Here is a 115,343-nt window from a genome sequence, read left to right as displayed (position 1 = left end):
CGTGTACGCCGTTGCCCTTGCGCAGTTTCGAGCTCTTCTTTCAGGGCATTGACTTCTTTTTGTAAGTCAATGTCGGCAAGCAATTTGCGAATCGCTTCCGCACCCATAGAAGCTGTAAATGTACGGCCGTATTTATCGTAATAAGCACGGTACTCTTTCTCTGACAAAAGCTGTTTTTTCTCTAGTGGTGTATCGCCTGGTTCAGTCACTACATAAGAAGCGAAGTAAATGACTTCCTCAAGGGAACGGGGCGACATATCAAGCACGAGGCCCATCCGACTTGGAATTCCTTTAAAATACCAAATATGCGACACAGGAGCGGCAAGCTCAATATGCCCCATCCGTTCCCGGCGCACTTTTGCACGGGTAACTTCAACGCCGCAGCGGTCGCAAACGACCCCTTTGTAACGGACACGCTTATATTTTCCGCAATGGCATTCCCAGTCTTTCTGCGGCCCAAAAATACGCTCACAGAACAAACCATCTTTTTCCGGCTTTAATGTCCGGTAGTTGATTGTTTCTGGTTTTTTAACTTCTCCACGGGACCACGAGCGAATTTTATTTGGTGATGCCAAACCAATTTTCATGTATTCAAAGTTATTTACATCGATCAAGGGGCCAACCTCCCTTATGATTTCACCCAATGTGGGTAACTGTTCAATGCGGATTATTCTTGAGGGGCAAAGGGGAAGAAACGAATGTTTCTCCCCTCAGACTGTAGACAAACGCTCGCATACGTCGTCGTTTGTCTCGGTCATATGCTCATGAACACACGTTCTATTCGCATCTTCCCTCGGCTGCACTCCTCGTCTGACAAGCGTTTTCTATCAGCCTGTTTCAGACTGTAGACAAACGCTCGCATACGTCGTCGCCTCGGTCATCTGCTTTAGAACGGTCATTCCATGCGCAAGCACTGTTGCTCATGAACAGCGTTCGATTCGCATCTCACCTGCCCTTTATAGTTGTGATTCGTTCGTCTCTAAGTTGAGGTTGAGTTTTTCAGACGTTTGGTCTTCTTCGTCATCCAGCTCGCGCATTTCAATTTCTTCTTCGTTGCTGGAGAGCATTTTCACGTCCATGCCCAACGATTGCAATTCTTTAATGAGGACTTTAAACGATTCCGGCACCCCTGGCTCAGGAACGTTTTCCCCTTTTACAATTGCCTCGTACGTTTTCACACGACCAACAACGTCATCTGATTTAACAGTGAGAATTTCTTGGAGCGTGTAAGCAGCACCGTATGCTTCCAGTGCCCATACTTCCATTTCCCCGAAACGCTGTCCACCAAATTGAGCTTTACCGCCAAGAGGCTGCTGCGTAACGAGTGAGTACGGGCCTGTTGACCGGGCATGGAGCTTGTCGTCAACCATGTGGGCAAGCTTGATCATGTACATAATCCCAACAGATACACGATTGTCAAACGGTTCGCCAGTACGGCCATCATATAAAATCGTTTTTCCGTCTCGGGCCATGCCTGCTTCTTCCAATGTGCCCCAAACGTCTTCTTCACTAGCGCCGTCAAATACTGGAGACGCCACATGGATGCCTAGTTTGCGGGCAGCCATACCAAGATGAAGTTCAAGCACTTGTCCGATATTCATCCGCGAAGGTACGCCAAGTGGGTTTAACATAATGTCAACAGGCGTTCCATCTGGTAAAAACGGCATATCTTCTTCTGGCAGGATTCGGGAAATAACCCCTTTGTTCCCGTGACGGCCAGCCATTTTATCGCCTTGGTTAATTTTCCGCTTTTGTACGATGTAGACACGGACAAGTTGGTTGACGCCTGGAGGAAGTTCATCGCCGTCTTCACGGTTAAAGATTTTCACGTCAAGAACGATTCCGTCTCCACCATGCGGTGCACGCAATGAAGTATCCCGCACTTCACGGGCTTTCTCTCCAAAAATCGCGTGCAAGAGGCGTTCTTCTGCCGTCAGCTCTGTTACACCTTTTGGCGTTACTTTACCAACAAGAATGTCGCCATCTTTAACTTCAGCCCCGATGCGAATAATTCCCCGCTCGTCAAGGTTGCGTAATGCATCCTCACCAACGTTCGGAATATCGCGTGTAATCTCTTCAGGTCCGAGTTTTGTATCACGGGCATCCGATTCATATTCCTCGATATGGATGGACGTATAAACGTCATCTTTGACAAGGCGCTCACTTAAAATGATCGCATCCTCGTAGTTGTAGCCATCCCATGTCATAAAGGCGACAAGCACGTTGCGGCCAAGCGCCATTTCGCCCATCTCCATTGAAGGACCATCTGCTAAGATTTCACGTTTTTCAATGCGATCGCCTTCGCGTACAATCGGGCGCTGATTATAACTTGTGCCCTGGTTGGAGCGCACAAATTTTTGTAGTTTGTATTTATCAAGGTCGCCTTTCGTTTCTTTGCCATCTACTTCTTCGATGCGGCGGACCCAAATTTCTTTAGCAGTAACACGTTCAACGATACCGGCATATTTTGAGACAACGGCAGCCCCTGAATCTTTAGCAGACACGTGCTCCATCCCTGTTCCGACAAGCGGCGCTTCTGGAACGAGCAAAGGCACGGCTTGGCGCTGCATGTTTGCGCCCATTAGTGCGCGGTTCGAGTCGTCATTTTCCAAAAACGGAATACATGACGTCGCCGCAGAAACAACTTGTTTAGGCGAAACGTCCATATAGTCGACACGGTCGCAAGGAACGACGGTGTTTTCACCGCGGAAGCGGGCAATAATGTTATCATCGACAAACGATCCGTCATCATTCAGCTTCGCATTGGCTTGGGCAACTACATAATTGTCCTCTTCATCGGCTGTTAAATAGTCGATTCGCGATGTCACTTTCCCTGTTTCAGGGTCAACACGGCGGTATGGTGTTTCCATAAAACCGAACTCATTCACTTTCGCGTAAGAGGACAGCGTGTTAATCAAGCCAATGTTCGGGCCTTCCGGCGTTTCAATCGGACACATCCGCCCGTAATGGGAATAGTGAACGTCACGTACTTCCATTCCAGCACGCTCACGAGTTAAACCGCCTGGGCCTAGCGCAGAAAGTCGGCGCTTATGCGTCAGTTCAGCAAGTGGGTTCGTTTGGTCCATGAACTGTGAAAGCTGCGAGCTACCAAAGAACTCTTTTATCGATGCGATGACTGGGCGAATGTTAATAAGCGCTTGTGGCGTAATCACATTCGGGTCTTGAATGGACATCCGTTCACGCACGACGCGTTCCATCCGAGAAAGGCCGATTCGGAATTGGTTTTGCAGCAGTTCCCCAACCGAACGGAGACGGCGGTTGCCCAAATGGTCAATGTCGTCTGTATCGCCGACACCATGCAGCAAGTTGAAGAAATAGCTGATGGAAGCGATGATATCCGCAGGGGCAATATGTTTTACGTCGCGTTCAACCATGCCGTTGCTAATAACGGAAATGACGCGCTCGCCCTCATAGTCATCTGCTACATAAATTTTAACCGATTGGATTTCGACGTCGGATTCCTCAAGAACGCCGCCAGATGTTCGAGCTGTACGGAAACCAACATTTTTCTCCAAATGCGGGATCAGTTTATCCAACGTTCTCCGGTCAAGCAGTGTTCCCTCTTCAGCTAGAACTTCGCCTGTCTCCGGATCAACAAGCTTTTCCGCCAAACGTTGGTTAAATAGCCGATTTTTGATATGAAGCTTTTTATTTATTTTATAACGACCGACATTTGCGAGGTCATAACGCTTAGGATCGAAAAAGCGAGATTCAAGCAAGCTTTTCGCATTTTCTACTGTTGGCGGCTCGCCTGGGCGCAAACGCTCATAGATTTCAAGCAGCGCTTTATCGGTTGAATCCGTATTGTCTTTCTCTAGCGTGTTGCGCAAATACTCGTTTTCGCCTAAAAGGTCAACGATTTCTTGATCAGACCCAAAGCCTAGAGCACGCAAAAGTACTGTAACTGGAATTTTACGAGTACGGTCAATACGTACATAAACAATATCTTTTGCATCTGTCTCAAGCTCAAGCCACGCTCCGCGGTTCGGAATGACAGTGGCAGTAAAGCCTTTTTTTCCGTTTTTGTCGAGCTTTTGGCTATAGTAAACGCTCGGTGAGCGAACAAGCTGAGAAACGATAACGCGCTCAGCGCCATTGATGATAAATGTCCCTGTTTCTGTCATCAACGGGAAATCGCCCATAAAGACTTCCTGTTCTTTTACTTCGCCTGTCTCTTTATTAATAAGGCGAACTTTGACACGTAGAGGAGCGGCAAAGGTCACGTCACGCTCTTTTGACTCATCAACAGGATACTTTGGTTCTCCTAGACTGTAATCAATAAACTCTAACACTAAATTGCCAGTGAAGTCTTGGATCGGTGAAATGTCTTGAAACATCTCCCGCAAACCCTCATCAAGAAACCATTGATAAGAAGCTGTTTGAATTTCAATCAAGTTTGGCAGTTCGAGCACTTCATTAATTCGCGCATAGCTTCTCCGCTGGCGGTGACGTCCATACTGAATTAGTTGACCTGTCAACTGATTCACCCCTTAAATCTCGCGTTATAGTATCTAAAAAACACTGTTTATAAGCTGCATAAAAAAACCTATAAACAGAGGTACCCGTTCAGACAAAAAGGCTTGTTTTTGTATCGAATCTGCGAAGAGACTATACAAAACCGCAAAAAAGCTTTATAGTATGAAAATCAGGAACCTTTTTTACGAGAACAAAACCCATTGTACTAGCATAACCAAAAATGAACCGTTTCAATCACTGAGTCTTTCCTCATGAATCTGGAAACGGCAAATTAGGCAGTTATACGCATTAAATGATAATATCATAGTCAAAACCAGCAGTCAATTCTTTTTTGCAAGAAAGACATAATAACCCTTCTTTTTCCCCTTGACCTCGACATTTTCTGTCCCAAATAGCTCAGCTAACTTTTGCTTGGTTGATGGTGCCCCTTGCTTTTTTTGAATCACTACCCAACATTCTCCCTCAGGAATTAACCGTTCGTACGCTTGTTCGTAAATGTCGTGGACGACGTCCTTTCCAGCGCGGATCGGCGGATTCGTTACAACGGCAGCATAACGGGCAGACCGCTCAAACCCAGCTAAGCCTCGTTCATCGAAATGAATGTCGGCATTTTTCACACCGTTCGCTTTGGCGTTCTTTTCGGCCAGTTGGCAAGCGCGTTCATTGACGTCTATCATCACAACCCGCCTTGAAGGGTCCGCTTTTGCCAACGCTAGCCCAATCGGCCCATACCCGCAGCCTACATCAAGTATATCGCCATCGAGCCCAGGAAAAACAAATGTTTCGATGAGAAGCCGACTCCCAAAATCGACTTCGCCTTTCGAAAACACACCGCGGTCTGTTGTAAAGGAAAACGGTTCGCCTCGCAGCGTGAACGTCCATGTTTTCTCATCATGGGACGAAGACGGTTTGTTTGTATAATAATGCTCACTCAAGGCACTCACTCCTTTCATGAATGGGAAAAGAAGGCCCGCGGACATCCGCGGGCCTTCTTGTGCGATGCTAAACGCCTACTTCAACTCGACGCTAGCGCCTGCTTCTTCAAGCTTGCCTTTGATTTCTTCGGCTTCTTCTTTCGCAACGCCTTCTTTAATTGGAGCCGGAGCACCGTCAACAAGGGCTTTTGCTTCTTTCAAGCCAAGGCCAGTGATTTCGCGAACCACTTTGATAACGCCAATTTTAGAAGAACCAGCAGACTCAAGAACAACATCGAATTCAGTTTGTTCAGCTGCGCCACCTTCTGCTGCGCCGCCAGCAACTGCTACAGGCGCTGCTGCTGTTACACCAAACTCCTCTTCGATTGCTTTTACAAGGTCATTAAGTTCAAGAACAGTCATTTCTTTAATCGCTTCAATGATTTGGTCTTTGCTCATTGTAAATCCTCCTAGTCAATTTTCATTATGAAATGCATTTAAGCAAGCAACAATTTACGCGCCTTGCTCTTCTTTTTGCTCGGCCACCGCTTTTGCAGCAAGTGCAAATTGGCGAACTGGCGCTTGAAGGACGTTGGCAAGCATAGAAAGAAGTCCTTCGCGTGAAGGAAGCTCAGCCAAGGCTTTCACTTCATCCGCAGTCGAAATGTTCCCTTCGATGACGCCTGTTTTAATTGTTAATGCTTCGTTGTTTTTCGCAAATTCGTTTAGCACTTTTGCAGGAGCAATCACATCATCGACACCAAACGCAATCGCAGTTGGGCCTACGAGATGCTCATCCAAGCCAGTAAGACCAGCTTCTGCTGTCGCACGGCGCACAAGCGTATTTTTATATACTTTGTACTCAACGCCAGCTTCACGCAACTGTTTACGAAGCTCAGTAACTTGCGCTACATTCAGTCCGCGGTAATCAACAATTACCGTTGATTTGCTGTCGCGCAATTTTGCCGCTACTTCAGCTACAACTTGTTGTTTTTGCTCTAAAACTTTGCTCATCGTTACACCTCCTGTAAAACTGTTCGCACACCGCTTGAGTTTCCATAGAAAAGCCCTCGTGGCACGAAGACACACGAGGGCTTTAAGCTCTAGTAAAAAGAGATCTATTCGCTCACCTCGGCAGGATATTTAAGCTATGAAGCACCTGCTGTCTACGGTATGACTATTCTATTTCCAACTACCAACATAACACAAGTTATATTGCTAGCGCAACTTTTATTTTGCAAAAGCAGTCGTAGTCACACGGATCCCAGGACCCATCGTTGAAGCTACTGCAATGTTTTTCACATATGTTCCTTTTGCAGCTGCCGGTTTCACTTTGTGAAGTGTTTCTACGATTGTTTGGAAGTTTTCCAGCAATTTAGGCGTATCGAATGATACTTTGCCGATTGGCACATGGATGTTGCCTGATTTATCAACACGGTACTCCACTTTACCCGCTTTGATTTCTTCAACGGCTTTTGTTACATCAAATGTAACCGTGCCTGTTTTCGGGTTTGGCATTAGGCCTTTCGGTCCAAGCACCCGTCCAAGTCTACCGACTTGCGCCATCATATCAGGAGTGGCAACGATCACGTCAAAATCAAACCAACCTTGGTTAATTTTGTTGATGAGGTCGTCTTCGCCAACGTAATCTGCTCCAGCCGCTTCTGCTTCTTTTGCTTTTTCGCCTTTCGCAAATACTAGTACACGTTGGGTTTTGCCTGTTCCATGAGGAAGCACAACCGCGCCGCGGATTTGTTGGTCCGCTTTTTTAGGGTCAACGCCAAGGCGAACAGCAACTTCTACTGTTTCGTCAAACTTAGCGACTGATGTTTTCTTTACTAGTTCAAGCGCTTCTTCCGCTTGGTAAGCCGTATCACGGTCTACAAGCTTTAAAGCGTCTGCATATTTCTTGCCTTTTTTAGCCATTTTATTTCCTCCTCGTATGTGGTGTTAACGGAAATTCCTCCCACTATTTGAAAGGCTGCGACTCCAGCTCGGGCGCAACCTCTCACAGCAACCAATTAGTCTTCAATCACAATGCCCATGCTGCGGGCTGTACCCTCAACCATGCGCATAGCCGCTTCTACAGAAGCCGCATTCAGATCTGGCATTTTTGTTTCAGCAATCTCACGTACTTTATCGCGTTTAACCGTTGCAACTTTTGTACGATTCGGCTCGCCAGAACCTGAGTCAATCCCTGCCGCTTTTTTCAATAGCACAGCAGCAGGTGGCGTTTTCGTGATGAATGTAAACGAACGGTCTTCAAATACAGTGATTTCCACTGGAATAATCAAACCTGCTTGGTCAGATGTACGAGCGTTAAATTCTTTACAAAATCCCATAATGTTCACACCTGCTTGACCGAGAGCCGGTCCAACTGGTGGTGCCGGATTGGCTTTACCCGCAGGGATTTGTAGCTTAACCATTTTAATTACCTTTTTAGCCACGTGACACACCTCCTTAAGTCCGTGATGTGGTTACCGGATACACAACTTGTACCCTCCCACTCAAAAAGACGGATGCATATGCATCCGACAAGCATAGAGAAATCTATACTAAACATTGAAATTCTATCACCTATACCGCCAAGAAGCAAGGTTTTTTAAGAAATCTTTTCAACTTGACCAAACTCAAGCTCCACTGGCGTTTCGCGCCCGAACATATTTACATGGACTTTCAGTTTCCGTTTTTCTACCTGTATCTCTTCGATTGTGCCGACAAAATCAGCAAACGGACCTGATTTCACTTTAACCGATTCTTTCAGTTCAAAGTCTACTTCTTCTTGGGCTTCAACAACGCCCATTTGCTTCAAGATCCGCTCAACCTCATCGGGCATAAGCGGCGTCGGCTTGGAGCCTGCTCCAGCCGAACCAACGAACCCTGTTACCCCTGGTGTATTGCGGACAACATACCATGAATCGTCAGTCATGACCATTTCCACTAGCACATAGCCTGGGAACACTTTGCGTGACACTTGCTTCGTTTTTCCGTTTTTTATTTCTGTCTCTTCTTCGACAGGTACAAGCACACGAAAAATATGGTCAGTCATTTCCATTGACTCAACCCGCTTTTCAAGGTTCGCTTTCACTTTGTTTTCATAGCCAGAGTATGTGTGTACCACAAACCAGTTTTTTTCCATTGTTCAGGACAGCGTCCTTCCCTCCTTTAACATTCCCAGAGCTTCAACTTTATACGCTACAGCATCCGCAGCAACGTCGAAATACCTAGATCGACTAGATAGAAAAAAGCAACCATAAAAATAAGCGTTGTGAGGACAACTAACGTATAACGGGTTAACTCTTTTTTAGTTGGCCATGTTACGCGTTTCATTTCCCTGCCTACATTACGAAGAAAAGTAACTGGTCCTTTGTTTTCATCTGCCATGTGATCCGTACACCTCCAGCATTACACAATATCGAAAAGATAAACGTCACAGCTTTGCGATTTTCCTGTATTATCAACGCGTTTCTACATGCAGTGTATGTCCATTGCACCGTTTGCAAAATTTTTTTACCGTAAGCCGAGTATCGCTTTTTTTAGCGCTTGTTACCGAGTAATTACGGGACTTGCAGATGTCGCAAGCCAAGACACGTTTGCCACTCACGGGCACACCTCCGTACGTTGCACACACTCTTTGACTCTAGCACAGCACTAAACGGGTGTCAATGCTGGGCTGAAGCGTAATATACAAAGGACGGAAGCTAATCGCCCCGCCCTTTTCATCACAACATTACGCTTTTCAGTTCCACATACCTTTCCAGTTTACGTTTTACACGCTGGAGGGCATTGTCTATCGATTTGACGTGTCGTTTTAAATCAATCGATATTTCCTGGTACGTTCTTCCATCCAAATAAAGCATCAGCACTTGCCTCTCCAGCTCACTTAAGATCTCGCTCATCTTCCCTTCGATGTAAGCAAAATCTTCTTGATTAATTAAAAGCGCTTCTGGATCCGTTACCTTGTTGCCGCAAATGACATCCATTAATGTCCTGTCCGACTCCTCATCATAAAGAGGCTTGTCCAACGACACATATGAATTGAGGGGTATGTGCTTTTGCCTTGTAGCTGTTTTTATCGCGGTAATAATTTGCCTTGTGATGCACAATTCTGCGAAAGCCTTAAACGAAGAAAGCTTGTCCACATTAAAGTCTCTTACAGCCTTATATAAACCAATCATACCTTCTTGCACAATGTCTTCATGATCAGCGCCAATAAGAAAATACGACCGTGCTTTAGCCCGAACAAAATTGCGGTACTTTCCAATCAAATGCTCTAAAGCTAACGTATTGCCAGTTCGGACTTCTTTAATCAAAGAATCATCTTCCCACTCTTCAAACGGACTTTCTTTGTACGTCAATGTTCCTTCTGCTAGACTTGCACCCAAACTAATCACTCCTCCGCGATAGCATAGACATAATGTTGTGAAAAGTTATACACATTATATAGCACTTTTTTCTAGCAGGTCAACTATTCATTTGCCGCCTCGACGCCATCTCTCAAAAACTTCGGCAACTTCCTCTGATAACGTAATTTTCGACGACTCTTGCGCTTTCTTCGTTTTTTGTACGATTTTGTCGATTTCTTTTGTTGCCATTCCCATTTCGATTGCCATCTCCCTAGCCGACTTCCGCAAAGCCCCACTCCCAAAGGCGTGAGACTGCTCTGCCAAATCAGAAGTGGCTACGTGGATCACCCGGTCGATCCGCTTCAATGTCTGAACAAGCTTTTCGATCCGCTCATCGGCTGTCTCGTTTTTTTTCGTATAGACAATCTCGACCCGATGGTGATTATACGATTTGCCGATCCCAGCAACCATATGGGCGTCAAAAACGGCAATAACGCGGTAACCTGTAAATGCTGCATATTCCGCCAATAAGTCAACCAGTTGATCCCTAGCCGCGCCAAAATCCTTTTCCTTCAATTTCTGCAAAGATGGCCATGCCCCAATCATGTTGTAGCCGTCAACGAGCAGAATATTCTCCATTGCCCGCTCACTGCCCAGCCCGCTTGTGGAACACTTCGTACATCAACAAGCTTGCCGCAACGGACGCATTCAATGAAGTGACGCGCCCTTTCATCGGAATGCTAACGAGAAAATCACATTTTTCTTTAATCAGGCGGCTAATCCCTTTGCCTTCACTGCCAATGACGAGGCAAAGTGGCAAGTTGTAATCGGCTTCGCGATAGTCACCCTCTGCAGCCGCGTCCGTGCCGGCAAACCATAGTCCTTGCTTTTTAAGCTCGTCCATTGTCCGGGCCAAATTGGTGACACGAACCACAGGAATGTATTCAATCGCTCCTGTCGATGCTTTTGCGACTGTTTGCGTCAGCCCGACCGAACGGCGTTTTGGGATGATGATGCCGTGTGCTCCTACAGCGTCGGCGGTCCGCATAATGGAGCCTAAATTATGAGGATCCTCTATTTCGTCAAGCACGAGGAAAAATGGAGCTTCATGAGCAGCGGCTGCTTTGGCAAATAATGAATCCATGTCTGCATATTCGTACGCGGCCACGGAGGCGACGACGCCTTGGTGGTTGCTATGGCCGACAAGTTGGTCAAGCTTACGCTTAGGGGCCGTTTGCACTAGCACATTTTGTTCTTTTGCCAATTGTGTCAGTTTCGTCATTTGCCCTTTTTGCGATTGGTCGCCAATCCAAATTTTATGGATGGGGTGCCCTGATTTAATTGCTTCGATCACTGGGTTTTTGCCGACAATGAATTCTTCTTGGCGGTTGTCGCCCTTCATCTGTTTTTTTGGTTGCGGGTTGGTACGTTTGCTCATGACGGGTTCCCTTCTTTCTGTGCAGCCATTGTCAATGCCAGCTTGAGCAGCTCTTCCAATCGCTCATGTTTATTCGTCAAATACAAATACCCAAGGAGCGCTTCAAAACCAGTTGCATTCCGGTAAGTGGCCACGTCGGTATTTTTTGGCGTGGTATGGGATTTGGCATTCCGGCCCCGGCGGACAATGGCTTGTTCCTCTTCTGTTAAAATGCCTTGTTCGCCCATTTGGAAAAGAACGGCGGCCTGCGCTTTTGCAGAGACATACGTAGTCGCTGCTTTGTGCAAGCGGTTTGGCCGCACGGCTCCTTGTTTCAATAGCTCATAGCGGACACGCTGTTCATACACAGCGTCTCCCATATAAGCAAGCGCAAGCCCATTCAGCTGGCGCCATTCCCTGTTCGTACTCATCATGACCCCCGCTTCCAACGCACGCCTTGTGGCGTATCTTCTAGCACGATGTTTTTCTCTTTTAAGAGGTCACGAATTTCATCAGCACGGGCAAAGTTCCGTTCTTTCCGGGCAACATTGCGCTCTTCAATCAACGCCTCAATTTCAGCATCAAGAAGCTCTTCCTCTTGTTGTGTAAAGCTTACACCAAGCACTTCGCCCAACTCGGCAAACAACTCCAAAAAAGCATTTAGCACTTTTTTGGACGTTTGTGCTTCGCTCATATAGATATTGGCTTCTTTAGCAAGGTCAAACAACACACTGATTGCATTGGCGCTATTGAAATCGTCATCCATTTCTTCGATAAAACGTTGTTTTGCGCCAGCAATCTTTTCGAGCCACTCCTCTTCTGCCCCCATATCAGCTGTTTCCGCCAAGCGGTGCTGCAAATTGGCGACTGTATTTTTCAAGCGCTCTAGTCCGGCTTCAGCTCCTTTAAGAAGCTCATCACTAAAGTTAATTGGAGTGCGATAATGGGCAGTGAGCATGAAAAACCGAACGACTTCTGGCGAATATTGTTGGATGATGTCATGTGCAAGCACAAAGTTTCCGAGTGATTTCGACATTTTTTCGTTGTTTATGTTAACAAATCCGTTGTGCATCCAATAATTGGCCAATTTTTTGCCTGTTAACGCTTCTGACTGAGCAATTTCGTTTTCATGATGGGGAAACGTCAAATCCTTGCCACCTGCGTGGATGTCAATTGTATCCCCTAAACTCTTCTTAATCATGGCCGAGCACTCAATGTGCCAACCAGGACGGCCCTCGCCCCACGGGCTGCTCCACGAAATTTCATTTGGTTTTGCTGCTTTCCATAATACAAAATCGAGTGGGTCTTCCTTACGCTCATCTACTTCTATTCTAGCGCCGCTTTGCAAATCGTCGAGCGCTTGGCCAGATAATTTGCCATAGCCGTTAAATTTGCGTGTGCGGAAATAGACATCGCCCCCTGCTTCATATGCAAATCCTTTTTTCTCCAGCTCAGCAATAAAGGCAATGATGTCATCCATCGTTTCTGTCACACGAGGGTGAAGATCGGCTTCCTTTACATTCAAAGCACATGTATCGGCGTAATACGCTTTAATAAACCGTTCGGCGACATCTGCTACTTCTTCGCCAAGTTCATTGGCAGCGCGTATAATTTTATCGTCCACATCCGTAAAATTTGAGACAAAGGTTACCTCGTAGCCTCGGTAAGTCAAATACCGGCGCACCATGTCGTACACAATGGGCGGCCGGGCATTGCCGATGTGAATGTAATTGTACACGGTCGGTCCGCAGCAATACATCTTAACTTTGCCTTCCTCAATCGGCACGAATGGTTCTTTTTTATTTGTCAAACTATTAAACAGCTTAATCATCGTTTGTCGTCCTTTCTACTTGCTTGGTATCCATACTTTATGAAGCCACTCTAGTCCAATGTGCTTTGTTTATCGGCAAGCTTGCTGTACTCTGCTTTTAAACGGGCAATTTCCCGTTCTAATTCAGCAATCTTGTCAGCAACAGGGTCAGGCAAGGCATGGTGGTCAAGGGAACGGGCCGAGCTCACTTTTATTCCATTTTGCACAACAATTTTCCCAGGGATACCTACAACCGTCGAATGGGGTGGCACTTCGTTTAACACGACAGAGCCTGCCCCTATCCGGGCGCCTTCGCCGATTGTAAATGAGCCAAGCACTTTAGCTCCACTGGCAATGAGCACGCCGTCTTTTACAGTTGGATGGCGCTTCCCCTTTTCTTTGCCAGTGCCCCCTAAAGTTACGCCTTGGAAAATCGTGACATTGTCGCCAATTTCGCAAGTCTCGCCAATGACGACGCCCATGCCGTGGTCAATAAATAGCCTTTGCCCGATCTTTGCCCCTGGATGGATTTCAATCCCTGTCATAAAGCGGACAATTTGCGAAAGCAGGCGCGCTAAGAAATACCATTTCCGTTTCCATAGACCGTGAGCAATCCGATGCCCCCAAACAGCATGCACACCCGAGTACGTAAAAATGACTTCTAGCCGACTACGTGCAGCAGGATCTTGTTCAAAGACGACATCAATATCATTCAACAATGTACGAGCAAGCCCCATCTGATCCCCCTCCTTCATCGCAATAAAAAACGCCCCTGCACCTCCCAACGAAGGTACAGAGGCGCTTACTGCACGGTTCCACTCTGCTTTTTTCAGCTTTTTGCTGAATCTCTAATCGCTTGTAACGGAGCGACCCGCTTTTCCCTACGTGTTCCTGTTCAAGAAAAGACTCATGGGGGCAAACCATGCGCGTCCCTTACAGGCGGCTTTCAGCCGACGGCCGCCCTCTCTGTGAAAGTTCTTCGCTGGCATTCCCATTCAACGTTTTGTATCTATTCTTATTAAATATTAAATAGCAGCTTGCAAGCGTGCTTTCACAACGCTTTTTCCTAAAAGCTCGATCGTATCGCCAAGCTCTGGGCCATGTGTTTGACCGCTCACCGCTGCGCGAATTGGCATAAACAATTTTTTCCCTTTTTGCCCAGTCGCTTTTTGCGTTGCTTTAATCGCTTTTTTGATGTCAGCGGCAAAAAATCCTTCTAGCGATTCTAGCTCTTTTGCAAATTGGCTTAGCACTTCAGGAACTTGTTCTTCTGCCAGCACGGTTTTCGCTTCTTCTGTATAATCAACTTCTTCTTTGAAGAACATTTCCGTCAGTTCGACGATTTCAGCCCCGTAATGCATTTGCTCCTGGTATAAGCCAATTAAACGGCGCGCCCATTCCCGCTTGCCTTCATCCAACTGTTCTGGCAGTTTACCGCTGGCAACTAAGTGGGGCAACGCCAAGTCGACAACAGTATCCAAATCAGCGTTTTTCATGTATTGATTGTTCATCCAGGCGAGCTTATCTGTGTCAAAAATAGCCGGCGCTTTTGAAACGCGATCGAGTGTAAATTGTTCGCATAGTTCTTCAAGCGAAAAGATTTCTTCCTCGCCGACTGGCGACCAACCAAGCAATGCTAGGAAATTGACAATTGCTTCAGGCATATAGCCCAATGATTTATACTGCTCGACAAATTGGATAATCGATTCATCACGCTTACTCATCTTCTGCCTGTCTGGATTTAAAATCAAGGAAGCGTGGGCAAATTTTGGTACATCCCATCCAAATGCCTCGTAGAGTAAAATTTGCCGAGGCGTATTGGAAAGATGCTCTTCCCCACGGATCACATGGGAAATGTTCATCAAATGGTCATCGACGACAACGGCAAAATTGTACATCGGTACACCATCTTTACGTGCAATCACGAAATCGCCAATTCCGTCTGTCTCAAAAGACACCTCGCCACGAACGGCATCATGAAATGAAACAGTTTGCCCCTCAGGCACTCGGAAACGAACAACAGGCTGAATGCCCTTCGCCTCGTAAGCTGCCCGTTGTTCCGCTGTTAAGTCGCGGTCACGGCCGCTGTATTTTGGCATTTCGCCCCGCGCTTTTTGCGCCTCGCGCTCTGCTTCTAACTCTTCTTCCGTCATGTAACAGTAGTATGCTTTTTTCTCATCCAACAGCTGTTGAATATAGTTCTTATAAATATCAACGCGTTCCATTGAGCGGTATGGGCCATATTTGCCGGCCTCTGTGCCAATGCTTTCATCCCACTCTAGGCCAAGCCATCTTAAACTGTCCATTAATTTTTCAGTTGCTGTATCCACATTCCGTGCTTGGTCTGTATCTTCAATCCGCAGCACAAACGCGCCGCCTGCTGATTTAGCAAACAAGTAATTAAACAGCGCCGACCGCGCTCCGCCTATATGCAGATGCCCCGTAGGACTAGGGGCAAACCGGACCCGTATATCTTTCGTCATCACGACGCACTCCTTTGGCTACCTTATTCTGAATCATCATAGCACGTTCCGCGGTAAAAACAAAGGCTACTCTGCTTTCTGCAGCAAGATAACTGCCTGCGCAGCTATCCCCTCCTCACGACCTACAAACCCTAGCGTTTCCGTCGTCGTTGCTTTAACGCTAACGTTGGCCACGTCTGTTTCCAGCAATTCAGCAATTTGTTTCCGCATCGCTTCAATATAAGGCGCTAGCTTTGGCTTTTGGGCCATCACCGTACAATCAACATTCCCTAACGTATAACCGGCGTTTTTTACAAGCTGCCAAGCTTGGCTCAATAGGTGTTTAGAGTCAGCATCCTTGAACGCTTCATCCGTATCTGGGAAATGTTTCCCCAAATCGCCTGCTCCAATCGCGCCAAGAGCTGCATCGGTAATTGTATGCAAAAGGACATCAGCGTCTGAATGGCCGAGAAGCCCTTTCGGATGGGGAATATGAACCCCTCCTAATAATAGCGGCCTGCCTTCAGCGAGCTGGTGTACATCAAATCCTTGTCCAATCCGAATCATAATTGGTTCTCCCTTTTCTTTAATATCGTTTCAGCAAATAACAGGTCTTCCTCAGTCGTTAATTTAATATTTAAGTAATCGCTCTCGACAATGGTGACGCGTTTGTCCAATCTTTCTACAAGACTTGCATCGTCGGTCCCGAGAAACCCGTGTTTTTTAGCGTCTTCGTGGGCGGCCAAGACGAGCTCATACTGGAAAGCTTGTGGTGTTTGCGCAGCCCAGAGGTTTTTCCGTTCAACTGTACGCGCAACGCTGTTTTTGTCGGCAAGCTTGACTGTATCTTTGACCGGTACAGCAGCAATCGCAGCCCCGCTTTGAGCCGCTTCATCGGCCAGCTTTGTCAAAATAGGTTTAGCGACAAACGGCCGGGCACCATCGTGAATAAGGACGATTTCTGCCTCCTCCATTCCTTTTAACCCTGCATAAACGCTGTCTTGCCGTTCAGCTCCTCCATTTACAAGCCCTTTTACTTTGCCTATCTGATACTCTGCAACAAGCTTCTCCATTGTCTGCCTTTCCGGTTCACTCACTACAAGCCAGATCGCTTTACAAGCCTCATCTTCTTCAAACAGCCTGAGTGAATGGACGATCAGAGGAATGCCGTTTAAATCGATTAACTGTTTATTCATACCTGCTTTCATTCGTTTTCCTTGTCCGGCCGCTAGGACAATTGCAGCGTACTCCATCTATGTTCTCCCTTTTTTTCGTTATATGCCTAGTTTACCATGGGTACGCCAGTATGCCTAAAAAAACGCCCCTTTAGAAACAAGTAGCGTAAAACAGGCAAACAGCCTACACCCCAAGGGGCATAGGCTTCAGATTATAGAACTGAATTGATCCTTCACTGCAAGCGCATATCAAGCAGTGCATGATCGTGCAGCGCTCTACTTTCCTATAGTGCTTTTTCAAGCGATTTAGGTTTGGCAAAAATCATCCGCCCTGCACTTGTTTGCAGGACACTTGTCACCGTGACATCAATTTGCTTATTCATATAATCACGGCCCCCTTCAACGACGATCATCGTGCCGTCATCTAAGTAAGCAATTCCTTGATGGTTTTCCTTCCCATCCTTAATGACATTCACATTAAGAACCTCACCTGGCAAAACAACTGGCTTGACCGCATTTGCCAAATCGTTGATGTTTAGCACTTTTAGACCTTGCAATTCACACACTTTGTTTAAATTAAAGTCGTTGGTTACAACAATTCCAGAAGTGATTTTTGCCAATTTGACTAGCTTGCTGTCCACTTCTTGAATGTCTTCAAAATCGCCCTCGTATATTTCAACATTGACAGGCAATTCTTTTTGTATTTTATTTAGTATGTCAAGGCCTCTACGGCCACGATTTCGTTTCAATGCATCAGAAGAATCAGCAATATGCTGTAATTCATCTAACACGAATTCAGGGATGACAAGCGTGCCTTCTAGAAAGCCGGTTTGGCAAATATCAGCAATCCGCCCATCAATAATGACGCTCGTATCAAGAATTTTCATTTGTTTGCCGCCGAGATTAGAGTCAGTCTCTTCTTTCTTTTTGTCACGCTCTTTATCTCTTGGCACTCGCATAGAGACAACTAATTGAAACAGCTCATCTCGTTTTTTGAAGCCGATTTGGAAGCCTAGATAACCGAGAAGAATCGTAATAAACATAGGCAAAATATTGCTAATAACCGGCAAATCCAATCCACTTAACGGCGTCCCGAGAAAATAACCGGCCACAAGTCCGACCGTCAAGCCCATTGATCCAGACAACACATCAGCAAGCGGCGCTTTGACAATTGTTTCCTCGACAACCCGAAAGAAATTAACAATAAGATCGACAATAAACAAGGACAGACCATATAAGAGCAAAGCACCGAGTACTGCCCCTGTATAAGGACTAGCCAACCACGCCGGCACTTCTAGCGCTATTACTGCAATAAATTCAGGGACAAACAAGAATCCTAATGTTCCTCCCGCTAATAAAAAGAAAATCCGAACAATCCAATTAAGCATTCACTCTTACACCTCCTTTTAGCTATTATAGACAAGTTTACAACTCTCAAACCTAGTAGTCTGGATTTCCCATAAAAAAACACGAGATCACGTAAAAAATATTTTTACTGAATATTAAGAAACGTACCCTTAAGGAGTGAAACACTCCTTGTCAAATGTGGCGATCGACGAAAAGTTGCTCTTGAATGCGGTTTAATCCATCCTTAATCATTTTGGCTCTCGCCTCGCCGATGCCGTCGACTTCATCAAGCTGGTCTTCCGTCGCAACCATTACGCTTGAGAGATGACCGTATTCGTCAATGACATTTTCAATGATTTGTGATGGCAGCCGTGGGATGCGGTGCAAAATTCGGTAACCACGCGGTGAGGCTGGTTGTTCTAGAAAATTGCTTGTTCTTGAATAGCCAAGCGCTTTTATAATCGCCTGCTCGTCGAGCAAGTCTTCGTTTAACAACGTCGTGAGTTCCTTTAATGTTTTCTTTACGTCTTGCGTCCGCTCTTTGGCGTAATCCTTTAGCAAATACAGAGCTTCCTGTTCTGTATTAGAAACAAGCTCTTTTAGCTGCATCGTAATTAAGCGGCCTTCGTCCCCTAGCTCAAGAATAAAATTTTGGATCTCTTGTTTAATCCGCAACACCATTTGCACCCGGTGAATGACTTGAATCACATCACTGTAAGTAACAAGCTGTTCAAATTCAAGCGCTCCTAAATTTGTAATGCCTTGGTCTAATACCGCTTTATATTTTTCAAGCGTTTGGATCGCTTGATTGGCTTTCGTCAAAATGACGCCAATGTCTTTTAGAGCGTAACGATATTCCCCTTGGTAGAGAGTGATGACGTTTCGCCGCTGGGAAATGGAAATCGTCAAATTGCCTGTTTGTTTAGCAACCCGTTCAGCAGAACGGTGACGAATCCCTGTTTCGCTCGAACTTATATTATTGTTCGGCACCAATTGCGTATTGGCATACAAAATACGTTTTCCGTCTTCACTCAAAATAATGGCACCGTCCATTTTAGCTAGCTCATACAAATAAGCCGGTGAAAAATCACTATTAATAAAGAAACCGCCGTCCACAATGTTCATCATTTCGCTGTTGTAGCCAAGGACGATCAGCCCTCCTGTTTTCGCGCGGAGTACATTGTCAATCCCAGCTCTAAGCGGCGTGCCTGGCGCTACTAACTTTAATAAGTTTTGGATAAATGTAGTTCGATTCCGTTCTTCCATCCATCTTACCTCCCTAAAACAACTTCAATCGCTTGTTCAAGTGTCTGCACGCCAATCACTTCAATGCCCGCTGGCGCAGTCCAGCCGCCTTTGTTTTTTTCAGGTATGATGACACGTTTAAAGCCTAGTTTCGCGGCTTCATTGACGCGTTGGTCGATTCTAGAGACACGGCGGATTTCCCCCGTCAACCCTACTTCGCCAATCGCTACGTCCATCGGTTCTGTTGGCTGGTCTCGGAAACTTGAAGCAATGCTAAGAGCAATCGCCAAATCGATCGCCGGTTCATCTAACTTTACGCCTCCAGCTACTTTTAAATAAGCATCTTGGTTTTGCAAGAGCATGCCTGCCCGCTTTTCCAAGACAGCCATTAAAAGGGAGACACGGTTATGGTCAAGCCCCGTTGCCATTCTACGAGGATTGCCAAATCCCATAGGCGAAATTAGCGCTTGTAATTCTACGAGAACAGGCCTTGTGCCCTCCATGGAAGCGACAACGACTGAGCCAGCCGCTCCTTGCGAACGTTCCTCCAAAAAGATCTCTGACGGGTTTTTCACTTCCTCTAAGCCAAGCTGTTTCATTTCAAAAATGCCCATTTCATTGGTGGAGCCAAATCGGTTTTTCACTGCACGCAAAATGCGGTAACTGTGATGCCGCTCTCCTTCAAAATAGAGAACAGAGTCGACCATATGCTCGAGCAGCTTTGGACCGGCAATAGAACCTTGCTTTGTAACATGGCCGACAATAAATATTGCCACTCCTTTTGTTTTTGCGACACGCATAAACGCAGCCGTGCATTCTCGCACTTGGGCAACGCTTCCCGGAGCAGACGTAATCTCGTCCTGGTAAACGGTTTGGATCGAATCAATAATTACCAAAGACGGCTGGACTTCATCTATAGCCCCTTCAATTAAAGCAATGTCTGTTTCTGCTAATACGTATAGCTGATCTGATGCTAGTTCAAGACGGTCAGCCCTTAACTTCGTTTGTTTAACTGATTCTTCTCCAGAAATATAGAGTACTCGTTCGTTTACGTTTGCCAGCTTCGCTGACAATTGTAAGAGCAATGTTGATTTTCCGATACCCGGATCGCCACCAACTAAAACAAGTGATCCTGGAACGATTCCCCCGCCAAGGACACGGTCCAGTTCTGCCATTGTCGTGCTTACACGCGGTTCCTTTTCTCCTTGCACCGCCGTAATCGGTTGCGGTTTTTGCCGTGTACCACTGGAAGTTACATAGCTACGGTTTTTTTGTTTTTCAAGGATGTTTATTTCTTCCACCATTGTGTTCCAGCTTTGGCAACCAGGGCATTTGCCCATCCATTTTGCCGATTCATAGCCACACTCTTGGCAGACGAACTTCGTTTTTTGTTTCGCCATGTATCCCATTCCCCCGTTTGGATTCACTACATGTAGTGTACCAAAAAGCAAATAGAAACGTAAGAAAAGCTCCATGAAATCGTGTCACTGAGTGCAAAAAAAACAAAGTGAAATAACATAGGAGTAAATGAACAAGAGGTGCAGACTGTCTGCATAAGTTGAGGCGAAAAACAACTAGGCGAGGGCGCCAACGTTCTTTTTTAAAAGAACCGGAGGGTGTGCCTCCGGTTCTTCACATCAGGAAATGCTTGATTTTTCTTTTCCTTCTACCATTAGCTTGCCATCTTTCACATAGATAACCGCTTTTTGGCCTTTGACAATTGTGCCTTTTAACAGTTCCTCTGACAAACGGTCTTCTACTTCTTTTTGCAAAGCCCGGCGTAATGGGCGGGCCCCGTATTCTGGATCAAAACCGATATCAGTGATTTTATCTTTTGCTTCTTCTGTCAGCTCAAAATCTATGCCTTGCTCTGAAAGTCGCCCTTTCAGTTGGTCGGCCATCTTTGTAATAATTTTGCGCACATGCTTTTTCTCAAGAGAGTGGAACACAATGATTTCGTCTATACGGTTTAAAAATTCAGGGCGGAAGCTGTTTTTCAGTTCAGACATGACACGGTCTTTCATGTCTTTGTACTCCTGCCCTTCCGATTCAATTGTAAAGCCGAGATACTTATTGCGTTTGAGCTGGGAGGCTCCCACATTGGATGTCATGATGACAGCTGTATTACGGAAATCAACAGTCCGTCCTTTTGAATCCGTTAAACGCCCATCTTCCAATACTTGCAAAAGCAAATTGAATACATCGGGGTGCGCTTTTTCGATTTCATCAAGCAATATAACAGAGTAAGGCTTTCTACGGATTTTTTCCGTTAATTGCCCACCCTCTTCATGGCCAACATAACCTGGAGGCGAACCAACTAGCCGGCTTGTTGCGTGTTTTTCCATATACTCAGACATGTCAATCCGTATGACAGCATCTTCATCACCAAATAACGTTTCTGCTACAGCCCGGGCAAGCTCGGTTTTACCAACACCCGTTGGACCAAGGAAAATAAATGATCCTATTGGCCGCTTTGGATCTTTTAATCCAGCGCGAGCACGGCGAATCGCTTTCGAAATGGATTTAACAGCTTCTTCTTGGCCAACGACACGCTCATGGAGAATCTCTTCCATTTTCAACAAACGTTCCGTTTCCTCTTCCGCTAGTTTGGAAACCGGAATTCCTGTCCAGCTAGAAACAACTTGGGCGATATCCTCAACCAATACTTCTGTGTTTTCTTGACCTTGCTTTTTCTTCCACTCATTTTTCATTTCTTCCAGCTCTTCACGCAACCGTTGTTCGGTATCACGTAAGGAAGCGGCCTTTTCAAATTCTTGGCTTTGGACAGAAGCGTCTTTTTCTTTTCTTGTTTCTTCAAGCTTCGCCTCTAGCTCTTTTAAATTTGGCGGAGCCGTGTAAGAACGGAGGCGGACTTTTGAAGCTGCTTCATCAATTAAGTCAATCGCTTTATCTGGCAAAAACCGGTCCGAAATATAACGGTCGGACAACTTTACTGCTTCTTCCACCGCCTCGTCCGTAATGGTCACTCGGTGATGGGCTTCATAGCGATCACGCAAACCATAAAGGATTTGGATCGATTCATCAATCGTTGGCTCGTCAACTTGAATGGGTTGGAACCGGCGTTCCAATGCCGCGTCTTTTTCAATATACTTGCGGTACTCATCTAGTGTCGTCGCGCCAATACATTGAAGTTCCCCTCTAGCCAAAGACGGTTTCAAAATATTAGAAGCATCAATGGCTCCTTCAGCGCCTCCTGCGCCAATTAATGTATGCAATTCGTCAATAAACAGAATCACGTTGCCTGCTTGGCGAATTTCGTCCATCACTTTTTTCAGCCGATCTTCGAATTCGCCGCGGTATTTTGTTCCAGCGACAACAGTGCCCATGTCGAGTGTCATCACTCGCTTATTGCGCAATGTTTCTGGGACTTCATTGGCAACAATGCTTTGGGCCAGCCCTTCGGCAATTGCCGTTTTTCCGACACCGGGCTCTCCAATTAATACTGGGTTGTTTTTGGTACGGCGGCTAAGCACTTGAATAACTCGCTCTATTTCACGGCTACGTCCAATAACCGGATCAAGCGTTTCCTCCCTAGCAATCGCTGTTAAATCACGGGCAAGGCTATCCAATGTCGGCGTATTGGCATTAGTTGCCGCACCGTTTGATTGTGACGAGCTTCCTCCTTCATTGCTTCCAAGCAACTGCAATACTTGTTGTCTCGCTTTATTTAAGCTGACCCCTAAATTATTAAGGACTCGTGCTGCTACGCCTTCTCCTTCGCGGATGAGGCCAAGCAATATATGTTCGGTTCCAACGTATGAATGGCCAAGCTTTCTTGCTTCATCCATAGACAGCTCAATTACTTTCTTTGCTCTTGGCGTATAATGAGGCGTGCTATGAATGCTTTTTTGCCCTTCTTGCCCTTTTCCTACTAGGGTTTCTACTTCTTTTTGCAATTTTTCGGAACCAAGTCCAAGCTGTTGCAAAGCTTTCGCTGCAATTCCTTCACCCTCACGGATTAGTCCGAGCAATATATGTTCAGTGCCAATATTATGGTGGCTTAAACGAATTGCCTCTTCTTGCGATAGCGCTAATACTTTCTGGGCTCGTTCAGTAAACCGTCCAAAAATCATTCCATCCACCTCCGAATTATTCAATCAGCTGTTTCATGTTCTAGTTTTAAGCGTTCGCGAATTAAAGCTGCCCGTCTCTCATCGCGTTGCTCGGGAGTGAGAACGGTTTTCGCGTATTGTTGCAGGAAGCCTGGTTGTGTCAAAATCATTAGTTCATCTAGAATTTTCCCTGCCGTGTTTTCAATAAAACCTAGATCGATTCCTAAGCGCACATCAGACAACCTTCTTGTCGCTTCTTTGGAATCAATAATATAGCTGTTCGCTAAAATTCCGTAAGACCTAAAAACACGGTCTTTAAGTTCTAACTTTGAGTGCTGTAAAAGCGAATCTCGCGCAACACGCTCTTGCCGTATCAATTGCTTCACTACGCCTTGTAAATCATCAACAATATCCTGTTCCGTTTTTCCAAGCGTTATTTGATTAGAAATTTGAAATAGGTTACCTAAAGCTTCGCTGCCTTCCCCGTAAATTCCTCTTACAACTAAGCCCAATTGGTTAATTGCCGGCAAAATTCGTTGCAGCTGCCGGGTCATCGCTAATGCAGGTAAATGAATCATTACGGAAGCACGCATGCCCGTTCCCACATTCGTTGGGCAGCTAGTCAAATAACCATACTGGCTGTCATAGGCATAAGTTAAATGCGATTCAACCCAATCGTCTACCGCATTAGCGGCCTGTAAACAATTTTCAAGCTCAAATCCAGCGCTCAAACTTTGGATGCGAATATGGTCCTCTTCATTAATCATAATGCTAAGTGATTCATCTCCGCTTAAAAGCACCATGCCATACTTTGATTGCTCAGCCAAATGAGGACTAATCAAATGCTTTTCGACAAGCATCCGTTTATCGTTTGTCCGCATATCTTCCATAGCCAACATTTCAGCTTTACCCAAGGCCTCTCCTTGCGTTCCCCCTAAGGCATCTTTTACATGTTTTGCAACGGCGTATGCTTCTTCTTTAGAAGAGAGCATCGGAAATGTAAAAGCACTCATATTTCTTGCTAACCTTATTCGGCTACTAAGCACAATATCCGCATCCGAACCATCTTTTTTCATCCAAGGGCTAATGGCATTTTTCAGAAAACGATCCAAGCTCACAGCTCCTATTCGCCTCCTTCCATTTGCTCTTTCAATTTTTTAATTTCATCACGCAATTCGGCGGCTTTTTCAAATTCTTCTTTTTGAATATGACTATCCAATAGCGCCTTAAGCTCTAATAGCCGTTTTTCAATTTTAAGGGACTTGCCAATCCTTTTTGGAATTTTTCCTTTGTGAGTGTCATTGCCAGCATGCACTCTTTTAAACACCGAACTTAATTGAGGGCCAAACGCTTTGTAGCAATGGGCGCAGCCAAAACGACCAATATGAAGAAATTTTTCGTAACTCATCCCGCAATTCGGGCACCTTTGCTTTTGTTCGGCTGTTTCCCTCGTTTGTTCGGCTCCCATGTTAAACAAGCCCGAGAATAGATGGTGTATGGAAAAGCTATCGGTCCCTGGAATTGATTCGCCTTTTTCACGTGCACACTGATCACATAAGTGCATTTCATGCTTTTGGCCATTTATAATTTTAGTAAAATGAAGAGTTGCTTGCCGTTCTTTACATTCTTGGCAGACCATTTTTCACCCCTCCTTCTACGTTTCGTTTTCTTTGTATTTAAGCGTCTCAATCATTGCCTTCAGCACATTTGCTCTAATTTCATCCCTATGGGCAACTGTCGATTTATAATGGGCACGATCTAATGCGCTCATCATCAAATTAGCTTCCCGTCTTGTAATGGCTTCCTCTTCATACAAACGAAATACAATGTTTTGCGCCGTTTGCTGGTCTATTTTATTTCCGATAAGCTGACACATGTGCTCAAATAAAGCAATGTCTTCATGGGATTCAACTTTCGTTATACGAATGTAGCCTCCGCCGCCTCTTTTGCTTTCGACAATATAGCCTTTTTCCAAAGTAAAGCGGGTGCTGATGACGTAATTGATTTGAGACGGGACACATTGAAACTGCTTAGCCAACTCACTACGTTTAATTTCCAATAGTTCATTTCCGCTTCGCATTAATGTTGTCTTTAAGTATTGTTCAATCAAATCACTAATATTGCGCATTCCACCAACCCCTTTCCGCCATTGACTTTGACTATATTTGACTTTTGTTGGTTTAATTATAGCTAGTTTTATAAAAAACTTCAACCAGTAACTCTTTTTTATTATCGCCAAGGATTGGGGTTCTAGACGTGGTTCCGTCTATTTATAGGATATTTTCTTCCGTTTTTAATGGTGCATCTTTTGGCCCTTGTCCTAAGGGAATTTTTGCATTGCTCCTTTTAAATGAGCTTATCTCCATATACTCCTAATAAGCATTTAACTCTGCTTCTTCGAAGCAGTCCTCTTTTGCTTCCTGCATATAACAAAAAAAGACACCTATTCAGGTGTCTTTAGTATTTGCCCGGCAACGTCCTGGCTCCGGGATCTTTTCCTACGGGGATGTTGGGCACGGAGCTTCTTCGATGATGTTTTTCATGTAGTCTTACGAAAATGATCCCTACGTCTCGCAGGAGGGCATGAGGCTTTTCCAGTGAAGCCTATTCACGTAGTTTTTTATATGAGCTTATCTCCATATACTCCTAATAAGCATTTAACTCTGCTTCTTCGAAGCAGCACTCTTTTGCTTCCTGCACAAACAAAAAAAGACACCTATTCAGGTGTCTTTGCTTAGCCCGGCAACGTCCTACTCTCACAGGAGGAAGCCTCCAACTACCATCGGCGCAAAAGAGCTTAACGGCCGTGTTCGGCATGGGAACGGGTGTGCCCTCTTTGCCATTGTCACCGGACTCTACTTCAGATAAGCTTCGGATTTCTTCGTCCAGTTCGTGTCTCTCAGTCGGTCACGTACGTTTGGGTACGCTCCCTTCTTCGAGCACTCCTGTCCTCGAACTCCTCGCTTCTCTTCGTAGTTCTCAGATAAGCAGCGAATCTCTTCGTCTGCACTGAAGGGTATGGAAAGAATCGGTGATTCTTTCAAAACTAAATCCGAAATAGACTCAATTGTCAAGAATGTATATAGGATAAGCCCTCGACCGATTAGTATCAGTCCGCTCCACGTGTCGCCACGCTTCCACTTCTGACCTATCAACCTCATCATCTCTAAGGGGTCTTACTGGCTTACGCCATGGGAAATCTCATCTTGAGGGGGGCTTCATGCTTAGATGCTTTCAGCACTTATCCCGTCCATACGTAGCTACCCAGCGATGCTCCTGGCGGAACAACTGGTACACCAGCGGTATGTCCATCCCGGTCCTCTCGTACTAAGGACAGCTCCTCTCAAATTTCCTACGCCCGCGACGGATAGGGACCGAACTGTCTCACGACGTTCTGAACCCAGCTCGCGTGCCGCTTTAATGGGCGAACAGCCCAACCCTTGGGACCTACTTCAGCCCCAGGATGCGACGAGCCGACATCGAGGTGCCAAACCTCCCCGTCGATGTGGACTCTTGGGGGAGATAAGCCTGTTATCCCCAGGGTAGCTTTTATCCGTTGAGCGACGGCCCTTCCATACGGCACCGCCGGATCACTAAGCCCGACTTTCGTCCCTGCTCGACTTGTAGGTCTCGCAGTCAAGCTCCCTTCTGCCTTTGCACTCTACGAATGATTTCCAACCATTCTGAGGGAACCTTTGGGCGCCTCCGTTACTGTTTAGGAGGCGACCGCCCCAGTCAAACTGCCCACCTGACAATGTCCCTGGCCCGGATCACGGGTCGAGGTTAGAATGCCAGCACCATCAGGGTAGTATCCCACCGACGCCTCCACCGAAGCTAGCGCTCCGGTTTCCAAGGCTCCTACCTATCCTGTACAGATGATACCAACACTCACTATCAAGCTACAGTAAAGCTCCATGGGGTCTTTCCGTCCTGTCGCGGGTAACCTGCATCTTCACAGGTACTATAATTTCACCGGGTCTCTCGTTGAGACAGTATCCAAGTCGTTGCACCATTCGTGCGGGTCGGAACTTACCCGACAAGGAATTTCGCTACCTTAGGACCGTTATAGTTACGGCCGCCGTTTACTGGGGCTTCAATTCAGAGCTTCTCCCGTAAGGGATGACCCTTCCTCTTAACCTTCCAGCACCGGGCAGGTGTCAGCCCCTATACTTCGCCTTACGGCTTCGCAGAGACCTGTGTTTTTGCTAAACAGTCGCTTGGATCCTTTCACTGCGGCTCTCTCGGGCGATTAACCCTACTAGAGCACCCCTTCTCCCGAAGTTACGGGGTCATTTTGCCGAGTTCCTTAACGAGAGTTCTCCCGAGCGTCTTAGAATTCTCTTCTCGCCTACCTGTGTCGGTTTGCGGTACGGGCACCTGTATTCTCACTAGAGGCTTTTCTCGGCAGCGGAGGATCAGGGATTTCGGACCCGAAGGTCCTTCACGGTCACAGCTCAGCCTTACGGAACACGGATTTGCCTATGTTCCAGCCTCGCATGCTTCGACGCGCACAGCCAGCGGCGCGCTCACCCTACCTTTCTGCGTCCCCCCATCGTTCAAACGAATACGAGGTGGTACAGGAATATCAACCTGTTGTCCATCGCCTACGCCTTTCGGCCTCGGCTTAGGTCCCGACTAACCCTGAGCGGACGAGCCTTCCTCAGGAAACCTTGGGCTTTCGACGGATAGGATTCTCACCTATCTTTTCGCTACTCATACCGGCATTCTCACTTCCAAGCACTCCACTAGTCCTCACGATCTAGCTTCGCTGTCCTTGGAACGCTCCCCTACCCAATCCCTTACGGGATTGCCATAGCTTCGGTGATACGTTTAGCCCCGGTACATTTTCGGCGCAGAGTCACTCGACCAGTGAGCTATTACGCACTCTTTCAATGATGGCTGCTTCTAAGCCAACATCCTGGTTGTCTGGGCAACTCCACATCCTTTTCCACTTAACGTATACTTGGGGACCTTAGCTGATGGTCTGGGCTGTTTCCCTCTTGACTACGGATCTTAGCACTCGCAGTCTGACTCCCGAGTTAAAGTCATTGGCATTCGGAGTTTGACTGAATTCGGTAATCCTGTGGGGACCCCTCGTCCAATCAGTGCTCTACCTCCAAGACTCATCACTCGAGGCTAGCCCTAAAGCTATTTCGGGGAGAACCAGCTATTTCCGAGTTCGATTGGCATTTCACCCCTACCCACACCTCATCCCCGCAATTTTCAACTTGCGTGGGTTCGGGCCTCCAGTCGGTGTTACCCGACCTTCACCCTGGACATGGGTAGATCACCCGGTTTCGGGTCTACGGCATCGTACTAAGGCGCCCTATTCAGACTCGCTTTCGCTGCGGCTCCGCTTCATCAGCTTAACCTTGCACGATACCGTAACTCGCCGGTTCATTCTACAAAAGGCACGCCATCACCCGTTAACGGGCTCTGACTAGTTGTAGGCACACGGTTTCAGGATCTCTTTCACTCCCCTTCCGGGGTGCTTTTCACCTTTCCCTCACGGTACTGGTTCACTATCGGTCACTAGGGAGTATTTAGCCTTGGGAGATGGTCCTCCCGGATTCCGACGGGGTTTCACGTGTCCCGCCGTACTCAGGATCCACTCTGGAGGAAACGAAGTTTCAGCTACAGGGCTGTTACCTTCTTCGGCCTGCCTTTCCAGACAGTTCACCTACTCCGTTTCTTGATCACTCCGTTATTGAGTGTCCTACAACCCCAAGAGGCAAGCCTCTTGGTTTGGGCTGTTTCCGTTTCGCTCGCCGCTACTCAGGAAATCGCATTTGCTTTCTCTTCCTCCGGGTACTTAGATGTTTCAGTTCCCCGGGTCTGCCTCTCGACATCCTATGTGTTCAGATGTCAGTACCATCCCATTACGGATGGTGGGTTCCCCCATTCGGAAATCTCCGGATCGAAGCTTACTTACAGCTCCCCGAAGCCTATCGCGGTTCGTCGCGTCCTTCATCGGCTCCTAGTGCCAAGGCATTCACCGTGCGCCCTTTCTAACTTATCCTTTTTTGCTTCAGATAACCTTCGTATCTCTTCGTCTGGTTCATGTTTCTCAGTCGGTCACGTACCTTTGTACGCTCCCTCCTTCGAACATTTCCCATCCTCGATCTACTCGGTTCTCTTCGCAAAAATAAAAAAATACATAAAAAGGTATGCATTGAATTCTTGACGTCTCGTTCAAACAGTTATACAACCGATGAACAAAGATCAATTTGAGTTATTTCTGGATTTAGTTTTCAAAGAACCTGAGAGTATTGAGTCCTCTCAAAACTGAACAAGGCTACTGATTTCAATTACATCATGTAACACTTCTCAGTTTATGCTTCGTGCTGCCTTGCGACGAGTAACCGCAGGAGCAATAGCATTTAATCGAGAGTTTTGAGTCCTCTCAAAACTGAACAACAGCACAAGCGCTATATGACCAGAAGGTCATACATCGACTAGAGTAAAAACTCCATAGAAAGGAGGTGATCCAGCCGCACCTTCCGATACGGCTACCTTGTTACGACTTCACCCCAATCATTTGTCCCACCTTAGGCGGCTGGCTCCAAAAGGTTGCCTCACCGACTTCGGGTGTTACAAACTCTCGTGGTGTGACGGGCGGTGTGTACAAGACCCGGGAACGTATTCACCGCGGCATGCTGATCCGCGATTACTAGCAATTCCGGCTTCATGCAGGCGAGTTGCAGCCTGCAATCCGAACTGAGAATGGCTTTATGGGATTGGCTTCACCTCGCGGTTTCGCTGCCCTTTGTACCATCCATTGTAGCACGTGTGTAGCCCAGGTCATAAGGGGCATGATGATTTGACGTCATCCCCACCTTCCTCCGGTTTGTCACCGGCAGTCACCTTAGAGTGCCCAACTTAATGCTGGCAACTAAGATCAAGGGTTGCGCTCGTTGCGGGACTTAACCCAACATCTCACGACACGAGCTGACGACAACCATGCACCACCTGTCACTTTGCCCCCGAAGGGGAAGCCCAATCTCTTGGGTGGTCAAAGGATGTCAAGACCTGGTAAGGTTCTTCGCGTTGCTTCGAATTAAACCACATGCTCCACTGCTTGTGCGGGTCCCCGTCAATTCCTTTGAGTTTCAGCCTTGCGGCCGTACTCCCCAGGCGGAGTGCTTAATGTGTTAACTTCGGCACTACGGGCATCGAAACCCCTAACACCTAGCACTCATCGTTTACGGCGTGGACTACCAGGGTATCTAATCCTGTTTGCTCCCCACGCTTTCGCGCCTCAGCGTCAGTTACAGACCAGAGAGTCGCCTTCGCCACTGGTGTTCCTCCACATCTCTACGCATTTCACCGCTACACGTGGAATTCCACTCTCCTCTTCTGCACTCAAGCTCCCCAGTTTCCAATGGCCGCTCGGGGTTGAGCCCCGAGATTTCACATCAGACTTAAGAAGCCGCCTGCGCGCGCTTTACGCCCAATAATTCCGGACAACGCTTGCCACCTACGTATTACCGCGGCTGCTGGCACGTAGTTAGCCGTGGCTTTCTGGTGAGGTACCGTCAAGGTACCGCCCTATTCGAACGGTACCGCTTCTTCCCTCACAACAGAGCTTTACGACCCGAAGGCCTTCCTCACTCACGCGGCGTTGCTCCGTCAGACTTTCGTCCATTGCGGAAGATTCCCTACTGCTGCCTCCCGTAGGAGTCTGGGCCGTGTCTCAGTCCCAGTGTGGCCGATCACCCTCTCAGGTCGGCTACGCATCGTCGCCTTGGTAAGCCGTTACCTTACCAACTAGCTAATGCGCCGCGGGCCCATCCCCTAGTGATAGCCGAAGCCATCTTTCACCCTCTCTCCAGGTGGAGAAAGGGATTATCCGGTATTAGCTCCGGTTTCCCGGAGTTATCCCAGTCTAAGGGGCAGGTTGCCCACGTGTTACTCACCCGTCCGCCGCTAACGTCCGGGAGCAAGCTCCCTTCTGTCCGCTCGACTTGCATGTATTAGGCACGCCGCCAGCGTTCGTCCTGAGCCAGGATCAAACTCTCCGTTAAAAAGTAGTTTGACTTGCTCATTGCACAACCGAAGTTGTGGCTCACTATCATTGACGAGATACCTTGTATCTCTTTTTACGCTTGGCTTTTGTTCAGTTTTCAAAGGACTCGGTTGCCGTTTCAGAGGCAACTTAACTAATATAACATTATTAAGTGTGAATGTCAACACTTTTTTTGGTGGAGCCTAGCGGGATCGAACCGCTGACCTCCTGCGTGCAAAGCAGGCGCTCTCCCAGCTGAGCTAAGGCCCCAGAGTAATGGTCGGGAAGACAGGATTTGAACCTGCGACCCCTTGGTCCCAAACCAAGTGCTCTGCCAAGCTGAGCTACTTCCCGTAAATGGCGCGCCCGAGAGGATTCGAACCTCTAACCGCTTGATTCGTAGTCAAGTACTCTATCCAGTTGAGCTACGGGCGCAATTAAATTGTTGGCAGTATGCCGAGAGCCGGACTTGAACCGGCACGGTAGTCACCTACCGCAGGATTTTAAGTCCTGTGTGTCTGCCAATTCCACCATCCCGGCACGGGATGCAAAAACAAAAAGCGGAAGACGGGATTCGAACCCGCGACCCCCACCTTGGCAAGGTGATATTCTACCACTGAACTACTTCCGCAATTTATAAAATTTGTAAGTGCGGGTGAAGGGACTTGAACCCCCACGTCATAAAGACACTAGATCCTAAGTCTAGCGCGTCTGCCAATTCCGCCACACCCGCAAAACAATATTATGGTGAGCCATGAAGGACTCGAACCTTCGACCCTCTGATTAAAAGTCAGATGCTCTACCAACTGAGCTAATGGCTCTGACTTAACTTGGATTAATGGTGCCGGCCAGAGGACTTGAACCCCCAACCTACTGATTACAAGTCAGTTGCTCTACCAATTGAGCTAGACCGGCATAATTGTAAAAATAACGTTGATTTTTGTTGAAAAATATCTCCGTTTACTAAAATAACGTTTTACACTTAATTCGTCAAGTAGCTTTTTAAAGCCTGTCTTAAAAATAGAATCTTGAGAATACAGAGCAAAGCATGGTGGAGGATGACGGGATCGAACCGCCGACCCTCTGCTTGTAAGGCAGATGCTCTCCCAGCTGAGCTAATCCTCCATTGCAAATAAAATATTGCCCGGCAACGTCCTACTCTCGCGGGAGGAAGCCTCCAACTACCATCGGCGCAAAAGAGCTTAACGGCCGTGTTCGGCATGGGAACGGGTGTGACCTCTTTGCCATTGTCACCGGACTCTACTTCAGATAAGCTTCGGATTTCTTCGTCCAGTTCGTGTCTCTCAGTCGGTCACGTACGTTTGGGTACGCTCCCTTCTTCGAGCACTCCTGTCCTCGAACTCCTCGCTTCTCTTCGTAGTTCTCAGATAAGCAGCGAATCTCTTCGTCTGCACTGAAGGGTATGGAAAGAATCGGTGATTCTTTCAAAACTAAATCCGAAATAGACTCAATTGTCAAGAATGTGTATAGGATAAGTCCTCGACCGATTAGTATCAGTCCGCTCCACGTGTCGCCACGCTTCCACTTCTGACCTATCAACCTCATCATCTCTAAGGGGTCTTACTGGCTTACGCCATGGGAAATCTCATCTTGAGGGGGGCTTCATGCTTAGATGCTTTCAGCACTTATCCCGTCCATACGTAGCTACCCAGCGATGCTCCTGGCGGAACAACTGGTACACCAGCGGTATGTCCATCCCGGTCCTCTCGTACTAAGGACAGCTCCTCTCAAATTTCCTACGCCCGCGACGGATAGGGACCGAACTGTCTCACGACGTTCTGAACCCAGCTCGCGTGCCGCTTTAATGGGCGAACAGCCCAACCCTTGGGACCTACTTCAGCCCCAGGATGCGACGAGCCGACATCGAGGTGCCAAACCTCCCCGTCGATGTGGACTCTTGGGGGAGATAAGCCTGTTATCCCCAGGGTAGCTTTTATCCGTTGAGCGACGGCCCTTCCATACGGCACCGCCGGATCACTAAGCCCGACTTTCGTCCCTGCTCGACTTGTAGGTCTCGCAGTCAAGCTCCCTTCTGCCTTTGCACTCTACGAATGATTTCCAACCATTCTGAGGGAACCTTTGGGCGCCTCCGTTACTGTTTAGGAGGCGACCGCCCCAGTCAAACTGCCCACCTGACAATGTCCCTGGCCCGGATCACGGGTCGAGGTTAGAATGCCAGCACCATCAGGGTAGTATCCCACCGACGCCTCCACCGAAGCTAGCGCTCCGGTTTCCAAGGCTCCTACCTATCCTGTACAGATGATACCAACACTCACTATCAAGCTACAGTAAAGCTCCATGGGGTCTTTCCGTCCTGTCGCGGGTAACCTGCATCTTCACAGGTACTATAATTTCACCGGGTCTCTCGTTGAGACAGTATCCAAGTCGTTGCACCATTCGTGCGGGTCGGAACTTACCCGACAAGGAATTTCGCTACCTTAGGACCGTTATAGTTACGGCCGCCGTTTACTGGGGCTTCAATTCAGAGCTTCTCCCGTAAGGGATGACCCTTCCTCTTAACCTTCCAGCACCGGGCAGGTGTCAGCCCCTATACTTCGCCTTACGGCTTCGCAGAGACCTGTGTTTTTGCTAAACAGTCGCTTGGATCCTTTCACTGCGGCTCTCTCGGGCGATTAACCCTACTAGAGCACCCCTTCTCCCGAAGTTACGGGGTCATTTTGCCGAGTTCCTTAACGAGAGTTCTCCCGAGCGTCTTAGAATTCTCTTCTCGCCTACCTGTGTCGGTTTGCGGTACGGGCACCTGTATTCTCACTAGAGGCTTTTCTCGGCAGCGGAGGATCAGGGATTTCGGACCCGAAGGTCCTTCACGGTCACAGCTCAGCCTTACGGAACACGGATTTGCCTATGTTCCAGCCTCGCATGCTTCGACGCGCACAGCCAGCGGCGCGCTCACCCTACCTTTCTGCGTCCCCCCATCGTTCAAACGAATACGAGGTGGTACAGGAATATCAACCTGTTGTCCATCGCCTACGCCTTTCGGCCTCGGCTTAGGTCCCGACTAACCCTGAGCGGACGAGCCTTCCTCAGGAAACCTTGGGCTTTCGACGGATAGGATTCTCACCTATCTTTTCGCTACTCATACCGGCATTCTCACTTCCAAGCACTCCACTAGTCCTCACGATCTAGCTTCGCTGTCCTTGGAACGCTCCCCTACCCAATCCCTTACGGGATTGCCATAGCTTCGGTGATACGTTTAGCCCCGGTACATTTTCGGCGCAGAGTCACTCGACCAGTGAGCTATTACGCACTCTTTCAATGATGGCTGCTTCTAAGCCAACATCCTGGTTGTCTGGGCAACTCCACATCCTTTTCCACTTAACGTATACTTGGGGACCTTAGCTGATGGTCTGGGCTGTTTCCCTCTTGACTACGGATCTTAGCACTCGCAGTCTGACTCCCGAGTTAAAGTCATTGGCATTCGGAGTTTGACTGAATTCGGTAATCCTGTGGGGACCCCTCGTCCAATCAGTGCTCTACCTCCAAGACTCATCACTCGAGGCTAGCCCTAAAGCTATTTCGGGGAGAACCAGCTATTTCCGAGTTCGATTGGCATTTCACCCCTACCCACACCTCATCCCCGCAATTTTCAACTTGCGTGGGTTCGGGCCTCCAGTCGGTGTTACCCGACCTTCACCCTGGACATGGGTAGATCACCCGGTTTCGGGTCTACGGCATCGTACTAATGCGCCCTATTCAGACTCGCTTTCGCTGCGGCTCCGCTTCATCAGCTTAACCTTGCACGATACCGTAACTCGCCGGTTCATTCTACAAAAGGCACGCCATCACCCGTTAACGGGCTCTGACTAGTTGTAGGCACACGGTTTCAGGATCTCTTTCACTCCCCTTCCGGGGTACTTTTCACCTTTCCCTCACGGTACTGGTTCACTATCGGTCACTAGGGAGTATTTAGCCTTGGGAGATGGTCCTCCCGGATTCCGACGGGGTTTCACGTGTCCCGCCGTACTCAGGATCCACTCTGGAGGAAACGAAGTTTCAGCTACAGGGCTGTTACCTTCTTCGGCCTGCCTTTCCAGACAGTTCACCTACTCCGTTTCTTGATCACTCCGTTGTTGAGTGTCCTACAACCCCAAGAGGCAAGCCTCTTGGTTTGGGCTGTTTCCGTTTCGCTCGCCGCTACTCAGGAAATCGCATTTGCTTTCTCTTCCTCCGGGTACTTAGATGTTTCAGTTCCCCGGGTCTGCCTCTCGACATCCTATGTGTTCAGATGCCAGTACCATCCCATTACGGATGGTGGGTTCCCCCATTCGGAAATCTCCGGATCGAAGCTTACTTACAGCTCCCCGAAGCCTATCGCGGTTCGTCGCGTCCTTCATCGGCTCCTAGTGCCAAGGCATTCACCGTGCGCCCTTTCTAACTTATCCTTTTTTGCTTCAGATCAGCGGCGGATCTCTTCGTCCACTTACGTTATTCTCACTCGGTCATGTACACTCGTACGCTCCCTCCTTCGAAAACGTGTGTCCTCGATCTCCTTGCTGCTCTTCGCAAAAATAAAAAAATACATAAAAAGGTATGCATTGAATTCTTGACGTCTCGTTCAAACAGTTATACAACCGATGAACAAAGATCAATTTGAGTTATTTCTGGATTTAGTTTTCAAAGAACCTGAGAGTTTTGAGTCCTCTCAAAACTGAACAACAGCACAAGCGCTATATGACCAGAAGGTCATACATCGACTAGAGTAAAAACTCCATAGAAAGGAGGTGATCCAGCCGCACCTTCCGATACGGCTACCTTGTTACGACTTCACCCCAATCATTTGTCCCACCTTAGGCGGCTGGCTCCAAAAGGTTGCCTCACCGACTTCGGGTGTTACAAACTCTCGTGGTGTGACGGGCGGTGTGTACAAGACCCGGGAACGTATTCACCGCGGCATGCTGATCCGCGATTACTAGCAATTCCGGCTTCATGCAGGCGAGTTGCAGCCTGCAATCCGAACTGAGAATGGCTTTATGGGATTGGCTTCACCTCGCGGTTTCGCTGCCCTTTGTACCATCCATTGTAGCACGTGTGTAGCCCAGGTCATAAGGGGCATGATGATTTGACGTCATCCCCACCTTCCTCCGGTTTGTCACCGGCAGTCACCTTAGAGTGCCCAACTCAATGCTGGCAACTAAGATCAAGGGTTGCGCTCGTTGCGGGACTTAACCCAACATCTCACGACACGAGCTGACGACAACCATGCACCACCTGTCACTTTGCCCCCGAAGGGGAAGCCCAATCTCTTGGGTGGTCAAAGGATGTCAAGACCTGGTAAGGTTCTTCGCGTTGCTTCGAATTAAACCACATGCTCCACTGCTTGTGCGGGTCCCCGTCAATTCCTTTGAGTTTCAGCCTTGCGGCCGTACTCCCCAGGCGGAGTGCTTAATGTGTTAACTTCGGCACTACGGGCATCGAAACCCCTAACACCTAGCACTCATCGTTTACGGCGTGGACTACCAGGGTATCTAATCCTGTTTGCTCCCCACGCTTTCGCGCCTCAGCGTCAGTTACAGACCAGAGAGTCGCCTTCGCCACTGGTGTTCCTCCACATCTCTACGCATTTCACCGCTACACGTGGAATTCCACTCTCCTCTTCTGCACTCAAGCTCCCCAGTTTCCAATGGCCGCTCGGGGTTGAGCCCCGAGATTTCACATCAGACTTAAGAAGCCGCCTGCGCGCGCTTTACGCCCAATAATTCCGGACAACGCTTGCCACCTACGTATTACCGCGGCTGCTGGCACGTAGTTAGCCGTGGCTTTCTGGTGAGGTACCGTCAAGGTACCGCCCTATTCGAACGGTACCGCTTCTTCCCTCACAACAGAGCTTTACGACCCGAAGGCCTTCCTCACTCACGCGGCGTTGCTCCGTCAGACTTTCGTCCATTGCGGAAGATTCCCTACTGCTGCCTCCCGTAGGAGTCTGGGCCGTGTCTCAGTCCCAGTGTGGCCGATCACCCTCTCAGGTCGGCTACGCATCGTCGCCTTGGTAAGCCGTTACCTTACCAACTAGCTAATGCGCCGCGGGCCCATCCCCTAGTGATAGCCGAAGCCATCTTTCACCCTCTCTCCAGGTGGAGAAAGGGATTATCCGGTATTAGCTCCGGTTTCCCGGAGTTATCCCAGTCTAAGGGGCAGGTTGCCCACGTGTTACTCACCCGTCCGCCGCTAACGTCCGGGAGCAAGCTCCCTTCTGTCCGCTCGACTTGCATGTATTAGGCACGCCGCCAGCGTTCGTCCTGAGCCAGGATCAAACTCTCCGTTAAAAAGTTTGACTTGCTCATTGCACAACCGAAGTTGTGGCTCACTATGATTGACGAGATACCTTGTATCTCTTTTACGCTTGGCTTTTGTTCAGTTTTCAAAGGACTCGGTTGCCAACTTTATTTCAGCAACTTTTTCATTTTAGCAAAAACAGCGACGTTTGTCAATAAAATCTTTTGTTTTTGCTTCGTTTGGTGAACATCGCATCTTAGCGACAAGAAATAATATACCACTATAAAACAAAAAGCGCAATACTTTTTTAAAAGATTTTCTTATCTGTTTGAACAGGCAGTTGGCTGACCTGTAGAAAACATCAGATCAGCCAACCATTGCTTATTCGCCTTGCTCGCGGTTACGCATTTGCGGGAAGAGAATGACGTCCCGGATGGAAGGTGAATTTGTCAACAACATCACAAGTCTATCAATGCCAATACCGAGACCGCCTGTTGGAGGCATGCCGTATTCAAGTGCTTCAATAAAATCTTCATCCATTCGGTGGGCCTCATCGTCACCTTGCTCACGTTCAATTAATTGTGCTTCAAAGCGTTTTCTCTGGTCAATCGGATCATTAAGTTCAGAGAATGCATTGGCATGTTCACGCCCAACAATAAACAGCTCAAAGCGATCAGTAAAGCGCGGGTCTTCCTCATTTTTCTTTGCAAGCGGGGAGATCGCCAAAGGATGGCCATATACAAATGTAGGCTGAATAAGCGTTTCTTCTATAAAGTGCTCAAAAAACTCGTTTACAACATGGCCAAATGTCATTGTTTCTTTTACTGGCACTCCATGTTCTTTTGCAAGTGCCCGCGCTTCTCCATCGCTCATCTGCTGCCAAAAATCGACGCCAGTCTTTTCTTTAATCGCATCAACCATATGGACTCGCTTCCAACTAGGTGCCAGTTCAACGGTGTGTTCTCCGTACTGGACCGTGGTCGTGCCTAAGACTTCCTTAGCAATGTGCGCGATTACACCTTCTGTCAGTTCCATAATGTCATGGTAATCAGCATACGCTTCATAAAGTTCAATCATTGTAAATTCTGGGTTATGGCGAGTTGATATCCCTTCATTTCGGAACACACGGCCTATTTCGTATACTTTTTCCAAGCCGCCAACGATCAAACGCTTTAAATGAAGCTCAATCGCAATACGCATGTATAATTCCATATCGAGCGTATTATGGTGAGTGACAAATGGCCTAGCAGAAGCTCCACCAGGGATGCTATGCATCATCGGCGTTTCCACTTCAAGAAAGCCTTTTTCATCTAAATAACGGCGCATGACTTGAATGATTTTACTTCTTGTTATAAACGCGGTTCTTGATTCAGGACTCGTAATTAGATCAAGATAACGCTGGCGGTAACGTTGCTCAACGTCTTTTAAACCGTGATATTTGTCTGGCAACGGACGCAATGATTTCCCTAGTATCACCAGCTCCGTCACTTTCACAGACATTTCTCCTACCTTCGTCTTAAATGGACGCCCGCCGACACCAACCATGTCGCCAATATCTAATGATTTGAATAAACCATACGCTTCTTCCCCTACGGCATCCTGACGAACGTATATTTGAATCTGCCCTCCTATATCTTGAATGTGGGCAAACCCGGCCTTTCCTTTGCCGCGTTTTGTCATTAATCGCCCTGCAAGGACGACATGATCGTCTTTTTCTTCAAGCTCTTCTTTCGTAAACGCAGCAAATTGCTCAATCACTTCATTTGATGTATGCGTCCGTTCAAACTTTCCGCCAAATGGGTTAATCCCTTCATCATACAATTGATTTAACTTGTCTCGGCGCACGGCAAGCAAATCATGCATTTCCAATCCTTCCGTCATCGCTCTCAACCCCTTGTCCTCATTCACTGAAAAAGGGTAGACCGAGTAAACCGGTCAAACCCTTTGCCGTTCATTACTACGAACAGTGTACTATATCGCAGAACTCTCCGCCAGTTCGCGCCCCTCTAAGAAATCAACGTATTCATAAAGGGCTTTTACTACATCATCCCTTGTTTCAAATTGGTTGACTTTGTCGCGGATTTTCGCTTTGCCGCGCAATCCTTTAATATACCAAGCTGTATGTTTACGCATCTCGCGCACTGCCACACGCTCGCCTTTTAAAGCAACCAAACGATCCAAATGAATTAAACAAACTTCAATTTTCTCGCGTGGAGTCGGTTCTGGAGGAAGAGTACCATTCTCAAGATATTGGATTGTACGGTACAACATCCACGGGTTTCCGAGAGCTGCACGGCCAATCATCACACCATCAACGCCATATTCGTCGAGCATCCGCTTGGCGTCTTGCGGTGTAGCCACATCACCGTTGCCTATAACCGGAATGTTCACTGCCTTTTTCACATCGCCAATAATATTCCAATCAGCCACACCCTCGTACATCTGAACGCGCGTGCGACCATGTACGGCTACTGCACTTCCGCCCGCTCGTTCAACTGCACGAGCATTCTCGATGGCATAAATATGGTCTTCATCCCAGCCAATCCGCATTTTGACAGTTACCGGCTTTTTGACTGCATCGACAACGGCAGCGACCATTTCGTAAATTTTTTTAGGGTCAAGAAGCCAACGGGCTCCTGCATCACATTTTGTAATTTTCGGCACTGGACAACCCATGTTAATGTCGATGATATCGGCATTGGTGTTTTGGTCTACGAATCGCGCTGCTTCTACTAGTGTATCTTTTTCTCCACCAAAAATTTGCAAACTAAGCGGCTTTTCCCGCTCATCTACGTAAAGCATTTGTAACGATTTTTCGTTTTTATGCAAGATGGCTTTGTCACTAACCATTTCCGCGCAAACTAGGCCGGCGCCAAATTCTTTCGCAATTAAGCGAAACGCCGGGTTGCATACTCCTGCCATAGGCGCGAGTACGACTTGGTTTTTCATTTCTATATCGCCTATTTTCAGCATAGGTCACACCTCCATTTGCTCTCCTTTGTATCATCTCCGCTTTGGAGATGTATAAACCCTTCAGGACCAATGATCCTGCTATATTCACCTAAATTCAAGATACGCTTACAGCAACAGCGTTTAGCTTTCTGTATGGACGTATTGGTCAACGCCGCTCCAATCTCTCCACCATGTTACACCAGCTTGCATCGCCGAAGCTAATTCAGCCACTGTTTGCTTACAGGTTTCGCTGTATACATCAGGCGCTATTTCTGCAAGCGGAACGAGCACAAACGCGCGCTCCCACATTCGTGGATGGGGGATTTGCAGCTCACCTGTCTCTATATTTTCATGATCAAACAACAAAATGTCAAGATCTAGTGTACGAGGGCCGAAGCGGATAAGGCGTTTTCGACCAAGTTTCCTCTCTATTGCTTGTGTTGCTGCAAGCAATGAAAACGGGCTAAGGGTTGTTTCGACTTCAGCAACCATATTTAAAAATGGCCCTTGGTCCGTAAAGCCAACAGGCTCCGTTTCATATATGGAAGAAGCTTGAATGACTTGAATCGAGGCATCGGCGTCAAGCAGCTTCATTGCTTCCTGCAAATAATTTTCCCGGTCTCCTACATTCGAACCTAACGCAATATAAGCCTTATGCATGGCGTGACCTCGTTAGCTCGACTGCAACCGAGTCGTAATGCCCTGCAATGGGCGGATTAGGCTTGATCACTTTCACTGTACAGGTTTGCAGTTGGTCATACGCCTGTAAAAGCTCGGCGCTAATCCGTTCAGCCACTGCTTCTACCAGCTTGTACGGTTTTCCTTCAACAATCGTTTTAACACGCTCATGTACGTCGCCGTAATCAATGGATGCCTGCAAATCATCATGGCGTGCAGCATGCCTTAAATCGAGCTCAAGCACTAAATCGACGATAAAGTGTTGGCCCAACTTTGTTTCTTCTGGATAGACGCCATGGTATCCGTAAAAAGACAGTTGATTTAAAAAGATTTTATCCAACATCATCACTCCTTTTCAGCATGGCGTCCATCATAATGGCCATGCGTGCCATTTCCTTCACATCATGGACACGAATGATTTGACAGCCTTTCGCGATTCCTAAACAAATGGTCGCGCCAGTGCCCTCTATACGGTCCTCAACCGGCAAATTCAAGGTTTTGGCAATTAAAGATTTTCTTGAAGTACCAAGCAACACCGGCAAGCCCATTTCGACAATTTGGTTTAGTTCACGAATAACCTCCAAATTTTGTTCATACGTTTTCGCAAAGCCGACCCCTGGATCAAGCCAAATTTGCTGTTTTTGTACACCTGCCCTGAGGCAGATGTCAATGCTTTCTTGCAAATCAGCTTTCACATCTTCCATGAACGATTGATAATTCATATTCTCGCGGTTGTGCATCAGTATGATTGGAACAGCAAGGTTGGCAGCAACTGTCGCCATTTCCGGATCAGCTTTTGCTCCCCAAACATCGTTAATAATAGCAGCGCCAGCATGTACTGCTGCTTTTGCCGTTTTAGCTTTGTACGTGTCAATGGAAATCGGGACGTCCATCCGCGCTGATATTGCTTCAATGACGGGAATAACCCGTTCCATTTCTTCTTCTGCTGGCACAGGGGTGTACCCTGGCCTCGTTGATTCTCCGCCAATATCAATTAAGTCAGCGCCAGCTTTCACAAGCTCATGGGCACGGTCAACTGCCGCGTTAAGACGATTGTAGCGGCCCCCATCTGAAAAAGAGTCAGGCGTTACGTTTAAGATGCCCATCACTTTTGTTCGTGCTCCCCTATTGACTTGAAGAGAAAATCGCTTGCTCATGTTGTTTTGCTTCCTCCATTCGCTGCATGTGTGTAGTTGGCAGCAATGACCGGCACAAGCGAGCCGATTTCCAGCTCCCGGCCGTCCAATTTTGTAATAGGCACGACGCCTTGGATTGAATTCGTGAGAAAAAGGGCATCCGCTTCATGAAGAGCTTCCGCTTTAAATAAGCCTACGCGCACTTCATGCCCTGCCCTTTGTAATTGTTTGATCACAAAGCTTCTCGTTACTCCGCCTAAGATGCCCGTTTCTAACGAGGGTGTGAAGACAACATCGCCTTTTATCCAAAATAGATTGGAGACAATGCCTTCTGCTACATGCCCTTCTTTTGTTAAAAAAATGCCTTCAGCATGAGGGGACTGGTTTAGCTCTTGCTTGGCGAGAACATTATTTAAATAGTGATGTGATTTTAGCCGCACGCCCCCTTCAGGCGTGTTCCGAACAGTGTGTAAAACAACAGCTTCTTTGTGAAGCGGCTTTTTAGGCAATGGCTTCATATACACGATTTCCGTTGGCGCCTCATAGCGATCTGGAAACAAGCCAATCTCACGCATGCCAGCTGATACATTCCAGCGGACATATCCTTCCTCGAGCTGATTTGCTTCAAGCAATGTATAGACGGTTTCAAGCGCCCGTTCTTTTGTCAATGCGTAGGCAATGCCGACTGATTCTAAGCCTTTTAAAAGACGGTCAATATGCGCTTCGAGCAAAAACACCCCGTTTTTATGGGCAGCAAAAGTCTCAAACAGACCAATGCCGTATAAAAAACCGTGGTCAAACGCAGAAATGGTCGCCTGCTCTTTTGCAACAACAGCTCCGTTTATACTGAGGAACATGCCGTGCCACCTTGATAAGAATCAATAAATTGACGCAACAACGTTTTCCCCTCTTTCGTCATAATCGATTCGGGATGGAATTGGACGCCTTCAATCGCCAACTCCTTATGGCGAATCGCCATCACTTCCCCTTCCGTTGTTTCCGCACTAATTTCAAAACATCCAGGCAACGTTTCTCGTTTAACAATAAGCGAATGGTAACGCGTGACGACAAGCGGACTCGGAAGACCAGCAAATATTGTTTTTCCATCATGCTGGACATTCGATGTTTTCCCGTGCATCAGCCGCTCCGCCTGAACAACATGGCCGCCAAAAGCCTGGGCAATCGCCTGGTGTCCTAGGCATACGCCAAAAATCGGCACTTTCCCTGCAAAAGCACGAATCGCCTCTAAGCTGATTCCTGCTTCGTTTGGGCTACATGGCCCTGGAGAAATCATGATACAATCAGGATTTAAGTCGGCTATTTCCGTAATCGTTATAGCATCATTCCGTTTGACGACCAACTCTTGTCCCATTTCGCCTAAATACTGAACCAAATTGTACGTAAATGAATCATAATTGTCGATCATTAAAATCATCTCTTGCTCCTCCTAAGCTCTGCTCGTTTTTGTTAAAACTCTCTGCTCTGCTAATTCAAGCGCACGCCATAGCGCCTGCGCCTTTTTCATTGATTCTTTGTACTCGTTTTCGGCATTAGAATCAATCACTATTCCAGCGCCTGCCTGGACATGGGCGTTCCCATCCTGACACAGCATCGTGCGAATGACTATGTTTAGTTCCATGTCGCCATTAAAACCAATCCAACCAATGGACCCTGTATATAAGCCGCGGCGAACGGGCTCCAACTCTTCAATGATCTCCATTGTCCTTACTTTTGGCGCTCCCGTTATCGTCCCCCCTGGGAACGTGGCGCGAATGCAATCGTATAGCGTCAGGCCCTCTGCCAACTTCCCTTTTACGTTAGAAACAAGGTGCATGACATGAGAGTACCGTTCCACCACCAACAAGTCCTCCACAGACACTGTGCCGTACTCGCTCACTCTTCCGAGGTCATTTCGTTCCAAGTCAACGAGCATAACATGCTCCGCTCGCTCTTTTTCATTGCCTAAAAGTTCCGCCGCAAGTCGGGCATCCTCCTCCTCATTCGCTCCCCTTGAGCGTGTTCCAGCTATTGGCCTCGTTTCCAATTCATTACCGCGCTTTTTAATCAATAATTCAGGTGATGCACTGACAATTTGTGTTTGTGGGCTATGAATATAGCTCATGTACGGCGATGGATTAAGCTGCCTCAGCTCTTTATAGACACTAAAAGGGTCTACTTGAAGGCTCCGGGTCTGGCGAACGGACAAATTGACTTGAAATACATCGCCGCTTCGAATGTAGTCCTGCACCCTTTCGACAGCACGAACAAACTGCTCTTTCGTAAATGTCGCTTCTTTGCGTGAACGGGAAGTAAATGGATTTCTACTTGGTGTCGGAGCAGACTCTGCTTGCAGCCACCGCTGTTCAAGCAGCGCCACTTTCTCCTGCAGCAATTGGCTATCGCTTCCATTGGCGCATAGCCACAACTGCTCTTCCTCATGGTCGTACACAGCTACTTCCTCAAAAACGAGAAAATAGACTTCAGGCAGTTGCAAATCATCAACCGCGGTTTCCTTTAACGACTCAATTTCTCGGACAACATCATAAGACAAGTATCCAATCGCCCCGCCTTGCATTGGTGGGCCTGTTAACGTGTCTTCTGTTTGGTAGGGGGCAAGTACCGTTTCTAACGAAGATAACAGCGGGCCTTTAAAAAGATGTTTGCCGTTTTGGTCGCTAACCATTAATGTGTGGCCCTTGCCTTCGATCACAGCAACAGGCGTTAAGCCGATTATGCTATACCGGCCTGTCTGTCCACTTTCCAACAGTACATGATGGGGCTCGTCTTTCGCCAATGCGGAAAATCGGTGAAACCACTCGTTTTGCGGCATTGCGATTTTTTTATTTATTGATGTACGAATGGCAGACCCTTTTTGCGCCATAGACTCACTCCGTCTCTAAAGCATATGTGCCTATTCTACTAAACAATTTCTAAGAAGAAAAGCAGCCTCTTCGAAAAGAGACTGCTACAGACGGTAGACAGGCGCATCGTTTGCCTTGTTCCTATCTTTTAAACCCTCATGTCGAGTGGCCGACAAACAAAGCTGGTAAATTATGAATGGGTCGTTTCTTCCTCAAATTGGTACAGCGGCGTGCTCAAGTACCGTTCTCCGTTTGAAGGAATAATCGCAACCACTTTTTTACCTGGCCCTAGCTCTTTCGCAAGTTCTAACGCTCCATAAATGGCTGCCCCTGAGGAAATACCGCCTAAAATGCCTTCTTCCCTTGCCGCACGACGTGCATATTCAAACGCTTGTTCAGTCGATACTTGTAAAACCGAATCATACACATTTGTATTTAAGATGCCTGGCACAAAACCTGGGCCAATGCCTTGCAGTTTATGGGGGCCGGGCTTGCCGCCTGACAGCACAGGAGAGTCTTTCGGCTCAATCGCGACAATTTTCAATTCTGGAAAATGCTCTTTTAATAGGCCGCCTGCTCCAGTTATCGTGCCGCCTGTGCCGATGCCGGCGACAAAGCCGTCAAGCTGCCCATCGACTTGCTTAAGCAGTTCTTTGCCAGTCGTTTCACGGTGGATTTTCGGATTGGCGCTGTTTTCAAATTGCTGCGGCATAAAATGCCCGTCTTGTTTAGCTAACTCTGTCGCTTTTCGGATTGCCCCGCCCATGCCTTCTGGACCTGGGGTCAACACAAGCTCAGCTCCGTAAGCGCGCAGCAAGTTACGCCGCTCCATACTCATCGTTTCAGGCATAACCAGTTTTGTTTTATAGCCTTTGGCCGCTGCAACCATAGCGAGGCCAATGCCCGTGTTGCCACTTGTTGGTTCAACAATGGTCGCTCCTGGCTTTAGTTCTCCGGATTCTTCAGCTGCATTCACCATCGCCAGTGCAATCCGATCTTTTACGCTGCTTCCTGGATTTTGGTATTCAAGCTTTAAGTACACGTCTGCATGTTCAGCAGTCGCCAGGCGGTTTAATTTTACAAGCGGGGTATTGCCGATCAATTCCGTAATGTTGTTTACAACGGTCACAATCAAACGCCTCCTCAATCCCTAGTATCTTCATTGGTTTTATAAAAATAGGATAGCAAACATTTTCAGATAAGTCAATCAGACATCTCTGCTTTTCACGCTTTTCGCCTGCGCCAATGAAGCATGGTTTTGTCTACCGTTTGCTCTCGGCTTCTTCTAACAACGCTTTTAGTTCTGCTTCTGTGAATGAATACGATTCATTGCAGAAATGGCACACCGTTTCAGCGCCACCATCCTCTGTAATCATCGCTTCAATCTCCTTCGTCCCAAGGCTAATAATCGCGTTGCCGATTCTCTCCTTCGAGCACGAGCATTCGAAGAAAACAGGTTTTGTTTCAAGGAACTTGACATTTTCTTCTCCAAGAAGGCCATTAATTATTTCTTCAGGTGTTTTGCCCTGTTCCACCAGCTTTGAAATAGGCGGCGTTTCCCCGATCCGTTTTTCAATTTCTGTAATGGTTGCTTCCTTCGCTCCAGGCAGTAGTTGGATGACAAACCCGCCCGCTGCAAGGACGCTTTCATCAGGATTGACAAGGACACCGACACCAACAGAGGAAGGTGTTTGCTCTGAGTTGGCAAAGTAGTATGTGAAGTCATCGCCTATTTCGCCTGAAACAATTGGCACGCTTCCTGTAAATGGTTCTTTCATACCGAGGTCTTTTACAACCGAAAGTGTTCCTTCAGTCCCGACCACTCTCGCCACATCGAGCTTGCCTTTGCTGTTTAACTCTGGGCTGACATGAGGGTTGGTCACTGTCCCACGCGTTGCCCCTGATGCATGGGCATCAACGATGATTTCCCCAATCGGTCCATTTCCTTGAATTCGTACAGTTAGCTTATCCTTGCCTTTTAACATCGATGCCATAAGGGCTCCGCCCATCATTGTCCGTCCAAGGGCAGCGGAAGCAGTCGGCCAAGTGCCCTGCCTTTTGCATGCTTCTTTGACCATTTCTGTCGCTCTAAGGGCAATCGCTCGTACCTCACCGTCGTAGGCTGTTGCTTTTACTACATAATCTTTCATTCAAAACCCGCTCCAATCATTGGTTTTTATCGTAAATATATTTTAGCCCACTTAACGTTAACTCTTGTTCCAAATGTTGAATTTGCTTTGATTCTTCCGCATAAAGATAGGCTAGTCCGCCTGTTGCAATGACTTTAGCATCGTCAAGACGTTGCTCCCCCTTGATTCGTTCAACCACGCCGTCAATCATCGCTATATGCCCATAGAATGTCCCACTTTCCATGGAGGCAACCGTTGTCTTTCCTACAACAGATGCCGGCTTTGTAAGTTCAATTTTCGGCAATTTAGATGCTTTATTCGACAAAGCTGCCGTCGAAATAGCCGCTCCAGGGGCAATAACGCCCCCTCGGTAACGGTGCTTTGCATCAATGCAGCAAAATGTCGTAGCCGTACCAATGTCGACTACAATACACGGAGCGCCGTAGCGAGCAATTGCTGCAACGGCATTAGCAATCCGGTCGGCACCGACTTCTTTCGGATCTTGATAATGGATTGAAAGGCCGGTGCGAATGCCAGGACCGACAATTAAGGGGGTTACGTGTAAATAATCTTGGCACATGCGGCGAAAGCGGTGCATAATTGTTGGAACGACAGACGCGATGATCACACCGGTGACGTCGTTAAAACGGCAACCTTTTTGCTCAAAAAAAGAGTGCAGCAACATGGCATATTCATCACTCGTTTTATCGTGCGTGGTCGCGATCCGAAATATGAATGCTAGTTGGTCGTTCTCGTCGTAGACGCCTGTCACAATCGAAGAATTGCCAATATCAATGGCCAACATCATTGGCTTTGACCCCCTTTTTACCAAAAAGAGAGTGCCATCTAGGCACCCTCTATTTTCGCTTAATCGCGGTTCTCCTTTGTTTCCTCTGAAGACGGTGGTCGGTTTTCGCCTACGTTTGTCGTTTCTTCATAAGCGCCTTCCACTTCTTCTGCTGAATCTTTTGACTGGATGTTCACTTTCATGTCGCCGTTTTTCTTCGACGCATGATGGTTTTCAGGCAGCTTGCCTTCATTAATGAGGGATTGGATTTGTTCGGCATCAAGCGTTTCGAGTTCAAGCAAATTCTTGGCGATAAGGTCTAGACTATCCTTATTCGCAAGCAAGATTTGTTTACAACGCTCATAACTGTCTTTTATGATGCGTTGAACTTCCAAATCAATTTCATGAGCAATCGCATCTGAATAATTTTGGTCGTTTTGAATGTCTCTTCCTAGGAAAACTTGACCGCCAGAACTTTGCCCAAATTGCATAGGCCCCAATTTATCGCTCATGCCATATTCCGTTACCATTTTCCGCGCTATGCTTGTCGCTCGTTGGAAGTCATTATGAGCACCTGTGGAAACTTCGCCAAATTGAATTTCCTCAGCGACACGCCCGCCAAGCAAGCCGACAATTTTATCAAGCAGCTCAGGCTTTGTCATAAAATAACGGTCTTCTTTCGGCAGCATCATCGCGTAACCGCCTGCCATTCCACGAGGGACAATCGTTACTTTGTGGACCATGTCGGCGCTTTCCAACTTGACGCCAACAACGGTATGCCCAGCTTCATGCCACGCAACAATGTTCTTTTCTTTTTCGGAAATGACGCGGCTTTTTTTGGCAGGACCTGCAATGACACGGTCAATTGCCTCTTCAATATGTTCCATGCCAATTTCTTTTTTGTCGTTTCTCGCTGCCACAAGCGCTGCTTCATTCAGCAAATTCTCAAGGTCTGCCCCGGAAAAACCAGGCGTTCGAATCGCAATGAGATCAAGCTTTACTTCCTCGCGAAGCGGCTTGTTTCTTGCATGGACTTTGAGCACTTCTTCACGCCCTTTAACGTCAGGGGCGTTCACTTGAATTTGCCTGTCAAAACGACCTGGACGAAGGAGTGCGGGATCAAGGATATCAGCACGGTTTGTAGCAGCAATGATAATGATGCCTTCATTTGCACTAAAACCGTCCATTTCGACAAGCAATTGGTTCAACGTTTGCTCACGTTCATCATGGCCGCCGCCAAGTCCTGCGCCACGCTGGCGCCCAACTGCGTCAATTTCATCGATAAAAATAATACATGGGGAATTCTTTTTGGCGTTTTCAAATAAATCACGCACACGGGATGCCCCGACCCCAACAAACATTTCGACGAAATCAGAACCACTAATTGAGAAAAACGGCACGCCTGCTTCACCGGCAACAGCCCGGGCAAGCAGCGTTTTCCCTGTACCTGGAGGACCGACAAGCAACACGCCTTTAGGAATCCGCGCCCCTATAGCGGCAAACTTGCGCGGGTCTTTTAAAAACTCAACGACCTCGACAAGCTCCTGCTTCTCTTCGTCAGCGCCGGCAACGTCTTTAAACTTCGCCTTTTTCTTCTCATCGCTAACCATTTTTGCTTTGCTTTTGCCAAAGTTCATGACGCGGTTACCGCCACCGCCGCCACCGCCTTGGGCAGAACTCATGAGAAAAATGATGATCAAAAAGATTAGTAAAAACGGCGCGATCATAATGATGGTTGACAACCAGTTGCTTTGTTCTTCTTCTGGTTCAACCGTCAATTCGACGCCTTCTATATTAGAGAGAAGGTCTGCTGTAATATCTGAATTCAGAATCGTTGTGGTGAAATTTTCGCCATCTTTTTGCCCGGCAAACTGTCCTGTGACAACTAAAACAGAACGCTCAGGCTGAACGGTAATATTTTCCACTTCTCCTTGCTCGAGCTTCTCTAAGAACTCATCATAGCGAACTTGCTGGGTTTCTGTAGGATCATTTGAAAAGCTTTGGACCCCTGCAATAATAATCAGCATCAGTATCGTCAAGATGACTATCGTGCGTACTGTACGATTCATTCTGTACCTCCTCCCGCGTCCAACAAAACTGCACCTATCTTACCATAAGAAATCGTTCTATACCAATAATTAGCCTTCATAAACTTCAGGTTTCAGTATTCCGACATAAGGCAAATTCCGGTAGCGCTCTGCAAAGTCTAGACCGTATCCTACTACAAATTCGTCCGGGACAACAAAACCTGTCATATCCGGCACCAAATCCACTTTTCTGCCTTCAGGCTTATCGAGAAGCGTTACCACTTTTACAGACTTAGCCTTCCGGTATTTAAACAACTCGATTAAATAGCTTAGCGTTAAGCCGCTGTCAATGATGTCTTCGACAATTAAGACATCACGCCCTTCCACTTTCGTGTCAAGGTCTTTTACAATTTTCACTTCACCTGAGGAGACAGTGCTTTTTCCATAGCTGGACACGTCCATAAAGTCAATTTCCAAATGAGTATCCACAGCTTTAATCAAATCAGCCATGAAAGGAAGGGCGCCTTTTAAAACACCGACAACTAGTGGAAAACGGCCTTCATACTCTTTTGTGATAGCCTGCCCCAATTCCTTGATTTTTTGCTGAATTTGTTCCTCAGTCAATAAAATTTCTTTCATGTCGTTCTTCATGTACGGTCATGTACCTCCTGTAAGTTGGTGCCTTTTTTTTCGTTATGGCCATTTATGTTGGGAAAAAGTAACATGGAGTAGCTCGCCTTGTACATTAGCGGAGCGGGTGAGAATGCGGGATGTTTGAAGTGAAGGCACCCAAAGAATCGAGTCATTTGCATCGACAAGCAGAGGCCAAGCATCTCTTTTGGCGCGATCTACTTTTCGATCGATAAACAAACGGTTCACTTTTTTGCTTCCGCTCATTCCGCTTGGGGACAGCTTATCTCCCGGCTTGCGATTTCGTATGTATAGCGGAAAAGCCACTTGGCTCACCTGAAATGAAACAGCATCCGTATGTTCCAATTCCAATAGTTCTTCTCGTGTATCCGCCCTGATTACTCCAAGGGGCGTGTCTACTTTACCTGGGATACTAAGCAGATGACAATAAGCTTTTGTTTCTATAAAAGGGGCTGTTGTGAACAAGCACGTCCCGTAGGAACGTTTCACTTGTACCCTACCTGGCAAATCTAGTTGAGCGGAAGGGGCACTTGTTTGGAGAAACGCTTGGATCTGCTCAATTGCATCAGGAAAAACACGCATGTCATTTACTCCGTAAACATTTAAGTGAAGATAATTTAATATTAGATGAATCATTCTTCTTTGTAAAGGAAAGGGGGCAAGACAAAGCGCCTGAATTTCAAGTTCAATGCTTTTCTCGCTTTTTTTCGTTAAAATTTGATCCAAATGAGCTTTCGCCTGCTCCATTAAATAATGGTTGTCCTCCTCTTGCCAGCGGTCAAAACGGCCAATATGTTTATGAATATGGGGGTTTTCCTCAACAAGATAAGGCGCCATGTTCATTCGAAACCGATTGCGCGTATACGCATCGGAAAAATTGCTCTGGTCGATTCGGTAAGGAATGGCCTTTTCGTGGCAGTAGGCGACGATGGAACGCTTCGTTTCTTCAAGTAGCGGCCGCGCCAACACACCATTTGCGAATGGCCTAGTAGCGGCAATGCCTAGCTTCGTCAACGGTGTCGTTCCGCGAGTTAGTTTCATAAAAGCCGTTTCCACTTCGTCGTCGCCATGGTGGGCAGTCAAAAGCACAGTAGCATGTACTCGCTCCATTTCCCCTTGGAAGACTTGGTAGCGGAGGGCACGGGCCGCTTGTTGCGTTCCAACATGGTGCTCGGCTTTAAAGGCAGCAACGTCAACGTCTTTCACATTGCACGGCACGCCGAGGCGAGCAGAGAAAGATTGAACTAGTTCGGCATCTTTATTTGACTCTTCGCCTCGAAGTCGGTGGTTAACATGGACGACAAATAGATTGAGCTTCCACTTTTCTCGCAAATTGGCCATAATGGCAAGCAGCGCCATTGAATCGGGGCCGCCTGAGACGGCAACAAGTACGTTTGTTTCCATTCCAAACAATCGATTGTTTTCTATAAACTGTTCCACGCGTGCTTCCATTCTATTCGCCCCTATAGCTCTCTTCAAAATGATTGTATCAATAAGTATAGGACAAAAAGGATGAGAACAAAAGACATCACTAGGATTAAGTCGATCGGCGCCCCTTTCTGTTTTCTAACTTTATGTTGCTGTTTCCGTTTCACTCGGCTACGCTCTTCGGTTTGCTTCACCGAGGCAAGAAAGTCGTTTTTCATTGCTTCTGCAGATCCATACCCTCCCATTAATGCTTTATAAACAATTTCCCGGTAAGGTTTTAAGAGTGGCGCTTGGTAAATAAGCTTTTTTAATTGGCTTGCCGTATTGCCCCGCTCTTTTTTTACTTGCCGCGGGTAGGCACAGTCGACGACCATCATTGCGGCCGCAAATAAGTCATAGGTCGGCTCCGCCTTTCGTGTTCCTTGTTCCCAGTAACCCCGGTCATAATACTCAGTATATTCCTTAATCGCGCGGCCCACTCGTGTGGTTCCGCCTACATCTAACAGTCTGACTTCAGCTGAACGACGAGTAACAATCACATTTTCGGGCTTTAAATCGCCAAATACCCAGCCTTGTTGATGGAGCGCGCTTAATGCACTCAACAATTGCAATGCCAATACAGGCAGCCACTCTGGCCCTTTGCCTCGGAGGAAGTCAACAAAATTTTCGCCTTCAATATACTCCATTGCGTAAAAAGGAAGGACACTATTGGTAGACAGGAAGTCGTCAACGTCAAATAAGCAAGGCCCAAGCGGCTTGCCTTGGACCTTGCTGAACTGTTTCAGTACATTCGCTTCTGCTGTAATTGACATCGGTTCTGTGCCAATCTTTAACGCCACTGAACCCGTTTCTCCTTCTGCCAAGTAAACATAGCCAGTGACCCCTGCCCCAAGTTTTCGAATCAACTTATAAGGTTTACGGTTCCACTTGCCGCGAAATGCCAGTCCTGGGTAAAGTTCAAAATCCAAATCGCCCTTGGCGCTGTTCATTCTCATCGTCTTCCAATCTCCTTTTGCCCCGTCTTTCCTCAAACACTTGGAGTGCTGCTTGCAAAGCTGGGCCAGTCGGTGTCATTCCCGCCGTTGACAGTTTCGTAAAAGTCGCAGTTAGTGATTGGAGCTTTGGCGTCCAATCAAGCAACCTTTCAATCGGCTTTCTTTTCCCGGGAAATGAATACAGAGAAAATTTTGTATCCCCTGAACGGGAATTTAAACTAATGGACAAATCCAATAACGCTTCCTGCACCATCGGTAATTTATTTGTCATGCTTGCACTCGTGTCGATTAACACAAGTACCTCCAAGAGCACTTTCTCCCCTAGATCATCCACTACTTCCATCACTTGCCCGCGTTTTTCCGGCGGCAAGTCTTCCATTTCATCATTCTGGCCTAATATTTGTTTAAGTTCTTGGTTAACGACACCGTGAAGTGTTTGCGTCATCGCTTTTCTTGTTACCATCTGAACTGTTTTGGCCAGTTGCCTGGCAAAAACAATTTCGCTAACCCCTCCACCAGCTAGAGCAATCGCTTCAACCTCTTGAAGTCCTTTTTCATTTTCGCGGTTTTCATCAGTAATGCCGATTACATTTACCGTAACGTCATACTCTTGGGCCAAGCGCGCAATCGCTACAGGATCTTCGCCGTAATTAGAATGCCCGTCGGTCATGAGCAAAATTTGCCTTAATGTCCCATTCATTCGTTTCCCCTCCATCTGATTTCGTGTTACCATCATGGTCATATTGGAGGGAAAATATACGTTTACGTGCCTGTTGCCTGTTTATAGAACGGCGCGGATTTTTTGTTTTTAGTCGTCTTCGGATGGATCGGGATTGAAGACCATTTCGGCGTATTGTGTTTCAACTGAGTAACGACGATCGTCATATCGTCTTCAATGACAATTCCTTTTTCCGACCGAATGACTTTTTCTAATAGCACATCGGCCACTTCTTGTGGGTCATCGGTTTCAATTTCCTTAATCATACGTTTCATCCACTGCTCCTTGTTCTCAACTTGCCTTTTCGCATCAAACACCCCATCGCTGCACATAATCAGCAAGTCACCTGGCTTAAGCTGCTCGCTAACAACGTCTACTTCAAATTCGTGGAAAATGCCCATTGGCAAATTGCCTGCTTCAATTTTTATGACGTGGTCTTTCCGCTTAATAAAGCTTGGCGTTGATCCAATTTTCAGGAACTTTGCTCCTGCATCTTGCATATCGATCATCGCCAAATCGAGTGTGGAGAACATTTCTTCCGTGTTGCGCAATGACAAGATGGAATTGACTGATTTGATTGCCACTGTTTCTTCAATTCCTGATTGCAGCACTTTTTGCAGCAACTTCAACGTCTCACTGCTTTCCAAATGGGCTTTTTCACCGTTGCCCATGCCGTCGCTTATCGCAACCGCGAACTTTTCGCTATTTAATTTGATCATGGCATAATTGTCTCCAGACAGCCATTCGCCGCCTTTGGCGACTTTGGCAATGCCTGTTTCAACAGCAAAAGGCTTTGCTGACCCAAATGAAATATGGCTATATCCATTTGAATAAAAGCCTGGTTCTTCCCGCATTAACACAATCGTTTCCTTAACTAAATCAGAAAGCATTGGCGCGATAATTTTTTCCGCCTCGCCATTTTCATGGCTGCATAACACACTCATTTCAATTTCAATGCTGCCACTCTCCATGCTGTAAATGTCTATATGCCCAACCTCAAGGCCAGCGTTCCTCAAAGCATCGACCATGTCTTCTTCTTGGATGACATGAGGTTGCTTTTCTTTTTGGATTTCTTTGGCGAAATCCCCCATTACCCGGGAAACGCCAAGCAATTGGTCGGCGACTAGCCGTTGGCTCTCTAACACTTGCCTCTTCAATTCCTTGTTTGCCCGATAATGGTTCACTTCCGCATTAAGGGCAGCCATGACTTGGTCAGGCTTACGGCAATGGCTGCGCCATTGCCTTTGTAATTTTGGATCGACAACCGTTCCATGCACCTCACTTTCCTGGACCATTTGCTTCATAGAATCATAAGTAGCATTAAAATTTTGCACCCAGCACTTTTCTTTCAACATGCACGTTTGGCATGTTTTTTCTGTCACGCGGCTCAGGAGGACATCGACCTCATGGTCATGCTCTTCTTCCTCATTTTTAGAAGGTGTATGAAAGCTGTTCGATAGCGTTTGGAATAAAGACGAAAACCGTTCAACCTTTCCAGCTGTCGCGTCACGGACTTTCCGTAAATATTGCTGCTGTTCCTGGGAATGCTCAACTGTCCCAGGAATATAGCGTGCTACCTTCGTCAGCCAGCTCTTCGGCGTCAGCAAAAAAAGCGTGATCGCAATGGCAGATTCTGACACACTTGCCCCAAGCCCGCCCCCTTGACCATACATGCCAATTAAGAGCGTTCCTACAAGTAAGCCAAGTGACACGCCGATCCGTTTCCCTTCCTTTAACAACCCTCCTAACAAGCCTGCAAAGGCAAGCAGGCTCATCTGATAAAGACTTGCTAAACTCGCCAAGCTTAAAATCAAGCCTGTCACCACTCCGACGGTCGAGCCTATTGCAGCCCCGCCAACAAAAGCAAACACTAAAACGAGATAACTGGCAAAGCTATGCTGAAGCACAGCCTCATTTATCGTCCAACCGACTGTTCCTGTCATTACAGAGGCAAGCAAGATAATTAAACAAATAATTTCTTCATTCCGGAGTGCTTGTCCACCTCTTTTTCCTGTCACAAGCGGTATGCTTTGGATAAAGATCATTGTCAGGATAAAGCTTAGCGCCGCTTCGACTGTAGCCATCATCATCGCATATTGGCTTAATCCACCTTCTGTTAGAAATACGAGTGACAGCCTTGTAGCGATGCTAGCTGAAAACACGAGATAAGGGAGCGATTTAGCAGGGTGTTTCATGAACATTTTCATACATTTGTACAGGATAAGAAAGAACCCGATCCCTGCAATCGCAAAAATAAACTGACCATGAAAACTAAACACGGCACCTGCTAATAACGAAGCTGCAGCAATGAGTGATTGAGAGCGCCTTAACAAAAACACAGCCGCCAAGAATGGCAAGATAAATGGCGTCAACTCTGATAAAATCATAGCCCTTCCTAGCAGAAAACCAAGAATGGCAATGAATATGCCCCAATCATAAAGCACCGTTTTGGCTCCGCTTTTAAGGGCTTGTCCACTGCTTGCACATTTGGTCCATATGCCGTTTAGCTTTTCGGCTACTTTCGCTGTACCCATTTCTTCTGACGTCTTTATCACTTTACTGATCATTCTCGCCACCACCCTATTAATATCGTACGTCCACTATAGCAAGCAAATCTGGAGCAATTTGTCAGAATTAAGGACCAATATCAAAAATTATTTCGACGTACTTCGGGCGAATCAGTGTGGATGATTCACAAAAATCGAATAATAGGGGTTTGGTGTTAGCGTATCTTTGGATAGATGCTCAATGGTTGGCTAGAAATGACGGACGAATTTAGGCATGGGGAACAATCTTTTTTCTCAGTCTGTTGCTTTTGTCGCCAACATCAAAAGCCGCACCTGACGATGCGGCTTCAAATGGTAGACAAACGCATTTTTTTCTGAGTGAAGCTTTTATGCAAATGTAATAATGCCGAGGATGTAAGCGATCACAAGCATGACGATGCTAAATCCCCACATGATAAAAAAGGAATAGCGGATATGTTTGCCCATTTCAAGGCCTGCGAGTTGCAATGCCAGCCATACAGCCGGAGCAAGAGGGCTAACAAATGTACCAATGATGTTTCCGATCACGAGCGCATATGCGGCTGAAGTAGAAGAAACTCCGACTTCGGTTACAATCTGTTCAACGAGTGGCAACAATGCAAAATAATAGGCATCTGTGCTTAAAATTAAGTCAAATGGGACGCCAAAAAAGCCGATAATGACATGAATATAAGGGACAACAGCGTGTGGAAGCACGCCGACTATATCGACTGCTAGTGCCTGGAGCATTCCCGACTCGTTTAAAATTCCTAAAAAACAGCCTGCGGCAATGATGATCGTTGCCATCATTAACGCATTTGGTGCGTGCTTTTTAATGGCTTCCATTTGGTCGTCTACGTTCCGTAAATTAAACGGCAGCGCCAGTGCCACGCCAAGCATAAATACGAGCGGGGCCGGCAAGACGTCGACCGCCAATACAATAATGACAGCAGCCATTAGGAGCGCATTGACGGTCATTTGCAGAGCGCCTGCTTTCTTTTGGCTTTCTGTTTCTTTCGAGTCATTTGCCGAGTATGCTGTAGCTGCTGCTTCATTCCATACGGAGCGATTGGCAATTCTTTTCTTTTCTCTAATAGCAAGCAACACCGCTAGACCGATCAGCAACGCGATGCCAATAAGCTGCAAAGGAATAAGCGGCAACCAAAGTTCTCCGGCGCTCATATTAAGTACGGTACCAACACGCGCTACCGGTCCTGCCCACGGCACCATATTCATGATGCTTGCCCCTAGACCGACTAAAAGCAAGAGCAAATACGGGCTCATTTGCAAACGCTTGTAAGTAGGCAACAGCGCCGGGATGGTCAGCAAGAACGTTGTCGCGCCTGAGCCATCGAGATGAGCGACGCAGGCAACGATCACTGTTGCTGCTGCTACGCCAATGACATTTCCTTTTGAGAGGGCAAGCACTTTATTGATAACGGGATCAAACAAGCCTGCATCTTGCATAATGCCAAAAAAGAGTATTGCAAAAATAAACATGACAGCGACAGAAATCACATCATTGACACCTACACTGAAGAAACTACCAATGTCATTTAAATCGAAGCCTGCAACGGCCGCGGCTATAATGGGAATAAGCGTAAAAGCAACGATTGGCGACACTTTTTTGCTGATAAGCAATGCGACGACTGCCACAATCGCAATCAGTCCAATAAAACTAAGACTAAACATACTGGTCTCCTTCCAAGCCTAATACTGAGATTTCTCTTATCTTAACGAAACAGGCGCCTCTTGTAACCGCTTCCAATTTAATGGGCATTCTATTCATTTTTTTTATTTTGTCCATTTTGTTTATGAGACACAAAAAAACCCTCTTTTCCTTAACAGAAAAGAGGGTTTCATCCAGTAGAAAACGCTCAATGTCTTTCTACTCGTCTGACAAATGATAGATAGCGGCGGAGGGGATCGAACCCCCGACCTCACGGGTATGAACCGTACGCTCTAGCCAGCTGAGCTACACCGCCTCGCTTTTCACGACATTAGTTAATATACTTGTTTTTTGGGTGAAAGTCAACATTAAAATCTAGAGCAAACCGAATTTCCTTCTCCCATTTCTATCAGTCTGTGTAATGTTGGCGACAACATGAGAGGAGCAGGATTGCCCTGCTCCTCTCTCACTCCTATTTACAAACAGATATACGTTACACAAGCAACATCGCTATCCGCGTTTTGCACCCCGACCGCCGCGTTTAGACTCTGTTTGCCTTTTAATCGTCGACAAACGTTCTTCGCTATCTTTTAGGAAACGGCTCATTTTGTCTTCAAAAGACGGAGCAGGGCGCGACTTTCCGCCTCCCCGATTGTTACCGGAGCGCGGATGAGGGCGCGGAGGGCGGCTTTCTCCTTCGGGACGGTCAACCGCTTTACGGATCGAAAGACCAATTTTGCCGTCTTTTTCTACATTGACGACTTTGACTGTCACTTCATCGCCAACCTTTAGAAGTTCATTTATATCTTTTACATAATGATCCGCAACCTCACTAATGTGAACCAGACCCGTTGATCCGCCTGGCAATTCCACAAATGCACCGAAATGTGTAATGCCAGTCACCTTGCCTTGCAGCTTGCTGCCTGCTTCAATGGACATGAAAACGTACATCCTCCTTAAATTTTGGGTGAACTAAACGTACTCCAATATATTATACCCGACCTGAAATTTTGGTGTCAATCGCTTGACTGCTGCTTGGAGACGTTAATTCTTGTTTCCCCTGGAAGAGTGAGGTAATAGTCACGTCTAGCAATCTCTTTAATGAATTCATCGTCTTGAAAATTGGCAATGTCGCGCAAGAGCTGTTCTTCCTCATTCTTTAGCTGTTCCAATTGTTCAGCAGCAGCTTGTTGTTCTTGCCGTTTATCATTAATATCAGCTCGTTGCGAAAATAGCGTTACACTGCAACAAATAGCGAGCACACTAAAGACGATGCCCATAAATCCAAGCCGGCGATAGAGTCCTTTTCGCCTTTTCGCTTGTCGGATTAGTTCTTGCTGCCTTTGCTCCATATAGTCTGTGTCAAGTTCTTTAATCGTTGCCCGGTGTTTCACTGCCAAGTCGCTCACCTCTCGTCTTTTTTCCTAAAACGCTCCAATCGTTCCTGCCATTTACGCAAGATAGGCTGTCCTTTTTTTAACAGGCCAACAACGCCTAGTTTTTTCATTAGCCAATATAGGGGTTTAAGCAGGACATAAAGAATGATGCTCCACACAGAGATTACTATAATCATAACCAAGCGACGCACAGACATCAACAACCATTTTATCGGCATGACAATGAGGGCTTTTAACAAACCCCAAACGAACCGTAATACAGCCTGAACAATTGTAATGACTAAATTGACGAACCAATTATACACGCCTTTAAACAATGCTTGGTAGGCAGCATAGCCACAGAGTAGCGCCAAAAATACGTAAATTCGGATATCTCCCTGGTTTGTCTTAAATAAAATATAAAAGACAAGCAGCGCTTGGACAATCCAAAAGGCAATGTCAAGCAAGGCGATGTGAATGCGGAAAGTACGTTGCCTTGGCAGAAAACGGCCGTACGTATCAACAGCCGCGCCAAGACAGATGCCCATTGCGGCCATAGCGACCATTGTATAGAACTGAACAGTTAAAGCCATTATTTAAACAGTTTTCCAAAGAGCCCTTTGGATTTTCCTTGCTGGTTTTGATCGACATAAATCAGGTCGTGGATTTTTCCCTCAATCGAAACATTCCCTTGCTCAACATTTAAGTTTTTCATATGAAGGTTTTCGCCTCGGACCGACAAATAGCCTTGTACCGTTTCTAGCAAAAATTCTTCGCTATCGAAACTGTCTACTTGTTTGACGCCTGTTATATCTAATTGCTTGCGCCCGCGCAACGTAACGTCGTGGTCGTTGGTTTTCCTTTCACGTCCCATTGGCGTGCCAAACTCGTAAGTAGAACCGTCCATTTTCTGCACCCTCCTAGAAAGCATGTCTTTATTGCAATGTATGCATGGGGCTTTGCCCCTAGAACAAGCTTCTAGCACAAAACATCCTCTCATAGAGACGGCTGGTCCTATCGCTTAAAGGGTGTTGCTTCCACTTATGAAAGTTCTTTGCCCTTTTGCGGTTCTGTTTTTGGGCGCTCTTGAATGCGACGCTTTACGTTGATGCCAATGGCAAGAAGAATAGCGACTCCTAACATCCCGTAAGTTAAGTATGAATGAACCATGTTCTCGGCTGCACGCCCATATACATAAAAGAGGATGCCAACTGCATAAAATTTAACAGCCCTCCCAAGTGCGGCGTAAACCATCAGTTTCCATAGCGAAAAGTGGAGCGCCCCTGATAAAATCGTAAATACTTTAAAAGGGATCGGCGTAAATGCGCCAATTAATATAGCAGCCTCACCGTTCTTCTTAAACAGATTCTCGGCCTTTGTTAAAGCGCTTGGTTTTAACCACTTTTGCAAGACAGAGTTTCCAAGCAAACGGCCGAGCATATATCCTACTGGCGTGCCAAGAAGACAAGCGATATACCCCACTGTTGCAAACCAAATGGCTTGGTTTGGGTGGAGCAAGCTTAAAGACACTTGTAGAAAAAACGCAGGCACTGGAAAAATCACAGCATCTGCAAAGGCGTGCACGAACAATCCCCAGTAACCAAAATCTTCCAAAAACCCCATTATTCCGTCCAATCGATTGGCGCCCCTCTCTGAAACAAGAGCTTCTTTTATTCTCTATATTTATGAGCGCTGGCGCTGTCTAAGTACAGCCTTGCCAACTTAGTTCATTAGCTGTGCTTGTTTCTCCTGCTTTAGCTGCTCATTTTTTTTCTTAAATTTTTCATTATGGGAAGATACATATGCTTGCTTATCCGCTTTCGGGTCCAAAAACTGCTTAACGCCATTTACTGCTGTTGCCCCTTCAACAAACGCCCCCGATATGAGCTGAAGTTTCCCTTCATGCCTTGTCACATCTCCGGCTGCAAAAATGCCAGGCTGACTTGTCTCCATACAGGCCGATACGCGGAGAAAGCCGTCTTCTTCCAATGCAAGGCCTGCTTCGATTAAAAAGCAGCCATCTAGTTTCATCCCATGGTTTACAATGACAGCATCGACTTCGATTTGTCGTTGTTCGCCTGTATCACAATGAGCAAGGGTAACCGCTTCAATCGCAGAGCCTACGCCATGCAGTTCTTTTATTTGGTAGGGCGTGTGTATTTTTGTTACAGATTTCATTTGCTCTACATTTTTCTCATGGCCGCCAAATTCATCGCGCCGATGGCACACAACCACTTCTTTTGAAATGTTGGCAAGTTCATTCGCCCAGTCGACAGCTGCATTGCCCCCTCCAGAAATTAAAACGCGCTTGTTTGCAAATATGTCCATTTGCGTGACCGTGTAATGGAGATTGGAAACTTCATACCGGTCGGCACCCTCAATTTCAAGCTTTTGCATAACAGGGATGCCATGCCCAGAGGCAAGCATGACCGCCCGTGTATAATGGGCCTTACCTTGCTCATTAAAAAGGGTGTACGTGTTGTCAGGCTCCCGCACCATCCGTACAATGTGTTCATTTAAACATATCGTTGGGTTAAAGGTCGTTGCCTGTTCCACAAGCTGGTTAATTAATGTTCTGCCTGTTGTAGGCGGCATTCCCCCAACATCCCAAATAATTTTTTCTGGGTAAAACAAAATTTTGCCGCCTAGCTCTTTATTGTATTCGACGAGCTTTACTTTTAAATCGCGCATCCCTGCATAAAACGTGCTATATAAACCGGCTGGCCCGCCACCGATAATCGTTAGGTCAAACATCTCTTTTTCCTGCACGGTTATTCCTCCGTCCACTCTATAGGATAATGAAAATCATTCTCACTTTTCTTTTAGTTTAGAGGAGGAATGGACCATTTTCAAGCGCCAAAATGAGGTTTACAACAATTTCCCCATATAAATCTCATTAAGCCACTTGTGGCCATGTCGGATTGCCCGGCGGCGGACGCCTTCTTGCTCATACCCACATTTTTGGTACACGTGCAGCGCCCGTGCATTCTCTTCAATCACCGTTAGCTCGAGTCGGTGAAGCTGAACGCTCTGTGCAAAATGGTCCGCTTTCTCTAGCAGCTTCCTGCCAAGTCCTTGGTTGCAATAATCCTCTAAAATCCCGATTGTAATATAGCCCACATGGCGAATGCGCTGCAATCGGGAACCAAACACACTCAGATAGCCAATCAGCTTCTTGTCGTGTTCCGCTACAAAAATGGTGGATGACGGAGACTGCTGGATATCGGCAATCGCCTTCCGCTGTTCTCGCACCGTTGTCGTTCTTTCCCCAGGCTCATAGAGCATATAACTCGCTTCTTTGTCTAATTGCAACTGCAATTGCAAAAACGGCTTTGCATCGCTAATTGTTATTTCTCGAAGTTGCACAACTACTCGCCCCCATATCCTAATTAACTTTCTCAGATCATTCTACATTGATTTATTCCCTCCTGCATTAAGGAGGGAGGTGACAAATCAAGCATAGATTGCTATCGTTACACTTAGAGGAGGGGTACATATGAGCAAACCAACTGTTTTTTTAGCACGTTCGTTGCCTGACGCTGCGCTTAACCATATCTCACAATTCTGCCATTTGCGGATATGGGACGAGAGCAAACCGCTAACTAGAGAAGCATTGGCCCACGAATTAGCTGATGTGGACGGCGCGATGCTGACAGGAATTGGTGCAGATACCGAGCTCGTCAAACATGCTAGCAAGCTAAAAGTGATTAGCACCGCCACCGTTGGCTACGATGGTTTTGATGTTGCAGGCTTAGCGGAGCAAAACATTTATGTCACAAACACGCCGTATGTTCTTGACGAAACGGTTGCAGACTTGCTGTTCGGCCTCATTCTATCAGGGGCGCGCCGCATCGCTCCACTGCACGAACAAGTCAAGGCAGGCAACTGGACAAAACAGACGACGGCACAGTCTCTATATGGTCAAGATGTCTACAACCAAACACTCGGTATTGTCGGCATGGGGCGCATTGGCGAAAAAATCGTCCATCGCGCCAAGGAAGGTTTTGGGATGAAGATCCTTTACCATAACCGCTCAAGCAGGCCAGAAGTCGAAAAGAAGTATGGCGCCAAAAAAGTAGAATTACACGAGCTGCTTGAACAAGCCGACGTCGTTGTCATCATGGTACCACTGACTGAGGCAACAAAGCATTTAATCGGAAAAGAAGAGCTAAGCAAAATGAAAGAAACGGCCATTCTCGTCAATGGGGCCCGTGGTGCCGTTATCGACGAAGCTGCCCTAATTGAAGCATTAAAGCAAAAAACGATTTTTGGTGCTGCTCTTGATGTGTTTGAAGTCGAACCATTGCCACCAGGACATCCATTGCTAGAGTTGGATAATGTTACATTGACACCTCATATTGGCTCAGCCACAGCTGCTACCCGTGAAGCGATGGCGCTGCGCGCTGCAGAAAACCTTGTGGCTGGAGCACTCGGGCAAAAGCCCCGCGATGCGCTTTCCTAAACAGCGTCGAACATTCTAGCCGTAAACAATTTTTTTGTTTACGGCTTCAAATTGTGGACAAACGCTCGCATACGTCAGTCGCTGAACCCGATTCTATTCGCAGCTTCCCTCACCTGCACTCCTTATCAGGCTGAATGCAGTTATTGATTTTTCTCGATCACGATTTCCGCCGCTTGCGGTTGGATTTGCCCTATATCGTTTACTTGGTCGTGTGCTGCACTCAAGTCTTGGCTACCTGAATTTGGGTTAACAAAGCCAATGACGCGCATTCCTGCGGCCAATGCAGCCTGCACGCCATGTGCAGCGTCTTCTAATACCGTGCAAGCGTCCGGTTGAACGCCAAGTTTTTCGGCTGTTTCCCTATAAACGTCAGGTGCAGGCTTCCCGTTAGCGACTTCCTCTCCGCTCATGACAACATCAAAATAGTCGCTGATGCCAAAACTGTTAAGCACTGCTTCAATGAATGGCCGTGGCGACGAAGACGCTAAACCAATGCGGTACCCGTTATTTTTTAAAGCTGCAAGCAGTTCTTTAATGCCAGAGATCGGTTCGACTTTCCCGCTGACAACATAGGCTTGCTTTCGCTCATTGGCTTCATTCAGCACGGCAGATACTTCAAACGTGGCCCCGTGTGTTTTCTTGATTTGCTGCCACATATCCCTCGCGCGGGTGCCTACATAGGATTCTAATTCTTTTTCCGCCAGCTCGACGCCGTATTTCTTACACACATCTTGCTCTACTTGGAAATGGAGCGGCTCGCTGTCAATGATGACGCCGTCCATATCAAAAATAAAACCGCGCATTATACAGACTCCTCTTTAACAATCGTATACATTTCAGCAGCTTCTTCTTTTCGTGTGGTATCACGTACGTCGTTTATTTTTACCGTGACGATTTTTTGTCCAAACCGAATCGCCAGTTCATCTCCTGCTTTTACTGTTGTCCCCGCTTTTGCTACTTGGCCATTGACCGTGACTCTGCCTTGGTCACTAACTTCTTTCGCTAACGTCCTCCTTTTAATTAGGCGCGACACTTTTAAAAATTTATCCAACCGCATCCAATCACTCCTCTTATTCGTTAAATTTGCCTTTCGCTTCATTCCACCAGCGATCCAGTTCGCTCATCTCTATGTCGGCTATCGCCTGCCCTTTTTCCTGCGCTTTTTGTTCAACATACAAAAACCGCTTTTTAAATGTAGTCAACGAACGGTGGAGCGCGATTTCTGGGGATAGATCATAAAATCTAGCCAAGCTTACCGCTGCAAGCAGAATATCCCCATATTCTTTTTCCATTTTGCTTTTGCTTGACTTGGCAGCTTCCACTTTAAATTCTTCTATTTCCTCAAACAATTTTTCCCACACTTCTTCGACGTTCGCCCATTCAAAACCGGTCTTGGCTGCACGCTCTTGCAAGGCGGCTGCATCTACAAGCATGGAATTGGTTGCAGCTAGCCCGTCTAATGCAGACTTGGGCTTGGGCTGTTCTGCTTGTTCTTGCGCTTTTATTTGCTGCCATGTCTGTAACACTTCGCCAGCAGTTTCCGCCTTTGCCCCGCCAAACACATGGGGGTGGCGGCGAATCATTTTTTCCGTAAGTGTCCCAATCACATCATCCACGTTAAAATAGCCTTGTTCTTCGCCAATTTGCGCATGCAGGAGCACTTGCAGCAAGACGTCGCCCAACTCTTCTGCCAAATGGCTGTCGTCTTCTTCATCAATCGCCTCAAACACTTCAAATGCTTCCTCAAGCAAGTACCGTTTTAATGTATGGTGTGTCTGCTTCTGGTCCCAAGGACAGCCTTCCGGCCCCCGCAACGTGGCAATGACGCCTCGCAAATAGGAGAAGTCGCGATGCAATAATCGATCCTCTCTTACAGGCGGCACATATACAGCGGTTAAATTGTTTGCTTTTACATAATGGTCCAATTCAAACAAAGGCACTCGCAAAATCGACTGCTTTGGCGTGCCAGCTGCGGTCACAATCGATACTTCATAATCGTCTGGCAACTTTTCCATTAACGTCAGTTTTACTTCTGACGCGATCAGTGCATCGTATACTTGCACGATGATGAGGTGATGACGAATTTGCAACTCTTCCGCTCGTAGTGCCGTGCCGTCAACAATTTGGCAGCCTTCAATGGGGTCGATTGCCAAAGCTGTGTACATGTTGTCCAAAAACGAGGCACCGCCAAGGACATCGATCGTTACACCTGTTCCTTGCGCTTGCTTTTGCAAAAGTTGAATCGTCCGCTCCGCCACAAATGGATGTCCAGGCACGGCATAAAGGACGTCGTCTTGTTTTGCCTCTTCCAGCAAGCGCGTTGTAATCTCTTTATAAACATCTTCAAATTCGCTATGTTGTTCATAAACAGAATCAAATGACGTAAACGCCAGCCCCTCTTCCGCTAATTCCACTAGGACGGGATGGTTGTCTGTACGTACATAAATGCGATTCGCCTTTTTTAAGGCACGGTAAATGCCAAGCGGCAGTTGCGCAAGATTGCCTGCTCCTAGTCCAACAACTGATATGGTTCCCATAGTCACCTTGCCTTTACTTTAAAATATTCATTGCTTTTCGCCGCCAATTTGCCAGCTTTGGAACGCTTGCCCACTCACGCAATGTCAAAACAGAACTGGCAAGCAAACAACAAGCAACGGTGGCCACCCCGACAAGCGATGTGGATAAGGCAATCATTGTATCGCCTACTCGTTCCTCACTTGTGAAAAGAAACGCCTCTAACAACCACTTCCATCCATAAGCGACTAGGAACAGCAAGAAAAGCGTCACGCCAGTGCTTATATAGGAACGTTTTTGCACAAACAGAACACCATCTTGGCGCCTAATCGCGTACAGAGCGAGAGCCGCCATCGCCAAAAAGGCAAATAAACTTGCATACGCCCCACCCATTGCTGATGCCATCACTGGGATAAACAAGAGGTTACCCGCCAGCTTTACTGCAAGACCAACAGCCACGGCATAAAGGGGAATATGAATTTTGCCATAGCCTTGCAAAATCGCTGCAGCCGTCAAATAGAGCGAAGCAGGGAAAATCGAGACAGCAACAACTTGCAAGATGTCTGTTCCTGCACGGTCTGTAAACAGCATATGGTTAACCGGTCCCATCAGTACAACCAAGCCAATCGCGGCCCCTCCCCCTAGCAAAAGCGTCATCCGAACTGCTGCATCGCGGTACATCTGCGCATGTTGCTCCTTTCCTCTTGCCAGCGCTTTAGCCAACAGGGGAACAAGGGCGAGAGCAAGGGAAGTGGCGAGCACCGTGCCAAGCTGTATGAGCTGCTGGCCTCGGTCATACACACCCTTTGCCAAATAAGCTTGTTCTTCTTGTAAGCCTGCTTCTTGGAGCAAACGAACGATAGTAAAAACGTCAATCATTTGAAACAGCAATAAGACTAAAGCGTTGATACAAACGTAAACGCTTTGCGATAAAATCGATGTACTTTGCCTAAGCGCTGAGCCTATAGAGGCGAAGGAAAGCGCCCATTTTTTCCATTTAATCTGCCTTGTAGCAACTATAACAACGATACAACCAGCTAAGCTCCCTAAAAGCGAGCCATACACAGCGCCTGTGCCGATCATATAAGGCCCACTATTAGCAGCTGCCAAAGCATATGTCACAACAATAATCGCCGCTACCCGTATAAGCTGTTCGCCTATATGGGAAAAAGCTGTCGGTTTCATATCGCCGTATCCTTGTCCAACTCCCCTACCTACGCTCAATATAGGCAAAAACAAAAAGCCAATGCTTACGAGGCGGAGAAGGGGGGCAAGGCGTTCATCTCCCATAAATTGGGCAACTAACGGCGCTGCTGCTGCACATCCAATACTAGCAACGACAGCGAATACGGTCATTCCCACAAACGCTTGTCTGGCCAATTCATTTGCTTGTTTTTCTAGCCCTTGCGCCTTCTTCTCAGCAACTTGCCGGGAAATCACAACTGGAAAGCCATAAAGGGCTAGAATGGCAATTGTCCCGTAAAAAGGGTAGATTTGCTGGTATACGTAAAAACCAAAGTCACCAGCAATGTTTTGAAATGGGATCCGGTAGACAGCCGATAGTACCTTAGCCATCAGTGCTGCAAACGCAATAAACACTGCGCCTTTAACTGCTCCCGTCCTGCCTGAATCACCCAACCATTGTTTGCTACTCATAACATAAACAAAGCGAAAATGAGCCTATTGCTCCATTGTTTACGGTGTTATTAAAAGCAGCATTCCTCTCCTTTTTGACACTAACACGGTGTTCTCTGCAACGGGCTTCGATCCCCTATGTAGGATGGTCGGCCCCAACCGTCCAACCGGTATTTTTGCGTCTTTCTCTATGTATGATACTAATAATTATTTTCTTTTTCCAGTGCGCTTCAATCCGACTAGAGAAACGTGGTATGATAGAGGGTAGAATTTGATAAGCGAAGGTGATGTTTTGAAAGCGCGAAACCTATGGTTTTCGGTCTGGCTCCACCCGCGTAGGCAGATGCAGGATGTCCTTCAGTATGGCTTACATAAAAAAGCCGCCCTATTGATCTCATTATTGTTTGGCTTGCTTACGACATTGTCCTATTCTCACATCCAAGCCTTTATTTTGCTAGGCGAGTTGTCAGCCGCCTCCATATTGGTTATTTTAGTGATTGGTTCTTTGATGGGTCCTTTGCTATACTACGTGTTTGGCCTTCTTCTGGGAAAGGTCGGCAGTTGGTATGGTGGCAATGGCAATGTGGAAGCAACAAGAAAAGCACTGGTTTATGGCTTTTTTATGCCAGGAATCCTGCTAGGACTTGTCAGCATACTCCTTTTTGGTATAGCCTATGTGCAGGCTTATTTTTTACACAGCAACGTCGTATATATCATTTACCAAATCGGCGTGTTTGTCCATAACGTGGCTTCGATTTGGTTAATCGGCATTTTTCTCGTTGCTTTTGCAGAAGCGCAAAAAATTAAACTGTGGCGGTCGATGCTGATTTTGATCGCTTTTCTTGGCTGTATGGCGATTCTTTTTATCGTCATTGACCAAATCACACGGCTTTTTATATAGGAATTGAAATCCGTTTGAACAGAAGGGACTTTTATGAAAAAAATTATTTTTACTGGGGGAGGGTCGGCTGGCCATGTCACCCCGAATCTTGCTATTATCAACGAGCTTAATGACAAAGACTGGTCAATTGCTTATATCGGCTCTTATGAAGGAATTGAACGGCAACTAGTTGAAAAGGCCGGAATTCGCTACTTTGGCATCTCAAGTGGCAAGCTACGCCGCTATATGGATTGGAAAAATGTGACCGATATTGCTCGAATTGCAAATGGTTTTCGCCAAGCCCGGAAAATTTTAAAAGCGGAAAAGCCTGATGTTGTATTTTCCAAGGGAGGCTTTGTGACGGTACCAGTTGTGGCGGCAGCTTATACGCTCCGAATCCCCGTCCATTTGCATGAAAGCGACTTGACGCCCGGGCTTGCAAACCGCCTCGCTAAACGATTTGCTAACACATTTTATACGTCATTCGCTGAAACAGCCGCCCATTTTCCAAAAGAAGCAACCACAACGGTCGGCTCTCCAATTCGCCGCGAGCTTCTCGAAGGCTCCCGCATTCAAGGGCTGACCATCACTGATTTTAGCCGAGAGCGGCCGACATTGCTCGTTATGGGAGGGAGCTTAGGGGCAAAGCGGATCAACGAAGCGATTCGTGAATCCCTCGATACGCTTACAAACACGTATCAAATCATTCATATTTGCGGAAAAGGCCACCTCGATCCAGCGTTGGAAGGGCGCCGCAACTATAAACAATATGAATATGTTCATGACGAACTGCCTCACTTTCTTCAAGCGGCTGACCTTGTTGTCACACGCGGCGGTTCGAATGCCATTTTTGAGTTTTTGGCTTTGCACATCCCCATGCTTATCATCCCTCTTTCACGAGCACAAAGCCGTGGCGACCAAATCTTGAACGCCCAAACTTTTGTCAAAAATGGTTACGCCCGCATGTTAGAGGAAGAAAACTTGACAAAGGAAACATTGCAACAGGAAGTCCAAGAGCTTTATAATGGAAGGCAAACATACATTGAGGCAATGAATGCGAGCCAAGCAACAAACGCTGTTGCCTACATTACAGAGAAGCTTGAGCAAGAGGTCCAATAAAAAACGCCCATGGGCGTTTTTTTATTGGACTTATAGAGCACCAACTATTGCGAGTAAAAAGCTAACAACAACCGCAATCACGACGAGCATTGCTCCTAAAATGAGGACAACCAAAACCGATTTCCATGCGGAAAATTGATGGGCTTCGCCAATTCCATGCATCAAAAGCACGAATGTCCAAATACCCGCAGTCAGACTGATAAGGCCGAGGATGTTTTGTGCCCACAGTTGTAGTGGCGAAAGCGCGATCTCTATCCCTAACAGAATGCTTTCTAGGTCGAACCAATAATAGGTTTCGCCAATAACAAGAATAAAAGGAATGCTAATAAGGCCATGAATAATCAATGGGATCATGCTTGTATGTACAGTAGCGACGCGAAGGTCAAGCGCTGTCCCTTTTCCCCCAAGCCAACTGCCGACCCACTTGTATAGCCAAGAGAGGACATACAGGCTAATCGGAGCTACCACAATGCTAGTAAGTAAAGCAAACACAATAACGTAAGCAAATGTTGGAACAACTCCGCTTGAAAAATTCGTAAAAGTGCTCAGTACAGCAGACACATAAGCAATCAGCAAATAATTCCATGTCTGCTTCTTTTCTCTCGCTGTTTTTAATTCATCATCGACAACTTGACGGGGACGAATCCATACTTTAAACCAATTTTGCATGTTTTTTGATATACCTCCTTTTTTTACTTGAACTCTTATCGTATCATAGTCTCTTTTCAATTGATGCAAAGAAAGCACACAAAAAACACCATGTTCTGCCCATGGTGTTTTTGTCGTGCTACTGCTCCATTTGCCTAGCCAAAAAGCCAGCAGCGGTTTCAGCCATTTTTTGTTCAAGATTGCCGTTCAATGGTTCGTTTTTAGAGAAGATTACCACTGTACCAATGGGATCGCCGCCCGCAATAATTGGCGCGACCACATATCCTTGAAAATCGTCTTTGTGATCGCCAACAAGGTTGTATTCTCCAGCATTGGCTTCCAAGTAAGATTTACGTTCTACCATAGCAGACTCAACCGCATCGCCAATTGCCTTATTGGCGAATTCTTTCTTTGGCGCCCCTGCTACAGCAATATACGTATCACGATCCGAGATGAGTACATTTTGATTTAAGCTATCATAAAGGGCTTCCGCATATTCTTTTGCAAAATCGCCAAGCTCGGAAATCGGCGAGTATTTTTTCAAAATCACTTCGCCGTCACGATCAACAAATATTTCCAAAGGATCGCCTTCACGAATCCGCAATGTGCGGCGTATTTCTTTCGGGATGACCACTCTCCCGAGATCGTCAATGCGTCGTACAATTCCTGTTGCTTTCATAAGAAGAGCCTCTCTTTCTGAAGGTGTTTACACAGAATGATGCAAATCAGAAGAATACATTCAATGGGGTGTAAATGTAGTATTCTTCCGTTTCCATGAACTATTCACCAGCGAATGAATTATTTTGTAATCTTTTTTGAAAGGAGGCCCATAAAGCAGAAAATAGGACTAGCCTTACGACGCAGACATCGCTTTCTTTGACTTGTCAGCACGGATCAATGCTTCCAGTAATTCAATGATGTACGCAAGCAATGTTTCATCAGAAAGTTGCTTTGTCTTAATAACTAGTTTAATTTGGTTTCCTTGCGAGCCGATGCTAACGTCACGACCAATTTTTTGGGCAGCATCGACAAGCGTCGCAACATGGATGCGATTGGTTGTTTCCTCTGTCAATAAAATCGTAACGGCGTCTTTGCCTTCTGTAATTTTTTCGACTTTTTCTTGATCGGCAATCAGCTTAATTTTTGTCATTTCAAAAAGATAAGCGACTTGTTTTGGATATTCGCCGAAACGATCAACGAGTTCATCTTGCAGGTCAGCGATTTCTTCTAACGTTTCCACGCCTTTAAAGCGCTTGTACATCTCGATTTTTTGTTTCGCGTCAGGGATATACCGCTCTGGAATGTAGGCGTCAATATTTACATTCAGCTCCGCCTTAAATGGCGGTTCTTTCGGTTTTTCCCCTTTCCGTTCTTCAATGGCTTCTTTCAACATTTGCGAATACAAGTCAAATCCAACAGAGTCGATAAAGCCATGCTGTTGAGACCCTAACAAGTTTCCAGCACCGCGGATCGTTAAATCACGCATCGCAATTTTAAAGCCTGAGCCAAGCTCAGTAAATTCTTTGATGGCCTGCAGGCGCTTTTCAGCCACTTCGGTTAACACTTTGTCAGGCTGGTACGTAAAATACGAGTACGCCACTCGGTTCGAGCGACCAACACGCCCGCGAATTTGATAAAGTTGGGACAAGCCCATCTTGTCGGCGTTGCAAACAATGAGCGTATTCACGTTTGGAATGTCAACGCCTGTTTCGATAATGGTTGTCGTTACGAGCACATCGCTTTCCCCTTCAAGGAAATCCAAAATGATCGATTCCAGTTCACGCTCATTCATTTGCCCATGTGCATAGCTTACTCTTGCATCAGGGACGAGCGTAGAAATTTGCTCCGTCATCCGCTCAATGTCTTCTACACGGTTATAGAGGACATACACTTGGCCACCACGACTTAGTTCACGCTCGATCGCCTCCCGTACAATGGCTGGATTAAACTCAACGACATACGTTTGGACAGGAAAGCGGTTTTCTGGCGGCGTCTCAATCACCGATAAATCACGAACACCGAGCATCGACATATGGAGAGTTCGCGGAATCGGCGTCGCCGTCAACGTTAGCACATCGATATTGGCCTTCATGCGTTTGATTTTCTCTTTATGGGTAACGCCAAAACGCTGTTCTTCATCGACGATCAATAACCCCAAGTCTCTAAACTGTACGTCTTTTGAAAGCAGACGGTGCGTACCGACGACCAAATCTACAGATCCTGCTTTTAAGCCTTTCAGCACTTCCGTTTGCTCTTTTCGCGAACGGAAACGGCTTAAAACGCCAACTGTAATCGGAAAGTCAGAAAACCGGTCTGAAATCGTTTCAAAATGCTGTTGCGCTAAAATAGTTGTCGGTACTAAAATGGCGACTTGCTTGCCGTCCATGATCGCTTTAAAGGCAGCACGAATTGCGACTTCCGTTTTTCCGTACCCAACATCGCCGCACAATAGGCGATCCATTGGCCGTTGCTTTTCCATGTCTTCTTTAATTTCCTTAATGGCCCGTAGCTGGTCTTCCGTTTCCTGGTACGGGAATGAGCTTTCAAATTCAGCTTGTTCCGGTCCGTCAGAAGAAAAGCGGTGGCCAACGCTTGCTTCACGTTCTGCATACAGCTTAATTAAATCATCAGCAATGTCTTCAACCGAAGTTTGGACTTTCTTTTTTACTTTTTTCCAATCGCTTCCTCCGAGGGCATAAATCTTCGGATCTTTTTCTTCTGTTCCGACATATTTCTGCACTTGGTCAATTTGCTCGACAGGCACATAGAGCTTGTCATTGCCCGCATAGCGCAAATTTAAATAATCTTTGTGGACGCCATTGATTTCAAGCGTCTCAACGCCTAAATATTTACCGACACCATGATTCGTATGAACGACCAAGTCGCCGACAGCTAATTCGGAATAGCTTTTAATCCGCTCAGCGTTTGATAGCTTTTGCCGACGCTTAGGACGTTTCGCCCGCTTTGAAAATACTTCCTCTTCAGTAACGACGACAAGTTTCTGTTCGGATAGCTCAAATCCGGTGTGCAAGTGCCCTGTATAAATTTGCACTTTACTTGGAGTCAAATCCGTTATCGCCTCAATCAAATGGGCATCGATTTTTTCGTCTTCTAAGTTTAAAGCAAGCCGATTGGCACGGTCCTCTGTTCCGGCAATGAACAAAACGGTGTAATCGTTAGAAAGCCAGCGATTGACTTCAGAAGTAAGCAAATCCATCTGCCCATGGAAATTTTGCATCGATTTACAGGATAAGTTAATGATTTGCTCTGGCTTCGTTGAAGGTACTTGTTTTTGGAAAAGCGACGTATAAAGAACCGGCTGCGGCGCCTGTTGCAGCCTCGCAAGTGCATCAAGGGACAAGTGCGTACCGTGGACGATGCTCCCTTGTTCAAGCATTGCCGTATGCCATTCCGCCTCTTCTTTTTGCAAGTGTTCCGCCATTTCTTTGACGCGATTCATTTCGTCCACCCAGACAAACGCATCTTCTGGCATATAAGACAATAACGATTGCGGCGTTTCATAATAAAGCGACATGTATTTGTACATGCCTTCAAACGTAGCTGATTGCTTCAGTTGGGCAATTTCAAAAGGAATATGTTCTTGCAATTTATCCCGTGTTTGTTTGCTTGCTACTTTTTTTAGCGTTGCCTCATATTTTTCTTCCAACAACTTCGCCCCGTGGCTATAGTGTGAATGATGGAGCAGCACTTCTTGAGCAGGACCAATTGTGACTTCATCAATCATTCCTTCAGAACGCTGCGTCTCCAATGAAAAGTAGCGCATTGAATCGACTTCTGTATCAAACAGCTCAATTCGCAAAGGATGTTCCTTCGTAAGCGGATACAGATCGACAATGCCTCCGCGCACACTAAATTCCCCAGGTGCTGATACCATATCAGACCTGCGGTAACCCATTGTGACGAAATTTTTTATAAATTCTTCCAAATCACCGATGTCCTCGCCTGTTTTCAAATGGAGCTGGCTGCTTTGCCATAAAGCCTTTGGCGGCAACAAGCGGCGAATGCCAGCTAGCGGAGCGACGACAATGCCCTTAAAGTCTTGTACAAGCGCATTAAGCAAATCCAAGCGCTGCGCTTTCATTTCCGGGCTAGCGACGGCAATTTCGGCTGAGATGAGCTCGTTCACAGGATAAAGATAAACTGTGTCCTCATCTAATAATTCAACAAGATCTTCATATATTTTTTGGGCTTGGTATAAATTATGGGTAACCACGAGTTGGCTTCTTCCTGTTTCCCTGAATAACGCAGCGCTTACAACCGTGCGAGCGGAACCGGTCAGGCCAGTAAGAAGTTGCTCATTCATGTCATTTTCAATACCCTTTGCAACAGCGCGCACTTCTTTTACGCTGCCCACCAATTGCTGCAATCCTAACATCTTTTCTTTCCCCCTGAATTTCTTCTCTTCGCGTATTCATATAAGCGGACAAACAAGTCGAGACGCGTTAAAGAAACCCCGAGCGCCGTACGTATTTTCACAGATACATACTCGACTTTTTAACGATAACTCCTTAAAGGAACTTGCTTATTGCTACTCATTGACAATGCTGAATATGCCAATGCATCTTATGAACGGAAAAATGCTTTGGTTAAAAAGCTGACCAAAGCGTTGGTATTTTTGTTCTTTCTATAAACGAAGCCGCCTCTTTTCAATGGATGAAATACGGGTAACTATACAGCTGAGGATTATCACTCAACGCTGTATAGCAATCTTCACATATGGCCTTCACATGTATATCACCATTCTCGTAGTAAGTCAATAGTTCGTCCTTTTCCATTTCATTCAATTCATGAAAACCTAAGTCAGCTTCGGTTGCGTTTTCAAATACAACACCGATCGTCTGTCCGCAATGGCGGCAGCCATAGTATACAGCCATTTTCACACCTCTTTTTCACACTTGGTTTCCATAGTATGAGCAAAAAAGATGGAAAATATCCGAATTCTAGTAGCTGCCTTTTCCATTGAGCTTCCAACATGGCCCAAGCCATAGGATAGCTCGTTCTTCCCGTCAGAACGACCGGTTACCGTTATCAGATCAATTAAACGTATTCATCACTTCTAGAAAAGGCTTTTCTAGCCACGCCTCAATCGCCTTTGCCGATTTTTCAGCCGCTTCATTCATAAAGGCCAATTCCTCTTTGCGATACGTATCGAGGACATAATGGACGACAGGTTCACCATGGGCCGGCCTGCCTATTCCAACACGAATACGGTTAAAATCCTCTGTTCCTAAATGAGCTATCAATGATTTAATGCCATTGTGGCCACCAGCGCTGCCTTTCTTTCGCAAGCGTATTTTTCCTACAGGCAAGTCGAGATCATCATAAATCACAACAAGCTCGTCGTTGCTGATATTAAAATAATCCATAAACGGACGTACAGCTTCGCCTGATAAATTCATATACGTTAACGGCTTTAAAAGAACAACTTTTTCACTACCGATCCGCTTTTCTCCATAAATGGCTTTAAACTTTTGCTTGTCCAGGGGCAAGTCAAGTTTTTGTGCGCAACGGTCAATAATGTCAAACCCAATATTATGCCGTGTGTGTTCATACTTTTTCCCAGGATTCCCTAGACCCACTACTAACTTCATTTGCTACTCCTTTACGAAAAAGGCATAACTCAGACGAGCCATACCTTTCCTTTACGCTTATTCTACACGACCTGGCCGATCAAGGTTATCGTCATTACGTTCTCCTGTCGCTTCCACTGATTCTGCCGTCGTATTGTCTTCCTCTGTTGCATCTGGGTCTTCAGTAACCGTCGGCGGTGTTACTGTTACAACCGTCTCATCATCTTCATTGACAATCGTAACGGGCACATTGGCACGAATGTCAGAAACAGAAAGGCTGTCGCCAATGTTCAAGTTTGAAATATCAACCGTTATTGATTCCGGAATGTCAGCAGGAAGGCAATGGACCGTTATTTCATAAAGCAAGTGGTTGACGATGCCGCCTTCCTTCGCTCCCGGCGCATCCCCTTCTAAATGGACAGGGACATTCACATCCCGTTCTTCATTCATATCCACTTCAAAAAAATCAACGTGCATATACTGATTGTTAAGAGGATCGATTTGTACTTCTTGAACCATGACATGATGTTTGCCGCCGTTCTCTAATTGAAGGTCAAACAAGCCATTTTGGCCAACATCGCGGAATGTCTTTAAAAAGGCGACAGCTTCTACCGATACAGGTGTGCTTTTAACCTTTTTGCCATATAATACGCCTGGGACATGCCCTTGATTACGGAGTTCTTTTGTTTGGTGTGCTTTTTGGTCTTTGCGTTCACGAGCATTCAATACGGTCATGATCTTTCACCTCTACTGTAAGATTTAACACAACTACTTACATGTGTTCCCTCATAGCTTGGTTTTCAAACAGACATGGATCGTTTTTTCCCGTGACCTTCCGACATCACCAGCTAACCTTAATCAAAAAGCGTTGACACCGACGCGTCTTCATGGACGCGGATAATCGCTTCAGCCATCAAGCCGGCAACAGAAAGTTGCGTAATGTTTTCCCCTCTTTGCTTTTCAGTTAGGGCAATCGTATTGGTTACGACTAGCTCTTTTATTTTAGAATTGCTAATACGTTCGATAGCAGGCCCCGACAAAACAGGATGTGTACAGCACGCGTACACTTCTGTAGCCCCTTGCTCTACTAATGCATTCGCCGCAAGTGTGATCGTTCCTGCTGTATCAATAATATCATCAATAATAATAGCTGTTTTTCCTTCAATATTGCCGACAATATTCATTACTTCTGAAACATTTGGTTTCGGACGGCGCTTGTCAATAATGGCAATTGGCGCTTTTAAGCGGTCTGCCATTTTTCGTGCGCGTACAACACCGCCGTGGTCAGGCGATACAACAACAATATCATCAAGCTTTTTGCTCTCAAAGTAATCAGACAAGAGCGGAACGCCCATTAGCTGGTCAACTGGAATGTCAAAAAACCCTTGGATTTGCGTAGCATGTAAATCAATGGTCAACACACGGGTTGCCCCTGCTGTTTCAAGTAAATTGGCAACGAGTTTGGCTGTAATTGGCTCTCGCGCCCGCGCTTTCCTGTCTTGGCGCGCATAGCCGTAATAAGGGATCACGACATTTATCGTCCGTGCTGAAGCCCGTTTTACTGCGTCAATCATAATGAGGAGCTCCATTAAATGTTCATTAGCTGGAGCCGACGTTGATTGAATCAAATAGACATCACAGCCGCGGATGCTTTCTTCAATGTTAATTTGCACTTCTCCGTCGCTAAAACGCATCACTGAGTTCTTTCCAAGTGAGACGCCGATGTGACGGGCAATCTCTTCAGCCAACCCTTTATTAGAATTGAGCGTAAACACCTTTAAGCTTGGATCGCTGTAATTTGCCATTTCGTTGCTTGACCTCCAGTTGTTCTTAAACATCTTTTTTCACGTAATTGTCCTTATTTACTTGCCTCGACCTTGCAATTGATAGCGCTTGGCTCGGAACATCATCGGTGATTGTTGAACCGGCTGCCACAAATGCACGCTCGCCAATCTCTACAGGCGCAATCAAATTTGAGCCTGAACCGACAAAAGCGCCGTCTTTAATAATCGTCTTATGTTTGTTTTTGCCATCATAATTGACAGTCACGACGCCGCAGCCGACGTTAACATCACTGCCCACTTCCGCATCGCCTACATAAGTAAGATGCGAAACTTTGCTTCCAGTGCCAATGCTTGCCTTTTTTAGCTCGACAAAATTGCCTACACGCACATTTTCTCCAACATCGGAGCCAGGGCGGATATGGGCAAATGGGCCAATCGATGAGCCATCGGCCACCACGCTGTTGCTTATTACCGAACTGCACACGTGAACGCCTCTGCCAAGCGTTGCAGAAGCGATTTCTGTACCTGATTCAATCACACAGTCTTCTCCAATAACGGACGGCCCTTTTATGGACGTATTTGGGTAAAGGACCGTATCTTGGCCAATCGATGCGTCCGCAGAAATATACGTTGTTTGCGGATCAATAATCGTAACGCCTTGGCGCATCCACTCTTCGTTAATGCGCTTGCGCATCGCTGCCTCTGCTTGTGACAGAGCCACACGATCATTCACGCCCATCGTTTCCGAAAGGGAGTCGGTTTGGTAAGCTGAAATGGTTTCGCCTTTTTGCCGTAAAATGCCAATCACGTCAGGCAAATAATATTCCCCTTGGGCATTTTCATTTTTCACTTCTGCAAGCGCTTCAAACAATGCTTCATTGTCAAAACAGTACGTACCTGTATTCACTTCCGCAATCGCTAGCTCATCCACAGAAGCATCTTTATGTTCAACAATTTTCTCTACTTGCCCCTGGTTTCCGCGAATTACACGGCCATAGCCCGTAGGATCTGGAGCATGGGCTGTCAACACTGTTGCTTTAGCTCCGTTTGCTTCATGGGTATCCATTAATTTTTTAATTGTGGCAGCTGTAATCAAAGGGGTGTCACCGCACAGCACAACTGTTGTGCCTTTTTGGCTTGCCAATAGATGCTCAGCACATTTAACAGCATGGCCTGTACCAAGCTGTTCTGGTTGCATCACAAATTCAATTTTTTCAGTTAGTGTTTTTTTTACTTCCTCTGCTCCATGTCCAACAATAACCGCTGTTTTATCAAATTCCAATTCGGAAACTTGATCGACTACATGTTCAACCATCGGTTTGCCACAGACAGGGTGCAGTACTTTATAAAGCTTTGACTTCATACGCGTCCCTTGCCCTGCTGCTAAAATAACCGCAAATCGTCCGCTCATTATGTCCCTCCAGCCAATCCTTTGTCATTAAAACTATACTTTAAAAAATGCGGTATTTCAAGGCATTCCACCGCCTTTACACAGTTTAGGCAGTTCCAGTTGTAAAAAGCCAGCCTACATTTGCCGGCTGGCTTTTTACAACTGGAACATTCATTTTTTGCCACCCTCATTTAGCAAATGGCTAAAAACGAAAACACTTACCATGTTCAGGAAGTTCGACGTTCTCAAACTGTAGACAAACGCTTCGCTTCTATGTTTCGGAAGCATGAAAACAAGCTATTTGCACTTTCAACTTGAGTGGTTTTGCCGACTTTTCCGACAACCTCAAGAAGCTCCTGCTTCCTCATAGTTAGGCGCGTCTTCATATTCGCCGACACGCTCATACTCGTTTATAACGGCAATTTGGATCTTTTCTCTCGTTTTTGAGGAAATAGGATGGGCAATATCTCTAAATTCGCCGTCAGGCGTCCGCTTGCTTGGCATTGCCACAAAAAGCCCGTTGTTGCCATCTATTACGCGGATATCATGAACAACAAACTCATGGTCCATTGTAATCGATGCGATTGCACGCATGCGGCCTTCCGTATGGACACGGCGAAGTCTCACGTCAGTAATTTCCATGTTAGCCACCTCTCTTATTGTTGATCTGTTTAAACAATTCGCGGTAAAAAGAAAATTACCTTCACCTATTTCAAATCTTTTTTGCTAAACTTTTTTACGAACGAAAAAGCACCTTTCCCACTATGAGAAAGGTGCTTTAAACAATCATCCAGTTTTAAACGGTTGCAATGACTTCGACTTCAATTAGTACATCTTTAGGCAGCCGTGCTACTTCCACACACGACCTCGCCGGCTTATGTTCACGGAAATAGCTGCCGTATACTTCATTAATACGGGGGAAATCATTCATATCTTTGATGAAAACGGTCGCCTTTACCACTTTTTCAAGTGATGAACCGGCTTCTTCCAATACCGCTTTTACGTTTGCAAACACTTGATGGGTTTGCTCTTCTACTCCGCCTGTAACTAGTTCCCCAGCAGGCGTAAGTGGAATTTGCCCAGATGAAAAAAATAGATTTCCTACAATCATTCCTTGTGAATATGGGCCGATTGCTGCCGGCGCTTCATTGGTATGCACGACTTTCATAAAGCAGCCTCCTTTAAGACGTTTCTAATTTCGTTAGAATGTTTCCTTCTGTCACATCGATCACTTTTTCACGAACATTGACGTTCGTTAATTTTGTCAAAGACAAATAATCATCAACAAGCCTTTCTGATACTTCCGCCGACTCGACTAATACACCAATGCCGACTAAATCAGCTTCAAACTCTTCGAGCAAGTCGACCATTCCTCGAAGTGTGCCGCCTGCTTTCATAAAGTCATCAACGATGAACACCTTTGACCCTGGTGCCAAGCTTCTCCGTGCGAGTGTCATCGTCTGGATTCGGTCAGAAGATCCAGACGCATAATTGATGCTGACCATTGAACCTTCTGTAATGCGGTGATCCCTTCTTACAATGCTAACGGGGACCCCTAAGTAATGGCCAACCGCATAGGCAAGGGGGATGCCTTTCGTTGCTACTGTCATCACCGCATCAATTTCCTTATCGGCCAGCACCGCTGCAAACAAGCGGCCCACTTTGTGCATTAACTTTGGATTGCCTAACAAGTCCATCATATACAGATAACCGCCTGGCAAAATCCGTTCTTGTTTGTTTAACGCCTGCACCAATTCGCCAATTAATTGCTCTGCTTCTTGTTTGTTCATCTTTGGCATGAACTTTACGCCGCCGCTTGCCCCTGGTATCGTCACTAACGCACCATAGCCTTCTTCTTCAAACATGTCTTTAATAATGACCAAGTCTTCACTAATAGAGGATTTAGCCGCTTGATAACGTTCAGAAAAATGGGTTAGTGATACGATTTCATGGGGATGTTGCAGCAAAAAATGAGTCATATCTACAAGGCGCCCACTGCGCTTCAACTTTTTCATAATCCCTCCGCACTCATAACCGAATATTTATTTATAACATACCATTTTCATCCGTATTTGGACAAGTGCCGCTTGTACGAATCAGCCGCACTGCGTACACTTCATCACAAAAGCCACGAAGGCCGTTATAAATCCGGTTAACCCGCGATTCCTTTTCGACAATGCCGAAAACCGTCGGACCGCTTCCACTCATTAATACACCGTTAGCGCCAAAACGCTTCATTTGCTCTTTAATATGGGCGACCTCTGGATAAAGGCGTAGCGTCACATCTTCGAGCGTATTATGGAGCAACGCACAAATTGATGCTGCGTCTTGGCGCTCAAGTGCCGCGATCATCTCTGCTGTTTTTGCATGCCTTGCCTCGCTTAATTTTAGGCCATTATAAACGTCTGCCGTTGATAGGCCAATGGGCGGCTTTGCCAAAATCACCCATAATGGCGGTGGGGAAGCAATCGGCTTAATTAGCTCTCCTCTGCCTGTCGCTAGCGCCGTGCCGCCGTACACACAAAAAGAAACGTCAGAACCAATCTCAGCGCCTAGTGTCGCCAGTTCATCCACTGAAAGACCAAGCTGCCAAAGCTCATTTAAGCCCTTTAACGTTGCAGCTGCATCACTGCTTCCGCCAGCCAGCCCGGCTGCTACTGGTATCCGTTTCGTAATGTAAATGTGTACGCCCTCTCTAACGTTGTATCGTTTTTTTAATAACGATGCCGCTTGGTAAGCAAAGTTCCGCTCATCACTCGGGACAAACCCTTCAGAAACGTCTATCGATATGCCTCCATCGGCCCGCAGTGATAAGTCTACTCGGTCAGCTAAGTCAACCATTGTCATGATCATTTCAACTTCATGATAACCATCTTCCCGTTTCCTTATCACATCAAGGGACAAATTGATCTTTGCAGGCGCTTTAATTGAATACTTCACATCGTCACCTTCTATACTCGCATATGCTTTCGTTATTTTATCACTTGTCCGTGCAACATACCACCTTTTCTATCCTGCCAGCTTCAGCGGCAAATAATCTCTATACGTAAACCTGTTCAAGTGTGCTTTATTGAATATAAACAGCCTGTTGCGCAGCTGCGCAACAGGCTTCAAACCATTACTGTCCATTTTGCAAGTTTCGTTCGGCAATTTCAATGGCGCGTTTTACCATATTCCCTGCGTCTCTTGTCGTAATGCCACCCCAGCCTTCTCTTTGGACAGTATCATAAAAACCAAGCTCTTTTGCAAGTTCTTCTTTTAAGCGATCTGACATAATGCCTCGTCTTCTCCCCATTTTAAACCCGCTCCTTTGCTTGTTGCTGGTTATAGCCCAGCACCCTTAGTATGAGCAAATGGACAAAAAAAAGACTTTCTTTTTGCTGGAAAGAAAGTCACTGAGGCAAACGCCGATTCTTATATAATTGTTGCTTTTTGGCCATTTTCTCCTGACAAAAACAGTTCAACTGTTTCCGTAAGCACATCTGCATAGCTGTAAGAGACGCGTTCCACCGAGTTTTGGTCTTCATCCAACTTGACAATAAACACGGCAGGATAGGTCTCCTCAATCATGCCTGACTGCTCTGAAGAGCGTCTGCGTCCGCCATTTGCCTTAATGGTAATACGCTTGCCAACATTTTTGTCTAGTGCCCGTTTAATGTCAATTATTGTGTTTGCCATACTCACAACCACCTCGCTCTTCATAGTATATAACACAATTACAAAAAAGTCAAATTTTAAATTATAACAACCAGAAAACCTGTTTGTCAACAACTATCTTTGTCAACTTTTGTTGTTTGTAGGATATACTAAAAACGCTTCCTTTATGTCTGCTAATAAATGTCAATGACAGCCGTAATCAGACTGATAGAAAACGTTTGTCAGGCGAGGGAAGATGCGAATAGAACGGGGGTTCATGAGCATATGAGTGAGACAAACGACAAAGTATGCGAGCGTTTGTCTACAGTCTGAAACGCCTCAATCGGTTTGAGGCGTTTCATCTAGCTCCTTTAACGGCAAACCGAGGCGCATGGAGCCACGTGTTTCAATGCCGCCTATTCCTTTTTGCCCTGTAATGGTATTTCGCAGTATTTCCCATAAATTAACCGTCTCTAAAAAAGAAGTACGACTAAGCCTCGATGCAATATAGACTGGATCGAGCGCGTGGATGTTCACTCGTTCTGGGGAACTGGCAAAATTAGCGCCAGCTTTGATTAACGTCTCAAAATGGGACTGACAGGCCCCAGCAAAAATAAGCAAGTCATCACGGCTTTGTACCGTTGTTCTTGCAATACGGACACAGTCAGCAAAATACTTTGTGTGGCGATAAGCCTTTAATTCATCTCGGTTTCCTTTAGCTTTTGAATAGGCATCATGTCCTGTAATCACGACAATATCTGGTTGGACCATTTCCATAAGCGAGGCCATTTGCGTTGGCATTTCTTTTTCTTCCATGTGGACGCCGTAAACGGGGACGCCGAATTTTTCATATAACGCCGTGCAACGATTTAAATAATTTAAGTCTCCATCTAAGTGAAGCACACGGCCTCTCATCTCAAAAAAATGCGGCGTCTCTTCATAGCCTGATGCCGCTTGATATTCTTGCCTTCGTTTCATTAATTTCGCATCTTGGCGAAACAACCGGTAGGAGACATCCTCTCGCTCTTTTTGCCGTTTTTTATCTGTTTCCCGTTCTTTTGCGGACATTTTTTTTAGATCGGTCACTGGCGCATCCGCCAGCAAACGCATTTCTTCACCGACTAATGTTGCCACGCCGCGCTCGATTGCAAGCACACGAAACAAGACATCGCAATCATAAGAGAGTCGGCCTACCACATCACCAACTTGTATTGTCATCGCGTTGCCCCCTCTTCGATAGCCTATGAAGAGGCAACGGCGATGGTTCCTTTATCGGTCGGCTTTCCGCAACGTGGAATAAAGGGCATCGCTCAAACGAGCAAATTCCTGCGGTGACAGCGTCTCGCCCCGGCGTTTTGGATCAATCCCCGCCTCCGACAGCGCTTGTTCAACAGCAGCCTTGGCGTCCTTCCCGGCAAGGTTATGGACAAGGTTGTTTAAAATCGTTTTTCTGCGATTGGCAAAACTAGCGTGGAATACGTCAAAAAACCAACGTTCATCAATGACTTCCACTAACGGCTTTTCGCGAATCGTTAATTTTAATACACTTGAATCAACCCGTGGCTGGGGCACGAAAACAGAGGCCGGCACAACCACCATTGGCTTTGCTTCTGCGTAATATTGAGCAGCGATCGATAAGGCACCGTATTCTTTCGACCCTGGCTTTGCCGCAATTCGCTCTGCTACTTCTGCTTGGATCATGACGGTGATGCTTTTAAAAGGGAGCCTGTCTTCCAGCAATTTCATTAAAATAGGGGTAGTGACATAATAGGGCAAATTGGCAACAACATGGATAACTTGCCCTTTCGAAAACTCAGCGTCCAGCACACCGGGCAAGTCGGCTTTAAGCACGTCAGAGTGGATGATCTTTACATTCGGGTAAGCCGAAAGGGTGTCTTCCAACACCGGGATTAAACGGCCGTCAATTTCAAAAGCGACCACTTTGTCTGCTTTTTTTGCCAGTTGTTCCGTTAAGGCACCTATGCCTGGACCAATTTCGACAATGCCGTCTTGTTCATCGAAACCACTTGCTTCCACAATCTTGGCAAGGATGTTCAAATCAATGAGAAAATTTTGCCCTAAACTTTTCTTTAATGTAAATCCGTGCTTTTTTAAAATGGCATTTGTCCGCGCTGGTGTCGCAATGTCTTTATTCAAGTTCACTTTCCTCCTGTTTGTTTATCCACCTCACCGCTTCGTTAAATTCTTCAGGGGTGATTCGAAAGATGTGCAGCCGTTTCAAAAGCTGTTTCCCATTAGCATAGCCGATCGACAAGTGTTCGCCTAAACGTTCGCGGCGGCTTCTCGCCCCTTTTCCTGATAATAATCCTGCTTCCATTAAATCAGCGACCGTCATTTGTGCTGCAAATGGTTCAAGCTGCTCCGTACGAACAGCAAGAAGCGCCTCGCGGATTGCATCGGGGGAGGCATGCTCTACACCAACACTCTTCCCTCGTTGCTTCGGGTTTGCGTCCGCTTTTTTGATAAATGCGTGCTTGCAGCCTGGCACTCGCTTGCTGACAATTTGGCGAATACGGTTCCCAGCGTAGTCCGGATCTGTAAATACGATTACGCCGCGGCGTTTTGCTGCAAGCTCGATTTGTTTTAACACAGACTCGCCGACCGCCGATCCATTGGTTTCAATCGTATCTGCTTCAACTGCCCGTTTGATGGAAACTGTGTCCTTTCTTCCTTCCACAACAATCATTTCATTAATCACGAAAATATCGTTCACTCCGTTCTCTAAAAAGACCATGACGTTATTGTAGCCTGTTTTCACACAAAAAAAAAGCAAGTGCTTTGCCAGCAACTTGCTTTTTTCCTTATTAATCAAGTATTGTTACTTTCACGCTTTTGCTTCCATAGTTCGTAGCGTCTTCTTTTGTTGGGACGTGTACGTCAATTTTGTTTCCTTTGATAGCACCGCCTGTATCGCCAGCAATGGCTTCGCCGTACCCTTCCACGTGTACACGGGTGCCGAGGGGGATGACACTTGGATCTACAGCAATGACTTTCATGTTGGCATTGCTGTTTAAATCAATGCCAGTCGCCGTAATTCCGCTACAGCCGTCACAAGCCGCTGTATAAGCAGTCGATTGCATTTGCAATGTCTTTTGTTGTTTCTCTTGTTCCACTTCTTGCTTTTCTTGCGGTTTGGCGCTTTCCTGTTTCGGTTTTTCCGGTTCGCTTACTGGCTGATCCACTGGTTCTTGGCTGACTGTTTCATGGGCCGTTTGCGTCTCAGAGACATACTCTTTTGCCTCTTCTTGTTTTGTTCCAACCGCAATAACACGGTTTTCACTCTCTTCAACCGTTTCCGTCTTCACAAGTTGCCTGTCGACCTCGACGCCGTCTTCAAGCGTCACTTCATAGTGAAGAGCTTGCTTGCCTTTTTTCCCTTTTTCTACTACACGCTCCACGCCATGGTTTAAATCGCTATCTTCTTCGCGAAGCGTTTCAAATGCAGTTGGTTCCTCAATGACATCGGTGACTTTTTCAACACGTACGAGGCGGATATCAAGCCCGTCCCGCAATTCTTCGTCTAAAGCTGGCTCAACTCGGTCAAGCTCGCCAAGCTCGACATTGGCTTCTTTCAAAAAGTCAGCGACAGTCGCTGAGGTGCTCCAGTACTCGCCTTCATTGCCGTCATAGGCAAATGTCAAAAGCACTGCTGGCGAATAGGCAATATGTAATCCATCCTCAATCGGGGTATCCCCACTTGGTTCAATCTCGTCTTCTGCTTTTGGTTCGATGCCTAACTCAGTAAACAAATCGTTTACATTGTCAGCAACTGTGTAGACTGTGGTCTCCTCACCGGCAACAGACAATGTCACTTCAGCTGCGGGCTTGTAAACAATGTCCATCCCAGATTCAATCTCCGTTTGCAACGACGGTTCAATCAAATCATGTTCACCTACATGGATCTCCAAGCTTTCAAGCAAATCCGCGACTGTCGATTCGTGCGTGCGCACAGTAACCTTCTCGCCGTTTTGTTCAACAGCAACCGCATTTTTGGTCAACTCAAATAACCCAGATAAAATAAGAATTAGTCCTAGGAAAAGTGCGACTGCAATCAAGATCCTCCGCCTAATGGCAGGGTCGGCTTCAGGCCTATTCAACAGGTTGTGCTTATCGCTCATCGTTCGTCCCTCCTCAAGCACCGAATTATAGAGACGAACGAATAGCGTGTCAACAACAGTTACACAAACGTAACAAAGCAGTAACCTTTGCAATTTGCCCAGATGCTAGGAATAAAAACTAATTATTGTCTTTAATTCCAAATAATTTTAGAGCGTTTTCCCTCGTTTTCTGGCTTAGCTCCTCATAACGGATACCGCGTAATTCTGCGATATCTTCTGCCACCCGCTTTACATAGGCTGGCTCATTTCGTTTTCCCCGATAAGGGTGAGGAGCCAAATAAGGACAATCGGTTTCAATTAGCAACCGTTCGATCGGCACATGCGCAGCTACTTCTTTTGGCCGCCTAGCGTTCTTAAATGTGACAGGGCCACCTAGGCCAATATGGAAATTCATGTTTAAGCAACGGTCCGCTATTTCCACGCTGCCGCCAAAACAGTGCATAATGCCGCCAACTTCAGCTGCTCCTTCTTCCTCAAGGAGATGAACGACATCTTGGTCGGCTTCGCGATTGTGAATAATAATCGGCAACTTCACTTTTTTTGCTAAAGCAATTTGTTTGCGGAACACTTCTTTTTGGACATCTTTTGGCGATTTGTCCCAATGGTAATCAAGGCCCATTTCGCCAAGAGCAACCACTTTTGGATGGGCTGATAGCTCTTCCAGCCAGTGCAAATGCTTATCCGTCATATCGATGGCATCGACCGGATGCCAACCGACAGCTGCATATAAATCCTCGTATTGTTCCACAAGTTCCATCGCCCGCTCAATTGTAGGCTCGTCAAAACCAATAACAACCATTTCTTTAACGCCTGCTTCCTGCGCCCTTGCAATCGTTTCCTGTACATCTCCTTGGAACTGCTTGGCATTCAAGTGGACATGCGTATCAAATAACATCACTATTCACCTCAAAGGCATTTTATGCCTTTTGGCTATGTGAACGCAAGCAAAGCAAAAAAGTGGGCTTCTTTACTATCTTTTATCGTCTGCTCGCATATAGGCAATAACAGCTGTTCCAGGTACACGAAAACCATTTGCTCAGGCACACGTACTTCGACTGCCATCTGCGTATTCGATCAGTTTGGCTGATTGTAATAGTGGAATGACTGCCAAAACGGCCCCGATTGGTCAATGATCGGTTCGATCTCAGCAAAGGGAATTTTAAAAGTAGGAAAACCAGCCGCATAAGGCGCCAGCTCATATACATCAAAGACAAGATAGAGCGCATGCTCATCAACATAGAAAGGTTGGGTGCTGTTCACCCCTTTGTATGCATTTGGAAAGTACTCATCCGCCTGTTTTTTTATTTGTTCGCCTACCAGTTTGCTTAAAACTGCCGCATAATCACGGCCATGTTTAAATAGTTCCGACAGGGCATAATCATGGCCATTGCGTACGTCCACATTGGCAAAAGTCCTTGTTGGCATCCCATGGGCCGCGCCAAATGGATACGTATAGCCATCGATTTCCAACACAACAAGGTGTTTTTTAAAAAAGAGAACATTAAAATCACCTGTAAACGTACGTTCTTTTGTTTCCGCTTCTGTGACATGACGAACACCAGCTTGCTTCGCCAATTTTTGATTGATGGCCTGTTGTTCGAGTTGGTTCGCCATTCCTTCAATTTGCGGATAATAAACATAATAATTGGGCCCACGTTTATACAGGCGTTCTTGGATGCGATAAGGACGGCGCAGTAGGATTTCCGTGTCTGGGTGCCAAATGATTTTTCCATGCTCATCTGTATAAAAAAGACGCTGGTCAATGAATGCCGAAACAATGCCGTTTTCCTTCCGAAGTACACCTGTACCAGAAAAAGCGGGGAATGTCTTGACTTTGTGGCCTTCTCTATCAATAAAAAACGTTCTGTCGTCCTTCACTGCGCTAGCAGTGCCTTTGTTAAAAGAGCCAATATCATCATAAACAAAGTCCGTCAATACCGCCCCGCTTGTATTAGCGATCGCATAACGGCTTAAAAACGGCCTATTGGCGTCCTTCGCTTTCCCAAGCGCAATACGTCCTTCTTGAAGCAAGCGTATTTCATTGTATATAGGTTCAAAGATGGTGTCGCCTGCTTTATTCATCAACCCATAAGAATAGTTGTCGTCACTCGTTGCGATAATCGCAAAGCCATCCTCATAGGCAAAAGCCATGCCATATTTGGGCGGAATAACGACATTTCCTGCTTCATCCAAATAGCCATAACGATCGCCTTCCTTAAAAGCTATTCGTCCTTCGCTTAGCGATCCCACATCGGCATATGGATATGTATGCAGCACAAGCCCGTTCTCATCAATTAACTGAAACTCTGCCGTTTTCGTTTGCACGACCGCTTTTCCTTCGTGAAAATCATAAGCAAAAAGATAACGGGCTGCTATCACTTCCTCGCCATCAGAATTAAGAAACCCGTAACGGCCATTTGTTTGAAACAGCGCACGGCTATTTTTCATTGGAGCCATGTAGGCATACGTTTTTTTCGTACGCACCTGGCCTTTCTCATCAATCATTTTAAACCCGTCTTTTGTTTGGATAATTGCCCGTTCTTCTGAAAAAGGTTGAATGCTTTTATAGACCGGCTTTACGGCAAAACGGCCGAATTGATTAATAAGCCCTTGCTTTTCATTTAATGTAACAATCGCAAAACCATTCCTTTGAAAAGGCTCTGCTCCTTCATAAACGAGTGAAATGCGGATGCGCCCTCTGTCGTTGATATACCCCCATTTCGTGCCATTTACCGTCTTCGTCGACACGGGATAAAGGTTCTCAGTCAATCGATCCACGCTACCAACCTCCTGCTTCGCCTGGTTGGTCCAGTATATGACTGCTTTTCCTAAGCCATGTATAAAAATGGCCGATTTTCATTTGGCCATTGCCCTGTGTATACTGGGTGGTAAGCACCAGAAAAGGAATGGAGGGAAATGTATGCCTACTTCGTCTAATGAACGGATCCTTGTTTGTGTCAATTACGGTCATCACGGCAGCAAACTCATTAAAAGAGGGGCCAGTCTTGCAGCCCAACTAAACGCGCCTTTATCGATCCTCGTGTTTGATTCTTTGCCAGAAGAGGAGTATAAACACGATAAAAAAATTGATATGTCCATTTTTAAAGAACTTGCTGATGAATACGGTGCTGATTTGAGTGTAGAGAAATCTCATGCCTACAATATTACAAACGTTATTTCGAACTTTGCAAAAGAAAAACAAGCAACACAAATTGTCATCGGCCAAATTGCTGAAAATTTATGGACTGCCCTACTCGGCGGTTCGATTATTGACACGTTGCTTGAAAAAGCACCGTTCGCTGATCTTCATGTTGTCCCTAAAGAACGGGCCGATGAAACGGATAATTGGAATTTTGAAAGAGGCGTATCTGCCTATTTGGTGGAACAAACAGATGGCACTTATGAACTGCGATTTGACGACAGCAAAGGCTTCACCTATGAAGGCGTCTTCTTTAAAGAGCGGCAAACGGATTTTAATAGCGGCATTTTCTCTTTCACTAAGGACGGCCATATATTTGAAGTTCGTGTTGACGATGGCACAGTCCGCCAACTGGTCGATATCGATGAAACATAATCGTATGAAACCAGTTACTTGCCAATCGTCCTCTCCATCTAAAACTAAAAAAGCGCCAAACGACGGGCATTTCCCCTTTGTCTGGCGCTTTTACTTTGGCTGCTTATTGCTCGTGTTTTTTTCGTTTTGCCCAGGCGTATGAAAACGAGCCTTCATAACGAGTGGCAGCCCCATTTTCAAGCCAATAGGTGACAGGAAAAAGTTTGTTCAAAAAATAACGGTCATGGGATACTGCGATGATCGTGCCTGTAAACTCAGCCAATGCCTCTTCAAGCACTTCTTTTGAGTCTATATCAAGATGGTTTGTCGGTTCATCCAACACGAGCACATTATGCTTTTCGAAAATCAACTGCGCTAGCCGCAGCCGCATTTTTTCGCCTCCACTTAAATCGGCGACACGCTTAAAAACGTCCTGGCCATAAAACAAAAACCGCGCTAACTGGCCTCGGGCTTCGCCATCTGCTAAAAGCGCACTGGCGCGGAATGCTTCGAGCACCGTCTGCTTTGGATCAAGTTCTGTACCATGCTGGGACAAATAGCCTAGTGAAACACTAGCCCCTATTTTGCATTGTCCTGTATCAGGCTCGATCTCCCCTAATATGAGCTTTAATAGCGTCGATTTCCCCTCTCCATTAGCGCCAACAAGGGCCACTCGTTCTTGATGGCGCACAGCTAAGTCAACTTGACCAAGCACTTGCCGTTCGCCAAATGTCTTCGAAACGGATTTTAGTTCAACTACATCTTCGCCACTGCGCCCTTGCTGCTCAAAAGACAATTCTACTTTCTTCGTTTGCGGCGGCTTTTTTAGCTCTTCCATCCGCGCTAATGCTTTTTCCATGCTCTTAGCCTGGCGGTGCATCCCTGCATTAGGCGGATTCGCGCGGTTCGCCCATTCTTTCAGGCGCTTTATCGCTTCCCGCATTTTCTTCATCTTTTTCTGTTGATCCGCGTATTGCTGGAATTCTCTCATGAGGCGTTCTTCACGCTCTTTTAAATAGCCACTGTAATTGGCTGCATATTGATGCAGCACCCCGTTCTCCATTTCCCATATTTCCGTTACAGCCGCATCAAGGAAAGCACGGTCATGAGAAATAATGAGCACAGCCCCTGCATAATGGCGCACCCAGTCAGCAAGCCAATCAAACGCGTACAGATCTAGATGGTTAGTTGGTTCATCTAGAATGAGTAGTTCAGGCTTTTGCAACAATAAACAGGCTAGGCCGACTTTTGTCCGTTCGCCACCGCTAAGAGCCCCCCACCGTTTCTCAAGCAAACCCGTAATGCCAAGCCCTGCGGCAATGCGGCGAATATTGGCCTCATATTCAAAGCCACCAACATCAGCAAACTGCTGCTGTAAACTGCCGTATTCCTCTAAGACACGCTCTAGCTTGGCTGGTTTCTGCTCAGTTGCAAGCACTTCTTCCAATCGCGTCATATGCTCTTTTACTTTTTTTATATCGCTAAATACCGTTTCTAGTATCGTGTAGACACGTCTATCAGGCGAATAGGTAGGTGCTTGGGCTAACATGCCTTTCGCCAGTCCTTTACGCCAGCCGACCTCACCAGTTGCAGGGGGTTCTACTCCGGCAAGAATACGGGCCAGTGTTGTCTTCCCTTTGCCATTCCGTCCGACGAGACCAATGCGGGCACCGCTTTTGATTTCCATGGACAGGTTTGCAAACACTTGTGTAGCGCCATATGACTGGCTAACTTGATTGGCATAACAAAGAATCACGTTTCATTCCTCCTATTGATAGTAGGAAGAGACTTGTGTACACCAAAAAGACGGCAGAGAAAATTCTCCGCCGCCTCAATCCGTATGCGAGTAGAAATGTCTCTTCCTAATGGTTTTTCCTATGCAGTTGCGTAAAAAAGGACAGACTGGTCCAATTTTGCAACAACAGCGGAAAAAATAGCCTGACAAATCCACAAATAGGCGCGAAACTTTGCCTGGCTGCCATTAAAAAGATCCATGTTCTACTCACCTCCTTCATCATTACTGTTAGCGTAATGGAAGAAGGCAAAAATGTAAAGCATTCTATTCCTAAAACGGGAGGTAGTTGTTTTTCTACCTCTTTAGGTGGCGCTTTCAAACAACTTTAAGGAGAAATAACGCCAACTCCGGCGTTCGCCCGCACCACATCCTTCACTTGGTTTACAGGCGTTGCTTGATAGCTGTATGGTGGATTATAAGTCGTTGTCGAGACAGTTGGCTGCTCGCCAGTCGAAGAAACATAGCGGTTATTGACTAGATGCCAATACCCGATTTCCTTGCTGTCTCGGCTCACAATTGGATTGTTTGCTCTTTCAAAATCGTTCTCCTCGATTCGTACTTGAGCGCCCATGCGAGAATTGATCCCTGTCTCTCTAATATCTGCGTAGTAATTACTGAAAATATGGGCTTCGCCAAAGCGAATAGAAGGCACACGGGAATTCAAGTTTTCAAAGTAATTATTGTGGAATGTAATTTTTCGTCCATATGAATCGCTGTCAGACGAACCCATCAGCATCGACTTCCAGCTGTCGTGTACATAGTTCCATGAGAAAGTGATGTAATCAGCATCCCGTTTCACATCAAACAATCCATCGTAATAGTCCTTATGCACATCAAGGCTATTATAGAGTTCGTTATGGTCGACCCAAATGTTTTTGGATGGGCCTTCAATGCTAATGGCATCTTTATCGCCTGTATTCACATGATGGATTTTCAAATTGCGGATGATCACGTTATTGGCCCGCCACACTTTAATGCCAATTCCGTTAAGTTCCCCATTTGTTCCTACCCCTAACAAAGACACATCATTGACATCTTTAATGTCAATCTTGCTTGCAGATGTGTTTGCAGGCGTGATCGTTCCGTTTATATAAATGGTTAAAGGCGTGTTCGCCTTTTTATTTTTTAGTGCGGCTATCAATTGGTCACCGGTGGAAACCGTGACAACATCTCCTCCAGCGCCTCCTGTAGTCCCTCCATTAAGAGTGGCAAACCCTTGCATTGAGAAATTCACATTGGCTGCTTCCGCCCCTTCTTGCCCATACGCTGGCATGGAAAAAGCACCAAACGCCAGCAAAAACACAACCATGAACGACCACAACTTTCTCAAAACTCATCCCCTGCTTTCCTTTATTTTTTCTACTCAACAACCGACTTCCATCCTTGCCTCCTTTCATTTGTAAATCATGCTCAGTTTATTACACAGCTTGCTGTAACGATGATAATCATTCTCTCAGAACCCATTTAAAGCTAATTGTCCACTGGCTTTTTTCGTTACTTTCTTTCTCGGACAATCGAGTCGTTATCGGCTGTTTTAAGATTTTTGTACAAGCGCTGCCTTCTTTTCTAGTTGCAATTTTGTTTCTCAATAGGTAGAATAAATGCTACTGTTAATTTAAAAAAATAAATCAACGTGCATATTGACAAAAATGAGGGATCGTTATGCAAAATTATGAAGTTATGGATATTACGTTAAAACAACAAAAAATCATATCCGATCCTTTGCGTGGGCAAATTATCAGTTTGCTCGCAGAAAAGCCGATGACTTCAAAGCAAACAGCCGTTGAGCTAGGAAAGAACCCTGGAACAATTTATTACCATATTAAGCAATTGTATGAACATGGCATTCTGGAACTCGACCATGTGGAAACAGTAAAAGGAATTGTCGAAAAGTATTATAAAGCGAAAACGACTTTGTTCAGGGGACCTGGGGGAATAGGGGAAGAGCACCGTGTGAAAAATAGGGTGCCTTTATACTTGTCCGATACGTTAATGGATGACATGCAGGAAGAGATGTACGAGCTTTTTAAAAAATACGGCAAAAAAGCACGGGCCGATAAAACTGCGAAAATCCCTTGCATCGTTGAATTTTCTATCACGGAAATACAAGAAGACAAAAATGAGTGAGCGTGACAGCACTCACAAAAGAACCAGTCGCCGGCAACTCCGGTCAACTGGTTCTTTTCTTTATGATTCGTTATTTTACTTGCGCCCCGTTGGGCAGATCACCGTCAACGGTTGCGAGCTGCAGTTTCTTTCCTTTTGAGCCTGCGAGGATCATCCCTTGGGACAATTCACCGCGTAGTTTAACAGGCTTTAAATTCGTCACGCAAATGACTTTTTTTCCAACTAAATCACTTGGTGCATAATACTTGGCAATCCCTGAAACGACTTGGCGCGTTTCCGTGCCCAGGTCCAACTGGATTTTTAACAGTCGGTCCGCACCTTCCACTGGCTCAGCAGCAGTCACTTCTGCAACCTTAAGCTCGACCTTTGAAAAATCGTCGATTGTAATTTCATTTTCATCTTCTATTTCCTCAGGTTCTGGGTCGGCCTTGCCACCCATAAGCTCGACAATATAATCGACTTCTTTTTCGACATCAAGGCGTGGGAAAACAGGCTCGCCTTTGCTAACCTTTGTACCAGCCGGGAGTTGCCCAAAAACGCGGATCGATTCCCAGCCAGCAAGGCTTTCGTCAATGCCTAGCTGTGCCCATATTTTTGCTGGCGTTCGTGTCATAAATGGGCGGATCAGCACAGAAATGATCCGAAGTGACTCGGCTAAGTGGTACATAACCGAACCAAGAAGTTCGCGATTATCTTCTTCTTTTGCTAGCATCCACGGCTGCGTTTCGTCAATGTATTTGTTTGTACGGCTAACGAGTTGCCAAATCGCAGCCAAAGCAATCGAGAACTCCATTTCCTCCATCGCGTCTTCCACTTTTGTAATCGTTGCTTGGACAAGGTCAAGCAAGTCCTCGTCAAATGGCGATGCACTTTTGACGTAAGCAGGGATTTCGCCATTAAAGTATTTATTGATCATCGCTACAGTACGGTTGAGCAAGTTGCCAAGGTCATTGGCTAAATCATAATTGACTCGTTCTACAAATGCTTCCGGCGTAAAGACCCCGTCAGCACCAAACGGCACTTCCCGCAGTAAGTAATAGCGGATCGCATCGAGACCAAAATGGTCAATTAATGGCGCAGGGTCAACCACGTTTCCTTTAGACTTTGACATTTTGCCGTCCTTCGTCAAAAACCAGCCATGGCCAAAAACTTTTTTCGGCAACGGCAAATCAAGCGCCATTAACATGATCGGCCAGTAAATTGTATGGAAACGCAAAATATCTTTTCCGACCAAATGGACATCGGCAGGCCAGTACTTTTGGTAAAGGGTGTCATCTGTTGTTCCATAACCAAGTGCCGTAATGTAATTTGTGAGCGCATCAATCCACACATAGACGACATGTTTTGGATTGCTTGGCACTTTCACGCCCCATGTAAAGGACGTTCGCGAAACAGCCAAATCTTGCAGACCTGGTTTAATGAAATTGTTGATCATTTCATTTTTTCGTGATGCTGGCTGGATAAAGTCAGGGTTTTCTTCATAGAAAGCTAGGAGGCGATCTGCGTATTTGCTCATCCGAAAGAAGTAAGATTTTTCACGGACTTTTTCGACTGGATGGCCGGAGTCTGGGCTTTTTCCGCCGATAATGTTGCCTGATTCGTCTTTAATAGGGTCAACAAGCTCCCGTTCACCATAAAACGTTTCATCGGACACACAATACCAACCTTCATACTCGCCTAAGTAAATATCGCCTTGTTCAACAAGTTGTTCAAAAATTTTCTCGACCATGTTTGTATGGCGCTTTTCCGTTGTACGGATAAAATCATCGTGTGAAATGTCAAGTTTCTTCCATAACTCTTTAATCGGTTTTACCATTTCATTCGTGTATTCCAGTGGAGAAATTCCTTTTTCCTTCGCCTTCTGCTCAATTTTTTGCCCATGTTCATCTGTCCCTGTCAAATAACGGACATCATAGCCGCGTAGCCGTTTGTAGCGTGCCATTGCATCACCAGCAACGGTCGTATAGGTGTGCCCAATATGGAGCTTGCCGCTTGGGTAATAAATTGGTGTCGTAATATAAAACGTTTTTTCGCTCACGCTATTCATCCTCTCTCTTTTTGAATAAAACAAAAAACCTCTCGCCGCATCGGGACGAAAGGTTTGCTCACGTGGTACCACCCAAATTTTCCTCATCATGGGACAAGGCTCAAAGCCAGTAACGTTGGCACACGCTGCCCCCTTACACTCGGCTCGAAGGCATGTATCTCCAGGACCATCTTCCAAAGCGCGCCAGTCCGGCTTTCACCTAACCCGGCTCTCTATCACAAGCGCTCTCTTTGTACTCATCCGTTCATAGACATTCGATTTATCTTCATTCTTATCCAAAATATAGCCAATCATACATCACTTTGTCAAGCCTGGTCATACAACGTCGCAAATGGCGTTTTCTCTTTTTTAAGCTTTCCTTCCCTGCATAAACGTTCAAGTTCTTCTTTCCACTCAGAGACATCCCATGCTTTGGACGCTTGCTTGTTTAATGCATCCAGCTTTTGCATCACGTGCATTTCCGCCATTGGCAAAAAGTCCGCTAAAGCAGCAATGATTTCTTCATCGTCTGTTGCATTCATTTGCTCAAGCTCATCAAATGGATTCATCGTATGGGGACTCGTTGAATGGGCTAGCCGAATCCGAACCGCCATTGTCCGGCCGATAATCGCCGATGAAACAAAGACATCCCCTGACCGCAAATAAGGAAGACGCTTGCCTTCTTCCGCTGTTAAGTCGGTTTCTTCCTTAATCGTTTGGATGTCCGTTCCCCGCACTGTACGAAAAACAAATTTTGAATTGAGCTGTGCCGTAATCGTTTCATCGAGCAACGTTGGTCGTTGCGTTGCGAAGATTAGAAACGTCCCATACTTCCGTCCTTCCTGGGCAATTTCCTTTAACACTGACTTGGCTGGCGCATCAAAGCCTTTTGGGGCAAAATTGTGCGCTTCATCGGTCACAATGACAAACGGCGGAAAAAATTGGGCTTGTTGCTGCTGGAGCTTCGCATCTTTGTAAGAGCGTCTTTTTGAATAAAGCGTGCCAATGACATAGCTGGAGAACACTTGCAGCAACCAAACAGCTCCTTGGACGACAACAAGCTTGCCACTATGGATGCCGTGCTCAATGGCACGGATATTTTGTTGGAAAAGCCCTGCTTGATTGAGCCGGTGCAAGCGCCATTGAATTCCTTTTACAGAGGACGGCGGCAAACTGCCAAACTGATCTAACAATTTTTTAAAGGTGCCGTATCTAGCTATTTCATCTCGTGACATGCCGCCGTCATGGAGCATACCGTCTATTTTCTGTTTGCCCATGTCAAGTGCTTCTATTAAATTGGCAACGCGGTCGGAAAACGATTGATAACTGTCTTTCTTTTTATGGAGTGTTTGCACGACATTAACCATCGATTCTGTTAACGATCCGGCAGCGCCAAGGAGCCTTTCGATGTCCCGTGTCGACAAGGCGGAGAAATCAACGCCAACATCGCGGCCGATTTGGACGACTTCATAGCGTGAGTCGTAATCAACCTGACCTTTATGAGCTTCGGTTTTGCCTGAAAAATTCATTTCAAAATGGGGATCAAACACAAGCGCTGGAATTTTTAACTTCATTAATTCCTCAAGCATCACCCGCAAACCGAATGACTTCCCTGATCCCGAGCCACCAAATACGCCAATATGGGGATATTGCTGCATCGCGCGAATGTCAAAAATGAACGGGACACCCTGTTGCGCCGTTGTCTTTCCTTGTTCGTGCATAAGCATAAGCCCTTGTAAACGCTCAGGAATCGTTTCGGCGATAAAGTCAGTTGACTTCACTTCGCCGAGAACCATCCCTTTCTCTGGCCCTGTCGTCAACAGCAAATGCTCGATTTCACTAAACTCAGGATGGCGCACTGCTGCACCTGTTTGGATTGGCTTTTGGGCCTCTTCAAATAAGCGCACTTTGGCTAGATGGATATCGTCTTGGCCAATATCGTATCCAATCGCTTCGAGTGTTTCCAGTACATCGCGATCGACTAACCCTTTGTCCATTCCCATTGGAATATAGCGATTGTAGGAAAATGTTTCGACGACTTCCCCTTTTGGCTTAAACAGTTCGTCGTCTTCAATGACTAACATTTCATTCATGCGGAACTTATGGGTTTTTGAAGCAACATGGACTTCATGCTGCGTCGTGACACCAACCACTTGCATCGTTGTTTCCTCCTTTTAATAAGGCCTGCTTTGCCGCATTTTTGTAAAAAACTGCTTCCGAACATCGGGATCTAAATATTGTTCAACCAACCCTTCGACAAGCTGGTCCGTTATGCGGATTTCTTTGTCAATGTAATCAAGCCAAAGAGGAATGCCCCGGCCTTCTTTTGGGGTGAGCGTACAAAGCAAATCGCCGACAAACGCCATATGTGACGCTTGTTCTTCAAGCATATCAAATCCGGTGATCGCAGGCGTCGCCCCAAGCCTCATCCAAACGGACGTTAAGCCTGCTTTATGTTGGATATCTTCCAGGTAAACCATTTCATTTTGGTTTAACACGCCAAACAGCAAGTCTCTGTCATAAGAATACGGGTTCTTCGCAAACGGGGCAAAAGCTGGCAATTGAACTAAGTTTTCCGTTGTGATTTCTTCCGAAACGCCAACAAGCAACGTATCGTTTTTTAATGCAAGCGCCCGCAACGCTTCCCATTCCTCTGGCGCGTCAATCCGATAATGGTAGAGGGCCCCGTCCATGAGCATGACGCGGATATCTTCTGCTTCAAGCAAGCGGGTAGCCGCTTCAAGCTCTAACTTAGCAAGTAAATACGAGCGGCGATTGCCTGAAGACTCATCTTGTTCCTCCAACAAGGGCACATACAAATCAGAAGCCCATTGTTCCTTACCATCTGTTGTTTTCGCTAACGCTTGAAAAAAATAAAGGACATGTGGCGGCTCGCCATTTGTTTGGTTGACCGAGCCGTCAGCGCCGCCAATTTTCCGCCCTTCTAAAAGATTAACTAGGTGGCCTGCCGAAATTGTCTCCATTTGTCGAATAAGCGTTGCCGACTTCCTTAAATTTTGTCGAATCAAATCTTTTTGACTATGACTATTTGAATACTGCTTTCTTAAAAGGTTGTTAGATTGCTTTAATTTGGAAATTATTTCTTCGCTTAAATCCATCATTTCTTTCCCCCTTTCTGAGATACTACCACTGTTAAACCATTGCTATTACAGGATTATTCTTTCCAATGCACTCGCGGGGCGCACAAGTTTTCACAAAATATGCGATTTTTTATATAAATTTGTTTGACTTGTTTTGGAAATATTGTTATTCTTAGATTACTATAGAATTATGTCGAATTATGACACATACAGAGTCCGTTTATTTTTCGTAAATAAGCGCACACCACCATATTTGAGGAGGAAATCTAAGAATGAAATCTACAGGAATTGTACGCAAAGTGGATGAATTAGGTCGTGTTGTCATTCCCATCGAACTGAGACGTACATTAGAAATCGCCGAAAAAGACGCGTTGGAAATTTATGTCGACAATGACCGCATCATTCTCAAGAAGTATAAAGCTAACATGACTTGCCAAGTAACTGGCGAAGTGTCTGATGACAACCTATCACTCGCAAACGGCAAGATCATTCTTAGTCCTCAAGGTGCCGAAGCAATCATTGGCCAACTGCAAGAATATGTCGCTAAAAAATCATAAGCATGATGCTTTTAAAACCTGCCTCTTTATGTGGCAGGTTTTTTGTTTTTAGTGCTGATGGTAGGTTTGGTAAATTTGCCGTTTCGGAACACCACGATCAACAGCTACTTGCTTAATCGCGTCTTTTTGGCTTAGGCCAATGGCGATATAATGATCCACATGCGCTGTTTCACTCAACGGTGCCCACCATTGTTCTTGCTCTTCATTTGCCTGTTGGCTTGCCCCTTCGACAACTAAACAAAACTCCCCTTTGATCGTCCCTGTTTCGGTCCAAGCGACCGCTTCACTTAGGAGACCACGCTGATACTCTTCAAATTTCTTAGTCAGTTCCCGGCCAATGGCGATTTCCCTGTCGCCAAACGCTTCGTACATCGCTGCTAACGTCTGGCTAAGGCGGTGTGGCGCTTCGTAAAACAACATCGTTTCATTTGCTGTGGCCAAACGGGCTAACGCTTCCTTCCGATCTTTTTTCACTCGCGGCAAAAAACCGTGGAAGGCAAATTGCTTAGCCGGCAAGCCTGAAGCGACCAAAGCAGTCAGGGCTGCATTTGCCCCAGGCAAAGCGACAACGGGAATGCCTGCATCAATGCAGAGCTTGGCAAGCGCTTCACCAGGGTCAGAAATTCCAGGCATGCCTGCATCACTGACAAGAGCAATTGTTTTTCCCTTTTCCATTTCCGCTAAAAGGTCAGCGCCGGCTTGCTTTTGATTATGCTCATGGTAGCTGACTAGCGGCGTATGAATGTCAAAGTGAGCCGAAAGTTTCCGAGTTTGCCTTGTATCTTCAGCGGCAATTAAATCGGCTTCTTTCAATATCCGAATTCCGCGGAATGTCATGTCCTCCAAATTGCCAATTGGCGTCGGCACCAAATAAAGGCACCCATCCGTGTGCTGGAAACTTTTTTGCTCTTTCATCGTCCTTCCTCTTTTCTTCGCATGGCTATGTAAAGCTGCTTTTCCTTTTTGGATAGTTGTTTAAAGGCATATTCGCAGCGCATCGCCTCTTCTTTTGTGGGAAATTCTTCAAAGAATACGAGCGTAAACGGCCCTCTTCCCCGGGTATACTTTGCCCCTTTGCCTGCTTCATGCATCGCTAGTCGTTTTTGCAAATGGTTGGTATACCCGGTGTACCAACTGCCATCCTTGCACTCAAGCACATACATCACATGTGTCATCTTCCAAAATACTCCCTTTGAAAGGCTGGCGTATACTCGTCTTCATTATAAACAATTAACGGCGGTTCACAAACAAGCCCTGGCTTGCCACCTTTTGTCCCTTCCAAAAGGACGATGTTGGCGTTTGCTTCCCCCCGAGGGTGGCAAAAACGCAGTCGTTTTGGCTCGATGTTGCATTTACGCATCTCCTCCATCATGTCCGCAAGCCGTTCTGGGCGATGGACGAGCGCTAGCTTGCCGCCATATTTCAATGCATAACTGCCTGCTTGGACAACGTCCGCCAACGTGCAGGCAAGCTCATGGCGAGCGACGGAGAGAGCACGCTGTTCTTTTACTTGCTTGTTTCCTCCAAGTTGAAAATAAGGAGGATTGCATGTAACTGTATCATACGAGCTATGGGCAAGGTTGTTTTTTGTGTCTTTTACATCAAAACATAGTGAAGTTACTTGTTTTTCTAGTTGATTCACGCGTATCGTCCGTTCTGCCATATCATGCAATCGCGCTTGAACTTCAACCAAATCGATCAATGCTTTCGTGCGAGCCGACAGAACGAGACCGACAATGCCATTTCCGCTGCACAAATCAAGAATACGCCCCTTTTGGATGGGCACATAAGCAAATCGGCCAAGCAACACCGCATCAATCGAATAAGCGAATGTCTGGTCACTTTGGATAATCGATAGGTTGCTGCCAGCCACTTTGTCGAGCCGTTCTCCTTGTAAAAGCATGGCCCCTCCTTTATCAACGAAAAAGTCGGCTACCCGAATAGATCGTCCAAACGGAGCCGACTTCTTTATTTAACATCTTGATGGTTGCACGTGCTTACTTTTGGTGCAGAAAGGACAGGCAAAACAAGCAGTCATCCCCTTCAGGCCTTATACTGCCGTAATGGGTGTTGCAAATATGGAATCCTTCTTGGTACAAACGGGCCAAATTTTCATGGCCTTCCCCCACCATTTTTTTGCGTGAGCTTTCTCCTGAGGGCGTAACCGTGTTTTTCGTCCCAGCTTCTGGTTCAAGCCGTTTACGGAGATTTTCATTTTCGACATGCAAGTAATGGTTTTCTTCAATTAAGTATGCCAGTTGCTCTTTTAGCCCTCTTAGTTCGTCATGAAGATCCCCTATCCGCTCTTCAAGGCTCGAGACTTGAGTGAATATGGCTTTTTTGTCCACATGGTTCACCTCGTTATTCAGTTGCTTCCGAAGCGACTGTCTCCTTTCTCATCAGTTCTTCAAAAGCATACTCCAGCGTTTGCTGTTCTTCTGCCAGTTGGACTTGAACGATTCGGTCAAGCAAATTTAGGCCAACCACTTTGCCTTTGCCATCAGGCGTAACAATCGGCTTGCCAATGTCAGGCATTTCTTTCTTAGCTTCCTCATATGTGTCATTTTCATACTTTAAACAACACATTAACCGGCCGCAAAGACCTGAAATTTTCGCTGGGTTTAACGATAAATTTTGGTCTTTTGCCATTTTAATCGAGACTGGCTCAAAGTCGCCTAAAAACGTTGAACAGCAAAGCATCCGACCACAAGGGCCAATGCCGCCAAGCATTTTTGCTTCGTCACGGACACCGATTTGCCGAAGCTCAATCCTTGTCCGAAAAATTGCTGCTAAGTCTTTAACGAGCTCGCGAAAATCAATTCGCCCATCAGCAGTAAAATAAAAGAGCACTTTGTTGCGGTCAAACGTGTATTCCACATCAACAAGCTTCATGTCTAGTTGATGTTCTACAATTTTCTCGTGACATGTTGCAAATGCGTCTTCAGCGGCCCGTTTGTTTTCTCTCACAGTTTCTTCGTCTTTGCTAGTCGCCACACGCATCACTGGCTTTAATGGCAAGACGATGTCCTCTTCATTAACAAACTTTGGAGGAACGACAATTTTCCCGTACTCAACGCCCCGGGACGTTTCAACAATAACAGCTTCTGCGCCTGTAAGCTGAAACGGGCCTGGAGAGAAGTAGTAAATTTTGCCCGCTTTTTTAAAACGGACACCTATGACCTCGTGCAAAACTTAGCCCTCCTGTATGGTGAAAAGCAGCCGTTCCATCACTAGTTGGATGGAAACGTTGGCGCTAAGATGCCTTTTCGCTTCAAGCACATGGCTCATCGCTGCGCGAATGGTGTGCTGTGATGTAGAAAGCGCCAGCTCATCAAATTTGCTTTTGTTGTCAGCATAGACAAGCTTATCCTGCTTTCCAGCCTGTATATATAAAAGGTCTCTTAACCAAAGTAACATCATTTCAAGCCCCATTTCTTGTTGCAACCGCTCCTTCATAAGCGGAATCCACTTATCAGCAAGTGTGATTGCAGCAAGGTCTGGCCTTGTAAAAAGCTCATGCATCAATTGTAACACTACGGTTCTTGCTTGAAAAGACCAGTCTCCCTCGGCTAGTGCCTTCGCGTAAGCTTTGTTTCCTGTTAAAGCAGCCAAAAACAATGCCTGATTTTCTTCGATTCCCTCGGCAACAAGTTTGCTTGCTATTTGCGTTTGCGAAGGCGGCAAAAACCGCATTTGTTGGGCGCGGGAGCGAATTGTCGGCAAAATGCTTGCGCCGTTTTCCGTCAAAAGGATCGCCAATGTTTGGCCTTGTGGCTCTTCCAGAAACTTCAATAAACTATTTGCAGCGCTTGCGGTCATTTTATCCACGTGGGAGACGATATACACTTTTGCAGCAGACTCCATGCCCCTGTACGTAAATTCTTTTTGTAAGTATTCGATCTGTTCTTTTTTAATCGATTGTCCGTCCGGTGCGACTTGGTGGACATCAGGGTGGTTGCCATGTTCAATCCGCAAACAGTCACTGCATGCATGGCACGGCTCTGCCCCGTTGTGTTCCTTGCAGAAAAAACGTTTCGCCATCAACAAAGCCACTTCATGTTTGCCGCTTCCGGCTTCCCCTTCGAACAAGTAGGCGTGGGCCAAGCGGTTTTTTTGAATGCTCGCAACAAGCATAGGCACAACCTGCGGCTGTGCCTCTTGCCAGTCTTTCCATGTATCCACGTGTCTCACCTGCTCTTAAAATTGTTCAAATTGGTCTACAGGAAGAACAAAGACGGTAGCGCCCCCGACTTGTACTTCAACAGGGTAAGGAACATAGGAATCGGCATTTCCGCCCATTGGCGAAATCGGCGCTACCACCTGTTCGCGGCTACGGCAATTTTTTTGGATAATCTCCATAACATCTTCTACTTTATCGTCATCAACGCCGATCAGAAACGTGGTGTTTCCTGCCTTAAGGAATCCACCTGTGCTAGAAAGTTTCGTTGCGCGAAAATCGGCTTTTACAAGCCCGTCAGACAAACGTGTGCTGTCTTTATCTTGAACTACCGCAATAATAAGTTTCATCTATCGCACCCCACTTTTTGTTTAGTCTTTAGTAGACAAAAGCATTCGGTTGATTTCTTCCATTGTATCATGAAACACTTCTGCAAAAGAACGGTTGGCATCAATGGCCTTTATTCGCTCCGGTTCAGCCTTTAGCAGTTTTTTGTAACCTTCCTGGACACGCTTATGAAAGGTTAGCGTCTCTTGGTCCAAGCGATTCCAACTGCGGACAGCGTCCTTTTGCACCCTTTCCAGCCCGATTTCCGGCTCGACATCAAAATATAACGTTAAGTCTGGCATATACGTCTCGATCGCAAAGCCATTAATAGCTCTAACTTCTTCCATTCCTATTCCTCTTGCATGGCCTTGGTACACAAGGCTTGAATCTATATAACGATCACATAAGACAAGGGCTCCCTCCGCAAGAGCGGGAACAATTTTTTTGATCAAATGCTCTCTTCTTGCGGCAGCGTAAAGCAATGCTTCCGTGCGGTTATCCATTTCAACGCCTTGCGTATGCAACAATAGATCGCGAATTTGTTCAGCCAGCTCCACGCCGCCTGGTTCTCTTGTGCGGATCACCTCGTAGCCTTGAGTGGCAAGTTGCTCTTGCACAAGATTGATGATCGTCGTTTTACCGGCGCCTTCTCCGCCTTCAACTGTAATAAACAGCCCTTTTTTCATGTCTAATCCTCCGGCATTTGTACACGTAATCCATGTTTTGGGTCCAGCCCTTGAAAGCGGACGCTTGCTTCAAGCAGTTGCTCAATCTGCTTAACATGGGCAGGGGCCACCTGTTCTCCTCGATACAATAGAGGAACTCCAGGGGGGTACGGGACAAGTGGCTCAGCTGCAACTCTGCCAACTGCTTCACTCAGCGGAACCGTTTCTGAGCTGAAGTTGGGCCGTTTCATGTCTATCAATTCGGAAATGAGCGGCCCTGCTCCTGCCTGGAACAGGCCTTTTTTCCTCTGCTTTTCGGGCTGCCAACAACGTGTCGAAAGCCGCGAATGGAACAGGCTAGCATCGAAGTCCTGTCCAACCCCTAGTACGAGAAGGATAGCGTTTGGATCAGCCATCTCCGCCCAAATCCCTGCCTTTGCCAACTCTTGAAGCAGCCATGTACCAGAACGTGAATCATTTGCTTTTATTGTAACCTTTAACGGGTCATTTTGGTAGCACTCGCCTGCATTTTCGACAACTTCCAGCATAGGATGGCTGCCTATCGCCTCTTGCAAACGTTGGCTGGCGCGGCATGCTTTAGCAAATGCTGCTTCCCCTTCGCTTTCGATATAGGCACGTGCCCCATCTAATGAAGCAAGAAGCAAGTACGACGGACTGCTTGACTGCACCATCGTTAACGCTCGTTTGACTGGCTCCCTAATAGCCGCAGTCGTCTCTTTTGCAAAATGCAGCCAAGCCCCCATTGTTAAAGCAGGCAGCATTTTATGGGCTGATTGCACGACAACATCCGCTCCCATGTCAAGTGCTTGTTTAGGACAGCGCCCTTCACCTTCTCCTAGTTTAAAATGCGCTCCATGTGCTTCGTCGACAAGCACGAGCAAACCTGCCTCCTTTGCCTGAGCAAAAATAGCTGCTTGATTGCGAACCGTGCCCCAATAATCGGGATAAGTAGCAACAAGTGCTTTTGCACCAGGGTATCGCCTGAGCGCTTCTTCAAAAACATTAGCAGTCAACCCTAGCGGCCGCCCTGTCTTTTTATCATATTCAGGGGCAAGAAAAACGGCTTTTGCTCTTGCCAACTCAAGCGCATGCAAAACCGACTTGTGGCAATTCCGTTGCACAAAAACAACGTCGCCTTCTTTGCATAATCCGTAAATCATTGCCAAATTTCCACTAGTAGAACCGCCAACCAAGTAACTTGTTTCGCCTGCACCGTAAAAGGCTGCACAAAGCGCTTGCGATTCCGCAATTGGGCCTGTGGGGTCATGAAGGTCATCCAACCCTTCTAGCTCCGTAACATCATAGGCAAGCACATGCTGAAAAGGCGCCAAGCTTTCAGGCCAGACAGCGCCATTTTTATGCCCTGGCACATGAAAAGACAAAGGCTGTTTGTCGCTATGTCGTTGCAGTGCAGCTATAATTGGTGTTCGTGCTTTCATTTAAATTCCCCTTCTATGCCTCGATATTTCTTTTATATTTGCTGCATATCACTATTTTTCAAACCTGTTCGCTAACATAAAGGAATAAAAAAAGCCAGTTACGGCTAACATCAACTGGCCTTCTCACCATTCTATTATAGCGAATGGCGCATTTTTCAATTCCACAATCGTTTTAACGCATCTACGCATGTTTGATAAGCGTCTTCGCCAGGTTCCAATCGCATGATCTCTTGCTCACAGTCTTGGCACAAAAATAACGATCCTAATGACAAACCCGCTTCTTTCATAGATTGGCAGACGCCACAGCTACGCTTTCCTTTAATATAAACGGTTTTCGTTGTTGTTGCCACCTTTATGCCACCTCCACTATAAGTGTCGCCATAAAGAGTGCCTTTATACATATAGACGTTTATCCATCTTATGAAAAACAACTCGAATTGGTGTTTGGCCAATGTTAAACATGATCTGCGACAACCGAAAAATCGATGACTTCATAAGTTTTGACGAACGCCTGCAATTTTGTGGAAAGATCCTCCTGAATCGTATCGAAATAAGGCTTGCCGTTAACCAAAGGCGCTTTGGCATATAATTTTCTTACGCTGATCGGGATGCCTGATCCGCTCGCCCCTTCACGCACAAGAAGTTTATGGGGTTCTTCAAGCAACGTACGTATCCACATTCTTGCCCGTACCGATGGCGATGTTTTTAAGACGGACAGGACGTCCCAATCCGTTAGTTCAGCAAACACATCGCGGTCATCGCCGACTTCCGCCCAGTCACAAAGAATCGCTTCGGCAAGAACTGCATCAGCTGCAAGCAACGTTGGCGCGCACATCCATTCATGGGCACGGACAACTAATTCCATCAACTGTAATGCGGTTTCTTCGCCACATGCCACTCCTGATTCCGTACACTCCATCTGTTTAACCAGTTCCCACGGGTGGACACGATTCGTGCCAGCCATGTACGTATCCCTTAAAAAGCTGTCCAAGTGGTCCAACCCCATTACCGTATGTGTGCCTGTTAGTGGCCCAGGATGATCGAGATAGGCCATAACTTTATCCAAATCGATATTTGCTTCTAATAACACAGCGGTAATAAGGGGCGAGTGAATGCGCTTCGCCGTCAACTCATGATGATCAAAACCAAGGGCTTTTTCGACACTATGGGAAAACGGCAAATGCCCAATATCATGCAGTATCGATGCAACTCGCAATTCGTTATTATCTGGTTGAAAATGGGCTGCTAATTTCCAAACGCCGACCGTATGTTCAAAACGTGAATGCACAACTGGAGAAACCAATGAACCTGCTCCGTAATGGGACAACAACTTTAACCGTCTTACAGCTTTTAATTGGAATAATTTTTCTTCATGAGGCAATCGGGCTATTTCTGGGTAAAGCGGTTCGGCAAATTCCTTCATTTTGCGCCTCCCTTTTTCTACGTATTTTTATTATACCATTCATTGTTTGCCTATATGGGAATAGCGACTTCTAGTACCATGGTGGACCTTGTTATTTTAACTCGGGCAGTACGAACCGTCTGTCGATCGGGCAAAAAATCGAGAAGCCCGCTGCTTTCCATTAGACTATGCCTCTTCTTTACCGTTTGGTGAATAAAAAATGGTTATAAACATACGAACGCAAATAAACAGCAAAAAACCGGCGTAATAGCCGGGTCCCGTGGCATGTATGATGGTCGCAAAAATAAAAAGAAGGAGAAAAGCGTAGATGATCGCTTCTCTCCCGAATTTACGGTTTAATCCATATTGACCCAGACACTTTTTACTTCCGTATAATTGTCTAATGCATAGCTTCCCATTTCTCGGCCAATCCCCGATTGTTTGTAACCGCCAAACGGGCTGGCTGCATCAAATACATTATAGCAATTCACCCAAATGGTCCCCGCTTTGATTCGGTGGGCAATGTAGTGGGCTTTTTTAATGTCTTGTGTCCAAACACCAGCAGCTAGCCCATAATCCGAATCGTTCGCTTTACCAATTAGGTCATCGACGCTTTCAAACGGCATCGCGGCCACAACCGGTCCAAAAATTTCCTCCTTTGCAATCGTCATGGAATGATCTACGTCAGCAAAAATAGTTGGGGAGACAAAATACCCTTGGTCATATGGAATGGTCCCGCCGGCTAATAGCTCTGCCCCCTCCTCAACGCCACGATCGATATAATTTTTCACGCGCTTTTGTTGCTGAGTCGAAATCAAAGGCCCCATTGTCGTGTGTTCTAACAGCCCATCCCCTTGATTAATTTTCTTTGTTAACGACACTAGGTCAGCAACGACATGATCGTATTGTTTCTTTTGGACATACAATCGACTCCCTGCGCAGCACACCTGGCCTTGGTTGAACATAATTCCCATAAGTGATCCAGGAACGGCCTTCGAAAGATCAGCATCAGGTAAAATGATATTTGGAGACTTGCCACCGAGTTCCAGTGTCACCCTCTTCAAAGATTCACTCGCTTGTTTCATAATTAATTTTCCAACATTTGTAGAGCCTGTAAAAGCGACTTTATCGACAGCTGGGTGATTGACAATTGCTGTTCCTGCCGAATGTCCAAATCCAGGAACAATGTTGACAACCCCTTTTGGAAATCCCGCTTCATTGATCAATTCCCCTAAATACAAGGCAGACAGCGGGGTCTGCTCGGCTGGTTTTAATACAACCGTACAACCTGTAGCAAGGGCGGCACCAAGTTTCCACGCGGCCATCAATAATGGGAAATTCCAAGGAATGATTTGACCAACGACACCAATTGCTTCATGGCGCGTATAATTGAAATAATTCCCTTGCACTGGGATCGTTTGTCCTACTATTTTTGTTGCCCATCCGGCAAAATAACGAAAATGTTCAATCGCTAATGGAACATCCGCATTGGCCGTCTCGCGAATCGGCTTGCCATTATCTAAAGTCTCTAGCTGAGCGAGCTCTTCTTTATGCTCCTCTATTAAATCAGCTAGTTTGTAGATAAGACGACTTCTTTCTGCCGCGCTCATTTTTGACCAAGGCCCTTCATCAAACGCCTTCCGTGCAGCTTTGACCGCAGAATCGATATCCTCTTGTCCTGCTTCTGCCACAATGGCCAACGTGTCACCAGTTGCTGGATTCATCGTCTCAAACGTTTGGCCAGATACGGCATCAACCCATTCTCCATTGATCAATAGTTTCTTTGATCCGCCGTTTAAAAACGACACTAACCTAGTCTTTAAGCTGTTTTCGCCTGTTGGCACTTGTGACATTGTTTTCCCTCCCAGTTAAGCGGTTTCATCAATTGTTAACACAACACGACCGTTAATTTTTCCATTCTCCATTCTTTCAAACACTTCGTTAATTTTATCGAGCGGCTGTGTTTCGATGTTGGTTCGCACTTTCCCTTGTGCTGCAAATTCAATCGATTCTTGCAAGTCTTTGCGCGTCCCTACGATTGAGCCTTTCACGGTTACACCGTTTAGCACCGTATCGAAAATCGGAATGGGCAATTCATCGTTTGGAAGGCCCACAACGACTAATGTCCCTCCTCTTTTAACAGATCCGTAAGCTTGCTCAAATGCTTTTTTTGTGACTGCCACGCTAATAGCTGCTTGAACTCCGCCCACTTTTTCTTTTATTTCTTGAACAGGGTCTACCTGAAGTCCATTGACTGTTAAATCAGCTCCAAGACGTTTTGCTAATTCAAGTTTGTCCTCCATAATATCGACAGCGACGACGTTATAGCCCATTGCTTTTGCGTACTGCAAAGCAACGTGACCCAATCCACCGATTCCATAAATGGCAACCCAGTCACCGGCTTTGGCATCGGCTACTTTTAATGCTTTGTAAGTCGTCACCCCTGCGCAAAAAATCGGGGACACTTCAGCAAAATCAAGATTCTCAGGTATTTTCACTATATAATTGGCAGGCGCCTTACAATACTCTGCATATCCCCCATCCACTGAATAACCTGCATTTAATTGGTCAGGGCATAACGTCTCACGGCCTGTTAAACAATACTCACACTCTCCACATGCAGAGTAAAGCCACGGAATGCCGACCCGATCTCCTACCTTTATCGAAGTGACCCCTTCTCCTATTTCCTCTACAATACCTACTCCCTCATGACCAGGAATAAGAGGAAGCTTTGGCTTTACTGGCCAATCTCCATGAGCGGCATGCAAGTCTGTATGACAAACACCGCAAGCCTTAATTTTGACAAGCACCTCTCCATACTCCACGGTAGGTACCGGAACTTCCTTAATCTCTAATTGTTGATTGAACTGATTAACGACCGCCGCTTTCATCATTCTTCGTTCGCTTGTTTTACTCATGTAAAAACACTCCCCTCATTTTGGTTACCTTTATAAAAGCAAGAACCATGCCAATATAAAAGCGCTTTCTTTTTCAGCAAGTCTCTTCTCTTTGGGCCAAAAAATCGGCTATTTTTAGCCAACTTGACGGACAAAACATGACAATTTTCCGTTAAACCGACTCAAACGGGACTAGCCAAAAAAAGAACCCCTTAAAAAAAGAGTTCTTTGGCTGCTATTCCGTATTTCGTTTTTCATTTAAAAGATATCGAAGCTTTCTCATCGAAATTTGTAGCCGTTTCGCCGCCTCTTTTCGGTTTCCATGGGTGGTTTCTAACGTTTGTAGAACAAGAGCTTTGCCGAGTTGTGACTCCAACTGTTTAAGCTGGGCAAGAACTTCTTCCAAATTTATCACTTCTTTTTTCGAGTAAAAGCTTAAAGCGTCATCCCGCCATTTTTCGATAAAGTTGTCCATCCCCGTCCCCGGCGTTTCGGTATGATCATTAGCTGTTCGCTTCTTTAAAGTGACAGAACGTTGCTTTGCAAAAGGTAGATGATCCGCAGTGATGTTCACATGACCTGAATCGGCAAACGTGACGATCCTTGTAATGTAGTTTGATAATTCTCGAATGTTGCCAGGCCACTCGTAGCTTTGCAACATTTCTAAAGCCCCATCTGAAAAAGAAACTTCCATACTAGGATATCGTTTTAAAAAGTGTTCAATTAATAAGGGAATATCCTCTTTTCTGTCCCTAAGCGGCGGAATTTCTAAATGAACCACGTTTAATCGATAAAATAAATCTTCTCTAAATTTTTTCTGTTGAACGGCTTCTTGAAGGTCTTCGTTCGTTGCAGCAAGCAAGCGGGCGTTTGTGTGTAGCGGTTGCTCTCCACCTACACGCATAAACTCGCGGGTTTCGAGGACACGCAAAAGTTTCACTTGAATCGAAGTGGATGCTTCCGCTATTTCATCCAGAAACAACGTTCCTTTGCTGGCAATTTCAAAAAGACCTTTTCGTTTTTGTGTAGCTCCCGTAAACGCACCTTTTTCGTGCCCAAAAAGTTCACTCTCCAATAAAGACTCAGACAGTGCGCCACAGTTCACTCCAATAAATGATTCATAGCACCGTTGACTCGCTTGGTGTATAAACCGTGCGAACACTTCCTTTCCCGTCCCTGTTTCTCCCCCGATTAACACATTCACATGTTTCCCAGCTACTTTATAAGCCGTTTGAATCACCTGTCTCATGGCCTCATTATGTCCCACAATCAGGCCAACATTTGTCGCCAGATCGAGAATCCGCTGCTCATTAGACGTCCCGTTGGCAACGAGCAAGTCGTCCACTTGTTTTTCTAACAAATCAATATCATCAAAAGGCTTTTCTATGTAATCACTCGCTCCTAGCTTCATTGCCTCGACAGCTGTTTTGATTGTACTGTACCCTGTCATAATGATGACTTTACAGTGTGGTTGTCTCCTTTTAACATGCTTAAGTAATGCAAGTCCATTCGCATCAGGTAACTTTAGATCAATCATTGCCCCTTGGAACTGATGGTGGTCAAAATCAATCGCATCGAATTCCTTCTTACTGTTTACAACACGTACCTTGTACCCTTTTGATGTGAACAAGTGGGAAAGAAAGTTGCCTACCTCCACTTCGTCGTCAATAATTAATATGCTTGTCATATCGTTCCTCCAACCTTATCGCTAGCTGTTGGCAACTTTAATATAAACGTACTTCCTTTATTCCATTTGCTGTGAACTTCAATCGTTCCCCCATGCGATTTGGCAATACCAATACTTACAGACAGCCCTAGCCCCGTTCCTTCTTTTGACGATTTAGTTGTATGAAAAGGGTGAAAAATTTCTGAGAGGCGTTCTTCTTCAATTCCGATTCCGTTGTCAGTAACCGATAAATGGACTTCATGGAATTGAAACGACGTCTTGATGAGTATTTCCTTCTTTTCCCTCAATGTTTCTTCTAATGCAGCCTTAGCATTTAATAATAAGTTGATAATGATTTGTTCAATCTGCGCTTGGTTCCCTTCAATGAAAGGGATGTCTTTTTGTAATTCTGTTTTGATTATTACTTTTTCTTTTTCCAACTGATACTTTAACAGGTTTAATGTTTCATTCACAGCCTCGTTGATGGAACAAGACTCAAACACAAAATCGTCCTGCCTCGAAAAAGTAAGCAAGCTATTAATAATTCGTTTGCAACGATCGCCACAATTTTTTATGTCGGTTAAAAGTGGAAACAACGAATCATGATTGTTCATATTTCTAAGGATAAGCTGTGAATTCCCTAAAATGGCCGTTAACGGGCTGTTCAATTCATGTGCCACTCCTGCTGCCATTTCACCGATAGCCGCTAGCTTGCCAGAATGGATGAGCTGTACTTCCATTTTTCGCTTTTCCGTCACATCTTTGATATAAGCAATCACCCCATACATCACCTGTTCGTTATTGAGAAGGGGGTACGTAGAAAGCTCACAAATGGTTTGATTGCGGAGATGGATTTCCTTATGGCCTGCTTTTTCGGAGTAGAACGTTTCCTTAACAAGTGGCTCACAGTGGGCAACCAAAGCAGAAATATGGGTTAATTCGTGGTTCTGAAGAAACTCATGAACCGCATCATTAAATTGAACCACGTTTCCTTCTTGACCGAAAACAACGATCATATCATCTACTGCTTTAAACGTATCTTCCCACTCTTGTTTCGATCGTAAAACTTGACCATATAATTCGACATTTTCGATACTAACGGCTAAATGATCTGTTAATTGCTCTAAAAACGCTAGGTCGTCAGAGCTCCAGTCTATTTCTTGTTTCCGACCGATACTCAATACGCCAATCCGTTTGTTTTTACTGTAAATGGGTATGACTAAAATGGATTTAAGCTCAAGTACAGCTAAATATGGTTTCTCGTAAAAAGCGTGATTCGTATCCGTTAAACTTTGGAGAACCGTTTGCCTTTTGTCTAATGCTGACCAATAGAGGGACTGGGCCTTTGGAATGGTTGAGCCAATTTCTAACGAATAGTGATCTTCAGGATAAACATGACTTAATCTTAACGTTTCATTTGTTAACATCAAAAAGCTCAGTCGATCAAAGTGAACAAGCAATTTTAGTTTATCAATCATATTAATTAAAATATCATCTAGTGACATATCGACCTTAATGCTTTTCATTACTTCATTTATGATCTCTAATTGAATGTTTTTTTTTTCAGCTGTTCAACTGTTTTCTTTAATTCTGTGTAGTATGTTTTTTTGGATGAATCAACACCTGTTAAACGAGCAATCATCGCTTGTTTATTATCCAACATTAGAAGTCACCACCTATAAAACATGATTTAATACTTGTTTCACTTGCTCAATATCCATGTCACGGGGATTCGTAATCATACACGCATCTTCTAACGCCACTTGGCTTATATGATCAATCATTTCTGTTAACCCGACTTGTTTAAACTTGGTTGGAATCCCAATATCAGAGGATAGTTCTTTAACGGATTGGATCGCAGCATTGCCTGCTTCACGATCGGTCAATCCTCTTGTATCGATCCCTAAGCATGTCGCTATGTCTGAAAATCGTTTAGGTGCTGCGATAAAATTAAAATCCATCACATAGGGCAAAAGAATCGCATTGATCTCTCCATGCGGCAAAGGAAACTTCCCCCCTATTGCATGTGAGATCGCATGTGCCGCCCCTAGGATTGCATTTGAGAAAGCAAGCCCTGCCTGTAAACTAGCCATTGCCATCGCTTCCTTCGCTTCTTTATTTGTTTTCGAGGCAACAGAGGGGCGCAAATATTGAGCACACAAGGTGAGGGCATTTTTCGCTTGGACATCTGTAAGCGGAGTAGCCGCCACACTGACATAGGCTTCAACCGCATGCGTCAATACATCCATCCCCGTTGTAGCAGTGAGGCTGCTGTCTTTCGTGACGAGTGTAAAAGGGTCAATAATGGCGATAT

102 protein-coding genes, 10 tRNA genes, 6 rRNA genes and 1 other annotated feature (2 of these 119 running past the window's edge) are annotated in these 115,343 nt (G+C 46.1%); of the genes, 6 read left to right on the top strand and 112 right to left on the bottom strand.

Annotated features, from left to right (window positions below):
• The 67 genes from rpoC to V5G21_RS09705 all read right to left on the bottom strand — a co-directional run.
• On the bottom strand, window positions 1-614 hold the 5' portion of the coding sequence (rpoC, locus tag V5G21_RS10035; RefSeq protein WP_011245007.1) for a DNA-directed RNA polymerase subunit beta'. Its footprint begins 3,007 nt before the window's first position; the window shows 614 of its 3,621 coding nt (coding positions 1-614); it begins with the start codon at window positions 612-614; its stop codon lies off the left edge, out of view.
• A gap of 342 nt (window positions 615-956) precedes the next feature.
• Entirely contained in the window at window positions 957-4,499 is a 3,543-nt protein-coding gene (rpoB, locus tag V5G21_RS10030; RefSeq protein WP_011245006.1) for a DNA-directed RNA polymerase subunit beta, read from the bottom strand.
• A 318-nt stretch (window positions 4,500-4,817) separates the two neighbouring features.
• Window positions 4,818-5,432 (bottom strand): class I SAM-dependent methyltransferase, encoded by a 615-nt coding sequence (locus V5G21_RS10025; protein ID WP_035202227.1) that lies wholly within the window; start codon window positions 5,430-5,432, stop codon window positions 4,818-4,820.
• A gap of 75 nt (window positions 5,433-5,507) precedes the next feature.
• Window positions 5,508-5,870: a 50S ribosomal protein L7/L12 gene (rplL, locus tag V5G21_RS10020; RefSeq protein ID WP_011245004.1), complete on the bottom strand. Its 363-nt coding sequence runs from the start codon at window positions 5,868-5,870 to the stop codon at window positions 5,508-5,510.
• A 54-nt stretch (window positions 5,871-5,924) separates the two neighbouring features.
• Entirely contained in the window at window positions 5,925-6,425 is a 501-nt protein-coding gene (gene rplJ, locus V5G21_RS10015) for a 50S ribosomal protein L10 (protein ID WP_011245003.1), read from the bottom strand.
• Between the two features lie 37 nt (window positions 6,426-6,462).
• Window positions 6,463-6,601 (bottom strand) — a sequence feature (ribosomal protein L10 leader region).
• Window positions 6,602-6,641: 40 nt separating this feature from the next.
• Complete coding sequence (gene rplA / locus V5G21_RS10010; protein WP_011245002.1) at window positions 6,642-7,337, bottom strand: 50S ribosomal protein L1; 696 nt, start codon at window positions 7,335-7,337, stop codon at window positions 6,642-6,644.
• Between the two features lie 95 nt (window positions 7,338-7,432).
• Window positions 7,433-7,858, bottom strand: coding sequence for a 50S ribosomal protein L11 (gene rplK, locus V5G21_RS10005; protein ID WP_011245001.1), 426 nt, complete (start codon window positions 7,856-7,858; stop codon window positions 7,433-7,435).
• A 155-nt stretch (window positions 7,859-8,013) separates the two neighbouring features.
• Window positions 8,014-8,550, bottom strand: coding sequence for a transcription termination/antitermination protein NusG (gene nusG / locus V5G21_RS10000; protein WP_011245000.1), 537 nt, complete (start codon window positions 8,548-8,550; stop codon window positions 8,014-8,016).
• Between the two features lie 56 nt (window positions 8,551-8,606).
• Window positions 8,607-8,795: a preprotein translocase subunit SecE gene (secE, locus tag V5G21_RS09995; protein ID WP_011244999.1), complete on the bottom strand. Its 189-nt coding sequence runs from the start codon at window positions 8,793-8,795 to the stop codon at window positions 8,607-8,609.
• 73 nt (window positions 8,796-8,868) lie between these two features.
• Window positions 8,869-9,015 (bottom strand): 50S ribosomal protein L33, encoded by a 147-nt coding sequence (gene rpmG / locus V5G21_RS09990; protein WP_011244998.1) that lies wholly within the window; start codon window positions 9,013-9,015, stop codon window positions 8,869-8,871.
• A 118-nt stretch (window positions 9,016-9,133) separates the two neighbouring features.
• Window positions 9,134-9,724, bottom strand: a complete 591-nt coding sequence (sigH, locus tag V5G21_RS09985) for an RNA polymerase sporulation sigma factor SigH (protein WP_238583398.1) — start codon at window positions 9,722-9,724, stop codon at window positions 9,134-9,136.
• A gap of 159 nt (window positions 9,725-9,883) precedes the next feature.
• Window positions 9,884-10,396 (bottom strand): NYN domain-containing protein, encoded by a 513-nt coding sequence (locus V5G21_RS09980; RefSeq protein WP_035202222.1) that lies wholly within the window; start codon window positions 10,394-10,396, stop codon window positions 9,884-9,886.
• 7 nt (window positions 10,397-10,403) lie between these two features.
• Entirely contained in the window at window positions 10,404-11,195 is a 792-nt protein-coding gene (gene rlmB / locus V5G21_RS09975; RefSeq protein WP_338465496.1) for a 23S rRNA (guanosine(2251)-2'-O)-methyltransferase RlmB, read from the bottom strand.
• The gene (locus V5G21_RS09970; protein ID WP_035202248.1) at window positions 11,192-11,605 is read right to left on the bottom strand and encodes a Mini-ribonuclease 3; all 414 of its coding nucleotides are present in this window, start codon (window positions 11,603-11,605) and stop codon (window positions 11,192-11,194) included. Before V5G21_RS09970 ends, rlmB begins: the two co-directional genes overlap by 4 nt.
• Window positions 11,605-13,005, bottom strand: a complete 1,401-nt coding sequence (cysS, locus tag V5G21_RS09965) for a cysteine--tRNA ligase (protein ID WP_338465495.1) — start codon at window positions 13,003-13,005, stop codon at window positions 11,605-11,607. The genes V5G21_RS09970 and cysS overlap by 1 nt, the downstream gene beginning before the upstream one ends.
• A 50-nt stretch (window positions 13,006-13,055) precedes the next feature.
• Complete coding sequence (cysE, locus tag V5G21_RS09960) at window positions 13,056-13,721, bottom strand: serine O-acetyltransferase (RefSeq protein ID WP_011244992.1); 666 nt, start codon at window positions 13,719-13,721, stop codon at window positions 13,056-13,058.
• Window positions 13,722-14,009: 288 nt separating this feature from the next.
• Window positions 14,010-15,467, bottom strand: a complete 1,458-nt coding sequence (gene gltX / locus V5G21_RS09955) for a glutamate--tRNA ligase (RefSeq protein ID WP_338465494.1) — start codon at window positions 15,465-15,467, stop codon at window positions 14,010-14,012.
• Window positions 15,468-15,533: 66 nt separating this feature from the next.
• Window positions 15,534-16,013 carry a 2-C-methyl-D-erythritol 2,4-cyclodiphosphate synthase gene (ispF, locus tag V5G21_RS09950; protein WP_035202218.1) on the bottom strand — a complete coding sequence of 160 codons (480 nt, stop codon included), beginning with the start codon at window positions 16,011-16,013 and terminating at the stop codon, window positions 15,534-15,536.
• Complete coding sequence (gene ispD, locus V5G21_RS09945; protein WP_063609271.1) at window positions 16,010-16,699, bottom strand: 2-C-methyl-D-erythritol 4-phosphate cytidylyltransferase; 690 nt, start codon at window positions 16,697-16,699, stop codon at window positions 16,010-16,012. The genes ispF and ispD overlap by 4 nt, the downstream gene beginning before the upstream one ends.
• 206 nt (window positions 16,700-16,905) lie before the next feature.
• Window positions 16,906-18,009, bottom strand: a complete 1,104-nt coding sequence (locus tag V5G21_RS09940) for a PIN/TRAM domain-containing protein (protein ID WP_011244988.1) — start codon at window positions 18,007-18,009, stop codon at window positions 16,906-16,908.
• 151 nt (window positions 18,010-18,160) lie between these two features.
• The gene (disA, locus tag V5G21_RS09935) at window positions 18,161-19,234 is read right to left on the bottom strand and encodes a DNA integrity scanning diadenylate cyclase DisA (RefSeq protein WP_338465493.1); all 1,074 of its coding nucleotides are present in this window, start codon (window positions 19,232-19,234) and stop codon (window positions 18,161-18,163) included.
• Window positions 19,235-19,239: 5 nt separating this feature from the next.
• Window positions 19,240-20,613 carry a DNA repair protein RadA gene (radA, locus tag V5G21_RS09930; protein WP_035202213.1) on the bottom strand — a complete coding sequence of 458 codons (1,374 nt, stop codon included), beginning with the start codon at window positions 20,611-20,613 and terminating at the stop codon, window positions 19,240-19,242.
• Window positions 20,614-20,850: 237 nt separating this feature from the next.
• Window positions 20,851-23,307: an ATP-dependent protease ATP-binding subunit ClpC gene (gene clpC / locus V5G21_RS09925; RefSeq protein ID WP_011244985.1), complete on the bottom strand. Its 2,457-nt coding sequence runs from the start codon at window positions 23,305-23,307 to the stop codon at window positions 20,851-20,853.
• 20 nt (window positions 23,308-23,327) lie between these two features.
• Window positions 23,328-24,404 (bottom strand): protein arginine kinase, encoded by a 1,077-nt coding sequence (locus V5G21_RS09920; RefSeq protein WP_011244984.1) that lies wholly within the window; start codon window positions 24,402-24,404, stop codon window positions 23,328-23,330.
• Window positions 24,405-24,409: 5 nt separating this feature from the next.
• The gene (locus tag V5G21_RS09915) at window positions 24,410-24,925 is read right to left on the bottom strand and encodes a UvrB/UvrC motif-containing protein (RefSeq protein WP_011244983.1); all 516 of its coding nucleotides are present in this window, start codon (window positions 24,923-24,925) and stop codon (window positions 24,410-24,412) included.
• A 15-nt stretch (window positions 24,926-24,940) separates the two neighbouring features.
• Window positions 24,941-25,414, bottom strand: a complete 474-nt coding sequence (locus V5G21_RS09910; RefSeq protein ID WP_035202211.1) for a CtsR family transcriptional regulator — start codon at window positions 25,412-25,414, stop codon at window positions 24,941-24,943.
• A 609-nt stretch (window positions 25,415-26,023) separates the two neighbouring features.
• Window positions 26,024-26,139, bottom strand: a 5S ribosomal RNA gene (gene rrf / locus V5G21_RS09905).
• Between the two features lie 230 nt (window positions 26,140-26,369).
• Window positions 26,370-29,305, bottom strand: a 23S ribosomal RNA gene (locus V5G21_RS09900).
• Window positions 29,306-29,761: 456 nt separating this feature from the next.
• Window positions 29,762-31,310, bottom strand: a 16S ribosomal RNA gene (locus V5G21_RS09895).
• Window positions 31,311-31,485: 175 nt separating this feature from the next.
• Window positions 31,486-31,561: transfer RNA gene (locus tag V5G21_RS09890), tRNA-Ala, on the bottom strand.
• 7 nt (window positions 31,562-31,568) lie between these two features.
• A tRNA-Pro gene (locus V5G21_RS09885) sits at window positions 31,569-31,645 on the bottom strand.
• A gap of 4 nt (window positions 31,646-31,649) precedes the next feature.
• Window positions 31,650-31,726: transfer RNA gene (locus V5G21_RS09880), tRNA-Arg, on the bottom strand.
• A gap of 19 nt (window positions 31,727-31,745) precedes the next feature.
• Window positions 31,746-31,831: transfer RNA gene (locus V5G21_RS09875), tRNA-Leu, on the bottom strand.
• Window positions 31,832-31,850: 19 nt separating this feature from the next.
• Window positions 31,851-31,922: transfer RNA gene (locus V5G21_RS09870), tRNA-Gly, on the bottom strand.
• A gap of 19 nt (window positions 31,923-31,941) precedes the next feature.
• Window positions 31,942-32,024: transfer RNA gene (locus tag V5G21_RS09865), tRNA-Leu, on the bottom strand.
• A gap of 12 nt (window positions 32,025-32,036) precedes the next feature.
• Window positions 32,037-32,112: transfer RNA gene (locus V5G21_RS09860), tRNA-Lys, on the bottom strand.
• An 18-nt stretch (window positions 32,113-32,130) separates the two neighbouring features.
• A tRNA-Thr gene (locus tag V5G21_RS09855) sits at window positions 32,131-32,206 on the bottom strand.
• A gap of 134 nt (window positions 32,207-32,340) precedes the next feature.
• A tRNA-Val gene (locus V5G21_RS09850) sits at window positions 32,341-32,416 on the bottom strand.
• A gap of 17 nt (window positions 32,417-32,433) precedes the next feature.
• Window positions 32,434-32,549 (bottom strand): 5S ribosomal RNA (gene rrf / locus V5G21_RS09845).
• Window positions 32,550-32,779: 230 nt separating this feature from the next.
• Window positions 32,780-35,715: ribosomal RNA gene (locus V5G21_RS09840) — 23S ribosomal RNA — on the bottom strand.
• 332 nt (window positions 35,716-36,047) lie between these two features.
• A 16S ribosomal RNA gene (locus V5G21_RS09835) occupies window positions 36,048-37,596 on the bottom strand.
• The 16S, 23S and 5S rRNA genes sit together here with 9 tRNA genes alongside, the layout of an rRNA operon.
• Before the next feature lie 331 nt (window positions 37,597-37,927).
• A complete protein-coding gene (lysS, locus tag V5G21_RS09830) occupies window positions 37,928-39,427 on the bottom strand; it encodes a lysine--tRNA ligase (protein WP_035202187.1) in 1,500 nt (499 codons plus the stop codon).
• 90 nt (window positions 39,428-39,517) lie between these two features.
• Window positions 39,518-40,519 carry a tRNA dihydrouridine synthase DusB gene (gene dusB, locus V5G21_RS09825; protein WP_011244980.1) on the bottom strand — a complete coding sequence of 334 codons (1,002 nt, stop codon included), beginning with the start codon at window positions 40,517-40,519 and terminating at the stop codon, window positions 39,518-39,520.
• 120 nt (window positions 40,520-40,639) lie between these two features.
• On the bottom strand, window positions 40,640-41,158 hold the full coding sequence (gene folK / locus V5G21_RS09820; protein ID WP_011244979.1) for a 2-amino-4-hydroxy-6-hydroxymethyldihydropteridine diphosphokinase: 519 nt from the start codon (window positions 41,156-41,158) through the stop codon (window positions 40,640-40,642).
• Window positions 41,151-41,516 carry a dihydroneopterin aldolase gene (gene folB / locus V5G21_RS09815; RefSeq protein WP_011244978.1) on the bottom strand — a complete coding sequence of 122 codons (366 nt, stop codon included), beginning with the start codon at window positions 41,514-41,516 and terminating at the stop codon, window positions 41,151-41,153. The genes folK and folB overlap by 8 nt, the downstream gene beginning before the upstream one ends.
• Window positions 41,509-42,333, bottom strand: coding sequence for a dihydropteroate synthase (gene folP, locus V5G21_RS09810; RefSeq protein ID WP_011244977.1), 825 nt, complete (start codon window positions 42,331-42,333; stop codon window positions 41,509-41,511). Before folP ends, folB begins: the two co-directional genes overlap by 8 nt.
• Window positions 42,330-43,169, bottom strand: coding sequence for an aminodeoxychorismate lyase (pabC, locus tag V5G21_RS09805; RefSeq protein WP_011244976.1), 840 nt, complete (start codon window positions 43,167-43,169; stop codon window positions 42,330-42,332). The genes folP and pabC overlap by 4 nt, the downstream gene beginning before the upstream one ends.
• Window positions 43,154-43,747 carry an aminodeoxychorismate/anthranilate synthase component II gene (gene pabA / locus V5G21_RS09800; RefSeq protein ID WP_011244975.1) on the bottom strand — a complete coding sequence of 198 codons (594 nt, stop codon included), beginning with the start codon at window positions 43,745-43,747 and terminating at the stop codon, window positions 43,154-43,156. The genes pabC and pabA overlap by 16 nt, the downstream gene beginning before the upstream one ends.
• Before the next feature lie 12 nt (window positions 43,748-43,759).
• Window positions 43,760-45,193, bottom strand: a complete 1,434-nt coding sequence (gene pabB, locus V5G21_RS09795; RefSeq protein WP_212930359.1) for an aminodeoxychorismate synthase, component I — start codon at window positions 45,191-45,193, stop codon at window positions 43,760-43,762.
• Window positions 45,194-45,363: 170 nt separating this feature from the next.
• Window positions 45,364-46,302, bottom strand: coding sequence for a cysteine synthase A (gene cysK / locus V5G21_RS09790; protein WP_011244973.1), 939 nt, complete (start codon window positions 46,300-46,302; stop codon window positions 45,364-45,366).
• A 133-nt stretch (window positions 46,303-46,435) separates the two neighbouring features.
• Window positions 46,436-47,323, bottom strand: coding sequence for an Hsp33 family molecular chaperone HslO (gene hslO, locus V5G21_RS09785; protein WP_011244972.1), 888 nt, complete (start codon window positions 47,321-47,323; stop codon window positions 46,436-46,438).
• A gap of 16 nt (window positions 47,324-47,339) precedes the next feature.
• A complete protein-coding gene (locus V5G21_RS09780) occupies window positions 47,340-48,110 on the bottom strand; it encodes a type III pantothenate kinase (RefSeq protein WP_095237353.1) in 771 nt (256 codons plus the stop codon).
• Between the two features lie 59 nt (window positions 48,111-48,169).
• A complete protein-coding gene (gene ftsH, locus V5G21_RS09775) occupies window positions 48,170-50,158 on the bottom strand; it encodes an ATP-dependent zinc metalloprotease FtsH (protein ID WP_011244970.1) in 1,989 nt (662 codons plus the stop codon).
• Between the two features lie 69 nt (window positions 50,159-50,227).
• Entirely contained in the window at window positions 50,228-50,767 is a 540-nt protein-coding gene (gene hpt, locus V5G21_RS09770) for a hypoxanthine phosphoribosyltransferase (protein WP_011244969.1), read from the bottom strand.
• A gap of 42 nt (window positions 50,768-50,809) precedes the next feature.
• Window positions 50,810-52,219 (bottom strand): tRNA lysidine(34) synthetase TilS, encoded by a 1,410-nt coding sequence (gene tilS, locus V5G21_RS09765; protein ID WP_095237354.1) that lies wholly within the window; start codon window positions 52,217-52,219, stop codon window positions 50,810-50,812.
• 23 nt (window positions 52,220-52,242) lie between these two features.
• On the bottom strand, window positions 52,243-53,184 hold the full coding sequence (locus V5G21_RS09760; protein ID WP_035202204.1) for a protein kinase domain-containing protein: 942 nt from the start codon (window positions 53,182-53,184) through the stop codon (window positions 52,243-52,245).
• Complete coding sequence (locus V5G21_RS09755; RefSeq protein WP_011244966.1) at window positions 53,153-53,890, bottom strand: vWA domain-containing protein; 738 nt, start codon at window positions 53,888-53,890, stop codon at window positions 53,153-53,155. Before V5G21_RS09755 ends, V5G21_RS09760 begins: the two co-directional genes overlap by 32 nt.
• Before the next feature lie 62 nt (window positions 53,891-53,952).
• Window positions 53,953-56,442 carry a stage II sporulation protein E gene (spoIIE, locus tag V5G21_RS09750; RefSeq protein ID WP_081427698.1) on the bottom strand — a complete coding sequence of 830 codons (2,490 nt, stop codon included), beginning with the start codon at window positions 56,440-56,442 and terminating at the stop codon, window positions 53,953-53,955.
• Window positions 56,443-56,802: 360 nt separating this feature from the next.
• On the bottom strand, window positions 56,803-58,125 hold the full coding sequence (locus V5G21_RS09745; RefSeq protein WP_011244964.1) for a CitMHS family transporter: 1,323 nt from the start codon (window positions 58,123-58,125) through the stop codon (window positions 56,803-56,805).
• A 219-nt stretch (window positions 58,126-58,344) separates the two neighbouring features.
• Window positions 58,345-58,418, bottom strand: a tRNA-Met gene (locus tag V5G21_RS09740).
• A gap of 194 nt (window positions 58,419-58,612) precedes the next feature.
• A complete protein-coding gene (locus tag V5G21_RS09735) occupies window positions 58,613-59,041 on the bottom strand; it encodes a S1 domain-containing RNA-binding protein (RefSeq protein WP_011244963.1) in 429 nt (142 codons plus the stop codon).
• Window positions 59,042-59,118: 77 nt separating this feature from the next.
• On the bottom strand, window positions 59,119-59,496 hold the full coding sequence (locus tag V5G21_RS09730) for an FtsB family cell division protein (RefSeq protein WP_244153330.1): 378 nt from the start codon (window positions 59,494-59,496) through the stop codon (window positions 59,119-59,121).
• A gap of 11 nt (window positions 59,497-59,507) precedes the next feature.
• Window positions 59,508-60,071 (bottom strand): spore cortex biosynthesis protein YabQ, encoded by a 564-nt coding sequence (yabQ, locus tag V5G21_RS09725; protein ID WP_011244961.1) that lies wholly within the window; start codon window positions 60,069-60,071, stop codon window positions 59,508-59,510.
• Window positions 60,071-60,385: a sporulation protein YabP gene (yabP, locus tag V5G21_RS09720; protein ID WP_011244960.1), complete on the bottom strand. Its 315-nt coding sequence runs from the start codon at window positions 60,383-60,385 to the stop codon at window positions 60,071-60,073. The genes yabQ and yabP overlap by 1 nt, the downstream gene beginning before the upstream one ends.
• A 134-nt stretch (window positions 60,386-60,519) precedes the next feature.
• Window positions 60,520-61,101 (bottom strand): YqaA family protein, encoded by a 582-nt coding sequence (locus tag V5G21_RS09715; RefSeq protein ID WP_035202201.1) that lies wholly within the window; start codon window positions 61,099-61,101, stop codon window positions 60,520-60,522.
• A gap of 99 nt (window positions 61,102-61,200) precedes the next feature.
• Complete coding sequence (locus V5G21_RS09710) at window positions 61,201-62,232, bottom strand: NAD(P)/FAD-dependent oxidoreductase (protein ID WP_041824247.1); 1,032 nt, start codon at window positions 62,230-62,232, stop codon at window positions 61,201-61,203.
• 114 nt (window positions 62,233-62,346) lie between these two features.
• Window positions 62,347-62,844 (bottom strand): GNAT family N-acetyltransferase, encoded by a 498-nt coding sequence (locus tag V5G21_RS09705; protein WP_011244957.1) that lies wholly within the window; start codon window positions 62,842-62,844, stop codon window positions 62,347-62,349.
• 130 nt (window positions 62,845-62,974) lie between these two features.
• Between V5G21_RS09705 and V5G21_RS09700 the strand changes: the two genes are divergently transcribed.
• The gene (locus V5G21_RS09700; protein WP_011244956.1) at window positions 62,975-63,940 is read left to right on the top strand and encodes a 2-hydroxyacid dehydrogenase; all 966 of its coding nucleotides are present in this window, start codon (window positions 62,975-62,977) and stop codon (window positions 63,938-63,940) included.
• Window positions 63,941-64,080: 140 nt separating this feature from the next.
• Here the strand turns inward: V5G21_RS09700 and V5G21_RS09695 are convergent, their stop codons facing one another.
• Genes V5G21_RS09695 through V5G21_RS09680 form a run of 4 tightly spaced genes read right to left on the bottom strand, consistent with a single transcriptional unit; the run spans window position 64,081 to window position 68,092 of the window.
• On the bottom strand, window positions 64,081-64,743 hold the full coding sequence (locus V5G21_RS09695; RefSeq protein ID WP_011244955.1) for an HAD family hydrolase: 663 nt from the start codon (window positions 64,741-64,743) through the stop codon (window positions 64,081-64,083).
• Entirely contained in the window at window positions 64,743-64,997 is a 255-nt protein-coding gene (locus V5G21_RS09690) for an RNA-binding S4 domain-containing protein (RefSeq protein WP_035202177.1), read from the bottom strand. The genes V5G21_RS09695 and V5G21_RS09690 overlap by 1 nt, the downstream gene beginning before the upstream one ends.
• Window positions 64,998-65,010: 13 nt before the next feature.
• Window positions 65,011-66,477 carry a nucleoside triphosphate pyrophosphohydrolase gene (gene mazG, locus V5G21_RS09685; protein WP_011244953.1) on the bottom strand — a complete coding sequence of 489 codons (1,467 nt, stop codon included), beginning with the start codon at window positions 66,475-66,477 and terminating at the stop codon, window positions 65,011-65,013.
• A 13-nt stretch (window positions 66,478-66,490) separates the two neighbouring features.
• Window positions 66,491-68,092 carry a polysaccharide biosynthesis protein gene (locus V5G21_RS09680; protein WP_169024181.1) on the bottom strand — a complete coding sequence of 534 codons (1,602 nt, stop codon included), beginning with the start codon at window positions 68,090-68,092 and terminating at the stop codon, window positions 66,491-66,493.
• Between the two features lie 289 nt (window positions 68,093-68,381).
• Between V5G21_RS09680 and V5G21_RS09675 the strand changes: the two genes are divergently transcribed.
• Together V5G21_RS09675 and V5G21_RS09670 are read left to right on the top strand one after the other, a co-directional pair.
• Window positions 68,382-68,990: a YIP1 family protein gene (locus V5G21_RS09675; RefSeq protein WP_142237601.1), complete on the top strand. Its 609-nt coding sequence runs from the start codon at window positions 68,382-68,384 to the stop codon at window positions 68,988-68,990.
• Window positions 68,991-69,023: 33 nt separating this feature from the next.
• Complete coding sequence (locus V5G21_RS09670; protein WP_011244950.1) at window positions 69,024-70,088, top strand: undecaprenyldiphospho-muramoylpentapeptide beta-N-acetylglucosaminyltransferase; 1,065 nt, start codon at window positions 69,024-69,026, stop codon at window positions 70,086-70,088.
• A gap of 30 nt (window positions 70,089-70,118) precedes the next feature.
• On the opposite strand, the gene V5G21_RS09665 is transcribed toward V5G21_RS09670, so the two are convergent.
• The 20 genes from V5G21_RS09665 to V5G21_RS09570 form a co-directional block, all read right to left on the bottom strand.
• Window positions 70,119-70,757, bottom strand: coding sequence for a YIP1 family protein (locus V5G21_RS09665; RefSeq protein WP_063609323.1), 639 nt, complete (start codon window positions 70,755-70,757; stop codon window positions 70,119-70,121).
• Window positions 70,758-70,875: 118 nt separating this feature from the next.
• Entirely contained in the window at window positions 70,876-71,415 is a 540-nt protein-coding gene (gene spoVT, locus V5G21_RS09660; protein ID WP_011244948.1) for a stage V sporulation protein T, read from the bottom strand.
• Between the two features lie 174 nt (window positions 71,416-71,589).
• Window positions 71,590-75,132 (bottom strand): transcription-repair coupling factor, encoded by a 3,543-nt coding sequence (gene mfd, locus V5G21_RS09655; RefSeq protein ID WP_011244947.1) that lies wholly within the window; start codon window positions 75,130-75,132, stop codon window positions 71,590-71,592.
• A 271-nt stretch (window positions 75,133-75,403) separates the two neighbouring features.
• Window positions 75,404-75,631, bottom strand: a complete 228-nt coding sequence (locus tag V5G21_RS09650) for an anti-sigma-F factor Fin family protein (RefSeq protein WP_035202169.1) — start codon at window positions 75,629-75,631, stop codon at window positions 75,404-75,406.
• Between the two features lie 159 nt (window positions 75,632-75,790).
• Entirely contained in the window at window positions 75,791-76,348 is a 558-nt protein-coding gene (gene pth / locus V5G21_RS09645) for an aminoacyl-tRNA hydrolase (RefSeq protein WP_011244945.1), read from the bottom strand.
• 57 nt (window positions 76,349-76,405) lie between these two features.
• A complete protein-coding gene (locus V5G21_RS09640) occupies window positions 76,406-77,062 on the bottom strand; it encodes a 50S ribosomal protein L25/general stress protein Ctc (protein ID WP_011244944.1) in 657 nt (218 codons plus the stop codon).
• 119 nt (window positions 77,063-77,181) lie between these two features.
• The gene (locus tag V5G21_RS09635; RefSeq protein WP_011244943.1) at window positions 77,182-78,132 is read right to left on the bottom strand and encodes a ribose-phosphate diphosphokinase; all 951 of its coding nucleotides are present in this window, start codon (window positions 78,130-78,132) and stop codon (window positions 77,182-77,184) included.
• Between the two features lie 25 nt (window positions 78,133-78,157).
• Window positions 78,158-79,522, bottom strand: a complete 1,365-nt coding sequence (glmU, locus tag V5G21_RS09630) for a bifunctional UDP-N-acetylglucosamine diphosphorylase/glucosamine-1-phosphate N-acetyltransferase GlmU (protein ID WP_035202162.1) — start codon at window positions 79,520-79,522, stop codon at window positions 78,158-78,160.
• A gap of 324 nt (window positions 79,523-79,846) precedes the next feature.
• The gene (gene spoVG / locus V5G21_RS09625) at window positions 79,847-80,143 is read right to left on the bottom strand and encodes a septation regulator SpoVG (RefSeq protein WP_011244941.1); all 297 of its coding nucleotides are present in this window, start codon (window positions 80,141-80,143) and stop codon (window positions 79,847-79,849) included.
• Window positions 80,144-80,297: 154 nt separating this feature from the next.
• Window positions 80,298-80,669: a RidA family protein gene (locus V5G21_RS09620; protein ID WP_011244940.1), complete on the bottom strand. Its 372-nt coding sequence runs from the start codon at window positions 80,667-80,669 to the stop codon at window positions 80,298-80,300.
• 13 nt (window positions 80,670-80,682) lie between these two features.
• The gene (gene purR / locus V5G21_RS09615) at window positions 80,683-81,516 is read right to left on the bottom strand and encodes a pur operon repressor (protein WP_011244939.1); all 834 of its coding nucleotides are present in this window, start codon (window positions 81,514-81,516) and stop codon (window positions 80,683-80,685) included.
• 31 nt (window positions 81,517-81,547) lie between these two features.
• Entirely contained in the window at window positions 81,548-82,441 is an 894-nt protein-coding gene (ispE, locus tag V5G21_RS09610; protein ID WP_011244938.1) for a 4-(cytidine 5'-diphospho)-2-C-methyl-D-erythritol kinase, read from the bottom strand.
• A gap of 178 nt (window positions 82,442-82,619) precedes the next feature.
• Window positions 82,620-82,796, bottom strand: a complete 177-nt coding sequence (locus V5G21_RS09605; RefSeq protein ID WP_011244937.1) for a small, acid-soluble spore protein, alpha/beta type — start codon at window positions 82,794-82,796, stop codon at window positions 82,620-82,622.
• A 119-nt stretch (window positions 82,797-82,915) separates the two neighbouring features.
• Window positions 82,916-83,179 (bottom strand): Veg family protein, encoded by a 264-nt coding sequence (locus V5G21_RS09600; RefSeq protein ID WP_011244936.1) that lies wholly within the window; start codon window positions 83,177-83,179, stop codon window positions 82,916-82,918.
• A 297-nt stretch (window positions 83,180-83,476) separates the two neighbouring features.
• Complete coding sequence (yabG, locus tag V5G21_RS09595; protein WP_338465492.1) at window positions 83,477-84,355, bottom strand: sporulation peptidase YabG; 879 nt, start codon at window positions 84,353-84,355, stop codon at window positions 83,477-83,479.
• Between the two features lie 51 nt (window positions 84,356-84,406).
• Entirely contained in the window at window positions 84,407-85,294 is an 888-nt protein-coding gene (rsmA, locus tag V5G21_RS09590; protein ID WP_338465491.1) for a 16S rRNA (adenine(1518)-N(6)/adenine(1519)-N(6))-dimethyltransferase RsmA, read from the bottom strand.
• On the bottom strand, window positions 85,287-85,892 hold the full coding sequence (gene rnmV / locus V5G21_RS09585; RefSeq protein WP_050749011.1) for a ribonuclease M5: 606 nt from the start codon (window positions 85,890-85,892) through the stop codon (window positions 85,287-85,289). Before rnmV ends, rsmA begins: the two co-directional genes overlap by 8 nt.
• Before the next feature lie 70 nt (window positions 85,893-85,962).
• Window positions 85,963-87,276, bottom strand: a complete 1,314-nt coding sequence (locus V5G21_RS09580; protein ID WP_152024028.1) for a G5 and 3D domain-containing protein — start codon at window positions 87,274-87,276, stop codon at window positions 85,963-85,965.
• A 118-nt stretch (window positions 87,277-87,394) separates the two neighbouring features.
• The gene (locus V5G21_RS09575; protein ID WP_011244931.1) at window positions 87,395-88,171 is read right to left on the bottom strand and encodes a TatD family hydrolase; all 777 of its coding nucleotides are present in this window, start codon (window positions 88,169-88,171) and stop codon (window positions 87,395-87,397) included.
• Window positions 88,172-88,350: 179 nt separating this feature from the next.
• Entirely contained in the window at window positions 88,351-90,054 is a 1,704-nt protein-coding gene (locus tag V5G21_RS09570) for a WG repeat-containing protein (RefSeq protein ID WP_011244930.1), read from the bottom strand.
• A 142-nt stretch (window positions 90,055-90,196) separates the two neighbouring features.
• Between V5G21_RS09570 and V5G21_RS09565 the strand changes: the two genes are divergently transcribed.
• Window positions 90,197-90,850: a universal stress protein gene (locus tag V5G21_RS09565; RefSeq protein WP_011244929.1), complete on the top strand. Its 654-nt coding sequence runs from the start codon at window positions 90,197-90,199 to the stop codon at window positions 90,848-90,850.
• A gap of 103 nt (window positions 90,851-90,953) precedes the next feature.
• Here the strand turns inward: V5G21_RS09565 and abc-f are convergent, their stop codons facing one another.
• The gene (gene abc-f, locus V5G21_RS09560) at window positions 90,954-92,585 is read right to left on the bottom strand and encodes a ribosomal protection-like ABC-F family protein (protein ID WP_338465490.1); all 1,632 of its coding nucleotides are present in this window, start codon (window positions 92,583-92,585) and stop codon (window positions 90,954-90,956) included.
• Window positions 92,586-92,949: 364 nt separating this feature from the next.
• Entirely contained in the window at window positions 92,950-93,897 is a 948-nt protein-coding gene (locus V5G21_RS09555) for a pectate lyase family protein (RefSeq protein ID WP_338465521.1), read from the bottom strand.
• A gap of 389 nt (window positions 93,898-94,286) precedes the next feature.
• On the opposite strand from V5G21_RS09555, the gene V5G21_RS09550 reads away from it, so the two are divergent.
• Window positions 94,287-94,751 carry an ArsR/SmtB family transcription factor gene (locus tag V5G21_RS09550; RefSeq protein WP_212930365.1) on the top strand — a complete coding sequence of 155 codons (465 nt, stop codon included), beginning with the start codon at window positions 94,287-94,289 and terminating at the stop codon, window positions 94,749-94,751.
• A gap of 70 nt (window positions 94,752-94,821) precedes the next feature.
• Here the strand turns inward: V5G21_RS09550 and metG are convergent, their stop codons facing one another.
• From metG to V5G21_RS09535, 3 genes are all read right to left on the bottom strand, one after another.
• Window positions 94,822-96,798, bottom strand: a complete 1,977-nt coding sequence (metG, locus tag V5G21_RS09545) for a methionine--tRNA ligase (protein ID WP_338465489.1) — start codon at window positions 96,796-96,798, stop codon at window positions 94,822-94,824.
• Window positions 96,799-97,103: 305 nt separating this feature from the next.
• Window positions 97,104-98,936 carry an ATP-binding protein gene (locus V5G21_RS09540; protein ID WP_073305809.1) on the bottom strand — a complete coding sequence of 611 codons (1,833 nt, stop codon included), beginning with the start codon at window positions 98,934-98,936 and terminating at the stop codon, window positions 97,104-97,106.
• Window positions 98,937-98,951: 15 nt separating this feature from the next.
• Window positions 98,952-99,899: a DNA double-strand break repair nuclease NurA gene (locus V5G21_RS09535; protein WP_011244923.1), complete on the bottom strand. Its 948-nt coding sequence runs from the start codon at window positions 99,897-99,899 to the stop codon at window positions 98,952-98,954.
• A 251-nt stretch (window positions 99,900-100,150) separates the two neighbouring features.
• Here V5G21_RS09535 and V5G21_RS09530 point away from each other — a divergent pair, with 251 nt between their 5' ends.
• Complete coding sequence (locus tag V5G21_RS09530) at window positions 100,151-100,435, top strand: AbrB/MazE/SpoVT family DNA-binding domain-containing protein (protein ID WP_011244922.1); 285 nt, start codon at window positions 100,151-100,153, stop codon at window positions 100,433-100,435.
• Between the two features lie 48 nt (window positions 100,436-100,483).
• Here V5G21_RS09530 and rsmI read toward each other — a convergent pair whose 3' ends face one another.
• From rsmI to V5G21_RS09450, 16 genes are all read right to left on the bottom strand, one after another.
• Window positions 100,484-101,350: a 16S rRNA (cytidine(1402)-2'-O)-methyltransferase gene (rsmI, locus tag V5G21_RS09525; RefSeq protein WP_011244921.1), complete on the bottom strand. Its 867-nt coding sequence runs from the start codon at window positions 101,348-101,350 to the stop codon at window positions 100,484-100,486.
• Complete coding sequence (locus V5G21_RS09520) at window positions 101,347-101,610, bottom strand: GIY-YIG nuclease family protein (RefSeq protein WP_011244920.1); 264 nt, start codon at window positions 101,608-101,610, stop codon at window positions 101,347-101,349. The genes rsmI and V5G21_RS09520 overlap by 4 nt, the downstream gene beginning before the upstream one ends.
• Entirely contained in the window at window positions 101,607-102,338 is a 732-nt protein-coding gene (locus tag V5G21_RS09515) for a tRNA1(Val) (adenine(37)-N6)-methyltransferase (RefSeq protein WP_011244919.1), read from the bottom strand. Before V5G21_RS09515 ends, V5G21_RS09520 begins: the two co-directional genes overlap by 4 nt.
• Window positions 102,339-102,432: 94 nt before the next feature.
• Window positions 102,433-102,783, bottom strand: coding sequence for a DNA replication initiation control protein YabA (gene yabA, locus V5G21_RS09510; protein ID WP_035202192.1), 351 nt, complete (start codon window positions 102,781-102,783; stop codon window positions 102,433-102,435).
• A gap of 13 nt (window positions 102,784-102,796) precedes the next feature.
• On the bottom strand, window positions 102,797-103,624 hold the full coding sequence (locus V5G21_RS09505; protein WP_011244917.1) for a PSP1 domain-containing protein: 828 nt from the start codon (window positions 103,622-103,624) through the stop codon (window positions 102,797-102,799).
• Window positions 103,625-103,627: 3 nt separating this feature from the next.
• Window positions 103,628-104,617 (bottom strand): DNA polymerase III subunit delta', encoded by a 990-nt coding sequence (gene holB / locus V5G21_RS09500; RefSeq protein WP_035202138.1) that lies wholly within the window; start codon window positions 104,615-104,617, stop codon window positions 103,628-103,630.
• A gap of 15 nt (window positions 104,618-104,632) precedes the next feature.
• On the bottom strand, window positions 104,633-104,962 hold the full coding sequence (locus V5G21_RS09495) for a cyclic-di-AMP receptor (RefSeq protein ID WP_011244915.1): 330 nt from the start codon (window positions 104,960-104,962) through the stop codon (window positions 104,633-104,635).
• Window positions 104,963-104,983: 21 nt separating this feature from the next.
• Window positions 104,984-105,625 (bottom strand): dTMP kinase, encoded by a 642-nt coding sequence (gene tmk, locus V5G21_RS09490; protein ID WP_011244914.1) that lies wholly within the window; start codon window positions 105,623-105,625, stop codon window positions 104,984-104,986.
• 2 nt (window positions 105,626-105,627) lie between these two features.
• Window positions 105,628-107,064 (bottom strand): aminotransferase class I/II-fold pyridoxal phosphate-dependent enzyme, encoded by a 1,437-nt coding sequence (locus tag V5G21_RS09485; protein WP_095255492.1) that lies wholly within the window; start codon window positions 107,062-107,064, stop codon window positions 105,628-105,630.
• Between the two features lie 155 nt (window positions 107,065-107,219).
• Window positions 107,220-107,414 carry a sigma factor G inhibitor Gin gene (locus V5G21_RS09480; protein WP_035202132.1) on the bottom strand — a complete coding sequence of 65 codons (195 nt, stop codon included), beginning with the start codon at window positions 107,412-107,414 and terminating at the stop codon, window positions 107,220-107,222.
• Between the two features lie 104 nt (window positions 107,415-107,518).
• Window positions 107,519-108,487 (bottom strand): HD domain-containing protein, encoded by a 969-nt coding sequence (locus tag V5G21_RS09475; protein WP_095238844.1) that lies wholly within the window; start codon window positions 108,485-108,487, stop codon window positions 107,519-107,521.
• A gap of 335 nt (window positions 108,488-108,822) precedes the next feature.
• Complete coding sequence (locus V5G21_RS09470) at window positions 108,823-110,319, bottom strand: aldehyde dehydrogenase family protein (protein ID WP_011244911.1); 1,497 nt, start codon at window positions 110,317-110,319, stop codon at window positions 108,823-108,825.
• A gap of 15 nt (window positions 110,320-110,334) precedes the next feature.
• The gene (gene adhP, locus V5G21_RS09465; RefSeq protein ID WP_035202189.1) at window positions 110,335-111,357 is read right to left on the bottom strand and encodes an alcohol dehydrogenase AdhP; all 1,023 of its coding nucleotides are present in this window, start codon (window positions 111,355-111,357) and stop codon (window positions 110,335-110,337) included.
• A 241-nt stretch (window positions 111,358-111,598) separates the two neighbouring features.
• Window positions 111,599-113,050, bottom strand: coding sequence for a sigma-54-dependent transcriptional regulator (locus V5G21_RS09460; RefSeq protein WP_011244909.1), 1,452 nt, complete (start codon window positions 113,048-113,050; stop codon window positions 111,599-111,601).
• On the bottom strand, window positions 113,047-114,555 hold the full coding sequence (locus V5G21_RS09455; protein ID WP_011244908.1) for a sensor histidine kinase: 1,509 nt from the start codon (window positions 114,553-114,555) through the stop codon (window positions 113,047-113,049). Before V5G21_RS09455 ends, V5G21_RS09460 begins: the two co-directional genes overlap by 4 nt.
• Before the next feature lie 150 nt (window positions 114,556-114,705).
• Window positions 114,706-115,343 carry the 3' portion of an iron-containing alcohol dehydrogenase gene (locus V5G21_RS09450; RefSeq protein ID WP_035202121.1) on the bottom strand. The gene runs 508 nt beyond the window's last position, so only the last 638 of its 1,146 coding nucleotides appear in the window; its start codon lies off the right edge, out of view; it ends in the stop codon at window positions 114,706-114,708.

The sequence above is a fragment of the Shouchella rhizosphaerae genome (assembly GCF_036700015.1).
Classification (GTDB): domain Bacteria; phylum Bacillota; class Bacilli; order Bacillales; family Bacillaceae_D; genus Shouchella; species Shouchella rhizosphaerae.
This window is presented reverse-complemented; position numbering and strand designations above follow the sequence as displayed.

Bases quoted from the DNA above. Each gene is read 5' to 3' on its own strand.
- V5G21_RS09605 (WP_011244937.1), bottom strand. From the start codon at position 82,796: ATGGGGAGAAGACGAGGCATTATGTCAGATCGCTTAAAAGAAGAACTT.
- rplJ (WP_011245003.1), bottom strand. From the start codon at position 6,425: ATGAGCAAAGTTTTAGAGCAAAAACAACAAGTTGTAGCTGAAGTAGCG.
- cysE (WP_011244992.1), bottom strand. From the start codon at position 13,721: ATGGGGCTTGCTCGTACATTGTTGAATGATATTGATGTCGTCTTTGAA.
- yabG (WP_338465492.1), bottom strand. From the start codon at position 84,355: ATGACAATACAAGTTGGTGATGTGGTAGGCCGACTCTCTTATGATTGC.
- V5G21_RS09760 (WP_035202204.1), bottom strand. From the start codon at position 53,184: ATGAACAGCGCCAAGGGCGATTTGGATTTTGAACTTTACCCAGGACTG.
- V5G21_RS09635 (WP_011244943.1), bottom strand. From the start codon at position 78,132: ATGGCAAATTACAGCGATCCAAGCTTAAAGGTGTTTACGCTCAATTCT.
- cysS (WP_338465495.1), bottom strand. From the start codon at position 13,005: ATGATTAAGCTGTTTAATAGTTTGACAAATAAAAAAGAACCATTCGTG.
- V5G21_RS09710 (WP_041824247.1), bottom strand. From the start codon at position 62,232: ATGTTTGACCTAACGATTATCGGTGGCGGGCCAGCCGGTTTATATAGC.
- V5G21_RS09575 (WP_011244931.1), bottom strand. From the start codon at position 88,171: ATGTTATTTGATACGCATGTCCACTTGAATGCCAAGCAGTTCCAAGGA.
- V5G21_RS09520 (WP_011244920.1), bottom strand. From the start codon at position 101,610: ATGACACATGTGATGTATGTGCTTGAGTGCAAGGATGGCAGTTGGTAC.
- clpC (WP_011244985.1), bottom strand. From the start codon at position 23,307: ATGATTTTTGGACGGTTTACTGAACGAGCCCAGAAAGTATTAGCGCTA.
- V5G21_RS09555 (WP_338465521.1), bottom strand. From the start codon at position 93,897: ATGCCAGCGTATGGGCAAGAAGGGGCGGAAGCAGCCAATGTGAATTTC.
- yabP (WP_011244960.1), bottom strand. From the start codon at position 60,385: ATGGACGGTTCTACTTACGAGTTTGGCACGCCAATGGGACGTGAAAGG.
- V5G21_RS09565 (WP_011244929.1), top strand. From the start codon at position 90,197: ATGCCTACTTCGTCTAATGAACGGATCCTTGTTTGTGTCAATTACGGT.
- V5G21_RS09600 (WP_011244936.1), bottom strand. From the start codon at position 83,179: ATGGCAAACACAATAATTGACATTAAACGGGCACTAGACAAAAATGTT.
- V5G21_RS09495 (WP_011244915.1), bottom strand. From the start codon at position 104,962: ATGAAACTTATTATTGCGGTAGTTCAAGATAAAGACAGCACACGTTTG.
- dusB (WP_011244980.1), bottom strand. From the start codon at position 40,519: ATGCTGAAAATAGGCGATATAGAAATGAAAAACCAAGTCGTACTCGCG.
- spoVG (WP_011244941.1), bottom strand. From the start codon at position 80,143: ATGGAAATTACTGACGTGAGACTTCGCCGTGTCCATACGGAAGGCCGC.
- V5G21_RS09910 (WP_035202211.1), bottom strand. From the start codon at position 25,414: ATGCGCAATATTAGTGATTTGATTGAACAATACTTAAAGACAACATTA.
- glmU (WP_035202162.1), bottom strand. From the start codon at position 79,522: ATGAGCGGACGATTTGCGGTTATTTTAGCAGCAGGGCAAGGGACGCGT.
- V5G21_RS09455 (WP_011244908.1), bottom strand. From the start codon at position 114,555: ATGAAAAGCATTAAGGTCGATATGTCACTAGATGATATTTTAATTAAT.
- pabA (WP_011244975.1), bottom strand. From the start codon at position 43,747: ATGATTTTAATGATCGACAATTATGATTCATTTACGTACAATTTGGTT.
- gltX (WP_338465494.1), bottom strand. From the start codon at position 15,467: ATGACGAAAGATATACGGGTCCGGTTTGCCCCTAGTCCTACGGGGCAT.
- hslO (WP_011244972.1), bottom strand. From the start codon at position 47,323: ATGAAAGATTATGTAGTAAAAGCAACAGCCTACGACGGTGAGGTACGA.
- V5G21_RS09580 (WP_152024028.1), bottom strand. From the start codon at position 87,276: ATGAGCGATAAGCACAACCTGTTGAATAGGCCTGAAGCCGACCCTGCC.
- rlmB (WP_338465496.1), bottom strand. From the start codon at position 11,195: ATGAGCAAACGTACCAACCCGCAACCAAAAAAACAGATGAAGGGCGAC.
- V5G21_RS09700 (WP_011244956.1), top strand. From the start codon at position 62,975: ATGAGCAAACCAACTGTTTTTTTAGCACGTTCGTTGCCTGACGCTGCG.
- V5G21_RS09460 (WP_011244909.1), bottom strand. From the start codon at position 113,050: ATGACAAGCATATTAATTATTGACGACGAAGTGGAGGTAGGCAACTTT.
- V5G21_RS09475 (WP_095238844.1), bottom strand. From the start codon at position 108,487: ATGAAGGAATTTGCCGAACCGCTTTACCCAGAAATAGCCCGATTGCCT.
- V5G21_RS09535 (WP_011244923.1), bottom strand. From the start codon at position 99,899: ATGATGGATTTAAGCGAAGAAATAATTTCCAAATTAAAGCAATCTAAC.
- V5G21_RS09670 (WP_011244950.1), top strand. From the start codon at position 69,024: ATGAAAAAAATTATTTTTACTGGGGGAGGGTCGGCTGGCCATGTCACC.
- V5G21_RS09540 (WP_073305809.1), bottom strand. From the start codon at position 98,936: ATGCAAGTGGTTGGTGTCACGACGCAGCATGAAGTCCATGTTGCTTCA.
- V5G21_RS09665 (WP_063609323.1), bottom strand. From the start codon at position 70,757: ATGCAAAATTGGTTTAAAGTATGGATTCGTCCCCGTCAAGTTGTCGAT.
- folK (WP_011244979.1), bottom strand. From the start codon at position 41,158: ATGCATAAGGCTTATATTGCGTTAGGTTCGAATGTAGGAGACCGGGAA.
- V5G21_RS09470 (WP_011244911.1), bottom strand. From the start codon at position 110,319: ATGTCACAAGTGCCAACAGGCGAAAACAGCTTAAAGACTAGGTTAGTG.
- V5G21_RS09485 (WP_095255492.1), bottom strand. From the start codon at position 107,064: ATGAAAGCACGAACACCAATTATAGCTGCACTGCAACGACATAGCGAC.
- V5G21_RS09640 (WP_011244944.1), bottom strand. From the start codon at position 77,062: ATGACCGTATTGAATGCTCGTGAACGCAAAGACCAAAAAGCACACCAA.
- mfd (WP_011244947.1), bottom strand. From the start codon at position 75,132: ATGTTAGGATTGCAGCAATTGGTGGGCAGCGTAAAAGAAGTGCGCGCT.
- rnmV (WP_050749011.1), bottom strand. From the start codon at position 85,892: ATGGTCTTTTTAGAGAACGGAGTGAACGATATTTTCGTGATTAATGAA.
- V5G21_RS09745 (WP_011244964.1), bottom strand. From the start codon at position 58,125: ATGTTTAGTCTTAGTTTTATTGGACTGATTGCGATTGTGGCAGTCGTC.
- pth (WP_011244945.1), bottom strand. From the start codon at position 76,348: ATGAAGTTAGTAGTGGGTCTAGGGAATCCTGGGAAAAAGTATGAACAC.
- radA (WP_035202213.1), bottom strand. From the start codon at position 20,613: ATGGCGAAACAAAAAACGAAGTTCGTCTGCCAAGAGTGTGGCTATGAA.
- pabB (WP_212930359.1), bottom strand. From the start codon at position 45,193: ATGGCGCAAAAAGGGTCTGCCATTCGTACATCAATAAATAAAAAAATC.
- ispF (WP_035202218.1), bottom strand. From the start codon at position 16,013: ATGATTCGGATTGGACAAGGATTTGATGTACACCAGCTCGCTGAAGGC.
- purR (WP_011244939.1), bottom strand. From the start codon at position 81,516: ATGAAAAAGTTGAAGCGCAGTGGGCGCCTTGTAGATATGACTCATTTT.
- V5G21_RS09755 (WP_011244966.1), bottom strand. From the start codon at position 53,890: ATGAATGGGACATTAAGGCAAATTTTGCTCATGACCGACGGGCATTCT.
- ftsH (WP_011244970.1), bottom strand. From the start codon at position 50,158: ATGAATCGTACAGTACGCACGATAGTCATCTTGACGATACTGATGCTG.
- mazG (WP_011244953.1), bottom strand. From the start codon at position 66,477: ATGGGAACCATATCAGTTGTTGGACTAGGAGCAGGCAATCTTGCGCAA.
- hpt (WP_011244969.1), bottom strand. From the start codon at position 50,767: ATGAAGAACGACATGAAAGAAATTTTATTGACTGAGGAACAAATTCAG.
- ispD (WP_063609271.1), bottom strand. From the start codon at position 16,699: ATGGAGTACGCTGCAATTGTCCTAGCGGCCGGACAAGGAAAACGAATG.
- V5G21_RS09650 (WP_035202169.1), bottom strand. From the start codon at position 75,631: ATGGCTGTATACTATGGCTGCCGCCATTGCGGACAGACGATCGGTGTT.
- V5G21_RS09550 (WP_212930365.1), top strand. From the start codon at position 94,287: ATGCAAAATTATGAAGTTATGGATATTACGTTAAAACAACAAAAAATC.
- V5G21_RS09980 (WP_035202222.1), bottom strand. From the start codon at position 10,396: ATGGAGAATATTCTGCTCGTTGACGGCTACAACATGATTGGGGCATGG.
- adhP (WP_035202189.1), bottom strand. From the start codon at position 111,357: ATGAAAGCGGCGGTCGTTAATCAGTTCAATCAACAATTAGAGATTAAG.
- tmk (WP_011244914.1), bottom strand. From the start codon at position 105,625: ATGAAAAAAGGGCTGTTTATTACAGTTGAAGGCGGAGAAGGCGCCGGT.
- V5G21_RS09780 (WP_095237353.1), bottom strand. From the start codon at position 48,110: ATGATGTTGGCCATTGATATTGGCAATTCTTCGATTGTGACAGGCGTC.
- metG (WP_338465489.1), bottom strand. From the start codon at position 96,798: ATGAATAGCGTGAGCGAAAAAACGTTTTATATTACGACACCAATTTAT.
- rplL (WP_011245004.1), bottom strand. From the start codon at position 5,870: ATGAGCAAAGACCAAATCATTGAAGCGATTAAAGAAATGACTGTTCTT.
- nusG (WP_011245000.1), bottom strand. From the start codon at position 8,550: ATGGAAAAAAACTGGTTTGTGGTACACACATACTCTGGCTATGAAAAC.
- lysS (WP_035202187.1), bottom strand. From the start codon at position 39,427: ATGACGGAAGGATTGGAAATGCATGATTTGCTTGCCGTGCGCCGAGAC.
- V5G21_RS09715 (WP_035202201.1), bottom strand. From the start codon at position 61,101: ATGGGGTTTTTGGAAGATTTTGGTTACTGGGGATTGTTCGTGCACGCC.
- V5G21_RS09915 (WP_011244983.1), bottom strand. From the start codon at position 24,925: ATGGTCTGCCAAGAATGTAAAGAACGGCAAGCAACTCTTCATTTTACT.
- secE (WP_011244999.1), bottom strand. From the start codon at position 8,795: ATGGCAGATGAAAACAAAGGACCAGTTACTTTTCTTCGTAATGTAGGC.
- pabC (WP_011244976.1), bottom strand. From the start codon at position 43,169: ATGTTCCTCAGTATAAACGGAGCTGTTGTTGCAAAAGAGCAGGCGACC.
- V5G21_RS09970 (WP_035202248.1), bottom strand. From the start codon at position 11,605: ATGAGTACGAACAGGGAATGGCGCCAGCTGAATGGGCTTGCGCTTGCT.
- rplA (WP_011245002.1), bottom strand. From the start codon at position 7,337: ATGGCTAAAAAAGGCAAGAAATATGCAGACGCTTTAAAGCTTGTAGAC.
- folP (WP_011244977.1), bottom strand. From the start codon at position 42,333: ATGAGCAAGCGATTTTCTCTTCAAGTCAATAGGGGAGCACGAACAAAA.
- V5G21_RS09735 (WP_011244963.1), bottom strand. From the start codon at position 59,041: ATGTCCATTGAAGCAGGCAGCAAGCTGCAAGGCAAGGTGACTGGCATT.
- V5G21_RS09530 (WP_011244922.1), top strand. From the start codon at position 100,151: ATGAAATCTACAGGAATTGTACGCAAAGTGGATGAATTAGGTCGTGTT.
- V5G21_RS09940 (WP_011244988.1), bottom strand. From the start codon at position 18,009: ATGCTTAATTGGATTGTTCGGATTTTCTTTTTATTAGCGGGAGGAACA.
- V5G21_RS09695 (WP_011244955.1), bottom strand. From the start codon at position 64,743: ATGCGCGGTTTTATTTTTGATATGGACGGCGTCATCATTGACAGCGAG.
- rsmI (WP_011244921.1), bottom strand. From the start codon at position 101,350: ATGAAAGAGCAAAAAAGTTTCCAGCACACGGATGGGTGCCTTTATTTG.
- tilS (WP_095237354.1), bottom strand. From the start codon at position 52,219: ATGGAAGCACGCGTGGAACAGTTTATAGAAAACAATCGATTGTTTGGA.
- V5G21_RS09690 (WP_035202177.1), bottom strand. From the start codon at position 64,997: ATGCGGTTGGATAAATTTTTAAAAGTGTCGCGCCTAATTAAAAGGAGG.
- spoIIE (WP_081427698.1), bottom strand. From the start codon at position 56,442: ATGGGTACAGCGAAAGTAGCCGAAAAGCTAAACGGCATATGGACCAAA.
- V5G21_RS09620 (WP_011244940.1), bottom strand. From the start codon at position 80,669: ATGAAAGTCGTGCATACCAATGAAGCGCCGGCAGCAATCGGCCCATAT.
- disA (WP_338465493.1), bottom strand. From the start codon at position 19,234: ATGGAAGAACGGAATCGAACTACATTTATCCAAAACTTATTAAAGTTA.
- spoVT (WP_011244948.1), bottom strand. From the start codon at position 71,415: ATGAAAGCAACAGGAATTGTACGACGCATTGACGATCTCGGGAGAGTG.
- V5G21_RS09515 (WP_011244919.1), bottom strand. From the start codon at position 102,338: ATGCTTTTACAAGGAGAACGGCTCGACAAAGTGGCTGGCAGCAACCTA.
- yabQ (WP_011244961.1), bottom strand. From the start codon at position 60,071: ATGGCTTTAACTGTTCAGTTCTATACAATGGTCGCTATGGCCGCAATG.